Source organism: Mesorhizobium sp. WSM4819, assembly GCF_055811215.1.
In genome coordinates, this window is sequence record NZ_JBVVQO010000001.1 from 234,262 (window position 1) to 319,307 (window position 85,046).

Genomic DNA, 85,046 nt, shown 5'->3' on the forward strand with positions numbered 1-85,046 from the left:
TTGCCGCCTGTCCCGATCCCGATATCCTCGTCAACAACAATGGCGGACCGCCGCTTCGCGATTTCCGCGAGCTCGACCGCGAAAAGATCCTCGAAGGCGTCACCCAGAACATGGTGACCCCGGTCGAGCTGGTTCAGGCTGTGATCGACGGCATGGCCGAGCGCGGCTTCGGCCGCATCGTCAACATCACCTCGCTGTCGGTCTATGTTCCCATTCCGGGCCTCGATCTGTCGTCCGGCGCGCGCGCCGGCCTGACTTCGTTCCTGGCCGGCGTCGCGCGGACGGTGATCGACCGCAACGTAACGATCAACAACATGCTGCCGGGCAAGCTCGACACCGACCGGCTGCGTCCCGCGCACGAAGCCGGCACACCGGAAGATCCGGCTGCCGCCGCCGCACGCAAGGCCCAGGCAGCAGCCAACGTTCCGGCCAAGCGGCTCGGCACGCCGGAGGAATTCGGCCAGATCTGCGCCTTCCTGTGCTCGGTTCATGCCGGCTACCTGACCGGGCAGAACATACCGGTCGATGGCGGCCTCTACGTCAGCGCGTTTTAGTGCCTAACGCTCGGTACCCGCTGGGGACGCCGGGAGACGATCCATCTCGGCCGTTCTTGTCAGGAAGTGACGGCTCTGAAAGCAGGCCTTGCAGGTGGCCGTCGTCATGGATCATATCTGTCGCAGAAGTCGGGTGCAGAACTGAATTTCGCGACAGATCATAATTGGCAGCCGAGGCAGATCGCGCCTTTCGCCACGATACCGATGCGACCTCGTGAAGATCAACATCGGAACCTTGGTCGTCGGTCCGCAGATACGGGCGTGTGATCGTGGTGCACCAGAAAAGTGGTCGGCCGGTTCAGTTTGAGCTGATGGCTGACGCACGGTCGATGGCGACGTCGCGGTTTCACGCAGCGCGAGGGAGGTGAGCAGGCTTCTGCCGTGCCAAACCAAAAGGAGCCGATTTATCGTCCGAAGTCTCAAAGACATCGGCTGCGCTGGCGAGGGGCCGGGTGTGGTGTTGAGCAGCGGGGCCATGATGGCCCCTTCCCGCGCCGGCCGCCGCTACAGTGCATAGGGCCATTCGTCCGGCACGAAGCGATAGGCGTTGCCATCGCGCGCCACATGGCCGATGCCGGGGAACGGCAAATGCATGCCGGCGATCAGCATCCGGTCAGCAGCGACCCGGTCGAGCGTCCGCTTGCGCGTTTCGGCAGCCAGCTTGGAATCGACATCGAAGGCGATGCTCAAGTCCGGGCGCGCGAACTGGTAGGTCGCCATGTGCACGACATCGCCCCAGATGAACAGCGCTTCGCCGTCCGATTCCACGATGAAGCCGGCATGGCCCGGAGTGTGGCCGGGCAGCGGCACGGTGCGGATCGCGCCGACCGCCTCGCCCTCGCCACCCACCTGCCGCACGCGGTTCGCATAGGCGGCGGCGGCCTGGCGGGCGCCGATGAAGAACGGCCTTGCCCCATCCGGCGCCTGGTTCATGTTCGCGTCGTCATGCCAGAAGGCGTAATCGGCGGCGGTGACGACGAGCTCGGCATTGGGAAACAGCGCCTGGCCGGCGGGCGTCAGAACGCCGTTGATATGGTCGGGATGCATGTGGGTAATCAGCAATGTATCGATCTGGTCCGGAGAGACGCCGACCGCCTCGATAGCGGCCGGAAGTCGGCCGAGTGACGGGCCCATGCTGTCCGACGTACCGGCGTCGACGAGCACCAGACGGTCGCCCAGCTTGATGAGATAAGCATTGACCGGTGCGCGGCGCGGTCCGGGCTTCTGGAAGCTGGCCTCAGCCAGCCGCTCCGCATCGGCCTCAGCGAGTCCGATGACCAGCTCGGAACCAAGGTCGATATAGCCATCTAGTAGCGCCGTAACCTGGACCGATCCCACGTTGCGGCGCAGCCCGCCAAGCGTTGCGGCGTCGACCAGCGGCGCGCGGGCCACCGCCGGAACGGAGACGTTGGCTAGGAGAGTGCCGCCGGTTAGGCCGGCACCGGCGAGAAAATGACGGCGGGAAAGCGGCATTGCATCGTCTCCAGTTTGGGATCTAGAGCTCCAGGCGGAGCAAGGCGGGTCTATGCCATAGGCTCAGCTTTTTGAACTTGCCAATTCCTTATATGTCTTATTATTCTTGTTTATTAATCACGACGGAGAGTTGCCATCATGGGCCGCTTGACCGAGCTGACCAGCTTCGTACGCGCCTGCGATACCGCCAGCTTCTCGGCGGCAGCGCGCGAGTTGGGCTTGAGCCAGCCGGCCGTCAGCCAGCAGATCCGTGCACTGGAAACGCGTCTAGGCGTCCGGCTCTTTGACCGTACGACCCGCCATGTTTCGCCGACGGAAGCCGGCCGGCGTTATCTGGAGCGCGCCCGCGACATCATTGAGCGCATCGAGGAGGCGGACCGCAGCGTCGGCTGCCTCGAATCGAAGATGTGCGGACGTCTTGCCGTCGGCGCGCCGGCCAGCTTCGGCGCCGGCGTGCTTGGCAGCTATCTGATCGAGTTCAAGCGCGCCTATCCGGAACTGTTGCTCGACGTGGCGCTGACCGACAGTTTCGTCGATGTGATCGCAGAGGGGCTCGACGTGGCGATCCGTATGGGGACCATCGATGACGACCGGCTGATCGTGCGCAAGCTCGGGGTGATCGGGCGCTGCCTTGCGGCAACGCCAGAGTATCTCGACCGCAGAGGCCGGCCGCGACGCCCGGAAGATCTCGCCGACCATGATTATCTGCTTTACGCCCACATCAGGAAGCGCGATGTCGTGCCGCTCACCGGCCCGGGCGGCGAAAAGGCCGAGGTGCGAATCCGGCCGGCCATGCGCTCCGACAATTCGCTGCTCAATCATCAAGCGTTGCTGTCCGGCGTCGGCATCGGCCTCGGGCACAGGGTGACACTCAATCCGCTCATCGCCGAAGGCTTGCTCGAACATGTGCTGCCGGACTGGCACTATGCGCCGCACCATGTGCATGCGGTCTATCCATCGAACCGCTTCATTCAGTTGAAGGTTAGGCGGTTCGTTGCCGGCTTCGCCGACCACCTCGCCGCGATGGGTGCGTTCATCGATGACAAAAAAGCATGTACATCCAAGGAAACGGCGCCGGCCCAGTGAAGTCTGACGTTTGTACGCGCAGGGAAATGGCGGAGACGGGGAGTCGAGATGTGGCGCGGCGGAGATAGGCGTAGCCCCGCAACCGCGCAGTGGGTAGCTGTCGGGTAGCCGCAAAGCCTGGAGGCGGTCGACCTGACACCGTTGCGGCTGCTGCTCCCGCAGGACACATGAACTGCCCTTCATGGTCATTCCTGCTGCCGATCGAGAAACCGCTTCACGGCGCCGAGGAACACACCGCGCCCTGCGGCCTCGCGGTCGAGATGCACGAAGTGGGTAGCGTCCGGGATATTCAGGCGTTCCGCTTTTGGTGCTTCGTCCACAATTGCCTTCGCATCCTCCGGTCGGCTCCAGAAATCCCGTCCGGAACGGATGACGAGCACCGGCATGGTGAGCGCCGCCGCCGACCATTGCCGGCGATCGAACGCGAGTTCGAAGCTGTCGGCCATGGCGCCGCTCGGTGACCGGAAACTCGGCGGCTGGCGCGTCGACGCCGTCTCGTCGGAGGCGAGTGCCGCGTCACCATAGGCCGCGGCCACCGCGGGATCGCGCCACTGAGCCTTGTCCGCGACCGGGATGCTGTCGTCCCAGGCGGTGAACAGGCTCGGACGTGTATTCAGCCGACAATCGCCGAACGCATGGACATTGAACGTCCCGGGCCGATCCGGATTTTCGAGCAGCGAGCCGGTGCCAAGAGTGGGATGCTGGTCTGAGCCTCCATACAGGGTGTTGTAGAGGATGAGCCGATCAACCGTCTGCGGCAAGCGGCTGGCATAGGCGCCGGCCCAATGCCCGCCGGTGGCCCAGCCGACGAGGCTGATCCTCGAAACGTCGCTCCATTTCGCGATGCCGTCGACCGCTGCGGAAATATCCGCCACGGCGTCTTCGGTGCGCATCAGGGGAGCGGACTTGTCCGGCGGCCTGTCCATGGCCGCAGGACGGCTCGATGCGCCGTAGCCGCGAAGATCCAGGACATAGACAAGGTGCCCGTCCGCCGCGAGGTCGGCGGCAAGCGATCCGCCCGCAACAGGCAGATCGAAGGACGCGACGCCGGGCACGCGTGCGCCATGGATGAAAAGGACGGCGGACTTGGGTTCGGACGCTGCGCCAGGACGGCGCACCTCCCGGACGAAGAGGCGCTCGCCCGTCGGTAGTTCGACGAACCTGTCGGCCCTGACGAGATCCGGCTCGCCTGCCGGGACTGGAGCCGCAGCCATGATGGCTGCGGCGAGCACAAGGGGAAAGGCGGTGAAATGGGACATGACGATATCTCCGATCGCAATCGCGTTTCGCAAAGGTGGCGGTGCCCTGTCTCGAAATCCGAGACTAGACGGCGGCCGTAAGTTCCTTGCATTGGCCCTCATTGCGTCTTACGTTTGGCGCATCGATCAAGTGAGGGTATTATAATGCCGGAGACTGCAACCCTGTCCTCGAAGTTCCAGATATCGATCCCCAAGGCGATCCGGACCGCCCAGCATTGGGAAGCGGGTTTGACCTTGGCCTTCATCCCGAAGGGAACGGGCGTGCTACTCGTCCCTGTGCCGAAGCGGGAAGCGCTGAAGGGGCTGGCGAAGGGCGCTTCGGCGACGGAATATCGCGACCGGTCGGACCGTTTCTGATGGTGCTCGTCGATACCTCGGCTTGGATCGAATGGCTGATAGACTCTCCGACTGGAGAGCAGGTGGCAGAGCATCTGCCCGAGCGAGCCGACTGGCTCGTTCCGACCATTGTGCAGTTGGAACTCGCAAAATGGCTCACTCGCGAAGTAGGCGAAGACAAAGCCGATCAGACCATCGCCTTTACGCAGGTCTGTACGGTGGTCCCGCTTGACACGGAAATCGCCCTAGCGGCCGCCGAAGCCTGCCGGAAGGACAAATTGGCGACCGCAGATGCGATCATTTTCGCGACCGCTCGGGCGCATGACGCGACGCTCCTGACTTGCGACAAGCATTTCGAGAGCCTGCCAGTCGTCACCCTCATCGAAAAGATCTAGCGCTGACATTGTTGGGCCGGGGTGATGTCGGCTCCGGCAGTTCACGACCGAGGGCGTGTGAAAACTCGGCACGTCGGTCAACACGTAGAATTTTCTCCTTTGCCCAAGCGAACAGAAGCGCGCTCGTATTCGACGCGGCTCGCTCGTGAAGGTCGTTCTCCACCCATTGCAGACATTCAAACTGGGATGTCGGCGTAGCTCGTCACAGCACCCCGCCCGTCATCCCAACATTTCAATGGCAGACCACACAGGCCGGACCGGCGATGCGAAGCCAAAGGCCGCACTTTGCGACATATCACCTCTCGAAAAGCCTCGGCTGCATGCTAAGAGACTCAAAACAGCAAACGGACTGAACTGAGGAGCGGCCGGCATGCAAGGCGAAAACAAAAAAGCAGCCCGGTCGGACCTCGATGAGGCCGCCCTCTATTTCCACAAGCACCCACGCCCTGGAAAGCTTGAAATCCAGGCGACAAAGCCGCTCGGCAACCAGCGCGATCTGGCGCTTGCCTATTCGCCTGGCGTCGCGGCGCCCTGTCTGGAGATCCGCGACAATCCGGCAGCCGCCGCCGACTACACGGCGCGGGCCAATCTGGTTGGTGTCGTCTCCAACGGTACGGCGGTGCTCGGCTTGGGCAATATCGGCCCGCTGGCCTCCAAGCCGGTGATGGAAGGCAAGGCGGTGCTGTTCAAGAAATTCGCCGGCATCGACGTCTTCGACATCGAGATCGACGCGCCTGACATCGAGCGGATGGTCGAGACGATCTCGGCGCTGGAGCCGACCTTCGGCGGCATCAACCTCGAGGACATCAAGGCGCCCGAATGCTTTGAGGTCGAGGAACGGCTGAAGGCGCGCATGGCCATACCGGTCTTCCACGACGACCAGCACGGCACCGCGATCATCGTCGCCGCCGCCGTGCTCAACGGGCTGGAATTTGCCGGCAAGACGATCTCCGACATCAAGATTGTCACCTCCGGCGCCGGGGCAGCGGCCCTCGCCTGCCTCAACTTGCTGGTTTTGCTCGGCGCGCGCATCGAAAACATCTGGGTCACCGACCGTTTCGGCGTCGCCTACAAGGGCCGCGTCGACGAAATGGACCGCTGGAAGGACCCCTATGTGAAGGACACCGAGGCGCGCACGCTGGCCGATGTGCTGCCGGGCGCCGACGTGTTCCTGGGTCTTTCGGCCGCCGGCGTGCTGAAACCGGAATTGCTCCAGCACATGGCGCCAAAACCGCTGATCCTGGCCTTGGCCAACCCCAACCCCGAGATCATGCCGGAAGCGGCACGGGCGGCGCGACCCGACGCGATGATCTGCACCGGCCGTTCCGATTTTCCCAACCAGGTCAACAACGTGCTTTGTTTTCCTTACATTTTCCGTGGCGCCCTGGACTGCGGCGCCAGCGCCATCAACGAAGAGATGAAGATGGCTGCGGTGCGGGCGATCGCAGCCCTTGCCCGCGAGGAACCGTCTGATGTCGCTGCCCGCGCCTATTCCGGCGAAACGCCGATCTTCGGGCCCGATTTCCTGATCCCCTCGCCGTTCGATCCCAGGCTGATCCTGCGCATCGCGCCGGCGGTGGCCAAGGCCGCCTGCGACACCGGCGTCGCGACACGGCCGATCACCGACTTTGCGGCTTATATCGACACGCTCAACCGCTTCGTCTTCCGCTCCGGCCTGGTCATGAAGCCGGTGTTCACGATGGCCAAGACGTCGAGCGCCAAGCGCGTCATCTATGCCGACGGCGAGGACGAGCGCGTGCTGCGCGCCGCCCAGGTGGTGCTGGAGGAAGGCATCGCCGAGCCGATCCTGATCGGCCGCCCGCATGTCATCGAAGTCAGGCTGAAACGCTACGGGCTGCGCATCAAGCCGGGGGTCGATTTCGGCCTGATCAATCCCGAGGACGATCCGCGTTATCGCCACTATGTCGACCTTTTGATCGAGCTCGCCGGCCGGCGTGGCGTCACGACGGAGGCCGCGCGCACCATGGTGCGCACCGACAACACGGTGATCGCCGCACTTGCCCTCAAGCGTGGCGACGCCGACGCCATGGTCTGCGGCCTGGAAGGACGGTTCGAGCGGCATTTGCGCAATGTCACCCTGATCATCGGCCCGCGCGCCGGCATCAAGGATCACGACCTGTCGACGCTCTCCATGCTGATCTCGCAACGCGGCATCATTTTCCTCACCGACACCCATGTCACCGTCGATCCGACCGCCGAGGAGATCGCCGAGATGACGGTGCTGGCGGCCGAGGAAATCCAGCGCTTCGGCATCGAGCCCAAGGCCGCCCTGCTGTCGCATTCGGATTTCGGCTCGCGCGATTCGCCAAGCGCGCTCAAGATGCGGCAGGCAGCGGCGATCCTGGCGCGCATCGCGCCGGACCTGCAATGCGACGGCGAGATGCATGCCGACTCGGCTCTGTCGGAGCCGCTGCGCCAGCGGGTCTATCCGCATTCGCGGCTGAAGGGCGAAGCCAATCTGCTGGTCTTCCCCAATCTCGATTCGGCCAACATCACGCTCACTGCGCTGCGCGCGATGATGGACGCGCTGCATGTCGGCCCGATCCTGCTCGGCACCGACAGGCCGGCGCATATATTGACGCCGTCGGTGACGTCGCGCGGCGTCGTCAACATGACGGCGCTCGCGGTGGTCGAAGCGGCCCACAAGGCGCAGGCGGTCGTAACTCTGGGCTAAGGCAATCGCTTCAGGTCTGCGCTGCCCCTCATTGCCCTGCCGGGCATTTCTCCCCGTATAGTGACGGGGAGAAAGACGCCTTCGCAAACGATTTCGCCAATCTCCGGCGTTGCAAAAAGTGTGCCGAGGTTGCGGCCAGCCCCTTCTCCCCGTCACTATACGGGGAGATGATGCCGGCAGGCGGATGAGGGGCGGCGCCGACGTTGCATTGGTCACGCCCAACAAAACCCAATTTGACGGGTAAGCTAAATAAACAGTTAACCGCGGACGCGGTAACCTTCGCAACGGACGAGGCAAGCGGAGTTCCGTATGGGCGGAGGGTGGAAGCTGACGCGCGCCGCAGCACTGCTCGGTGCCCTGGCATTGTCAGGCTTTGCCGCCACCGAACTGCAGGCCGCCTCCGGTGTTTGCCGGCAGCTGGAAGCCGATCTCGCGGCCGCTTCGCGCGGTGGCGGCACCAAGCCAGCCCTGCTCAGGAAATATGACGATGCAATCATGCGGCAGCGCCAGCAGATTTCAAAGGCCGTCAGCCAATCCAGCCGCGCCGGCTGCGGCTTTTCGCTGTCGCGCCGCAACGCCAACGCATGCGCCACACTCGACGCCACCATCGATCGCATGGCAGCCAATCTCGACGGCTTGCAAGCCACGCGCGCTGAACTCGCCGGCGACGGCTCGCACCGCAATCGCGCACGCATATTGGCTTCGCTCGACGCCAATGGCTGCCGCGATGATGCGGCGCCGCCAAAGCCGGCACCGGGCCGCGACGCCAGCCGTGGAACCGGCGAGAAAAACTTGCTCGACCAGCTTTTGGGCAGCGACGCAATTGGACCCGGTGCGTCCGACCGGCCTGAAGAGCCCGATCAAGCCGTGGGTCCGCGCGACATCCGCACCATGCTCGATAATGCCGACGACATGGGCCAGCCGCACGGCGAATTCCGCACGATGTGCGTGCGCACCTGCGACGGCTATTTCTTCCCGATGTCGAACGCCGCCTCGCTGGGCGATTTCGAGCGCGACCAGAAGAACTGCGATTCGAGTTGCCCCGGCACCGAGATGCAGGTGTTTTATGCGCGCGGCTTTGGCGACGACTCGGGCGGCATGACGTCTTCGGTAACCGGCAGGCCCTACAGCGAACTGCCGACCGCCTATCTCTACAAGCAGCCCGCGCGTCCGCCGGCCTGCGGCTGCAACGCCGCGCGAAATTTCGAGATCATTGCCGGCAACCCGCCAGGCCCGGAACAGGCTGCCCCCGCCGAACCCGAGAGTTTGGCCAATGTCGAAGGCCGGCTCGATCGCGAAGCCATCGAGCGCCCCGCCGCAAAACCCTCGCCGACGACCTTGCCGCCGCCGGAACAGCGCAAGGTCAGGGTCGTCGGGCCAACGTTCCTTCCCGACCCAGCAGCGGCAACAGATCTGCAAGCTCCGGCCCCGAGGGCTGGCCCGTAAGCGCCAGCCTGAGCGGCGTGAACAGCGCTTTGCCCTTGCGGCCGGTTGCTTCCCTGATCCTGCCGGTCCACTCCTTCCAGACCGACCCGTTCCAGGGGTCTTCCGGCAAAAGATCGAACGCCTGGCGAAGGAACTCGCGGTCGGGGTCGGAAAAGTCCGGCTGCTCCTGCGGGCCGTCGCGAAGTGTGCGCCACCAGATTGCGGCGTCGGCCAACCTGTCGAGATTGCCGCGCACCGCCAGCCAGAACGGCTCCGCCTGTTCGCCGGAAATGCCGAGCACGATCAGCCGGTCGCGCGCCTCGGAAAACGGCATATGGTGCAGCAGCGTGCGATTGAGCACGAAAAGCTCGTCCGGATCGAATTTGGCCGGGGATTTCGATGTCGCCGCCGGATCGAAGCGCTCGGCAAGCTCAGCCATCGTCTGCACCGCGACGACGTTTTCCGAGGTGCCGACGAGCACCGCCAGCGAGGCGACCGCCATCGGCTCGATGCCGGTCTCGCGCAGGCTTTCGATGGACAGCCCGCCACTCCGCTTCGACAGGCCCTCGCCCGATGCGGTGGTCAACAGATTGTGGTGGCCGAACACCGGCGGCTCGGCACCCAGCGCCTGGAACAAGGCCAACTGCACGCCGGTATTGGTGACGTGGTCGTCGCCGCGGATGACATGGCTGATCCCCATCTCGATGTCGTCGACCACCGAAGGCAGAGTATAGAGATAGGTGCCGTCCTCGCGCATCAGAACCGGGTCGGAAAGCGAGGCTAGGTCGACGGTTTCCTCGCCGCGCACCAGATCGTTCCAGTGGATTTCGGTGCGCTCCGGCTGCAGCGGATCGCTGGTGAAATTAGGCAGCAGAAAGCGCCAGTGCGGCCGGCGGCCATCGGCCTGGTATTCGGCGACCTGCTCAGCCGTCAGCGTCAGCGCCTCGCGGCCGTAGACCGGCGGCAGGCCGCGCGTGCGGCGCACCTTTCGCCTGAGATCGAGCTCTTCCGGTGTTTCGTAGCAAGCATAGAGAAGGCGCGCCGCTTTCAATTTCTCCACCGCCGCATCGTAGATCTCGAAGCGCCGCGACTGGTATTCCGTGGCGTCGGGAAAGATGCCCAGCCAATGCAGGTCGTAGAGGATGGCGTCGGAGAATTCCTGCGTCGAGCGCGCGACGTCGGTGTCGTCGAAGCGCTGGATGAAGCGGCCCTTGTTGTTCATGGCGAACAGCCAGTTGAACAGCGCAGTGCGGGCATTGCCGATATGAATGCGGCCGGTGGGTGATGGGGCGAAACGGACGGTAACTGTCATGAATGGGGCGTACCGGATGGTTTTGCTGTTGACAAGACACGCCCCCGCGCTTGGCCGCAGACATAAGACATGACGAAGGCGATGAGAAGGCGGCAGCGACGCGCGTTTTAGCGCATCGGCCCGAAAATCGGAACCGATTTGCGGAAAGCACGATGCGCAGAGTCAAAGTTGTTAGAGCGTACTTTGTGCGTCCAAGGGGACGCACGTCGCTCTAATCGGCCCGAAAATCGGAACCGATTTGCGGAAAGCACGATCCGCAGATTCAAAGTTGTTGGACGCGCGCGGCGCTGCAAGTCGTCAGATCGCCAGCCCCTTGGTCAATTCGAGCGCCTGGCGCTCGAACAGCCGGCGGTAGATGCCGCCTTGCAGCCGGATCAGTTGATCATGCGAGCCCCCCTCGACAATGCGGCCGCGATCGAACACCAGGAGCCTGTCGAGCGCTCGCACCGTCGAAAGCCGGTGCGCGATGACCAGCGTCGTGCGGCCGACCATCAACCGCTCCATCGCCTGCTGGATCAGCACCTCCGATTCCGAATCGAGGCTCGATGTCGCCTCGTCCAGAATGAGGATCCGCGCATCGGCAAGGAAGGCCCGCGCGATCGCCACCCGCTGGCGCTCGCCGCCCGATAGTTTCACGCCGCGCTCGCCGACCAGCGTGCCATAGCCTTGCGGCAGATCGATGATGAAGTCGTGCGCGCTTGCCAGCCGTGCGGCATGCTCGATCTCGGCCTGCGTCGCGCTCGGCCGGGCATAAGCGATGTTTTCGGCCAGCGATCGGTGGAACAGGATCGGCTCCTGCTGGACGATAGCGATCTGCCCGCGCAGCGACGCCTGCGCCACCCCGGAAATATCCTGGCCGTCGATCAGGATCGTTCCCGCGTTCACGTCGTAAAGCCGCTGGATCAGCTTGACGAAGGTCGTCTTGCCCGAACCCGAATGGCCGACCAGCCCGACGCGCTCGCCCGGCGCGATGTCCACCGAAAAGTCGCGATACAGCGGCAGTCGGGGGCTGCCATAATGGAAGGTGACGTTGTCGAAGCTGATGCGGCCGTTGGTGATGCGGATCGGCCTGGCGCCGGGCACATCCTCGATGCCGAGCGGCTCGAACTGGAAGTCGACAAGTTCCTCCATGTCGTTGATCGAGCGCTGCAAATTGCGGATGTGCGTGCCGATATCGCGCAGATAGCCTTGCAGCACGAAGAACGAGGTCAGCACGAAGGTGACGTCGCCGGCGCTCGCCTGCCCCCACGACCACAAAAGCAGCGAAAATCCGATCACCGCTGTTCGCAGAAGCAGCAGCATCGATCCTTGCGTGGTGCCGTTGATGGTGCCGCGCACCCAGGTGCGGCGCGTGCGGGCGCGCCATCTGGCGACGACCTTGGCGAGGCGTGTTTCCTCGCGTTCCTCGGCGCCAAAGCCCTTGACCACGGCGTTGCAGCTCACCGCATCGGCCAGCGAGCCGCCAAGGCGCGTGTCCCATGCATTGGCAAGCCTTGCCGCGGGCGCGACATAGCCAAGCGACAGCAGCGCCGTCACCGCGATGAACAGCACCGAGCCTGCGGCGACGACAGCACCCATCAGCGGCCAGAACCAGCCGAGCAGCAGCGTCGAGCCGACGAGCATGACGACGGACGGCAGCAGCGCGATCAGGATCGTGTCGTTGAGCAGGTCGAGCGCCCACATGCCGCGGGTTATCTTGCGCACGGTCGATCCGGCGAAGCTGTTGGCGTGCCAGTCGGTGGAGAAACGCTGGACCCGGTGGAAGGCGTTGGCGGCGATATCCGCCATCATCTTCAGGGTCAATTCGACGATGGCCATGAAGGCGAGGTTGCGCAGCACGACACCGGTGAGCGCCAGCGCCACCAGCATCGAAAAGGCCGCCATCGCCGCGTCCCAGGCGACATCGTCGGCCGCAGCACTGCTGGCGACGGCGTCGACCAGCCGGCCGGAATAGAGCGGCGTCAGCACGTCGGCCAAGGTCGACAGCAGGAATGTGCCCATGATGAGCGAAAGCCGCCACGGCTGGCGCCGCCAATGACTGAGCGTGAAGCCAAGCACGCTGCGAAAGGCGCCGGCGCGCAAATCGATCTGAAAACGAGCCATGATGTCATTCGGGCGCAAACGAGCCCGGTCCCGGTAAGGTCGAAATTGAGAAAACCGCGTTGGGCGCGTGAGTGCCCGGGAATGCGGAAGGTTCGGCATATTGGCGGCTCGCCCGAATACGGGCGGCGACCGGCATCGACGAATGCCTGTTGTCAGATTGCCTGGCCATGAAGGTGAAAACCTTCCGGCGCGCCCTCTGAAACCTAGGCTTCGCGGCCTCGCATAACGATGTCAAATCCTGGCATTCGGTCCTCCCATTAGAGCGACGTGCGTCCATTCGGACGCACAAAGTACGCTCCAACTTCTTGAATCTGCGCATCGTGCTTTCTGAAAATCGATTCCGATTTTCAGGCCGATGCGTAGGGATCGCGGAAAGGCGTCGCGTCAACGCCGCGCCAAGTCAGTGGAAGGCCAAAAGCGCATCTGGTCCAACTGGTGAGGCGATTTTGCAACAATCGCGGGTTGTGCACTTCCTCGCGGCAGCCATTTTCACAGCAGCAAAAAACGGCGATCTATCCGCCGTCCCTGAACCGGTTGGTGATGGGATAACGGCGGTCGCGGCCGAAATTCTTTTTGGTGATCTTCACGCCCGGCGCTGCCTGCCGGCGCTTGTATTCGGCGATGTAGAGCAGGTGCTCGATGCGCGTCACCGTTGCCCGGTCGTGGCCGCGGGCCACAATCTCGTCGACACCCATCTCGTTCTCGACCAGACACTCCAATATGTCGTCCAGCACCGGATAGGGCGGCAGCGAGTCCTGATCCGTCTGGTTCTCACGCAGTTCCGCCGACGGCGCCTTGTCGATGATGTTGTTCGGGATCACCTCGCCGGAAGGGCCCAGCGCACCCGGCGGCACATGCGTATTGCGCCAGCGCGCCAGCGCATAGACCTGCATCTTGTAGAGGTCTTTTATCGGGTTGAAGCCGCCATTCATGTCGCCGTAGAGCGTGGCGTAGCCGACCGACATCTCGCTCTTGTTGCCGGTGGTGACCACCATCGAGCCGAACTTGTTGGAGATCGCCATCAAAATGGTGCCGCGCGCGCGGCTCTGCAGGTTTTCCTCGGTGATGCCTTGCTTGGTGCCCTCGAAAAGCTGCGTCAGCGTATGCAGGAATCCGTCGACCGGCTCGAAGATCGGCACGATGTCGTAACGGCAGCCGAGCGCGCGGGCGCAATCCTCGGCGTCTTTGAGCGAGTCCTTAGAAGTGTAGCGGTAGGGCATCATCACGGCGCGCAGCCGTTCCTCGCCGAGCGCATCGACGGCAAGTGCGGCGCAGATCGCCGAATCGATGCCGCCGGAAAGCCCGAGCACGACATTCCTGAAACCGTTCTTGTTGACGTAGTCGCGCAGGCCCAGCATGCAGGCGCGGTAATCGGCCTCCTCCTTTTCCGGGATTTTTGACATCGGTCCTTCGGAGCAGACCCAGCCATCAGGACCATTTCCAAGTTGCGCGCCTGCGGCGGCGCTATTTCTATTTTGCGCGCCTGCGGCGGCGCGGTTGCGCTTCCAGGTGGTGACGTTGACCGTTTCCTCGAACTGGCTCATCTGGAAGGCCAGCGTCTTGTCGGAACCTATGGCAAACGACGCGCCGTCGAAGATCAGCTCGTCCTGGCCGCCAAGCTGGTTGGCATAGATGATCGGCAATCCGCATTCGATGACCTGGCGGATGACAATCTGGTGGCGAACATCGACCTTGCCGCGATAATAGGGCGAGCCGTTCGGCACCAGCAGGATTTCAGCACCGCTTTCGGCCAGCGTCTCGCAGACGCCGACATCGCCCCAAATATCTTCGCAGATCGGAATCCCCAGGCGCACGCCGCGGAAATTGACCGGCCCCTGGATTTCAGGGCCGGCCTGGAAGACGCGCTTCTCGTCGAATTCGCCGTAGTTCGGCAGATCGAGCTTGTAGCGCTCGGCAAGGATCTTGCCGCCATCAGCAAAGATGATCGAATTGTGCGTGCCGCTCTTGCGCTTCAGCGGCGTGCCGATGATGACGCCAGGCCCGCCATCGGCAGTATCGCCAGCGAAATCCTGCGCCGCCCGCTCGCAGGCCTTCAGGAACGCCGGTTTCAGCACCAGGTCTTCGGGCGGATACCCAGCAAGGAAAAGCTCGGTGAACAGCACGATGTCGGCGCCCTGGCGAGCGGCATCCGCCCTCGCCTCGCGCGCCTTGGCGAGATTGCCGGCGACATCGCCAACCGTTGGATTGAGCTGGGCGACGGCGATGCGCAATATGTCGGAAGCGGTCTTGTCGGTCATGCCTGCTGACTTAGCGCGACAGAATTGGCCGGGCAATGGCGTTTGCTTGGACCACTCCGGACCGAATGACCTATGTCATTCGTGTCCAGACCGAATGACCTAGGTCATTCGTATCAGACCGTATGACACAGGTCATTCGTAAGACCGATCGGACCGCCGGATCCCGATCGCGTCCTATTCGCCCATATATTCGCGCAGTGCCTGCGGCGAATGGTTTTCGCCGATCGACATCGCCAGGATGCGCGAAATATGCCGGCGCGGCAGCCCGGTATCCGCCGCCCAGGCATTGATCTGGTTTTGGATCTTGTCGAGATCGCGCTTCGAGGTCGGGTGTTCGTCGATGTCCAGGCCGGCGTCGCGCAGTGCGGCCGCCATGTCGCCTGAGATGATGAAGGCGTCCCACTCCAGCCACCTCAAGAAATACTGGCCGGTATTGCCGCCGAGCCGGCTGCCATGCTTGCCGAGATAGGCCATCAGTCCAACCTGGTCGTCTTCTGGCCAGTCGGCGAGGAACCTGCCAAAGCCGCCGTGCTCCTTCGACACACGCTCGACGAAAGCCGCGTTGTCGCGAACCGCCTTGATCTTCTGCGGATTGCGCACGATGCGCTCGTCGGCCGTCAGTTCGTGCCAGAAATCGTCAGGCTGGAACAACAGCCGCTTCGGCTCGAAGCCGAGGAACGCTTGTTCGAAACCCGGCCATTTCTGCTCGATGACGCGCCAGACGAAACCCGCCGCAAAAACACGCTCGGCGATCGTCGACAGGATGCGATCATCGGAAATGTCAGCCACCGCGGCATTGTCGGGCATCGGCCCCAGCAGCGATGCCAGCACCGCTTCCCCGCCCTTGCGTTTGGCCGCGCGGGCGCGGATTTTCTGAAAATCCATCATTGTTTCCTCACCCTGTCGCGTCAATCTACCACTTCCCGCGCGAACCGGCAGCCTCTAGGTCTATGCGGACGCTGACGACGGAGGCGACAATGAACAAGACGATCGAAGATCTGGCAAACCGCTGGCTGCGGCGAAGGCCGGATGGCCTAAGCCAGGTCGAGAGCCAGGTGCTGCAAAGCACGCTCGAACGCACCACGATCGCGAAGGACACCAACAAGGCCGTCGCTTTTCACCAGACGTTTGGCGACCGCCTCGCCGATACCATCGCCCGGATCGGCGGTTCGTGGTCCTTCATCCTGGTCTTCATCGCCTTCCTGATCCTGTGGACGTCAGGCAATGCCTGGCTTTTGTCGCGCGACGCCTTCGATCCCTATCCCTTCATCTTCCTCAACCTTATACTGTCGATGATCGCTGCGCTGCAGGCGCCGGTGATCATGATGGCGCAGAACCGCCAGGCCGAGCGCGACCGCATCGACGCCGCCCACGACTACGAGGTCAATCTCAAGGCGGAGATCGAGATCATGGCGCTGCATGAGAAGCTGGACGAACTGCGCCACAGCCAGATCGTCGGCATGCGCGACGAGATCGCGCAGCTGGCCGAACAGGTGAAGCGGATCGACGATATCCTGTCGAAGCAGCGGACGCCTTCATGACGGATGCCATCCATAATCTCATCGAGCAATACGGGCTGATTGCCGTCTTTCTGGGCTGTGTCGCCGAGGGCGAAAGTGCCGCCCTCCTCGGCGGGTTTTTCGCGCATCAGCATGTTTTCGTCCTGTGGCAGGCGTTTCTGGCGGCCGCCATCGGCGCCTTTGCCGGCGACAGCTGTTTCTTTATCCTCGGACGAAGCTTCGCCGACCATCCGTTCGTGGTCAAACTGAAGGGCCGGCCGGGTTTCAGCCACGCCTATCGTCTTGTCTCCACCCATCCCGACATTTTCGTGCTGACGAACCGCTTTATCTATGGCCTGCGCCTTGTCGGCGGCATCGCGGCCGGATTGTCCGGCATTGCCGTGACGCGCTTTGTCATTCTCAACGCCATTTCATCGATGGTCTGGGCCGGATTGTTCACCACCATCGGCTATGTGTTCGGGCTTGGCGCGGAGCGCATCGTCGGCCAGGCGTTGGTCCGTCACGAGCGATTGCTGATCGCGCTGGCGATTGGGTTGGGCGTGGTCGTCTTTGCCTGGTTCATCGCTCATACCATTGCCAAGAAGGAGCGTAGCAAGGAGACGTGATGATCAGTCGATGCCGAGCGCCCGGTCGCCGCGATCAAGGATCAGCGGGATGATCAGGTCTTCCTCGTCGGCAAGGTGCCGGGTCAGCATGGCGATCAGCCGGCTGTTCTCGTCGGCATAGGCATCGGCGGCAAAGCGCTGCTTGTCCTCGCTCCCGCTTAGCGTGCGGATGAAAGCGTTTGCCGCCTCGGCATTGCGCTCCAGCCCTTCATGGATCGTATGATGATCGGCATCGAGAATCTCGAAGCCGCGCTTCAGCCGGGTCTCGGCCTTGGCGAAGACCGGAAAATAATGGATATCCTCGACATTATGGTGGCCGTCGAGGTGCCCAAGAAGATGATTGAGCCGCGGCGCGAACCAGCGCGCGAACTCCGGCGCCGTCAGCCGGCCCTCGCGATAGTCGTCAGTGCCGTTGGTCAGCATGCCGCCGAGCTCGCGGAACATGTCGTGCCGCTGCAGCCACATAGTGGCGATGCCATGGATATTGGCGTGGCCCTGCCATACCTCGCGCGGGTATTTTTCAGCCAGCCAGCGCAAATCGTCCGGCAGGCCTGCGCGTTCGAGCAGCAGGGAATCGGCGGTCATGTCGGTCTCCTCAGACCATGATCCCGGAAAGTGGATACCGGTTTTCGGAACAGATCATGGGATCAGGTTGTGGTGACCGGCATGTAGGGGTTTGATGGCTAGATCGGTAGCCCCATGATTCGCTCGATGATGGCGATGCCCCAGACGCCGGCAACGATCACCACCGAAATCAGCACCGCCAGCGAACCGCAGTCCTTGGCGAGCTGGATATCGACGTTGAACTCCCGGCTGAACGCATCGCATGCGGCCTCGATGCCGGTGTTCAGCACTTCGACCATGATCAGCAGCAGCACCGCGCCGATCAGCAGCGCATAGCCGCGCCACGACACCGAAACAAACCAGCCGAGCGGCAGCGCCAGCACGAGCAGCATCAGCTCCTGCTGGAAGGCTTTTTCGCTGGAAGCCAATTTGCGAAATGCCCGCACTGAATTGTAGAAAGCATCGATCAGCCGCTGCATGCCAAACCTTTCCGAACCACCGGCAGGGGGATAGCGCAATGGCCGGATCAAGGGAATAAGGCGATCGCTGCAAAAATCATTTGCCGGCGAGCTTGTCACTCATCGGCGACCTTGATCGACGGCGTCGACTTTTCGAACTGCGGCAACCCATCGTCGATCGTGTAGTAGTCGCCCTTGTCGCCGACGAAGATGTGGCATTGGCCCTGAAGTCCGGTGGGCTTGTCGAACAGTCCGGCGAGAACCGAGACATATTCATCATCCTGCGGCTTCCAGAACAGCAACGAGCCGCATGTCTTGCAGAAACCGCGCCTGGCAAACGACGATGCTTGGTACCAGGTGATGCTTTCCGCGCCCATAATCGTGATGTCTGCGTTGGCAACATTGGTTGCAGCGTAGAAATGCCCGCTCTGCTTCCGGCATTGCGAGCAGTGGCAGTAGATGACGCCGCGCAAGGCCCCTCGCGTCTTGAACCGCACAGCCCCGCACAGGCAAGAGCCGCTATGTGTGTTATCCATCTCGGGCCTCCCGACGCAGGCGTGATCCTCGGCGTCCCTTGCCAGTTTTGCTGCGGCCGTGCTCAAGCGAATGCGACATTCGACGGGCGTGTTCCGCACAGCACGGTTTGGACAAAGCGGCAGGCCGCGCCAACAGCCTCTCGACGGTCCGCCAATTGTTAAAGCAGTATCTTTCCATATGAATTTTTGTGCGCTATATTTTCATCAGAAAGGAGACGCTGCCGACAATGCAACTCAATCTCGCCGCCAACACGGCCGAAAATGCAGTGCTGACCAAGGCGACGCTGCGCGCCGCCGACCTGCTGGACATTACCGCCAGGATGCTGGCCTCCATCATCGGGGTTTCGGAAGCCACGGTTTCGCGCATGCGCAGGCAGGAATTCCTGCTGGAGCGTGGAACCAAGCCGTTCGAGCTTGCCGTGCTGTTCGTCCGCCTGTTCCGCTCGCTCGACGCCATTGTCGGCGGCGACGAGACCGTCGCCCGGGCATGGCTGAAGAATGCCAACACGGCCTTCGATGGCACCCCGCTCGAAAAAATCGTGACGATATCAGGGCTTGTCGATGTCATCGCCTATCTGGACTCCCGACGCGCTCTCGTCTGAAGCCGCCAAACGAGGTGGCAAGCATGGGCTCGATGGCAAATACTGGCGCATGGTCGAGGCGCAGCACCGCGTCTCGACATTGAAAGTCGTTGACACGCTCGACGAGCAGGCCGTCCTCGAAGACCTGATCGAGGAAACCAAGCCGCAAATCCCCTTGGAATGCCGGCATCTGCATTATCTCCTGGCAACGCCCTTCCGCTACGGCTCGATCTATCCGCACGGTTCGCGCTTCCGCCGCGCCGGCAGGACCAAGGGCGTCTACTATGCGGCGGAAACCATTATGACTGCCGTCTCTGAGATGGCTTTTTACCGCCTGCTGTTCTTCGCCGAATCGCCGGCTACGCCGTGGCCACGCGACGCCGCCGAATACACCGCCTTCGCCGCAGCGATACGCAGTACAAAGGTGATCGACCTGACGCGGCCGCCGCTCGACCGCGACGCAGCGGCGTGGACGCACCCGACCGACTATGCGGCCTGCCAAAATATTGCCGATGTCGCGCGCGAAGCCGGGCTGGAGGCGATCCGCTATCGCTCCGTGCGCGACCCGAAAGGCGCTAATGTGGCGCTGCTGGCATGCAGCGGCTTTGCCAAGCCGAAACCGCTGGAACCCCACACCTGGCGCATCAGGCTGGGCGCCTTCGGCGTGCAGGCGATCTGCGAGTTCCCGCAAAACCGGATCGAGTTTTCCAGGACGGCGTTTGCCGCCGATCCCCGGCTCAACGGACTGCGCTGGGAGCGCGGCCGCTAGCCGGATCCTGGCTAAAAACCGGCGGGTGCGTAGCGCAGCAGCGTCACGCCCTGGGTTAGGCTTTCCTTACCAAGCGGCTTCAAGGTCAGCGACAGGCCGGACTGGAAATACGGCTTGCCGCCGCCAAGCACAACCGGGTGGATGTAGAGCCGGTACTCGTCGATCAGACCGGAGCGTGCAAGATGCGCGGCAAGATCGGCGCCGGCAACGGTAATCTGGCCATCCGCTTCCGACTTGAGGGATCTCACCACGTTCTCGACATCACCGTTCAGCAGACGGGCATTGGGTCCGACTTCCCGAAGCGTCGTCGAAAACACGATCTTTGGGGTCTCGCGCCAGGCGCGGGCAAAATCACGCTCGATCTCGGCACCGGTGTCTCGGTCCGGACTGTCCCAGAAGCGCATCACCTCGTACATCCGGCGTCCGCAGAGCGCGATCGAGGTCTGCCCCATCATGTCGTTGAAATGCCGGTGCAACTCCCCTTCGGGTATCGGCAAGGCAATGTCTCCGTCCGGCCCGGCGATGTAGCCGTCCAGGGACATCAGCATGGCATAGACGATCCTGGCCATCGGGTGCCTCCGTTTATGTCCTCGCGCGAAGATATATAACCGATTGCATATCGCAATCAGTCCATCGCAAGATGCGTGGAATTCAATGCGGAATCAAGAAGCACCGGATTTCTCCGGCGCTTCTTTATCGTGAATTCCGATGGCGACTGAAAATCAGCCGTTGACGGCCTGCTTGTGCTGAACCGGGTGGCTCTTCTTGAGCAGGTCCGAGACCAGGAACGCCAGTTCGATCGCCTGGTCGGCGTTGAGGCGCGGGTCGCAATGGGTGTGGTAGCGGTCCTGCAATTCCTCGGCGGTGATGGCGCGGGCGCCACCGGTGCATTCGGTGACGTTCTTGCCGGTCATTTCGATATGGATGCCGCCCGGATGCGTGCCTTCGGCGCGATGCACCTCGAAGAAGCTCTGCACCTCCTTCAGGATGCGGTCGAACGGCCGTGTCTTGTAGCCGGCGGCCTCGATCGTGTTGCCATGCATCGGGTCCGACGACCACACCACGCTGCGGCCTTCCTTCTGCACTGCGCGCACCAGCTTCGGCAGATGCTCGGCGACCTTGTCGGAGCCGAAGCGCGCGATCAGCGTCAGCCGGCCGGGCTCGTTTTCCGGATTGAGCAGGTCGATGAGCTGCAGCAAGCCGTCCGGCGTCAGCGACGGGCCGCATTTCAGGCCAAGCGGGTTCTTGATGCCACGGCAGTATTCGACATGGGCATGGTCGGGCTGGCGGGTGCGATCGCCGATCCAGATCATGTGGCCGGAGGTTGCATACCAGTCGCCCGAGGTCGAATCGACGCGGGTCAGCGCCTCCTCGTAGCCGAGCAGCAGCGCCTCGTGGCTGGTGTAGAAGTCGGTCTCGCGCAGCGCGTAATTGGTCTCCGAGGTGATGCCGACAGCCTTCATGAAGTCCATCGTCTCGGTGATGCGGTTGGCGAGCGACTCGTATTTCTCGCCCTGCGGGCTGTCGGACACGAAGCCGAGCATCCATTGATGCACGTTCTCCAGGCTGGCGTAGCCGCCCTGCGCAAAAGCGCGCAACAGGTTGAGCGTCGCCGCTGACTGGCGGTAGGCCATCTCCTGGCGTGCAGGGTCGGGAATGCGCGACTTGGCGTCGAACTCGATGCCGTTGATGATGTCGCCGCGATAGCTGGGCAGGGTCACGCCGCCCTTGGTCTCGGCGTCCGAAGAGCGCGGCTTGGCGAACTGGCCGGCAACACGGCCGACCTTCACCACCGGCTGCGCGCCGGCGAAGGTCAACACCACGGACATCTGCAGGAAGACGCGGAAGAAGTCGCGGATGTTGTCCGCGCCATGTTCGGCAAAACTCTCGGCGCAATCGCCGCCCTGCAGAAGGAATGCGTCACCGGCAGCGACGGTCGCAAGCTGCTTCTTCAGCTTGCGTGCCTCACCTGCAAAAACCAGCGGTGGAAAGGTGGCGAGCTGGGCTTCCGTGTTCTTCAGCGTGGCAAGATCCGGATAGGCAGGAACCTGCTGGATCGGCTTTGCTCTCCACGAATTCGGCGACCATTTCGTCATCGTTGCACCCAAAATTCTTTCCAGCGGGTGCTGCCGCCCGCCATTTCGCCCCAATATGGGGATCGCGGCTCCATACACGAAGCCGATTTCCTATTCTAGACCGGAATTTCGGTGGTGGCGAATGGCGCAAGCTCGCCGCCTGTCTTTCCTTCTCCCCTTGTGGGAGAAGGTGGGTTGGCGCGCAGCGCCAAGACGGATGAGGGGTGTTGGCCGGAGCGCGGTTTTGCCAAGCTGGAACACCCTCATCCGACCGCTTCGCGGCCACCTTCTCCCACAAGGGGAGAAGGGGGAGCCGGCCGAGCCGCGTTAAGCCGCCTTCTCCACCAGCCTTGCCAGCTGCGTCATGACGACCGCTGAACCGGCCAGCCGCTTTTCAGGTGTCGGCCAGTCGCGGACGAAAACGACGCTGTGGTCCGGCCGGATCTTGGCCAGCGAACCCTGCTCGCCGATGAAGGTGACCAGCCCGACGGGGTTGGAGAACTCGCGCTTGCGGAAATGGATGACGACGCCCTTTGGTCCGGCATCGAGCTTTTCGACATTGGCCTTGCGGCACAGCGCCTTGATGAAGACGATCTTCAAGAGATGCTTCACTTCCTCCGGCAGCGGTCCGAAGCGGTCGATCAGCTCGGCGCCGAAAGCGTCGATCTCCTCGGTGTTTTCGAGATCGCCGAGGCGGCGGTAGAGCGCCAGCCGCAGCTGCAGGTCCGGAACATAGCTTTCGGGGATCATCACCGCCGTGCCGACGGCGATCTGCGGCGACCAGCCGCCATCCTGCACCTCGCCGGAATCCTTGACCTCGGCGACGGCCTCTTCAAGCATCTGCTGGTAGAGCTCGAAGCCGACCTCCTTGATGTGGCCGGACTGCTCTTCGCCGAGAAGATTGCCGGCACCTCGGATGTCGAGATCGTGGCTGGCGAGCTGGAAACCGGCGCCGAGCGTGTCGAGCGACTGCAGCACCTTCAGCCGGCGCTCGGCGGTATCGGTCAGCTTGCGGTTGGCCGGCAGCGTGAACAGCGCATAGGCGCGCACCTTGGAGCGGCCGACGCGGCCGCGCAGCTGGTAGAGCTGCGACAGGCCGAACATGTCGGCGCGATGCACGATCAGCGTGTTGGCGGTCGGGATATCGAGGCCGGATTCGACGATGGTGGTCGACAACAGCACATCGTACTGGCCGTCGTAGAAGGCGTTCATGATGTCGTCGAGCTCGCCGGGCGGCATCTGGCCGTGAGCGACAGCCACCTTTAGTTCGGGCACGGATTCACGAAGGAAATCATGAATTTCCGCCAGATCGCTGATGCGTGGCACGACATAGAAGGAATGACCGCCACGGTAGCGTTCCCGCAGCAGGGTCTCGCGAATGACCAGCGGGTCGAAAGGCGAGATGAAGGTGCGCACCGCCAGGCGGTCGACCGGCGGCGTGGCGATCAGCGACAGTTCGCGCACCCCGGTCAATGCCAGTTGCAGCGTGCGCGGGATCGGCGTTGCCGACAGCGTCAGCACATGCACGTCGCTCTTCAGGTCCTTCAGCCGTTCCTTGTGCTTGACGCCAAAATGCTGTTCCTCGTCGATGATCAACAGGCCGAGATTCTTGAACGAGATCGACGAGCCGAGCAGCGCGTGAGTGCCGATGACGATGTCGACGGTGCCGTCGGCGATGCCTTTCTTGGCCTCTGCCAGTTCCTTGGCGCCGACCAGCCGCGAGGCCTGAGCGACGCGGATCGGCAGGCCGGAGAAGCGCTGCGAGAAGGTCTTGAAATGCTGGCGCGACAGCAGCGTCGTCGGCACCACCACCGCGACCTGAAAGCCTTCCATCGCCGCAATGAAGGCGGCGCGAAGTGCCACCTCGGTCTTGCCGAAGCCGACATCGCCGCAGATCAGCCGATCCATCGGCTTGCCGGCGCCCAAGTCGCCCATGACCGAATCGATCGCCGTCTGCTGGTCGTCGGTCTCCTCATAGGGAAACCGCGCGGCGAATTCGTCATAGAGACCGTCTGCCGGCACCAGCGAAGGGGCAGCGCGCATCTGCCGCTCGGCGGCGATGCGGATCAACTGTCCGGCCATGTCGAGCAGGCGTTTCTTCAGCCGCGCTTTTCTGGACTGCCAGGCGCCGCCGCCAAGCTTGTCCAATGTCGCCTCAGTCGAATCCGAGCCATAGCGCGACAAAAGCTCGATGTTCTCCACCGGCAGGAACAGCCGGTCGTCGCCGGCGTAATGGATTTCGAGGCAATCATGCGGCGCGCCGACCGCCTCGATGGTGCGCAGCCCGATGAAGCGGCCAATACCGTGGTCGCTATGGACGACGATGTCGCCGGAGGACAAAGCCGAGGCCTCGGCGATGAAATCGGAAGGGCGCTTCTTGCGCTTCGAGCGACGGATGAGCCGGTCGCCCAGAATGTCCTGCTCGGCGACGACGACCAGTTTCTCGGTCTCGAAGCCGGATTCGAGCGGCAGCACGGCAAGTCCCGCCTGTCCCGGTTCGAGCTTTTCCGCCTCGGCCAGCGTAGCCACCGGCTCGAGGTTGCCGAGATGATGCTCGGCCAGGATCTGGCCGAGCCGGTCGAGCGAACCTTCGGTCCAGCCGGCGACGACGACGCGGCGGCGGGCGGCGCGCTCGTCGCCAATGTGTTTTACAACGACGTCGAAGACGTTGACGTTGGGGTCGGCGCGTTCCTCGACGAAGCTGCGGCCGTGCCGCGACCCGGCATGGTAGATTTTCCTGGCGCCGGCGTCGGGCGCGTCGAACGGCGTAAAGTCGATCGCCTCGCGCGGGCCAAGCGAGGCGATGAGGTTTTCCGGCGACAGATAAAGCAGGTCGGGCGGCACCGGCTTGTAGGGGACGGCGTCCTTCAGCGCGCCGTCGGCCTGCTTCCTGCGCGCCTCGTAATGGTCGAGGATCAGCGCATGGCGCTCGGCCAGTGCCTCATGCGCCAGATGGTCGAACACCACAGGCGTGTCCGGCAGATAGTCGAACACCGTCTCCAGCCGCTCGTAGAAGAACGGCAGCCAGTGCTCCATGCCGGCAAAACGCCGTCCCTCGCTGACCGCCGCATAGAGCCCATCGTCACGCGAGGGCGCGCCAAAAGCGTCGATGTAGGAGCGGCGGAAGCGGCTGATGGTCTCCGGCGTCAGCGCCACTTCGCTCATCGCCTGCAGCGCCATCGACTTGCGCTGGCCGGTGGTGCGCTGCGTGGCGGCGTCGAAGACGCGGATCGATTCCAGCGTGTCGCCGAAGAAATCGAGCCTGAGCGCTTCCGTCCAGCCCGGCGCAAACAGGTCAAGAATGCCGCCGCGCACGGCGAACTCGCCGACGCCGCGCACGGTCGGCACCCGCTCGAAGCCTGATATCTCCAGCCGCGACGCCAGTGCGTTCATGTCGATCTGGTTGCCGGGTTTGGCGTGAAATGTCTGCGCCTCGACAAGGCTTGCCGGCGGAATTCGCTGCAGCAGCGCGTTGGCAGTGGTCAGGATGACGGCGCGGTGCGGATTTTTTGCCAACGCGATCATCGCGGTGAGCGCGTCCAGTCGCCGCGCGGCTGCATCCGGGCCGGGCGAAACGCGGTCATAGGGCAGACAATCCCAGGCCGGCAGTTCGAGCACCGGCAGGCCAGGCGCGGCGAAGGAAAGCGCCTCGACGATCGAAGGCAGGCGCTGGCCGTCGCGTGCCACGAACAGCACCGGCTTGTCGGGCGCGATCTCGTGCGCGGCCTGCACCAGCGCGAAGGCTTCGTAACCGTCGGCGACTCCGTCGACGATGAACTGGCCGGCGCGGCCTTTCGGCAGGCCAATTGTGGGAATCAGGCTCATGGAATCACGTATTTCAGAATGTCATCGCCTGGCGCGACGCCAGGATTTTTTGCAGGACGGCACAGTTGATGTCAGCCGGAATCGGCCGCTCGCCGGTGATCACGGGCAGGAATTCGGTATCGGCAATTTCGAGGAGCCTCTCATATTGGTCGAGTTCGTCGCCGGTCAAGGCGCCGATCTCGGCGTCGGCGAAACTGCCGAGAATAAGGTCCATTTCGCGCATGCCGCGATGCCAGGATCGAAACAGAAGCTTGCGGCGGCGGGTGTCGAGCCCCTCGCTTGATCGTCTCGTTCCGGTCATCGTCCAGCATCCTTGCCTGAAGCGGCGCATATAGCGTGGATAGAGCGCGGTGTCAGCCTTGCAACGGTCCGGTGGGTGTCTAACATCCCGGTGTGACATACACTCCTGACACCGTCGGCGCTAAGACCCCCCTCTGTCCTGCCGGACATCTCCCCCTCAAGGGGGGAGATTTGCCGTCGCGACTGATTTCGCCAATCTCCACCGCTGCAGGATGGGCGATGAGGCCAAAGCTGCCGATCTCCCCCCGTAAGGGGGAGATGGCCGGCAGGCCAGAGGGGGGTGAGCGCCGACACCCATGAGACCTTCCCTCCTCGATCCGCTGTTTGTCCCGATCACCTCGCTTGCCGGCGTCGGGCCGAAGGTCGGCGCACTGATCGAGAAAATCGTGCCGGCCGATCTTGGTGATCGCCGCCCCGCACGTGCCGGCGATCTTCTGTTCGTGCTGCCGCATTCGGTGATCGACCGCCGCAACCGGCCGGGCATCGCCGGTTCGGCTGAAGGCGCGATCGTCACCCTGGAAGTGCGCATCGATCGCCACCAGCCGCCGCCGCGCGGCAACAGATCGGTGCCGTACCGGGTTTACGCCCATGACGACACCGGCGAGATCGCGCTGACCTTCTTCCATGCGCACGCCGCCTATCTCGAAAAAGCAATGCCCGAGGGCGAGCATGTCGTGGTCTCCGGCCGCATGGAATGGTTCAACGGCCGCCCGACCATGGTTCATCCCGACCACATCGCGCTGGCCAGCGAAGCGGAAAACCTGCCGCTGGTCGAGCCGGTCTATCCGCTCACCGCCGGGCTCTCGGGAAAAGTGCTGCGCCGGGCAATCGGCCAGGCGCTCGCTCGCTTGCCGGTGCTGCCGGAATGGCTAGAGGATGAGTTTCTGCGCCGCCGCAGCTTTCCCGCCTTCGGCGACGCGCTCGCCCGCATCCACAATCCCGCCGACCCGATCGACGTGTCCGTCGACGGCGCGGCCTGGCGGCGTCTCGCCTATGACGAGTTTCTGGCAGGCCAGGTGTCGCTGGCGCTGGTGCGCGCAAAAGTCCGCCGCCTGTCCGGCCGGCCGCTGGTCGGGGACGGCCGCTTCGTCGAAAAGCTGCGCGCCGCCCTTCCCTATTCGCTGACCAATTCGCAGGAAATGGCGCTTGCCGAAATCAATGCCGATCTCGGTGACCCCGAACGCATGCTGCGCCTGCTGCAGGGTGATGTCGGCTCAGGCAAGACGGTTGTCGCGCTGCTCGCCATGGCGCGCGCTGTCGAGGCCGGCGGCCAGGCGGCATTGATGGCGCCGACCGAAATCCTGGCGCGCCAGCATCTTGTGACGATTGCGCCGTTGGCCGAACAAGCCGGCCTGCGCATCGCCATCCTCACCGGCCGCGAAAAGGGCCGCGAGCGCACCGAGACGCTGACCGGCCTGGCCAGTGGCGAGATCGACATCGTCGTCGGCACCCACGCGCTGTTCCAGCAAACAGTGACGTTCCACGACCTGGTCCTTGCCGTCATCGACGAGCAGCACCGGTTTGGCGTCCACCAGCGGCTCGCCATCACCGCCAAGGGCGACGCGCCCGACATGCTGGTGATGACGGCGACGCCGATCCCGCGCACGCTGGTGCTGACTGCTTTCGGCGACATGGATGTGTCGAAGCTGACGGAAAAGCCGGCCGGGCGCCAGCCGATCCGCACCGTCACCCTGCCGCTCGAGCGGCTCGACGAACTGGTCGGCCGCATGCGCGACGCCGTCGCCGACGGCCAGAAGATCTATTGGATCTGTCCGCTGGTCGAGGAATCCGAAGAGATCAAGCTGATGTCGGCGGAGGACCGTTTTGCCTCCTTGAAGCCGCTGTTCGGCGACCGGATCGGCCTGGTGCACGGCCGCATGAAGGGCGCCGAAAAAGACGAGGCGATGCGCGCCTTCAAGGCCGGCGAGACACGCATCCTGATCGCCACCACGGTCATCGAGGTCGGCGTCGATGTGCCGGATGCGACGATCATGGTCATCGAGCATGCCGAGCGCTTCGGCCTCGCTCAGTTGCACCAGTTGCGCGGCCGGGTCGGTCGCGGCGAAAAACCGTCGTCCTGCGTGCTGCTCTACAAGGACCCGCTCGGCGAGACGGCAACGCGCCGGCTGTCAGTGATGCGCGAGACTGAGGACGGGTTTCGCATCGCCGAGGAAGATCTGAAACTGCGTGGCGAAGGCGAGTTGCTCGGCACCCGCCAGTCCGGCACACCTGGCTTCCAGGTGGCGCGCATCGAGGCGCATGCCGACCTGCTCGAAGCCGCTCGCGACGACGCGCGGCTGATCCTGTCGCGCGATCCGGAACTGCAATCCGAACGCGGCGCCGCCCTTCGCATGCTGCTTTATTTGTTCGGCCGCGACGAGGCGGTGCGGCTCTTGCGCGCCGGCTGAGGCCCGGCGTCGACCGGCGGATTGCCGACCTGAACGCCGATCTGCTTGCCGTTCAACGTCACCATGTTCGTCTTGACCGCCGGCGCGACCAGCCCTGCCGAAACGATCAGCTTGGCGCCGTCCTCGATCGTCATGTCGAGCAGCACGATATCGGATTTCGGCACATACATCAGGAAGCCGGTGGTCGGGTTGGGCGTGCACGGCATGAACACCGCGATCAGCGGATCACCCTCCTGGTCGAGCTTCTGGTTGATCTCGGTTTCCTTCTCGCTGGCAACGAAGACCAGCGACCAGACGCCCTTGCGCGGGTATTCGACCAGCCCGACCTGGCGAAACATGTCGCCCTTGTTCGACAGCACGGTCTCGAAGATCTGCTTCAGCGACCCATAGATGCCGCGCACCAGCGGCATGCGGCCGAGCAGCCGCTCACCGAACAAGACGATAGCCCGGCCAACGATATTGGCGGTCAGGAACCCGATCAGGGTGATCAGGATCAAGGCGACGATCAGCCCGAATCCCGGAACCGGCGCCGGCAGATAGCTATCGGGATTGTAACGCGCCGGAATATAGGGTTTCACCCAGGAATCGACCCAGCCGATGAACGACCAGGCGATGTAGGCGGTGATCGCCAGCGGCGCGCAGACGACAAAGCCTGTCAGAAAGTAATTCCGCAGCCGGGTCATGCCTGAGGTCTTGGAAGCATCGGACATGGTTCACCGCAGCGCTGATTGCGGCGCGACATTAATGAACCGCATCCGGCTTTGGAACTGCGAATTTTTTAAATGATCAACTATGCCGCGACTTCCAGCGGCTCGATCTTCTCGAGCTCAGGCGCGAGTTTCCGTGCCTCGGTTTCGAGCTCATAGGCCTGCTGAAAATTCATCCAGAATTCCGGCGTGGTGTTGAAGAACCTGGCGAGGCGAAGCGCGGTATCGGGAGTCAAGCCGATCTCTTCCTTGGCAATGCGTTCGATACGAGTGCGCGGAAGATTAAGCTTCTTCGCCAGCGCGCCAGCGCTCATGCCAAGCGGGAGGAGATATTCCTCGCGCAGGAAATCTCCGGGGTGAATTGGACGTGCGAACTTGAGCATGGTTCAGGGACCTCGAAGGATTAGGGCAAGTGCCCACTCAATGGTAGTCGACGATCTCCACATCCTCGGCGCCAGCATCAGTCCATCTGAAGCAGATGCGCCATTGGTCGTTGATACGGATAGAATGCTGCCCAGCTCTACTCCCTTTCAGGGCTTCAAGGTGGTTTCCGGGTGGCGATCTAAGGTCATTCAATTGGGCGGCATTGGCGATAGCACGAAGACGACGTTCGCCACGGGCAACCAGATCGGGTGGAAAACCCTTCGGCGCCTTCCCCTCGGCAACCGCTTCCACCGCCTTGCCTTCGAACGAAACGATCAATTTCTGCCCCTCGTCACGTATCATACATTGATACACGAGGGCGTGCAAGAAATATGTATCAATAACTGATACTAACCGTCACCGGACCTATCGGCAGCTGGTCGAAACTTGCCAGCCCTTACTCCACCGTCACCGATTTCGCCAGGTTGCGCGGCTGGTCGACGTCGGTGCCCATGAACACCGCGGTGAAATAGGCCAGCATCTGGATTGGCAGCGCGTAGATGATCGGCGAGATGATTTCCGGCACGTCCGGCAGCACGATCGTCTCCATCGTCTTCACCGTGGCGTGCGCGGCACCCTTGCTGTCGGTGATCAGGATGATCTTGCCGCCGCGCGCCGCCACTTCCTGCATGTTCGACACGGTTTTTTCAAAAATCCGGTCATGCGGGGCAATGACGATCACCGGCATGTTCTCGTCGATCAGCGCGATCGGCCCGTGCTTCAGCTCGCCGGCAGCATAGCCCTCGGCATGGATATAGGAGATTTCCTTGAGCTTCAGCGCGCCTTCCATGGCCAGCGGGAAATTGGTATCGCGGCCAAGATAAAGCACGTTCTTGTAGTGCGAGAGGTCGCGCGCGACCTTTTCGATCTGGCCGTCGAGTTTCAGGACCTGGTTGGCATAGCGTGGCGCTTCCGACAGTTGGCGGACCAGCGTCGTTTCCTGTTCTTGCGAAATCGTACCGCGCGCCACGCCGGCCCGCACGGCAAGCGAGGCCAGCACCGACAATTGACAGGTGAAGGCCTTGGTCGAGGCGACACCGATCTCCGGCCCGGCCAGCGTCGGCAGAATAACGTCGGATTCGCGCGCCATCGTCGATTCGCGGACATTGACGACTGCGCCGATTTTCATGCCCGCTTTGCGGCAATAGCGCAGCGAGGCCAGCGTGTCGGCGGTCTCGCCCGATTGCGAGATGAAGAAAGCGGCGTCTGTCTTCGACAGCGGCATTTCACGGTAACGGAATTCCGAAGCGACATCGATGTCGACCGGCAGCCGCGCATAGCGCTCGAACCAATATTTGCTGATCAGGCCGGCCAAAAAGGCGGTACCGCAGGCCGAAATCGCCAGCCGGTCGATTTTGGCGAAATCGAACGGCAGGTCGAGCGGCTTCGAGACGCCGCCAACGAAATCCACATAATGGGCCAGCGTGTGCGAGATCACCTCGGGCTGTTCATGGATTTCCTTCTCCATGAAATGGCGCCGGTTGCCCTTGTCGACCATGAAGCTGGTGCTGAGCGACTGCTGGCGCTTGCGGTCGACCTTGTTGCCGTCCATGTCGAAGATGGCGACGTCGTTGCGGCGCACCACCGCCCAGTCGCCGTCCTCCAGATAGGTGATCGAATTGGTGAAGGGGGCAAGCGCGATGGCGTCGGAGCCCAAAAACATCTCGCCATCGCCATGGCCGACGGCCAGCGGCGGGCCGTTGCGCGCGCCAACGATGAGATCCTCGTCTCCCCTGAACATGATGGCCAGCGCAAAGGCGCCTTCCAGCCGCTTCAGCGCCTGGTGCGCGGCCTCGACCGGCTGCAGGCCCCTGGCCAGTTCGCGCCCCACTAGATGTGCGACGACCTCGGTATCGGTCTGCGATGAAAATGTGTAGCCGTCGCGCATCAGCTCGTCGCGCAATTCGGCGAAATTCTCGATGATGCCGTTGTGGACGATGGCGACGCCATCGGAAAAATGCGGATGCGCATTGGTCTCGTTGGGCACGCCATGCGTCGCCCAGCGCGTATGGCCGATGCCGATCATGCCGTCGAGCGGTTCGTCCTTCAGCCGGCGCTCGAGATTGATCAGCTTGCCCTCGGCGCGGCGACGCGCCAGCTGGCCGTGCTCGACGGTGGCGACGCCGGCCGAATCATAGCCGCGATATTCGAGCCTTTTCAGCGCATCGACGATCAGTGGCGCGACCGGCGAGTGACTGACAATTCCGACGATACCGCACATAGACGTTGCCCCTGATTCCGGCATGAAAAACCCGGCGCCATTTAGGGTTGGCCGGGCTGCCGCGAAAATCACATTGCGCTTCGTTCCGTATCAGCCGGAACGGTTCTGCACAAATGCACCATGACCGAGTGCGCTTGCAATCCGATTACCGCAGCCAGGCTAGCCTTTTTTCCGGGCAGCCGCAGCCGAAGCAAAACGCTCGCGCAATTCCTTGCCCTTGCCGGGCAGCGTCTTCTGGCGGGCGCGGCCGAAGGCGAGCGCATCGTCGGGCACGCTTTCGGTGATCACGCTGCCCGAAGCGACGTAGCCGCCCTTGCCGATTGTGACAGGCGCCACCAGCGACGAATTCGAGCCGACGAAGGCGCCTTCGCCGATGTCGGTGAAGAATTTCGAGTAGCCGTCATAATTGCAGGTGATGGTTCCAGCGCCGATATTGGCGCCGGCGCCGACGCGGGCATCGCCGATATAGGTCAGGTGATTGACCTTGGCGCCCTCCTCGACCGTCGCCTGCTTGACCTCGCAGAAATTGCCGACCTTGGCTTTTTGCTTGAGATCGGAACCCGGCCGCAGCCGTGCAAACGGACCGACAGCGCAATTCGAAGCGATCGTGGCGCCTTCAATATGGCTGAAGGCATGGATCCTGGCACCGGTGGCGATTGTCACGCTCGGCCCGAACCAGACATTGGGCTCGACGATCGTGTCGGCGCCGATCTCGGTATCGTGCGAAAAGAAGACGGTTTCGGGCGCGATCAGCGAAACCCCGGAGAGCATGGCTTCGCGCCGCCGGCGCGCCTGCCAGATGCCTTCGGCCGCAGCGAGTTCGGCACGGTTGTTGATGCCGAGCACATTTTCAAAGCCAGCTTCTGCGGCAATGACATTAAGGCCTTGCCCGCCCGCGATCTCGACGATGTCGGTGAGATAATATTCGCCCTTGGCGTTGTCGTTGCCGACCTGGTCGAGCAGCTGCAGCGCGTGCTTGCCTGCAACCGCCATCAGCCCGCCATTGCAGAAGGTGATTTTCTTCTCCTCGTCGGTGCAGTCCTTTTCCTCGCGGATGGCGATGAGCTTGCCGCCTTTTTCAATCAGCCGGCCATAGCCGGACGGATTTGACGTGCGGAAGCCGACCACAACGACGGCAGCGCCATCAGCCAGCTTCAGGCGCGCAGCCGTCAGCACCTCCGGATCGATCAGCGGCGTATCGCCGAACATGACGAGGATGTCGTCGTAACCCTTTGAGATCGCATCGCGAGCCGCCAGCACGGCATGCGCCGTGCCGAGCCGCTTGTCCTGGACGAAGGTTTCCGCCTTCGGCGCGAACTTTTGCGTGGCCCTGCGCATCTCGTCCGCGCCATGGCCGATCACCAGTGCCAGATCACCGCTGCCTGCGGCTTCCGCAGCCTTGACGACATGGGCGACCATCGGCAGGCCAGCGATCGGGTGCAGCACTTTTGGCACGGCGCTTTTCATGCGCGTGCCTTCGCCGGCGGCGAGGATGACGGACAGGCAGGTTCTCTGGCTCATGGAATGCGACCATATAAAGAGGGTTGGGAATCAAGGCATGTCTAGCCCGGAAACTCACTAGCATTGGCGCCATGCTGCACCAATGCGGTTAAATTCCGGTGAGACGGTTGTGCTGCTGTCAGCCAATGCCGGCGCTGCCGGCAGGCAGATGAGGGGCAGCGCAAACCTGAGCGATCGTCGCGCTGACAATGTCAGTTGCGATAGCTGTGAGCCGCACGACTTGATCCAATTTCACCCCAACTGCCCCAGCACCGGGAAATTCTCCAGCAGCCAGTAGGATGCAGCCTGCACACCGCCGGTCAGAAAAAACACGCCGGCGACGACCAGCAGCGCGCCCATTGCCCTTTCGACGCGGCCGAGATGGACGCGGAATTTTGCGAGAAAGCGCATGAAGGCGCCGGAAAACAGCGCCGCGACCAGGAACGGTATGCCGAGGCCGAGCGAATAGGCGGCAAGCAGAGCCGCGCCCTCGCCCACCGTCTCGCGGCCGCCGGCCAGCGTCAGGATCGGCCCCAGCACCGGTCCGATGCAGGGTGTCCAGCCGAAGGCGAAGGCCAGCCCCATGATGTATGCGGCAACGATACTGGCCGGCTTGCCCTGCGACTGGAAGCGCGCCTCACGCGACAGCAGCGGGATGCGCAATATGCCGAGAAAATTCAGCCCCATCAGGATGATGAGCACGCCAGCCGCCATCGCCAGCGGCTCCTGCCAGACGCGCAGCAACCGGCCGATGGTCGAGGCGCCGGCGCCCAACGCCACGAAGACGGTCGAGAAGCCGAGAACGAAGGCGATCGAGGCAAAAAGCAGCGCGCCGCGTGCGTCGGCCCTGGCGGTGACGCCGGCATTGCCGCGGAAATCATCGACCGACACGCCGGCCATATAGCAGAGATAGGGCGGCACCAGCGGCAGCACGCAAGGCGACAGGAACGAGATCGCCCCCGCCCCGACCGCGCTGACATAGCCGATATCCAACGCCATTCCCGAACTCCTGATGGTTTGCGCTGCCATATAGCCGCGACCGCGCCGATCCGCCAATCACCATCGCGTGGCAAGTCGCACGGCCGTTTGCCACGCCTGTCTCGCCCGTCAACGTCGCATCATGCCTGCCGTCTCTTCAAACCAGGGCTGGCGCGTGATCGATGTTTCTCTTATATCGGCGGAAGTATTTGTCCCGTTCTCCCGGATTCATTGCCGGTTTGTCCAACGATCAGGGCAGCCGCTCTCGCTATCCAGGATTGCGGATATCACATGACGCACCCCTCAACGCAGGACTGCATTTTGGGCGCTTGCCCTTGACCGAATGCAAAAGCACGGCCATGTGAGCGACAATTATACGAGATTTCGTCGCGCGCAGCGGAATTCTTCTGCCGCACCACAGCTGATATGAGACCTCATGGACGTCGTCGTCGTCGAATCGCCGGCCAAAGCGAAGACAATCAACAAGTACCTCGGAAAGAACTACAAGGTCCTGGCCTCGTTCGGCCACGTCCGCGATCTGCCGGCCAAGGATGGCTCGGTGCGTCCGGACGAGGATTTTGCCATGTCCTGGGCTGTCGACACCGCCTCGAGCAAACGTCTTGCCGACATCGCCAAGGCGGTCAAGGACGCCGACGGCCTGATCCTCGCCACCGATCCGGACCGCGAGGGCGAAGCCATTTCCTGGCACGTTCTGGAAGTGCTGAAGCAGAAGCGCGCGCTGAAGGACAAGCCGGTCAGCCGCGTCGTCTTCAACGCCATCACCAAATCGTCGGTGCTGGAAGCGATGGCCAATCCGCGCCAGATCGATGCGCCGCTGGTCGACGCCTATCTCGCCCGCCGCGCGCTCGACTATCTCGTCGGCTTCACGCTGTCGCCCGTGCTGTGGCGCAAGCTGCCGGGCGCCCGCTCCGCCGGCCGCGTCCAGTCGGTGGCACTGCGCCTCGTCTGCGACCGCGAATTGGAAATCGAGCGCTTCATCCGCGAGGAATACTGGCAGATCGCCGCCATTCTCGGCACGCCGCGCAAGGATAATTTCGAGGCGCGGCTGACTGCCTTCGATCGCAAGAAACTGCAAAAGCTCGACATTTCGAACAAGGCACAGGCCGACGACATCAAGGCGATGCTGGATGGCGCGACCTTCAAGGCGCTGTCGGTCGAAGCCAAGCCGACCAGGCGCAATCCAGGCCCGCCCTTCACCACCTCGACGCTGCAGCAGGCCGCCTCCTCGCGCCTCGGTTTTTCGGCAAGCCGCACCATGCAGGTGGCGCAGCGGCTCTATGAAGGCATGGACATCGGCGGCGAGACCACCGGCCTGATCACCTATATGCGAACCGACGGCGTGCAGATGGCGCCCGAGGCGATATCGGCCGCGCGCGATGCGATCGCAAAAGAGTTCGGCCCAAAATACCTGCCCGAAAAGCCGCGCAACTACACGACCAAGGCCAAGAACGCCCAGGAAGCGCACGAAGCGATCCGCCCGACCGATTTCATGCGCACGCCGGCTTCGGTCAGGCAATATCTCGATGCCGACCAGGCGCGGCTTTACGAGATTGTCTGGAAACGCGCCATCGCCAGTCAGATGCAGCCAGCCGAGATCGAGCGCACCACGGTCGAGATCGAGGCGGTCAACGGCGCCCGCAGCGCGGAGCTTCGCGCCGTCGGTTCGGTCGTTCGATTCGATGGCTTCATTGCCGCCTATACCGACCAGAAGGACGAGGATGCGGAAGACGAGGAAGATCGCCGTCTGCCCGAGATCCGTGCCGGCGAACAACTCGACCCCGAGGCGATCAACGCCACCCAGCACACCACCGAACCGCCGCCGCGCTATTCGGAAGCCTCGCTGATCAAGAAGCTGGAAGAGCTCGGCATCGGCCGGCCGTCGACCTACACGGCGATCCTGAAGACGCTGGAGGACCGCGACTACGTCAGCATGGACAAGCGCAAGCTGTTGCCGCAGGCCAAGGGCCGGCTGTTGTCGGCCTTCCTCGAAAGCTTCTTCGAGCGCTATGTCGAATATGATTTTACCGCTTCGCTCGAGGAAAAACTCGACGAGATTTCCGACGGCAAGCTCGCCTGGAAGGATGTGCTGCGCGATTTCTGGAAGGATTTTTCAGGCGCCGTCGCCGACATCAAGGAATTGCGCGTCACCGACGTGCTCGACGCCCTCAACGAGGAACTGGCGCCTCTGGTGTTTCCCGCACGGGAAGACGGTTCAAATCCGCGGATATGCCCGAAATGCGGCACCGGCAACCTGTCGCTGAAGCTCGGCAAATTCGGCGCCTTTGTCGGCTGCTCGAACTATCCCGAATGCTCCTTCACCCGCCAGCTCGGCGACGCCGCCAACCCCAATGCCGAAAACGGCAATGGCGAGGACGGCACCAAGGTGCTGGGCAAGGACCCCTACACGGCAGAGGAAATCTCGCTGCGCAGTGGTCGTTTCGGCCCCTATGTCCAGCGCGGCGACGGCAAGGAAGCCAAGCGCTCCAGCCTGCCCAAGGGCTGGAACGTCGATTCGATTGACCACGAAAAAGCCCTCGCCCTGCTGTCGCTGCCGCGCGACGTCGGCAAGCATCCGGAATCCGGCAAGATGATCTCGGCCGGGCTGGGGCGATATGGTCCGTTCGTGCTGCACGACGGCACCTACGCCAATCTCGACAATATCGAGGACGTGTTCTCGATCGGTCTCAACCGCGCCGTGTCGGTGATCGCCGAGAAGCAGTTGAAAGGCCCCGGCGGTCGCAATGGCGGCACGCCCGCCGCCTTGAAGGAACTTGGCGAGCATCCGGCGGGCGGCGGCAAGATCATCGTGCGTGACGGCAAATACGGGCCCTATGTCAATTTCGGCAAGGTCAATGCGACGCTGCCGAAGGGCAAGGACCCGCAGTCGGTGACGATCGAGGATGCGGTGGCGCTGATTGCCGAGAAGGAAGCCAAGGGCGGCAATGGCGGCAGAAAGCCCTTCCGCAAAGCGGCCGCACCTGCCAAAAAGCCTGCGGCCAAGAAACCGGCGGCCAAGAAAGTGGCCAACAGAAAGGGATAGTGCATCGTGGCGCGCAGGGAATCCGGAAGAAGTCATGGCGATCTGCGCACCGCCGACACCCGGGCCAAGGTCAAGGATGATTACCGGCCGTCCCGCGACGAAATCCTGCGCTACATCGCCGAAAATCCGGATCGCTCAGGCAAACGCGACATCGCCAAGGCGTTTGCGCTGCGCGGCGAAGACCGTATCTGGTTGAAGGATGTTTTGCGCGACTTGCAGGATGAGGGCCTGCTGACCAAGGAGCGCAAGCGGCTCGCCCGCGTCGGCGCCCTCGCCCATGTTGCCGTGCTCGACATCTTTGGCCGCGACGCCGACGGCTTGCTTTTGGCGCACCCGACCGAAGCCGTGGGCAACGGCGAGCCTCCCGTCATAGCGATCCGCGTGTCGCGTGGCGGCGGCGGTCCGACACCGGGCATTGGCGACCGCGTGCTGGCCAAGACCTTTCCAACCGATGACCCGACCGGCCCTGCCTATACCGGGCGGGTGATGAAGATCTTCGAGAAGCGCACCGATGCCGTTCTCGGCGTTTTTCGCGTGCTGCAGGACGGTACCTTCCGCATCGAGCCTGTCGAAAGACGCCAGCCGGAACTGGTCGTCGACAAGGAATTCCAGAACGGCGCCAAGAACGGCGATCTGGTCGAGGTCGAGCCGGCGCGGGCCTCCCGCTACGGGCTGCCCAGGGCCAAGGTGCTGGCGGTGCTGGGTTCGCTAACCAGCGAAAAGGCGGTCTCGATGATCGCCATCCACGCGCACGACATTCCGCATATTTTCCCGGCAGACGTCATCGCCGAGGCGGAGGCGGTCAAACCGGCGACGCTGGCCGGCCGCGAAGACTGGCGCGAGCTGCCGCTGGTCACCATCGATCCGGCCGACGCCAAGGACCATGACGACGCCGTGTTCGCGACAGCAGATCCGGACGAGAAGAACCCCGGCGGCGTGGTCGTTACCGTGGCGATTGCCGATGTCGCCGCTTATGTGCGCTATGGCACCGCGCTCGACCGCGAGGCGCTGAAGCGCGGCAACTCGGTCTATTTCCCGGATCGCGTCGTGCCGATGCTGCCGGAGCGCATCTCCAACGACCTTTGTTCGCTGCGCGAAGGCCAGGACCGCCCGGCGCTGGCGGTCCGCATGACCTTCTCGGCCGATGGCCGCAAGCTCAGGCATTCGTTCCACCGCATCATGATGAAATCGGCGGCAAAACTCGCCTATCGCCAGGCGCAGGCCGCGATCGACGGCGCGCCGGACGACAAGACCGGCCCGATCCTCGACACGGTGATGAAGCCGCTGTGGGACGCCTATGCCGTGGTGAAGCGCGGTCGTGAGACGCGCCAGCCGCTCGAGCTCGAACTGCCGGAGCGGAAAATCCTGCTCAAGGAGGACGGCACCGTCGACCGCGTTGTCGTGCCGGAGCGGCTCGACGCGCATAAGCTGATCGAAGAATTCATGATCCAGGCCAATGTCGCGGCGGCCGAGACGCTGGAGGCGAAACGACAGGCGCTGGTCTACCGCATCCATGACGCACCTTCGCTCGCCAAGCAGGAATCGCTGCGTGAATTCCTGCAAACGCTTGGCCTGTCGCTGGCGCGCGGCGCCCAGATGCGGCCCAACCAGTTCAACGGCATTCTGGATCGCGTCCGCGGTGCCGACCATGAGGGGCTGGTCAACGAGGTGGTGCTGCGCACGCAGATGCAGGCCGAATATTCGCCAAGCAATATCGGCCATTTCGGCCTCAACCTGAAACGCTATGCGCACTTCACCTCGCCGATCCGCAGATATGCCGACCTGATCGTGCATCGCGGGCTGATTGCCGCGCTCGGCTTCGGTGCAGGCGGACTGACGCAGGATGAAGCGGAGCGGCTGGAAGAAGTTTCCGCGCTGATCTCAGCCACCGAGCGCCGCGCCATGGCGGCCGAGCGCGACACGATCGACCGGCTGATCGCCGCCTATCTGGCAGAGCGTGTCGACGATCGCTTCGATGCACGCATTTCGGGCGTCACCAAATCGGGACTATTTGTCCAATTGCCGCAGTATGGCGCAGATGGTTTCATTCCGGTGTCAAGTCTGGGCGGCGATTACTATATATACGACGAAACTGCCCGATCGCTTTTCGGAGAACGCACCGGCAAGGGCTATCAGCTTGCCGACCGCGTCGAGGTTCGCCTGATCGAGGTGGCGCCTATGGCCGGCGCGATGCGTTTCGAGATGCTGACCGACCCAAAGCCGCTGCCCGGCTCCAAACGGTCGTTTCACAAGGCCAAGGGCCGCGCCCGTGCGTCGCAATCGCGTCCAGGCTCGCGCGGCAGGAGACGGTAATGCCAAGCGATCTGAAAATGAACGAACAGGTTTTCGGCGGCCAACAGCACTCGGGCCGGATCGCCCGCCCGCTATGGACGGCGATGAAGCGTGGCGCGTTTGGCCGCTGCCCGCATTGCGGCGAGGGAAAGCTGTTTCGTGCCTTCGTCAAGACCGTCGATACATGCGACCATTGCGGTGAGGCGCTTCATCACCACCGCGCCGACGACCTGCCGGCCTATCTGGTGGTGGCCATCGTCGGCCACGTCGTGCTCGGCGCCTTCATGGGTGTCGAAGCGGCCTCCACTCTGTCCACATGGCAGCACGTTGCCATCTGGGTGCCGCTGACCATCCTCATGGCGATCGTCTTGCTGCAGCCGGTCAAGGGCGCCGTCATCGGCCTGCAATGGGCGTTCTATATGCACGGCTTCGGCGGGGAAGAAGATCTGATCGATTCGCATCCCGAGGCTTGAAACCGAGGCTGGCGCAAATCGGCATGGCTGGACGCCACTTTCGCATCGAAGAAGATTCCGCTAGGTCGTGCGCATGGACGTTATGATCAAGGCGGAAGTCGACAAGGTTGAGCCGATCGCGCTCGACGCCAGGCCTATACGCCCGCGCGACGCCGCGACGCTGATCCTGCTCGACCGCAAGGGCGCCGAGTTCCTGGTGCTGATGGGCAGGCGCCACGCCCGTCACGCCTTCATGCCGGGGAAATTCGTCTTTCCCGGTGGCGGCACTGATCCGGCCGACAGCCGAATTCCCGTTGCCACAGCGCTGCACCCTGAGGAGCAGGCGAGGCTTACCGCCGGCGTCGGCCGCACCAGCCCGGCCCGCGCCCGCGCCATCGCTTTGTCGGCGATTCGCGAGACCTATGAAGAAGCCGGCCTGCTGATCGGCCAGAAGGGCGCCTTCGCCACGACCAGGCGCGATTGGCAGGGTTTTGCCGAGCACGGCGTAAGGCCGTCGCTGGAAGCGCTGCGCTTCATCGCGCGCGCCATCACCCCGCCGAACCGGGTGCGGCGCTTCGACACGCGCTTCTTCAGCGCCTGGCGCGAAGACGTCGCCGTGGAGCTGCCGGACGGCGGTCCGACCAACGAGCTGGAGGAACTGGTCTGGCTGCCGCTCGCCAAGGCCAGAGAAGCTGATGTGCCCGACATCACCAGGGCCATCCTGGGGGAGCTGGAAAAGCGGCTCGTCGACGATCCGCTGCTGCGCCCCGGTGGTTCCGTGCCGTTCTACCGGCTTGTCGGCAATCGCTTCGTTCGCGAAATTCTGTAGAACATAGAGCATTCACATCCCATGACAGTCGATACCCAGCAAGAGGTCGAAGAACGCGTCCATTGGCTGCCAATGATCGCCGCGATCTCGTCGATCAGCGTCGTCGGCATCGCCATCGGCCTCGGCATGCCGCTGCTCAGCGTCATTCTCGAAACGCGCGGCCATTCGGCGTCGATGATCGGCTTCAACACCGCTGTCGCCGGCCTCGCCTCGATCGCCGGCGCACCGCTCGCCACCCCGCTGGCGATGCGGTTCGGCGTCGCCAGGACGATGCTCGCCATGATCGCCACCGGAGTGCTGGCCTTTGTCGGCTTCCATTTCGCACCGGACTTCTGGATGTGGTTTCCGCTGCGCGTCCTGCTGCACATCGCGCTGACGGTGCTTTTCATCCTGTCGGAATTCTGGATCAGCACATCGGCGCCGCCGCACCGGCGCGGTCTCGTCCTCGGCATCTACGCCACCGTGCTGTCGCTCGGCTTTGCCGCCGGGCCGTGGCTGTTCGCCCAACTCGGCAGCGCTGGCTTCCTGCCCTTCGGCGTCATCATGGCGCTGGTGACGCTGGCCGCCATTCCAGTTCTGGCGGCCCGCAACGAGAGCCCGACGATCGTCTCCAACGGCGAAACCAGCAACTTCCTGCGCTACATCTGGTTGGTGCCAACGGCGACCGCTGCGGTGCTGGTGTTCGGCGCGGTCGAGACCGGTGGCTTTGCGCTGTTTCCCGTCTATGGCAATCGTATCGGCTACTCCGAGGCCGATGCCGCCCTGCTGCTCACCATGATCGGCCTCGGCAACGTGCTGTTGCAGATCCCGCTCGGCATGATCAGCGACCGTGTCAGCGACCGCCGTTATCTGCTTCTGGCCTGTGCAACCATCGGGCTTGCCGGCACCATCTTCATGCCGCACTTCGCGCAGAACTGGCATCTGATGGCGGCGCTTCTGTTCGTCTGGGGCGGCGTCGTCGCGGCCATGTACACGATCGGTCTGGCCCATCTCGGCTCGCAGCTTTCCGGCCACGACCTGGCCTCGGCCAACGCTGCCTTCGTGCTCTGCTACGGTGTCGGCATGGTGCTCGGCCCGCAGGCGATCGGCATCGGCATGGACCTTTTCGGCCCCTCCGGTTTCGGCTGGGCGCTCGGCTTGTTCTTCGCCTTCTATATCGCGCTGGTCGGTGCCAGGCTCATCCGAAAACTCCTGTAAAAAGACCCGATCGATGCCTCAGGTGGCGCAAGGCTGCTGACATAACCGTGTCAGCAGCACCTGGGTAGATTGTCAGCAACACGCCACGAATTTGAGGATGCCGCCATGATCGACTCCGGGTTTGAAACGAAATCGCTGCGGATGGAATTGCTGCTGCTTGTGACCTTCCAGGCGCCGGCTTCCGATGTCGACCGTATCATGGAAGCGGTGGTCGCGATCGCCCCGCTCAGCATGGGCAAATACGACAGCAATGCCTACCAGTCGGCGCACGGCATCGAGCGCTACCGGGCGCTCGATGGTGCTGCCGCCGGCGCCGAGACCGAATTGCGCCGACGGCATGGCACGGTGGAAGTGTCGTTCGAACTGCCCGACGACCAGGCGTTGGCCGCCCGCATCGTCGAGGCGATCTTCCAGGTCCACAGCTATCAGGAGCCGGTGATCCGCATCCAGCCGATCCTCGCCAGCCGCTCCAAGGGATTGGACGATCGCTCCAACCCGAACCGCTGGTGGAACACCACGGGAGACTGGAAGAAGGCCGCCCCAGTTAAAGAAGATGCGTAGAATCGGAACGCGGCCGGATGAGGGGGGCTCCGCTGTGGCACCGACAGCAATCCGTCCAACACCCCTCTTCCGTCTCGCCGCTTCGCGCCGATCCACCTTCTCCCACAAGGGGAGAAGGAAGAGGCCGGCTCACAGGGTGTCTCACAGGGTTGACTTTCCGGGCGCGTTGTTTATGTGTCGCGCCAAGTTTCCCGCGTCCGGGTGGTTTTCCCGTGCTCCAGCGGCCAAGACTCCACGAACATAATGGACTGATACAATGGCCAAAGCCGCAAACATCAAGATCAAGCTTCTGTCGACCGCCGACACCGGTTTCTTTTACGTGACCAGCAAGAACAGCCGCACCAAGACCGACAAGCTGTCGTTCCGCAAATACGATCCGGTCGCCAAGAAGCACGTCGAGTTCAAGGAAACCAAGATCAAGTAATCTGCTTTCCTGCTTGAGACAAAAACGCCGCCCCGTGGGCGGTTTTTTTGTTTTCAAAGCTCGAAAAGCCCAGCATTTCCAACGCTTGGCGCAGTGACTTGATGTCATTTTGAGGTCTGGGGGCCGGCCGGCGTTTGGCAGCGGTACGAGGAGGCCACTATGTGCCAGCGCCGGCCGGCCGACCCCACGGACCCAGGAGATGCGGCGGACCTGAATCATGGGGTATTCTTCGGATCGATCCGGCGATCTAGCCTCGCGCCGGTCCCGTCATCGGCCTGCACATTTGCGCAACAGCCTGCGAAAATCAACAATTTCTTAACCAAGCCCGGCGAATCGCTTGCGTTAAGGTAAATTCGTAACCCTGTCACATTGACAGGATAATCGGACTTTTACGCCGCCTTGGCGACGACCCGGTTGCGGCCGGCGCTCTTGGCTTCGTAGAGCGCGAGGTCGGCCCGCTTCATCAGCCCGGCAACCGAGTCGACACCCTTCAGCACCGACGACACGCCGACGCTGACGGTAACCTCGATCGTCTTGCCGTCCTGACCGACGGCAAACGGCATCTGGGCGATTTCGGCGCGAATACGCTCCGCCACCTTTTCGGCGACCGCGCCGTCCGTGTCCGGCATCACCACGACGAACTCCTCGCCACCGAAGCGGCAGGCGAGATCGATGCCGCGCACATTCTTGCGCAGCCGCCGCGCGAATTCGCGCAGCACCTCGTCGCCGCCGTCATGGCCATGCGTGTCGTTGACGGTCTTGAAGCGGTCGAGATCGGTGATCATCACCGACAGCGGCCGCCGCCGCGCCACGGCGCGGTCGAACAGTGTCTGCAGATGGCTGTCGAGGTAACGGCGATTGTGCAATCCCGTCAGCGGGTCGGTCACCGCCATCTCGATGGTCTGGGTGACGCTGGCGCGCAACTGGTCGTTGTAGCGCTTGCGGCGCACCTGCGTGCGCAGCCGCGCGGTCAATTCATGCTGGTCGATCGGACGCATCAGATAATCGTTGATGCCAAGCTCGAGGCCGCGGACGATGCGTCCCTCCTCACCCTGCTCCGCCAGAAGGATGATCGGCACGAAACGGGTGCGATCGAGCGAACGCAGTTGCGAGCAGAGCCTGAGCGGATCGAAATCGGCAAAACCCGTCGAGATCATCACGCATTCATAGGGCGTCTCGGCGGCCTGGAAGAAGCCGGCATGCGGATCGGTGGCGATGTCCAGGTCGGCACTGCTGCGCAGCATCTTCTGGACGCGCTCAATGGAGGATTTGCGCTCGTCGATCAGTAGAACCTTCGGCGTGGTGTCCGCGGACGCGAAGTTGCGGCTCAACAGTTCCTCGATGCCGATATTGCGCGTGGTCGAGGCGCGCAGGCGCAGCTCATCGGTCAAAGTCTTCAGCCGGACCAGGCTTTTGACGCGGGTCATCAACTGCAGATCGTTGACCGGCTTGGTCAGAAAATCGTCCGCACCGGCCTCGAGGCCGCGCACCCGGTCCGAAACCTGGTCGAGCGCGGTGATCATGACAACAGGGATGTGCGACGTCGCCGGATCGCTCTTCAGCCGGCGACAGACTTCGAACCCGTCCATGTCAGGCATCATCACGTCGAGCAATACGACATCGACCTTGCCGTTTTCACAGGTCTCGATCGCGTCCGGCCCGTTGGTGGCGGTCAGCACCTCGAAATATTCGGCAAGCAGCCGGACCTCGAGCAGCCTGACATTGGCAGGGATGTCGTCGACGACGAGGATCCGTGCAGTCATCTCATAAAGCTCCGGCTCGGCTGGAAGGGCGCATCAGGCGTCGCCCAGGTAGGATTTGATGGTTTCGATGAAACGCGGCACCGAGATCGGCTTGGAAATATAGGCTTCGCAGCCACCCTGGCGGATACGCTCCTCATCGCCTTTCATCGCGAATGCGGTGACGGCAATGACCGGGATGACATGGAGGTCGTCGTCCTCCTTCAGCCATTTGGTCACTTCCAGCCCCGACACTTCGGGCAGCTGGATGTCCATCAAAATGAGGTCCGGCTTGTGCAGTCGCGCCAGATCCAGCGCTTCCAGACCGTTGCGCGTGCGTACCGTCTCGTAACCGCTCGCTTCAATGAGGTCGCGAAAGAGCTTCATGTTAAGCTCGTTGTCCTCGACGATCATGACCTTCTTAGGCATCAAATTCCCGTCCCGGCCTGCCTTCCGCTCGAAGGATGCCGCCATGCGCCCTCGCCGGTACGCACCAAACCCTGCTCAACTCTACCGCGAGATAATTGACGAAACGGAAACCGGCTGCCGGAAAAGCTTCGGATTTCACCGCGAACTCCGCATTGCAGAGACAGATGGCTTGCCGCAGGCGACGCTTGCGATTACTGCCAAAAACAGACTCATTCAACCCACAAGAAGGTAGTGATGGCAAACCCAGGGTCAATGCGCGAGGAAGCGGAAACCATTGCCGTGAAGGCATTGGGCTTCGTCGCCGCCGATCCGGAACTTCTGCCCCGCTTCCTGGCGATCACCGGCATCGAGGCGCATTCGATCCGCCAGGCCGCCGGCGAGCCGGGATTCCTGGCCGGCGTGCTGCAGTTCATCCTCGCCCACGAGCCGACGCTCATGCGGTTCGCGGCGGAAACCGGCACGCCGCCGGCTTCCGTCGGCAAGGCGCTGCGGGCGCTGCCGCTGGGCGACGACGACCATGAGCATTCGATATAAGCGACGATCGGATCGCCAAAACGCCTATGGCGTCGCTTCTTCTTCGCCGTCGTCGCCTTCATCATTCGCAACCGGATCGGCCGGCTTCACCATGACACCATTGACGGTGACCGAACCGTCCGGCTTGCCGTTGACGACCCATTCGATGCGGCCGTCCGGCAGCGTCTTGCCGAATCCCTTGATCGCAAGAGCCACCGGCACATATTGCGCGGCTTCCGGCTCCGACTTCGCTGCCGCCTGCAGGCTTTCCACGATCCTGTCATAGCCTGCGATATCGATGGTCACATTGGCCTCCGGCTTCATGCCGGCGAACGTCATCTCGCCTTCCATCGCGATTTCCATATCGCCGTTTTTCACCGTGCTGTGGCCGATGACAAATTTCGGCATCTTGGCCATGAAATCAGCGGTCAAGGTGTCGCCGAAGTCGGCCGGCAGCGGTGGATTCTTGTTCAGATCAAAGGCTTCGATCGCCTTCTTCGCCATGCTATCGAGATCGATATTGGCGCCGCCGAAACTCAGATTGACATCGGTCGGCAGCAGCGCCGTGCTCCAGGCGGGCGCGAGATTGTCAGGGATCTTCAGTCCCGCGGCCCTGATCGAGTAGTTGATTGCTCCGTTCTGGGCGATGCCGTCGGTCCCGAAGCCTGTGTCCAGCTCAGTCGCCCCGAAAAGCCCGACTGGGCTTTCGACGGTGAGATCCTTGAACCCGTAGGTTCCGTCGATCCGCTCCCACAGCGGCAGCGCGGCGAGCAGCAGCGATTTGAGCTGCGCCTGGTTGGCCTTCAGTCTGGCCTCGTCTTCATTGGCGACGGCAAATGCCAGCAGATCGAGAAGCGGCCTGGTCCGCACGCCTTTGCCGGTCGCGTTCACCGACAGCTTTGGCGATTTGATCGTGAGCGGGAATTTCAGCCCGCTCTTGGGATCGTCAAAGTCGAGCGCTTCGGCGAAATCGGCGAGCGACTGCGTTGCGGTAAAATCCACGCCGCCATTCGCAGCTTTGCTTGCGTTCATGGTGGCCGTACCGGCGCCGGTGCTCACCTTGGCGCGCTGCACGGCGTCCCGGGAATTCATCGTCATCCCGGCTATCGACTGTGTGGCGCTGGTGAAAGCCGCGAGTTCGGGATCGTAGACGCCGGAAAACTTGCCGTCTGTAATCGAGAACTCCATGCTCTGCGGGCCCTCTGGCCCCTTGAACTCGAAGGACCCGCTTTGCGACACGTCCGCCGAGACGCTCCATGTCCCGTTGCTGCCTGGCTTGACGAGCAATGCGTAGGGGCTGAAGTCGAACTTGAAGGAATTCTGCGCCGCCAGCAGGTCGACGACAGGTTTGAAGTCGACGGCGAGTTTATAGGCGTCGCCTTCCACCGAAACCTTCAGGAAGCCGCTGTCGATCGCCTTGCTGCCGAAATAGCGGGACAGATTTTCGGAGAGCTGCTTGGCACCCTCGCCGTCGACGGTCTGGCCGAAGGCAGGCGCGCTGAGCGCGAGGACAAAGACGGCCGGCAGAACACGATTCACGCAGAATCTCCGTTGCTGTTTCTGTGGTAAAAACTCCAGCCGCAACCGTAAGCGGAAACCGGCGGGGTGCAATCCCCTCGTTAGGGCTGGAAGCCGATCTATAACCAGCCTTCGCGCTCCGCGCTTTCCTCCGGGATCGACAGTGGAGCTTCAGGTCGCCTTCTTCGACGTGACGAGGCAAGCGGCGCTGGCATTGAGCAGGCCCCAGCCGAAGACGTCGTCCTTGCCCGGCGCGCCGAGATCTTCCGCCGACTTGCCGAGCGCGTCTTGAATGTCGGCTGCGGTGGCGTTGCTGTTTGCAGATTTCATCAAGGCAGCGGCTGCGGTGACGAAGGGCGCCGCGAAGGAGGTGCCGGTCTTCGGCCGTGCGCCGCTGACCGACGCGGCCGTCCACACTTGGACGCCGGGAGCGGCCAGGTCGATATGCTCGCCGCGGCCGGCGCGCCTGTAGGGGCGTTTCATGCGGTCGACCGCCGTCACCGCGATCACTTCAGCGTAGGCCGCCGGATAGGCAGGCCCGGCTTTTGGGCCGCCATTGCCGGCGGCGGCGACGATCACCATGCCGCGTTCGGAGAGTCTTCGGACAACCTGCTCGAGAAGCACATTCGCAGGTCCCGACAGGCTCATATTCGTCACCTGCACGCCGCGCGCCGAAAGAAGATCGAGCGCGCGAAGCAGATCGTAGGCGTCCGAGCGGTCATCCTGGCGATCGCCCCGATGAAACGCATCGACCGCGATGAGCCTGGCGTGCGGCAGCAGGCCGGGCGTACGGCTGTCGGCGCCGCCGACAAGCAGGGCCGCGACGGCGGTGCCGTGCTGGCGGCCGGACTCGGGAACGCCGTCGTCCGACAGGCGAAGAACTTCGACCCGGCCTTTCGAGAAGGCGTCATGCGCAGGATTGATCGCGGTGTCGATAAGGCCGATCGTGACATTGCCACCGCAGCCGGCTGGCAGTCCGCTACCGGCCGGCCAGCCGATCAGGCCCGCGGCGGCACAGTGCGGCCCGGCACACTCAGCTTCCTGTCCGGGCCGGTAGTAATGCACGAAATCTGCCGTCGACTGCGGAGCGGCATCGATGACAAGATCGCGCGCAGCCTCCAGCGGCATGTTGGGTGGAATGCGCAGCCGAATCAGCTCCGATCCAAGAAGCTGAATGTCGGCACGGTCCAGTACGGTGAAGCCGGTTGCCTGAAGCCGACCGATCTCAGCCGAACTCAGCCCGCTCGCCACGATCTGGTCCGGTACCCGAGACGGCAAAGGGGCGGATGGCCGTTGCGCGCGCCTGCCGCTGCGCCTTGGCGGGCGCGGAAGAAACCGATCCGTCAGCGCGCGAAACAGGTTCGGGCCGGTCGATCGGCTGGACGTCGTTCGCGACCCACCGGGCGAAGCGCCGGACCGACCGCCGTCATCACCACCGCCATCGTCGCCACCATCGTCACCGCCACCGTCGTCATCGGCCAACGCCGATCTTGGTCCGAACTCGCCGAGCGCCAGCTGGCCGCCCGGCGCCTGAGGATCGACGAGCAATGCGACGGCGACCCAGAAAAGCAGCAGGGCTTTTGGTCTCAACCAGGAGGTGGCGCGCATGGTCTCCCTCACATTTCCGGCCATCGCCGATTTTCAACATCGCGAGGCTAGCGGAGCTGTCTGGCAATAAGCTAGCCTTGCGAGGAACGGGCGCGGGGCCGCTTTATTCCAGAACCTGGAGCAACATGCCGGAAAAAGCCGACCGCGTCCAAGATCAGCTTGTCGCTTTTCTGCCGAATCTGCGCCGGTTCGCGATTGCGCTGTGCCGGTCGCGCGACATCGCGGACGATCTTGTCCAGCGTGCCTGCGAACGGGCGCTCGCCAACGAGCAGCGTTTCGAGCCAGGGACGCGCTTCGACGCGTGGATGTTCAAGATCCTGCGAAATCTGTGGATCGACGACATCCGCAAGCGCAAGGTCGCCGGCCCGCAGGACGATATCGACGAGCGCCATGACATCGCCGGCGTTTCCGGTGAGCGCGAGATGGAGGCGCGGCTGGCGCTGAACAGCGTGGCGCAAGCCATAGGCGAGCTCGCCGCCGACCAGCGCGACGTGCTGCTTCTGGTCTGCGTCGAAGAGCTTTCCTACAAGGAGGCCGCGGAAGTCCTTGCCGTGCCGATCGGGACGGTGATGAGCAGGCTGGCTCGAGCGAGGAGGAATCTGGCGGAGGCGACTGGAATATCTTCGGCGCCCACCCGTTCTCCGGTCACAAAAGGGGCTGCAAAATGACCGAAGAGACTTTTTCGGACGAAATCCTGATGCGGTTCGCCGACGGTGAGCTTGATCCGGACATGGTCGCCAGGATCGAGCAGGCGATGGAAACGGACGACCGTCTGGTGGCCAGGATTGCTGTGTTCATCGAAACCAGAGCGCAGGCGCAGGCCGCGCTGAAGCCGCTGCTCGACGAGCCGGTTCCCGAAAAACTTGTCGCGGCCGTCGAGCAGATGATCGAGGCCAGGCGTGCCGGCGAGCAAGCCGCGACGGCATCGATATTGCCCTTCGGCAGCAGTCGCTTGGCAGGGCCTGCTTCGAGGTCTCGATGGATGCTGCCAATTGCCGCCTCTCTCGCGGCGGCAATTGGCGGCGGGCTCGCCGGCTATTGGGCAGCAGGCAGCAACGAACGCACGCAGGGCGGCTTGTGGGTTGCCGGCGTCATCAGGCCGGGCCTGGCCCAGGCCCTTGAAACGGTCGAGTCCGGCAAGGAGATCAAGCTCGCCGGGATCAGCGACCGGTTCCGGGCCATCGCTACGTTCCGTAACGATTCGCAGGATTTGTGCCGCGAGTTCGAGGTCGACTCGCAGGACCGCTCCACGGTGATGTCGGTCGCCTGCCGTTCCGGCGACGAATGGCGCGTCAGCTTCGCGGTCGTGGCGCCGGGCGACGCCGGAGGCTATGCCCCGGCCTCGTCGACCGAAGCCCTCGACGCCTATCTTTCGGCGATCGAAGCAGCCGCTCCGATGTCAGCCGAGGAGGAAGTCAAAGCGCTGGACGAGATCCGTCAGAAGGACCGGAAGTGAAACTGCGACGGCCCGGCCCGCTCTGACCCGGCTTGCTCTGGCCCGGCTTGCTCTGAAATGGAATCCAACTTTCTTTGAATGGAATAAAGCCGGCGATCGCCCGTTACTCCGCCGGGCCGCAACTGCCGGTCCGGTCTGAAACAAGGAGTAACTACCATGACAAGACACTGGAAGCTCAAGTCGACGCTGGTCGCAGGAATGGCAGCGCTCGCGAGCACCACGGCGCAGGCGAAGGAGTCTCCCGCGGGAGCGCCGGAAACCGAGCGTCCGCCGGCGGCAATGTCCAGCCAAAGCGACGGTTCCTTCATCGTCGCTGGCAACAGCTCTTCAAATTCGAGCTCCAATTCGTCGTCCAACGGTTCGTCGAATTCCAGCTCTAATTCGTCGAGCAATTCGAATTCGAACTCGTCTTCGAACTCCAGCTCCAATTCCTCGAGCAACTCGAATTCGAACTCATCGTCGAACAGTTCCTCCAATTCGAACTCGAACGGTTCGGATCGCGGGTGGTCGCGCAACTGGCGGCGTTGACATAGGCCGGACGATAGAGCGGCGGCGCGCTTCGACTTGTGTCCGCCGCTCTAAAACAATCCACAGACAAACGGGGGCCAGCCGGCCCCCGTTTCGCATTCGCTGGCGATTGGCATAGGCCACCACGACTTCGTCAGGGCAAAGCAAGGAGCGAAGCGACGCGGCGCAGACCCTGGGATCCATTCCGTGACATCCGCCGAAGAATGCAGAATAAAAGCGCTCTGTAGCGATCCTTCGCGCCCCCCTGTCCTGCCGGACATCTCCCCCACTTGGGGGGAGATCGGCAGCTTCGCGGACAGCATTCTTTTTGCAACGCTGGTGGTTGGCGAAATCAGTGATGAAGGCCAATCTCCCTCCTTGTGGGGGAGATGTCCGGCAGGACAGAGGGGGGCGCTGTCCCTCGGCGATCAAAGGTTCTGCACCGCAGCAGCGCTCCAAGGTAACGGTATGCATCCCAGGGGTCTGCGTCGCTTCGCCCTAGCGGCCCCGTTTTCGTATTCTTCTCCAGAAAAAGTCTAGCGGGCCGCGCGGGCCCATTTGCGATACCAGCCTTCGCTGGCAATCGTGTTGCGGTAGACCGTTTCGCGCTCGGTCGCCTCGGCTCCGGTCTCCGCCTGGATCTCGGCCTTGAGCGCCGCATCTTCGCGGCGAAACGGTATGACCTGGACCAGCGGCGTTCCCTTTTCGAGGACGTAGAGGCCATCCGGCGCCGTCGCAAAGAACGGAAAATGGATGTGGGCTGCATAGGTGTCGGTATCGACGATGCCGGCGACGCATTCGAAAGGCTGAGCCGGCCGATTGAGCGGCGGCAGGAACAGACAACTCCAGCCCGGCGGGGTACGGATCGACCAGTAATTGTGAAACTTGCATGGCGGTGCCGGTTCCTTCGGATTGCCGGCGACCTGATGCGCGCCATGATTGCTCACCATCACCCTGTCGAACTCCCAGCCGGCATCGACGGCGCTGCCGCCATCCTTGATCTCAAGGCGGACGGTCGCCGCGAGCGGCAGGATCCAGCCGGTTGTCATCGCGTCGAGAAACGGCATGCAGCGCTTGACGGTCAGGCCATTGTTGGTGGCCGAGGCTTGCTGCGCATCGACCGGCGGCAGTTTGCGGAACCAGTCCGGCAGGACCGTCTTGGCCGCCACTGGCGGCGCGATGACGCCATGATCTTCCGGCCGACAGGCAAACCGGATCGAGCGAGAGGTCTTCTGAGAAGTCTGGGAAAAATGAAACATCGATGGCCTCCATGGAAAAATCCGAGGAGGAACGGGCCGCAGCCGGATTTATTCCCGGATGGGCGTCTGATATGCAGGCCGACGACGATAGTTCGGTCGCCGCGGCGCGCACAGCAGCGTTGACTAAAGCACCAATCGCATCAGCGGCCGGCCCGCCTTGCGCTCGACCAGCCTCTCGAAACCGGCTTTCTCGAAGACCCGCGACGAGCCGACGAACAGCCCGATCGAACGCGAATCTCTCGACAGGTCGATCGGACATGCCTCGACCAGCCGCGCGCCATTCTGGCGAGCAAATTCGATCCCGCCTTCGACCAGCCGGTGCGTCACGCCCCTGCCGCGCGCCTTGACGCGGATGAAGAAGCAGGAAATCGCCCAGACGCCCGGATCGGTGGCGTCGGCGGGATCGACCGGCGCCGACCCCCTGCCCTTGTTGTTCCATTCGGGCACGTCGGCGCGCGGGCCGATCTGCATCCAGCCGACCGCCTTGCCATCCTCGAACGCCAGCACGCCCGGTGGCGGTCCGGCCTCGATCCGCGCCTTGATGTGGTCCTTGTTGCGTTCCCGGTTGCTGGCGCGGCGCGCGGCCGGCGACAGCCGGAAATGCGTGCACCAACAGCCGTAGCAGGCACCCTGCTTACCGAAAAGACCTTCAAAATCCGCCCAAAGCTCGGGCACCAGCGGCGCTATGGTCGTATTCACGAACTCTCTCCCGGCCCACCGCCTTGTCGTGGCGTCCGTCCTGACGTACCATTGCTTTTGTTCTCTTTATGTTCGCAGCGATGGCGGTTCCTGTCAACAATCCCGATCACGGTTTTTGCCGCGACTGCCTGACCTTTCAGCGCGGTGAGGCACGGCGCTGTGAGCGCTGCGGCAGTCCACGGCTGGCCCGGCATCCGGAGCTCTATCGGCTGCATCTCGCCCATATCGATTGCGACGCGTTTTATGCGGCGGTCGAAAAGCGCGACAACCCGGCGCTGAAGGACCGGCCGTTGATCATCGGCGGCGGCAAGCGCGGCGTCGTCTCCACCGCTTGCTACATCGCCCGCGTCCACGGGGTCCGCTCGGCGATGCCGATGTTCAAGGCGCTCGAAGCCTGTCCGGAAGCGGTCGTCATCCCGCCGGACATGGAAAAATATGGTCGCGTCGGCCGCGAGGTGCGCGCCATGATGCAGGCGCTGACGCCGCTGATCGAGCCGATCTCCATCGACGAAGCGTTTCTGGACCTTGCCGGCACCGAGCGCCTGCATGGCTTGCCGCCGGCGGTGGTGCTGGCACGCTTCGCGCTCAAGGTGGAGAAGGAGATCGGCATCACCGTTTCATCCGGCCTTTCCTACTGCAAGTTCCTGGCAAAGGTGGCGTCGGACTTTCGCAAGCCGCGCGGCTTTTCGGTGATCGGCGAAGCCGAGGCGACCGGCTTTCTGGCCGAGCAGCCGGTGACGCTGATCTGGGGTGTGGGAAAAGCCTTCGCCGCCACGCTTGAGCGCGACGGCATCCGCACCATCGGCCAGTTGCAGCGCATGGAGCGCGGCGACCTGATGCGCCGCTACGGCGTGATGGGCGACCGGCTGTACCATCTTTCACGCGGCGAGGACGACCGCCGCGTTCACCCCGACCAGGATGCGAAAAGCGTCTCGGCAGAGACCACTTTCGACACCGACATCGCCTCCCCCGAGCAACTGGTTTCGGTGCTGAGAGCGCTGTCGGAAAAAGTCTCGGGGCGGCTGAAGAAGTCCGGCATTGCCGGGCGCACCGTCGTGCTGAAGCTGAAGACGCAGGATTTTAAGACCCGCACGCGCAACCGGCAGCTCGGCGACCCGACACGGCTGGCCGACCGCATATTCTCGACCGGGCTCGAGTTGCTGCGCAAGGAGGCGGACGGCACCAGATACCGGCTGCTCGGCATCGGCGTCAGCGACCTCTCGAATGACGAAAAGGCCGATCCGCCCGACCTCGTCGATACCCAGTCACGCAAGCGTGCCATGGCCGAAGGCGCCATCGACAGGTTGCGCGACAAGTTCGGCCGCAGGGCGGTGGAGACCGGCTACACCTTCGGCAAGGGCCGCAACGCCCACCCGCCAGAGCCGATGGAGGATTAGTTTAAGCATGATCCCGAACCGAATGTCCGCGCAAGCGAAAAGCGGATCCAGTTCTCGGAAAGACCACGCTCAAACAAGACAAGGTAAAGCGGGCCGCTTCAGGTGCGTCGCAGATCGATCCGGCTGGTCATCACGCGCTCGCCGGTTTTCGGGTCGACGTCGATAACGGTCAGCCGCATGCCGTCCTCGCCGTTCTTCTCGACGGTCATTTGCGCGGTACGATCGCCGTTGACCTCCTTGGCCCAGCGAATGCCGAGATTGATCGCATTGCCCGAGCGCCTGCCGCTGAGCTGCGCCGGCCCGGTGCGGGATCCGACATAGGTGCCGGTGTACTTCGTCCCGCTGGACTTCAGGTCGGCACTGATGGCGCGCGTCACCACGACGAGACCGCGGCAGGTGCCGTCCAGTGACAAGGAACTCGATGTCGCGTCGGAATTGAAGCGGCAGGAGACGTTCACCGTCGGCGCCTCGGTGGTTACCTTGACAGTGCCCTTGCCGGCAAAATTCCCCTCGAACGAGCGAAGAAAATCGGCCTCGTCGGCATGAGCCGCGCCGGCGGCAGCCGCCAGGCAGCCGGCAAGTGCAAATCGTGCACATGATTTCATTGAATCTCTCCCCTTGATCTGGCTGTTGGACCAACGCTCGCCGTGACCGCAGGTTCCGCCTTCAGCATGACCGTTTTGCAACGCGCCGCTCTGGCCCAGCCGAATGCGTCGACTAGCGGTTGCGGTGAAAGTCCCGACTTGCGACATAGCGCGCATGGCACCCTCGCCCTCGATCCCCAAGGCTGCGTTCTGGATGGCGCTGTCGATCGCATCGTTTCTGACGATGTCGGTCGCTGGCCGCGCCACGACGGCCGAGCTCAATGTCTTCCAGGTGCTGGAACTGCGCTCGGTGATCGGCCTTTTCATCCTCCTGCCGCTGGTGATGATGTCAGGCGGTTTTGCGGCGATGCGCAGCATACGCCCCACCGCCCATATCGCCCGCAACGTCGTCCATTTTGTCGGCCAGGCGGCATGGCTCTACGCCTTGACATTGATCCCGCTGGCCGTGCTGATCTCCATCGAATTCACGACGCCGATCTGGACGGCCATTCTGGCGGTCGGCTTTCTTGGTGAAAGACTAAGCCGGTCAAGACTTGCGGCGATCGTGCTCGGGCTGATCGGTGTGCTGATCATCGTCCGTCCGGGCGTCGGCTCCGTCGATCCGGGACATGTTGTCGTGCTGGGTGCCGCGGTCTGCTTCGGCATATCCGTGGTCCTGGTCAAATCGCTGACGCGGACGGACAGCGTCGTGTCCATCATCTTCTGGATGCTGGTCATCCAGTCGGTGCTCGGGCTGATCCCGGCGCTCTACGAATGGCGCAACCCGCCGCTCGAACTGTGGCCGTGGATCCTGCTGATCGCCTTCACCGGCATGTCGTCGCATTTCTGCATGGCGCGCGCACTCGCCTATGCCGACGCCACCGTCATCTCGCCGATGGACTTTTTGCGCGTGCCGCTGTCGGCGCTGATCGGCTGGCTGCTGTATCAGGAGCAGATCGACGCCTTCACCGCCGGGGGCGCCTTGCTGATCCTGCTGGGCAATCTGCTTAATCTGCAGAAAAAGGCGACCAAACCAGCGGAAGTGGCAGCGTCTTAGCATTTTGCAGCCAAACGTCTTCGTTTGGCGTCCGACAAAATGCGTCAAAGCAAAGAGCTACCGCGCGGTTTTGGTTTCACAAAACCGCCTCGCATTTCAGTCGCCTTCGTCGGGTATGTTGAGGAGATGCCCGCAGGCCTTGCAGTGGACGGCGTCGGCTTCATGCCGCTGAAGGCCGCATTGCGGGCACGGGAAGAAGACCTTGTTGGGACGGAAGAGCGCCTGTGCCAGCCTAACGAACAGCGATATGCCGATGATCATGGTGACGATCGCGGTGAGCTTGCCGGCTATTCCCGGCAGGACGATGTCGCCGAAGCCGGTCGTGGTCACCGTGGCGACGGTGAAATACAGCGCATCGACATAGCCTTCGAGACCGGCCCCGGTGCGGAAGAAGAAGGTGTAGACGAAACCGGTGACGACAAACAGGAATGTCAGGAGATTGATGACTGCATGGCTTGCCTCGCGCCATTTTTTGAGGCCGCGCATCTCGAAAAACCGCCACAGCGCGCCGCTGCGCGACAGCGACCACAGCCGCAATATGCGCAGGAATCCCAAATTGGCCAGCGCCGAAGGCATCAGCAGCGTCAGCAGGATGAAGCCGTCGACCCACGACGTCGGCTGCTTCATCAGGCGCAGCATGTCGTTTGACGCAAGCAGCCGGGCAATCATGTCGGCGGCGACAAGCGCTGCCACTGAATAATCGAGCCAGAGGAACGAGGACGATTCCTGGATCACCGGTGTGGCGATGAAGAAGGCGATGATGGCAAGGTCGATGATAACAGCCGCCAGCTGAAACCGGAAAGCCGCAGGCGTGCGCCCGTGATAGAGTTTGCGCAATGTGTCGCGCAGCCGCGTCAAGGCTGAAAAATCCTGCACTCCGTCCCTTTTCGGCGCCTTCATGACAACTGCGATAACGCTCGCTGCGACAGCCGTCCAGTGGGCAGAGCAGGGGGAAGCCACTGTGGCTTGAGAACATCCGCAGCGTTCCAGACCCGGAAAGCAATCAGACCGGTTCCGCCTCGATGATGCTGATGCGAGGTCCGGCTTCAACGATATTGGCGACCCGAAAATCCGACGCCGCAAGCAGCAACCTGAATTCTTCCGCCGTGCGCTCCTGCCCGCCCGGCATGACCAGCATGTTCAGATCGCCGAATTTTGCGACGGCGCCTTCATTGGGCGGTGCCAGAATGCTCTCGAGCACCAGCAGTTTGCCTTCCGGGCGAATCGCCCGGCGGCAGGTTTTCAGGATCCGGATGTTTGTGTCGTCGTCCCAGTCATGCAAGATCCATTTAAGCACAATCGCATCGGCTCCTTCGGGCACCGAGACGAAGAAATCGCCGGCGACGATGTCGCAGCGATCAGCCACAGCCGCAGCGTCAAAGACCGGGCCGGCCTTCGCCACGACCTGCGGCTGATCGAATAGAATGCCGCGTTGGCCGGGATTGCGGCGGAGGATTTCGGCAAGCAGCGCGCCCTGCCCGCCGCCTACATCCATAACGACAGAGAACCGCCGGAAGTCATAGGCCGCGAGCACCGCAGCGGCGACGCCACGCGACATCGCCGTCATCGCCCGGTCGAAAACGACGGACTCTTCCGGATGCTCTGCCCGGTATTCCCAAACGCCCTTGCCATAAGCGTGGCGAAAGGCGTTTTCGCCGGTGCTGACACTGTGCAGCAGATCGCTCCATGCCTGACGGAAATACGGCCGTCCGGCCAGAATTGCCCACGACGCGACCGAATGCTGAACGTCGGATCGCAACGCGCCGCCAACCGGGGTCAGCGAGAAGGATCGGTCTTCCGCTTCATGGAACACGCCGGCCGACGCAAGGGCGCGCAGCAGCCGGTAGAGCGCCTGCGGATGGGTATTGGTCAGCACGGCCAGTTCGCCGCTGGTGCGTTTTCCGTCCTTGAGATGGTCTGCAATGCCCAGCGTGGCGGCGACGCATATCGCCTGAGATACCTGGAAGCCATTGACCATTTTCTGGAGTTCGGCAGCGGCATCCCGCTCATCCATGACGCACTCCCCCCGGCCGCCAAAAGACCCAGGCCGCCGAGCCCACAATACCAGCGGCATCGTCACCGGGCAATGCGACCGGGCTGGCGGAATACGGTCGTTAGCTCACACCAACTCCACCTCCACCACGCCCGGCACCGCCCGCATGGCCGAGGCGATCTGTGGCGAGACGCGGTAACGGTTGGGCAGTTCGATCTCGACCTCGCCCTGCGCCTCGTCCTTGATGACGATAATGCTCACCAGGCTGTCGCCGCGCTGGGTAAGCTGCGATTGAATCGCCGACGCCGGCCGGTCATCCCTGACAAAGATGCGCAAGGCTTTTTGGATGCGGCTTGCCTCGTCCTCCAGCGACTGCACCGTCTGGATGCGCAGATTAACGCCTTCGGGCCTGTCCTCGGCCGAAACTGTGACCACCACCGAACGGCCGGGCTCGAGCAGGTCGCGATATTGCGCCAGACCTTCGGAAAACAGCACTGCTTCATACTGGCCCGATGTGTCGGAGAACTGCACGACGCCCATCTTGTTGCCGGTGCGCGTCTTGCGCTCCTGCTTGGTGGTGACGGTGCCGGCAAGCCGCCCGGCGGCAGCGCCGCGTTTGACGGCGCCCGAGAACTCGGCCCAGGTCTGCACCCGCATCTTCTGCAGCGCCGCCTTGTATTCGTCCAGCGGGTGCGCCGAGAGATAGAAGCCGACCACCTGGAATTCACGGTGCAGGCGGTCGGCGGCAAGCCACGGGTCGGTCGCCGGCAGGTTGAGCGCCTGCGACTGCGCCCCGAGCGAGGCGCCGAAAATGTCGTGCTGGCCCGACATTGCATTCTGCTGCGCAAGCGACGCCAGCCCCATCATCCGCTCGACGCCCGCCATCATCGCGGCGCGGTCGTGACCGAAGCAGTCGAGCGCGCCGGCCATGATCAGGCTTTCGAAGACGCGCTTGCCGACGATCTTCGGGTCGACCCTTTCGCAAAAATCGGCGAGGTTCTTGAACGGTTTTTCGCCGCGCATGGCGACGATATGCTCGACCGCCGCGTCGCCGACGCCCTTGAGCGCGGCCAGCGAATAGAAGATCCGGTTCTCGGCGACTTCGAAGGCGCGGAAGCTTGATATCACCGACGGCGCCACGACATCGATACCGAGGCGCAGCGCATCCTGGCGGAAATCAGCGAGTTTATCGGTGTTGCCCATGTCGAGCGTCATCGACGCGGCCAGGAATTCGACCGGGTAGTGCGCCTTCAGATAGGCCGTCTGATAGGAAACGACCGCATAGGCGGCGGCATGCGACTTGTTGAAACCATAGTCGGCGAACTTTGCCAGCAGGTCGAAGATGAAGTCGGCTTGCGGCTTGCCGACGCCGCGCTCGATCGCGCCCGAGACGAAGCGCTCGCGCTGCTTGTCCATCTCGGCGCGGATCTTCTTGCCCATGGCGCGACGCAACAGGTCGGCTTCGCCCAGCGAATAGCCGGCAAGCTCCTGCGCGATCTGCATCACCTGTTCCTGGTAGACGATGACGCCTTGCGTCTCCTTCACCAGATGGTCGATCTTCGGATGGATCGACGCCATCTCCTCCTCGCCGTGCTTTCTGGCGTTGTAGGTCGGGATGTTCTCCATCGGGCCCGGCCGGTAAAGCGCGACCAGCGCAATGATGTCCTCGATGCAGTCGGGCCGCATGCCGATCAGCGCCTTGCGCATGCCGGCACTTTCCACCTGGAACACGCCGACCACTTCGCCGCGTGACAGCATGGCATAGGTGTCGGGGTCGTCGAGCGGAATGTGGGCAAGATCGATCTCGATGCCGCGGCGGCGGATCAGCTTGACCGCGGTCTCCAGCACCGTCAGCGTCTTCAGGCCGAGGAAGTCGAACTTCACCAGGCCGGCCTGCTCGACATACTTCATGTTGAACTGGGTGACCGGCATGTCCGAGCGCGGATCGCGGTACATCGGCACCAGCTCCCACAGCGGCCGGTCGCCGATGACGATGCCGGCGGCATGCGTCGAGGCGTGGCGGTAGAGCCCTTCCAGCTTCTGCGCCATGTCGAGCAGCGTCTGCACGATCGGCTCGCGCTCGGCCTCCTCGGCAAAGCGCGGCTCGTTGGCGATGGCGTCGGCGAGCTTGACCGGATTGGCCGGGTTCGACGGCACCATTTTGCTGAGCTTGTCGACTTGGCCATAGGGCATCTGCAGCACGCGGCCGACATCGCGCAGCACCGCGCGGGCCTGCAGCGTGCCGAAGGTGATGATCTGGCCGACCTGGTCGCGTCCGTATTTATGCTGGACGTAGCGGATGACCTCCTCGCGCCGGTCCTGGCAGAAATCGATGTCGAAGTCGGGCATCGACACGCGGTCGGGATTGAGGAAGCGCTCGAACAGCAGCGAGAAGCGCAGCGGATCGATGTCGGTGATGGTCGTCGAATAGGCGACCAGCGAGCCGGCGCCCGAGCCGCGCCCCGGCCCGACCGGAATGCCCTGCGCCTTCGCCCATTTGATGAAGTCGGCGACGATCAGGAAGTAGCCGGGGAATTTCATCTTCTCGATAATGCCGAGCTCGAATTCCAGCCGTTCGCGATATTGCTCGACCGTATAGCCAGGGGCCAGGCCGTGCGCGGCGAGCCGCGCCTCCAGCCCTTCATGCGCCTGCCTGGAAAGCTCCTGCGCCTCCGCCTTCACCGCCGCGTCGGCGTCGGCGACATCGCCGCCGGCAAAGCGCGGCAGGATCGGGTTGCGGGTCTTGGGATAGTAGGAGCAGCGCAGCGCGATCTCGACGGTGTTGTCGATCGCCTCCGGCAGATCGGCGAACAGCCTCGCCATCTCGGCCTGGCTTCTCAGAAAATTGTCGGGCGACAGCCGCCGGCGATTGTCGACGGCGACGACCGACCCTTCGGCGATGGCGATCAGCGCATCATGCGCCTCATAGTCGTCGCGCGAGGAGAAAAACGCCTCGTTGGTGGCAACCAGCGGCAAGTCATTGATATAGGCGAGGTCGACTGACGATTTCTCGATGGCCCGGTCATAGCCGGAAACCCGTTCCAGCTCGACATAGAGCCGGTCGCCGAACAGCGCCTTGAGCGCCAGAAGCCGCGTCTCGGCGAGGTCGCGGCGGTCCTCTTTCAGCGCGTTGCCGATCGGGCCGCGCGGCCCGCCGCTGAGACAGATCAGGCCGTCGCAATGGCCTTGCAGCATCTCGGTCGTCAGATGCACGGCCTCGCCGGGCGGCGTTTCCAGATAGACCCGGCTGACCAGCCTGACCAGATTGCTGTAGCCGGCCTCGGTCGCCGCGATCAAAACCACGGGACGCATTTCCGGACCTTGCCGCCTGCGGTCGCGCTGGCTGTCGCTGGCTTCACCGGAAAAAGCCAGAGCGGTCTGGCAGCCGATGATCGGCTGGATGCCCTCCTTCACCGCCTTTTGCGCAAATTCGAGCGCGCCGAACAGATTGTTGGTGTCGGTGACGGCAATCGCCGGTGCGTCATCTTTGACCGCATGGCCGACAACCGTGCCGAGCTGCAAAGCGCCTTCGAGCAGCGAATAGGCCGAATGCACGCGCAGATGAATGAACGGCCGCGCCGGCGCTTCCGGCCGCGACGCCTTCATAAAGGCCTCGCGCCGCAACGGATCGCGGGGAAGTGTCTCATTCGCCATTTTTTTATCGCCGTTTGAGAGGACTCAGTCGATGAGGATGTATTGTCCGGCACCGGACGATGCGAGTCCAGCGACAGGCCAATTGTCGATGCTGGCGCTGCCCCTCATCCGCCTGCCGGCACCTTCTCCCCGTATAGTGACGGGGCGAAGGGGCTGGCCGCAACCTTGGCTCCCATCTACAACGCTGGAGATTGGCGAAATCCTGTGCGAAGGCCCCTTTCTCCCCGTCACTATACGGGGAGAAATGCCCGGCAGGGCAATGAGGGGCAGCGCCAACCAATGCAATTGCCTTATAACTGTCGGTGGTGCCAAGTGACGGCATCCTCACGCAAATTCCATGATCACCGCGTCGACGGCGAGACTGTCGCCCGGTTTTGCCTTGAGTTTCGACACGGTGAGATCGCGCTCGGCGCGCAGCACGTTTTCCATCTTCATCGCCTCGACGACCGCCAGCGTCTCGCCGGCCTTGACCTCCTGCCCTTCGGCAACGGCGATCGACACGACAAGGCCGGGCATCGGGCAGAGCAGCATCTTCGACGTATCCGGCGCCACTTTTTCCGGCATCAGCCTTTCGAGCTCGGCGGTGCGCGGCAGCATGGCGCGTGCGCTCACCGACATGCCTTTCCAGGCGACGCGAAGTCCGTTCAGCACCGGCCTGACCTGCGCAGCGATCCTTCGGTCGCCGACCATGCCGCGCCAGACGAGATCGCCCGGCCGCCAGTCGGACGCCACCGTCAGCGCCGTGCCGCCGTCGATCGACAGACCGAGCTCCATCGGAATGGAGATCATGCCTTCGATAACCGAAGCCGAAAGGTAATCCTTGCCGATCTTGACCACCCAGTCGCGTTTCAGCACACCCGAATGCGGCGCCAGCCGCCCGCCGAGCCGGTCGAGCCGGTCGCGGCGCAGCAGTTCGACCGCGGCGGCGATCGCTGCGAGCACGGCCGTTTCTTCGCTGTCAGGCACGATCGGCGCAAAGCCGTCGGGATATTCCTCTGATATGAAGGCGGTCGATATCCGCCCTTCCCGCCAGCGCGGATGCTGCATAAGTGCTGCCAGGAACGGCATGTTGTGCTCGATGCCGTCGACGACAAAACTGTCGAGCGCTTCCGACATGGCGTCGATTGCCGCGAGCCGAGTCGGCGCCCAGGTGCACAGCTTGGCGACCATCGGGTCATAGAACATCGAGATTTCCGAACCCTCGGCAACCCCGGTATCGTTGCGGACGACGACGTCGCCGAACTGTCCCTCTTGCGGTGGCCGGTATCTCGTCAGCCGGCCGATCGACGGCAGGAAATTGCGATACGGGTCCTCGGCGTAGAGCCGGCTTTCCACCGCCCAGCCGTTCAGCTTGACGTCGCTTTGCTTGATGGCGAGCTTTTCGCCGGCTGCTATGCGGATCATCTGCTCGACAAGGTCAATGCCGGTGACGAGCTCGGTCACCGGGTGCTCGACCTGCAATCGTGTATTCATTTCAAGGAAATAGAAGTTCTTTTCACTATCTACGATGAACTCGACCGTGCCGGCGCTCTGGTAGTCGACCGCGCTGGCCAGCGCCACCGCCTGCTCGCCCATGGCTTTCCGGGTCCTGGCGTTGAGGAAAGGTGAAGGCGCCTCTTCGACGACCTTCTGGTTGCGGCGCTGGATCGAGCATTCGCGCTCGCCGAGATAAAGCGCATTGCCATGCGCGTCGGCCAGCACCTGGATCTCGATGTGGCGCGGATCGACCACGAACTTTTCGATGAAGACGCGGTCGTCACCGAACGAGCTTTTGGCCTCCGACCGCGCCCGGTCGAACCCGTCGCGCACCTCGGCCTTGCTCCAGGCGATGCGCATGCCCTTGCCGCCGCCGCCGGCCGAGGCCTTGATCATCACGGGATAGCCGATCTCGCCGGCTATTTTCTCGGCATGACCGGCATTCTCGATGACGCCGAGCCAGCCGGGCACCGTGCTGACCCTGGCTGCATTGGCGAATTTCTTCGATTCGATCTTGTCGCCCATCGCCCTGATCGCTCCGGGTTTCGGGCCGATGAAGACGATGCCTTCCTGCTCCAGCGCTTCACAGAAGGAGGCGCGTTCGGACAAAAACCCGTAGCCGGGATGCACGGCTTCAGCACCCGTCGCCTTGCAGGCGGCGATGATCTTCTCCGGCACAAGATAGCTTTGTGAGGCCGGCGAAGGCCCGATATGGACAGACTCGTCGGCCATCTCGACATGCACGGCGTCACGATCGGCGTCCGAATAGACCGCGACGGTGGCGATGCCCATCTTGCGCGCCGTCTTGATGACGCGGCAGGCGATCTCGCCACGATTGGCGATCAGGATTTTTGTGAACATGCGGGTTTTGTTCCCTCGGCTGCCTTTCTTTTATGGGCTTGGCCCGGCCGGTCAAGGCACGTAGGCGCATATCCGGGCGCAAGTCGCCTGGTGACGACCAAAACCCGGCACCGAACTGTCAATTCGTCCCATAGTCCAGAACCTGCAGATACGCTAAAGCTCGCCTCGATTGCCGATTTGGCTTGAGAGGAGAGCCCCGATGAAAACCCGTGCCGCTGTCGCTGTCGCCGCCGGAAAGCCGCTGGAAATCCTGGAGGTCGACCTCGACGGCCCGCGAGCCGGCGAGGTGCTGGTCGAGATCAAGGCGACCGGCATCTGCCACACCGACGAGTTCACGCTGTCGGGCGCCGATCCCGAAGGCATTTTTCCGGCGATCCTCGGCCATGAGGGCGCCGGGATCGTCGTCGATGTCGGCAAGGGCGTCACCTCGGTCAAGAAGGGTGACCACGTCATCCCGCTCTACACGCCGGAATGCCGGCAATGCCCGTCCTGCCTGTCCAGAAAGACCAATCTGTGCACCGCGATCCGTGCCACGCAGGGGCAAGGCCTGATGCCGGACGGCTCGTCGCGCTTCTCGATCGGCAAGGACAAGATCTTCCACTATATGGGCTGCTCGACCTTCTCCAACTTCACCGTGCTGCCCGAGATTGCGGTGGCCAAGGTCAATCCCGACGCGCCCTTCGACAAGATCTGCTACATCGGCTGCGGCGTCACCACCGGCATCGGCGCGGTGATCAACACAGCCAAGGTCGAGATCGGCGCCACGGCCGCCGTCTTCGGCCTCGGCGGCATCGGCCTCAACGTCATCCAGGGGCTGCGCCTGGCCGGCGCCGACATGATCATCGGCGTCGACCTGAACAACGACAAGAAGGAATGGGGCGAGAAATTCGGCATGACGCATTTCGTCAATCCGAAGGAGATCGACGGCGATATCGTGCCCTATCTCGTCAACATGACAAAACGTGGCGCCGACCAGATCGGCGGCGCCGACTATACGTTCGACTGCACCGGCAGCACCAAGGTGATGCGCCAGGCGCTGGAAGCTTCGCACCGCGGCTGGGGCAAGTCGGTGGTCATCGGCGTTGCCGGCGCCGGCCAAGAGATCTCGACGCGGCCGTTCCAGTTGGTCACCGGCCGCACCTGGATGGGCACCGCCTTCGGCGGAGCGCGCGGCCGCACCGACGTGCCGAAGATCGTCGACTGGTACATGGACGGCAAGATCGAGATCGACCCGATGATCACCCACACGCTGAAGCTGGAGGACATCAACAAGGGTTTTGACCTGATGCATGAGGGCAAGAGCATCAGAAGCGTGGTGGTCTATTGAGAATTTGCGACGTGGCCGGGAGGAAGCAAGGCAATCGCTTCAGGTCTGCGCCGCCCCTCATTGCCCTGCCGGGCATTTCTCCCCGTATAGTGACGGGGAGAAAGACGCCTTCGCAAAAGGATTTCGCCAATCTGCAGCGTGGCAGAAAGCGTGCCGAGGTTGCGGCCAGCCGCTTCGCCCCGTCACTATACGGGGAGAAGGTGCCGGCAGGCGGATGAGGGGCAGCGCCGACCTTTGACCGCTCGAACATCAATCCAGGCACAATCGCCCGGCTTCATACGCTTGGAACGAACCATGCCCGCACCCGCCATTTACGTCGATGCCGATGCCTGTCCGGTGAAGGCAGAGATCGAGAAGGTCGCCGAGCGCCATGGCGTCGTCGTCACCTTTGTCTCTAATGGCGGGCTGCGCCCGTCGCGCGACCCGATGATCCGCAACGTCGTCGTGTCCAAGGGCGCCGACGCGGCGGACGACTGGATCGTCGACAATGCCAAGCCCAACGACATCGTCGTGACATCAGACATCCCGCTTGCCGCCCGCACGGTGGCGCTCGGCGCCCATGTGCTTGGGCCGACCGGACGCCCGTTCACGCCGGAAACGATCGGCATGGCGGTGGCGATGCGCGACCTCAAGCAGCATCTGCGCGAGACCGGCGAAAGCAAGGGCTACAATGCCAGTTTCGCGCCGCAGGACCGCTCGCGGTTTCTCGGCGAGCTCGACCGCATCCTGCGGCGTGCGCTGAAATCCGCCGCACCGGGCTAGCGCTTTCGCCTCGGACCGGAAGGCCATTGCAGCAAACCGGAATATCATGCGCACAATCAAAAGTGCTATAATGTCCGAGTCTTAGAGAACGAGCGGCGGTGTAGAAGACGGACTGCATCAGAGGCCGGGCCATGACGACCGAGCTGCCCCTGAGGAAGCCACTGCACCGCCACATGCAGTTCGCGGTGTCGGCCTGCATCGGTGTGGTGGCACTGGCGATCGCGCTGCTGTTGCGTGCTCCGCTCGCCTTTTCGATCGGCGCCAATGCGTTTTTCGCCGCCTACACCGTCATTGTCGTCGCCCAGATGCCGCTGCTCACCGGCCGTTATCTGAGTAAGAATGCCCGCGCCACCGACCAGCCGGTGCTGGTCATCTTTGCTGTGACGCTGATTGTCGTCGCCGTCGCCGTTATCTCACTGTTCCAAATGATCAATCGCGAGGGCAGCGCGCACCCTGTCGAACTCACCTTTGCGCTGCTGTCGATCCCGCTCGGCTGGTTCACCATCCACGCCATGACAGCGCTGCACTATGCGCATGTTTACTGGGTCAACGATGAAGAGACCGACACCGGCAGCAAATCGAAGCAGAAAAAGCCCGTCGGTGGCCTCGTGTTTCCCGGCAAGGAACAGCCGGACGGCTGGGATTTCCTCTATTTCTCGACCACTGTCGGCATGACCTCACAGACCTCCGATACCGCGGTCTCGACCACGCAAATGCGTCGCATCGTGCTTTTGCATTCGATCGTGTCGTTCTTTTTCAATACAGTGATCGTCGCCGCCGCGGTCAACCTCGCCGTCAGTTTCGGGAGCCGATAGCACCGGGCAGGCCGTAATAATTCCGTGATCGGATGAAACATCGCTTTGGCTGGCAACGTATTGGGAGGAGAACGATCGGAAAGGCCGACTGAGCGGCCAGAAGGACGCGAAAAAATGCAATCGGTGGCCAGGAGCCAATCCACTGTCGGGCCAGATGCCGCCGCGCCGAAGGATGCGACGCTGATCTACCGGCAGTCGCGCTGGACGCGGCTGACGCACTGGCTTTGGGCCATTTCGCTGTTCTTCATGCTGCTTTCCGGCCTGCAGATCTTCAATGCCCGCCCCCAGCTCTATATCGGCAAGGAATCGGGATTCGCATATAACAACACCATCTTCGCCATCGGCGCCGAGAACACCGCAAACGGCCCGCGCGGCTACACCGAAATCTTCGGCAAGCGCTTCGACACAACCGGTGTGCTCGGCTGGTCGGGGCCGGCGGGTCGGGAGACGTCCCGCGCCTTCCCGTCCTGGGCGACAATCCCCTCCTATTACGACCTCGGCACCGCCCGCGTCGTCCATTTCTTCTTCGCCTGGATACTGTCCACGACCCTGGTCGTGTGGCTGGTCTCCAGCCTGGTCAACGGTCATCTGCGCCGCGATCTTGTCCCGCGCATCGACGATCTCAGGCGTTTGCCGCGAGACATCATCGATCATGCCAAATTCAAGTTTCATCACACGCGCGAATACAACACGCTGCAGAAGATGGCCTATGGCGGCGTGATGTTCGTGCTGCTGCCGCTGATGATCATCACCGGCCTTGCCATGTCGCCGAGCATGAACGCGGCGCTGCCGTTCCTCAACGATCTGCTTGGCGGCAGGCAGACGGCGCGGACAATCCATTTCGTCGTGATGCTGCTGCTCGTCGCCTTCTTCATCATCCATATGCTGATGATCTTCGCTGCCGGCCCGATCAACGAGCTGCGTTCCATCATCACCGGCTGGTACCGAACCGATCCGCCGGCGCATGGCAGCAAGACGCCGCAGAGGGGTGCGTGAGATGGCGAAGTTTGTGATCAGCCGCAGAAAATTCCTGACCTCGGCCAGCCTCGGCGTCACCGGCATCATGCTGTCGGGTTGCGATGCATTCGACAGCCAGCTTCGTGTCGGCGACGGCCTGCGCAGTTTCCTCGAAGGCGCCAACGGCCTGACCTGGCGCGCGCAACGCCTGCTCGCCGGCGATTCGCTGGCGCCGGAATTCACCGAAGCCGACATTCGCCAGCCGCAGCGGCCGAACGGCGTCACCGCGCCGGACGACGATGTCTACAAAAGCCTGCTCGCCAACAATTTCGCCGACTGGCGGCTCGATGTCTCAGGCCTCGTCGAAAAGCCGCTGTCGCTGACCCGCGAGCAATTAATGAACATGCCAAGCCGCACCCAGATCACCCGCCACGACTGCGTCGAAGGCTGGAGTTGCATCGCCAAATGGACCGGCACGCCGCTGTCGCTGGTGCTTGATCAGGCGGTGGTCAAGCCACAGGCGCGCTACGTCGTGTTCCATTGCCTCGACACGATCGACCGCAGCCTGTCCGGCGACATCAAATATTACGGCTCGATCGACCTGATCGATGCCCGTCACCCGCAGACGATCCTTGCCTATGGCCTGAACGGCAAGCCGCTGCCGGTCGAGAACGGCGCGCCGCTGCGCGTCCGCGTCGAGCGCCAGATCGGCTACAAGATGCCAAAGTATCTCCGCCGGATCGAACTGGTCGACAGTTTCGCCGCTATCGGCGGCGGCAGGGGCGGCTACTGGGAGGACAATGGCTACGACTGGTACGGCGGCATTTGACGCCATAGCTCCGCCATTTCCGATCAGTGTTTGGTGCTTTGCTCAGGCGACCTTGTCGATCAGCGGCTTGAGCACCGGATGGATTTCCGGCGAGGCGTGCTTGATCAGTGTCAGCAGCGCGCGCTCGTTCTCATGCAGCGGCCGGTCGCTGCCGATGCGCTCGGCCAGCCATTTCGCCTCGCACGCGTCGATCGTCTCGGCGCGGCGTGCCAGTGCTTCGGCTGCCTTGTTCTTCGATTCCCATTCGGATTCGATATCGCCCGGCGCGCAGTAGGCTTTCATGATGCCGGCGAGGCCACCCGAAACCATGCGGCCGAAGAACCGCCGATCTCTTGATCGGCCTGCTCCAGGAAAGCATCTTGCCGCAGCGCCACGTCGCGCACCGGAGCTTCGTAGCCGGCCGAGCACATGACGTAATTGGCGAGCGCCTTGACGAACAGATCATTCCACGATGGATCGTTGTTGGCTGCCGCGGTCCGCTCGTTGATCTTGAACAGCACCTCTGCCTCGGCGCGGGTGATGGCAATGTTGCCGTCGCCGCCATAGGCATAGAGGATGCGGCGCAGAAGCTCGACTTCAGCCTTGGCGATCAGCCCGGGAACCAGCTTACCGCCGTGCATCAGCGGCCCTTTGCCGTCGATGATGGCATGGGCGACCTGCTCCAGCGCATAGGCGCAAAGCCCGTTCGGCGAGGATTTCGCCTTTTCCAGCACATGCACGAGCAGTTCGAGTTCGGTCAGGCTGTCGACCATGCCGTCACGCGAAATCGCTTGGACCAGCCAGTCGGCATTGTCCTGCGAGATATAGCCCGCCGGCTTTTCCTGATGAACGATGAGGTCGGTGATGGCTTCGATGAAAAAATCCGGCCATTCCGCGCATTTGTCCCCTTTTATCGCGTCGAGCGCAAACAGCGCCTCGGCCTCGCTCCGCGTCACCACCCCGTCGCCGAATACCTCGCGGCGCAGCATGACCACGTCTTCCGCTGTGACCCGATTTTTCGAGGCCAGCTCGGCCACCGGAACGCTCTTCAATTCGCCCATTTCGTTTCCCATCCATACGTCACTTGGACCCAACATATCGGCAGTTCCTTGAGAAACCGGCAAACCGCGTGGTTAGCGAAGACTTGTCGGTAAGCTGTCGCTAGCAGGTGACAAGGTGTCGCCGACAGGCTATGGATGACGAGTCGAGGGCTCAAATCGAGTCCTACCTGTTTGCGGGAGAGAGCAGCGAGAGCTGCCGCCGAAGGGGAAATCGCCCGAAATCTCTCAGGCAAAAAGAACCGTAGACGGGAAAGACACTCTGGAAAGTCGGGGCTTTTTTCGCCCCGCGCCGAAGGTGTAAGCGCTGCCGACAGAGTTACGGGGCGCGAGTCTCTCAGGCTTCAGACAGAGGGGCACGGACTGGTCGCCATTCGCGGCCGATTGCGTGCGACTCTGGAGACGACATGACGGGCGACGACACCAAACACCTTCCCCTCGAAGACCTGCACGTGGCCGCCAGTGCGCGCTTTGGCGCGTTCGCCGGCTGGTCGATGCCGCTCACCTATCCGGCCGGCGTGATGAAGGAGCACCTTCATACCCGCGAACATGCCGGCCTGTTCGACATCTCACACATGAAGCTGTTCGAGATCAGTGGCTTGGGCGCTGAAGCACTGCTCAATCGTGCCTGCCCGTTCGACGCCGGCGCGCTTGAGATTTCCCAGTCCAAATACACGTTCTTTCTCAATGAAGCCGCCGGCATCATCGACGATCTGATCGTCACCAGGCTCGGCCGGCAACGCTTCATGGTCGTCGCCAATGCCGGCAATGCTGAAGCCGACGAAAAACACCTTCGTGAGCTTGCCGACTTTGATGCCAAGGCGGACTTTGACGCCAAGATTGAAGCACTCGACCGCGTCTTCCTGGCAATCCAGGGTCCCGAAGCCTGGGCCGCCCTGTCGCGCGCCGGCATCGAAACCGGATCGCTGCTGTTCATGCACGGCTTCGAGCCGCGCGAAAACTGGTTCATGAGCCGCTCGGGCTATACCGGCGAGGACGGCTTCGAGGTCGGCCTGCCGGAAGCGGATGCGCGAAATCTCGTCGCCAAACTGCTCGAGGACGAGCGCGTGATGTGGGTTGGGCTGGCCGCCCGCGACAGCCTGCGGCTCGAAGCAGGGCTGTGCCTGCACGGACTGGACATCACGCCTGAGATGGACCCGGCCAGCGCCGGGCTGATGTGGGCGATCCCGAAGGAGGTTCGCGCCTCTGGCGCTTTCATCGGCGCCGACGCATTGCGTTCAATCCTGGAGCGCGGCCCGACGCAGAAACGCGTCGGCCTGAAGCCGGAAGGCCGCCAGCCGGTGCGTCCCGGTGCTGCCCTTTTCGATGCCGACGGCAATCCCGCCGGGCACGTCACCTCCGGCGGCTTCGGCCCCTCGGCCGCCCATCCGGTCGCCATGGGCTACGTCCAGGCGTCGCTGGCCAAACCCGGCGCAAAACTCTTCGCCGACGTTCGCGGGACCAAAATCCCGGTCGATATCAATCCCCTGCCCTTCACGCCGCATCGCTACCGCAAAGGATGAACTTCATGGCAAAGACCTATTTCACTGAAGATCACGAATGGCTCCGCGTCGAAGGCGGTATCGCCACCATAGGCATCACCGACTACGCGCAGGAACAGCTCGGCGATCTCGTCTTCGTCGAATTGCCGGAGCCTGGGAAAAAGCTGGCCAAGGGCGATACCGCCGTCGTGGTCGAATCGGTCAAGGCGGCATCGGACGTCTATGCGCCGGTCGACGGCGAGATCACCGAGGCCAACACCGCGCTTTCGTCTGATCCGTCCCTGGTCAATTCGGCGGCGGCCAGCGACGGCTGGCTGTGGAAGATGAAGCTGGCCGATGAAAGCCAACTCGAAGGTCTCCTGGATGAGGCCGCCTACAAAGCCCATATTGGTTGAGAGAGCAGGACCAGGAAAGATGACCGCAGCACCCTACTCCTTCTCGGCCCGCCATATCGGCCCCGGCCTCAATGATGTCAGAGCCATGCTGGCGACGATCGGCGTTCCGTCGGTCGAGACGCTGATCAGCCAGGCTGTGCCGAAATCGATCCGGCTCGACCGGCCGCTGGCCTTGCCGGCCCCGGCGAGCGAAGCCGAGGCGCTGGCCGAGCTGTCAGCGACAATGGCGAAAAATACAGTTTTGAAGAGCTTCATCGGCGCCGGCTATCACGGCGTCCACGTGCCGCCGGTCATCCAGCGCAACCTGTTCGAGAACCCGGCCTGGTATACGGCTTACACGCCCTACCAGGCCGAGATCAGCCAGGGCCGGCTCGAAATGCTGTTCAATTTCCAGACCTTGGTCACCGAACTGACCGGGCTGCCGGTCGCGTCGGCCTCGTTGCTCGACGAGGCGACGGCGGTGGCCGAAGCAGTCGGCATCGCGTTACGCCACCACCGCGACAAGCGGACCAAGGTGGCGCTGGCCGGCACGCCGCATCCGCAGACGCTTGACGTCGTGCGCACCCGCGCCGAGCCGCTCGGCATCGAGGTCGACGGTGACACGATCGACGACAACACAGCCGCTCTGCTGGTCTCCTGGCCCGATACGTTTGGCGTCTATGGCGACCACAGGGCGGCAATCGAGAAAGCTCGCGCCACCGGCGCGCTGGTCGTCTTCATTGCCGATCCGCTCGCCCTGACGCTGACCGACGCGCCGGCTGCGCTTGGCGCCGACATCGCCGTCGGCCCGATGCAGCGCTTCGGCGTGCCGATGGGCTTTGGCGGGCCGCATGCCGCTTATTGCGCCGTTTCCGACAGGCTGACTCGGCTGATGCCCGGCCGCCTGGTCGGTCAGTCCACCGACAGCAAGGGCCGGCCCGGCTATCGCCTCGCCTTGCAGACGCGTGAGCAGCATATCCGCCGCGACAAGGCGACCTCCAACATCTGCACCGCGCAGGCGCTGCTCGCCAACATGGCGACCGCCTATGCGATCTGGCACGGCCCTGCCGGGCTGCAGGCGATTGCCGGCCGAATCCATGCATTGGCCAACCGGCTGGCTGCCGGTCTCGAGGCAGCAGGAATTTCGGTGCTTGGCGCAGGCCGCTTCGACACCGTGGCGGTGGAAGTGAAAGGCAGAGCCGGGGCGATTGGCGCCGCAGCCGAAAAGACCGGCCGATTGCTGCGCGTCATCGACGCCGACCGCATCGGCATCAGCTTCGACGAAACCTCGACCGAGGCCGATCTGGAGGCGATCGCGGCGCTGTTCGGCGCCAAGCCGGGCGCAGCCGTCGGCAGCACCATGCCCGGAAAACCGCGCGGCAAGGCGTTTCTCACGCAGCCTGTCTTCCGCGAAAACCACTCGGAAACCGACATGATGCGCTTCCTGCGCCGGCTGGCCGACAAGGACCTGGCGCTCGACCGCGCCATGATCCCGCTCGGCTCCTGCACGATGAAACTCAATGCCGCCGCCGAGATGATGCCGGTAAGCTGGCCTGATATCGCCAATTTGCATCCTTTCGCCCCGGCAAGCCATTCGGCCGGCTACCGCGCCATGATCGACGAACTGGAAGCCTGGCTGGCGGAGATCACCGGGTTCGACGCGGTGACCCTGCAGCCCAACGCCGGCAGCCAGGGCGAGTACGCCGGGCTGCTCGCCATTCGCGGCTATCACCGCTCACGCGGCGAAGCTCACCGCACGGTCTGCCTGATCCCGTCATCGGCGCATGGCACCAATCCGGCGAGTGCGGCGATGGCCGGCATGAACGTCGTCGTCGTGCGCTGCACCGAAGACGGCAACATCGACGTCGATGACCTGAAAGCCAAGGCGGACGAGCATGCGCAAGACCTTGCGGCGCTGATGTTCACCTATCCCTCGACGCACGGCGTTTTCGAGGAAGGCGCGCGCGACCTCTGCGCCCTTGTCCATGAGCATGGCGGCCAGGTCTATTTCGACGGCGCCAACCTCAACGCGCTGGTCGGTCTCGCCCGCCCCGGCGACATCGGCGCCGACGTCTGCCACATGAACCTGCACAAGACGTTCTGCATCCCGCATGGCGGCGGCGGTCCCGGCGTCGGCCCGATCGGCGTCAAGGCGCATCTGCAACCCTATCTGCCCGGCCACGTCGTCGAAGGCTCCGGCCATGCCGTGTCGGCTGCACCGTTCGGCAGCGCTTCGATCCTGCCGATCACCTGGATGTATATCCGGATGATGGGCGCTTCGGGCCTGAAGCAGGCGACCGAGACGGCGATCATTTCCGCCAATTATGTGGCGACGCGGCTCGGAGCGCATTTCCCGGTGCTCTACAAGGGCAGGCACGAGCGCGTCGCGCATGAATGCATCCTCGATACCCGCGTGCTCAAGGACAGTGCCGGCATCAGCGTCGACGACGTCGCCAAGCGGCTGATCGACTATGGTTTCCATGCGCCGACCATGTCGTTTCCGGTCGCCGGCACGCTGATGGTCGAGCCGACCGAGTCCGAGCCCAAGCGCGAGCTCGATCGCTTCTGCGAGGCGATGATCGCGATATCAGGCGAGGCAGCCAAGGTGGCGAAAGGCGAATGGCCCCTGGCCGACAATCCGCTGGTTAATGCGCCGCATACCGCCGCCGAGGCGCTGGCCGGCCAGTGGACCCATCCCTATTCGCGCCTGGAGGCGGCCTACCCCGCCGGCGATGCCGACACGTCAGCCAAATACTGGCCGCCGGTGTCGCGCATCGACAATGTCGCCGGCGACCGCAACCTCGTCTGCTCCTGCCCGCCGCTGTCGGAATATCTGGGGGCGGCGGAGTAGACCATGATCCCGAAAAGTGGAATCCGGTTTTCGGACAAGATCATGGTCTAACAAGAAGATAGAAGCCTCAATCAGGCAGAACGCAAGGCCGGCGCGTCGGCCTTGCTCGCCTTGTTCTGGGCGACGACGCGATTTCGCCCGGCGCGCTTTGCCGCATAGAGTGCGGCGTCGGCTTCGGCCAGCACATTGTCGAGACTGGTGCCATCCGTCCCGCCAAAGCCGATGCCGCCACTGACTGTGCTGCGCAACGGACCAAGCTGGGTGGCGACGACTTCCGTGCCGAAGGCGACGCTGATCTTGCTCGCAATGTCGTAAGCCTTCTCTTGATTCATCCGCGACATGACGAGGACGAATTCCTCGCCGCCCAGCCGGAAGGCGTCGACGCCGGTCCTGGAGCATTTTCTGACGACAGCGGCGAAGCGGCGCAGAACCTGATCGCCGACCGGATGACCGAATACATCGTTCGTCTTCTTGAAATGGTCGAGGTCGAACATGGCGACGGACATGAACGGGCCGAAAATCCGCTCGCCGTAGAATGCCGTCAACGCCCGCCGGTTCATCAGCCCGGTCAATGGGTCGGTCATGGTCTCGGCCTTCAGTTCGATCTGCGCCTGCAAATGGTGCAGGGAGAGCGTCAATGCGCCGAGCCCCGTCATGCAGGCGACCGCCACGGCGGAATTCAACCGTTCGGCCCAGTTGTCGGGCGCAACGCCGAGCACCCATTGGCCCTTGACCAGCAGGACCGCGCCGCAAAGTCCGAAGGACAGCGCACAGACGCCGCTCAGGAACGAAACGACCAGCAATATCCGGCGATCATGACCACCTTTGATCCAGAACATCACCCCGATAAGCGAGAGCAGCGCCGTTACCGTCGCGTAGGTGACGATGAAGCCGACGCCGTCAAAGCCCAGCGACGTCGCGCCTGCGCAAACCGCCATCGAAGCCAGGGTCGGCAAGATGGCGCGCCTGTAGTCGTGGACGCCGAGATACTGCATGGCCGACAGGCAGAGGGTCAGAAGGCCCAGGCTGAGAAGCGCAAATACAATCTGGCAAAGCCAGGGGCTGGGATGCTTGGCATAGTGCCAGAACAAGACCACATGTGCGACGAGCACGAGAATGCCGCACGCCACCGTCAGCACAAAGCGTGCCTGTGGCGCGGTGCACCAGATCGCAAACAGGGTGATGCTGAGGCACGTGCCCGACAGCGCTGCCGCAAGCAGGAGCGAACTGTAATCCAACATGCGTAAGCGACAGCCTCTTCTCGGGTTCTGCCGCATTCTAGGTCAGCAGCAATCCGCGAATACCCTTTTTCGGCCAACCTTCCGGCGTAACCTCCGGACAAGGTTTACAAAGCGTCGATGCCCTCGGCCCATTTCCGCCGCTTGGTTGTCCAATGGTTTTGCAGTAAGAGGCTCTATCCTCGAACGTAACGGGAACCTCCGTCGCCTGCCCGCAAAAAGCGTGGCAGTATCGGGTGGTGATTCGCAGCATCGCAATCCAGGACCAGCATGAACGACAGCAACGATCTTTTCGGCAATTTGGACAAGCAGCCGCAACCGGTTCGCGCCACCGCGCGCCCGGCCGACCCGCTGGTGCAGGCGGCGAAGCGCCCGGCATCCCGCGACGGCAGCGAGAGCTACAGTGCCGCCGACATCGAGGTTCTGGAAGGGCTGGAGCCGGTGCGGCGGCGGCCCGGCATGTATATCGGCGGCACCGACGACAAGGCGATGCACCATTTGTTCGCCGAGGTCATCGACAATTCGATGGACGAGGCGGTCGCCGGCCACGCGACTTTCATCGATGTCGAGCTTTCGGCCGACGGATATCTGGCGGTGACCGACAATGGCCGCGGCATTCCGGTCGATCCGCATCCGAAATTCAAGAAGCCTGCGCTCGAAGTCATCATGACGACGCTGCATTCCGGCGGCAAGTTCGACAGCAAGGTCTACGAGACCTCGGGCGGCCTGCACGGCGTCGGCGTCTCCGTCGTCAACGCGCTGTCGGACCATCTCGAGGTCGAGGTCGCGCGCGGCCGCCAGCTCTATCGCCAGCGTTTTTCGCGGGGCGTTCCGGTGACCGGCCTAGAGCAGCTCGGCGAGGTGCATAACCGCCGCGGCACCAGGATACGCTTCCATCCCGACGAGCAGATCTTCGGCAAGGGTGCTGCTTTCGAGCCGGCGCGGCTCTATCGGATGACGCGCTCGAAGGCCTATCTATTCGGCGGCGTCGAGATCCGCTGGACCTGCGACCCCTCGCTGATCAAGGAGAAGGACACGACGCCCGCCAAGGCCGAGTTCCATTTTCCCGGCGGCCTCAAGGACTATCTGAAAGCCTCGCTCGGCGACGAATTCCAGGTCACCCGCGAAATCTTTGCCGGCAAAAGCGACAGGCAAGGCGGCCACGGCTCGCTCGAATGGGCGGTGACCTGGTTCGGCGGCGACGGGTTCCTCAACTCCTACTGCAACACCATCCCGACCGGCGAAGGCGGCACCCATGAGGCTGGCTTCCGCAACGTCTTGACGCGCGGCCTGCGCGCCTATGCCGAGCTGGTCGGCAACAAGCGCGCTTCGATCGTCACCTCGGAAGACGTCATGATCTCGGCGGCGGGCATGCTGTCGGTGTTCATCCGCGAGCCGGAATTCGTCGGCCAGACCAAGGACCGGCTGGCGACGATCGAGGCGATCAGGATCGTCGAGGCCGCGATCCGCGACCCCTTCGACCACTGGCTGGCCGACAACCCGCAGGAAGCTTCGAAGCTGCTCGAATGGGTGATCGCGCGTGCTGACGAGCGGGTGCGCCGCCGCCAGGAAAAGGAAGTCTCGCGCAAGAGCGCGGTGCGCAAGCTGCGCCTGCCCGGCAAGCTCGCCGACTGCACGCAGAATGCCGCGGCCGGCGCCGAGCTCTTCATCGTCGAGGGCGATTCGGCCGGCGGCTCGGCGAAACAGGCGCGCGACCGCGCCAGCCAGGCAGTGCTGCCGCTACGCGGCAAGATTCTCAACGTCGCCAGCGCCGGCAACGACAAGCTGGCTGCCAACCAGCAGATTTCCGACCTGATCCAGGCGCTTGGCTGTGGCACGCGGTCAAAATACCGCGATCAGGATCTGCGCTACGACCGGGTCATCATCATGACCGACGCCGACGTCGACGGCGCCCATATCGCTTCGCTGCTGATCACCTTCTTCTACCAGGAGATGCCGAGCCTGGTCCGCGACGGCCATCTCTACCTGGCGGTGCCGCCGCTCTACTCGATCCGCCAAGGCGGCAAGGTCGCCTATGCCCGCGACGATGCGCACAAGGACGAACTGCTGCGCACCGAGTTCACCGGGCGCGGCAAGGTCGAAATCGGCCGCTTCAAGGGGTTGGGCGAAATGATGGCCGCCCAGCTCAAGGAAACCACCATGGACCCGAGAAAGCGCACGCTGCTCAGGGTCGACGTGATCGATGCCGAGGCGGCGACCAAGGATGCGGTCGACGCGCTGATGGGCACCAAGCCGGAAGCCCGCTTCCGCTTCATCCAGGAACGCGCGGAGTTTGCCGAGACGGAAGTGCTGGATATCTGAATTTCTTCGGCTCGGCGAACCGCAACGGCGACCGTTGTTGCAGCACACGAAAGCCCCTCGCCTTCAATTCGGCGTCTCGCTCCCGATCATCGTTCGCTCCCCCTTCTCCCCTTGTGGGAGAAGGGGGCCGAGCGAAGCTCGGTCGGATGAGGGGTGTTCCAGCTTGGCAAAAACCGCACTCCGGCCAACACCCCTCTTCCGTCTCGGCGCTGCGCGCCGATCCACCTTCTCCCACAAGGGGAGAAGGCAAGACCGCGCTACCGCCACGGTTGCAAACTCTGGTCTCCGACATAAGAGATGGTGCTGTCGCAGACGGCGTTCAAATCCCACAGCACATCGAAGCGCACTGGCGATGGTCCGGTGGTCAGACATCCCAGTTGGCGCCCGTCCCGCGCAACGTCGTACGCGATCGTATTCCGCGAACCCCAGCTTGCCGCCAATTCACTCGACGTGGTCGAGAGGATTGTGGCAGGAATTCCGACTTCATGCTGAATCGTCCAACCGACGAGCGGATCGAGCAGTTCCGGCGTGGCGTCGTCGGGCAAAGCAACGAGAATATCCCAGTCGCTGTCAGGTCGATTGTCGCCCCGCGCTCGGCTGCCGAACAGCCATATAGAATCGGGGCTCAACCGAAGCCTGATCTCTTCGATCAACGGCTTGATCTCTGCCGGAACCTTAAGGCGTTTCGAAGCAAAATCGTGCATGGCCCTAAAATAGTAGCAGTTTTTTGCGCCTACAACGCAACGCAATCGCGGTTACCAAACCCAAGCTAGTGGGTGAAGACCTGACGCTTGTACCCATGTAGAAGGACGCGAGACGACCTTGCCGGTCAGCGCATAAGCTCGGTCGATAAGAAGTCTGAGGGACTGGAGCCGAGATGCACGCCCGCTGGATCGAGACCTTTGGCCTACCGGCCTTCCTTCGAAAGGCAGCCAGACTACTCTTGTGCGGTATCATTGGTTGTCTTGGAGTTTTTCATTCGCATGCCGACCAGTTGGTGAAGTTCAAAAGCGCCACATCCCAGCCGACACCGTTTCAGACGCGCATGGCGCGGCAGCGAGGCGAAGAACCAAAGATTTTTCCCGGCGTGCCGATACAAGGATTCCTGGGACGCCCGGCGGGGGATGGACCGTTCCCGGCTGTCGTCCTGCTTCACGGCTGTGCCGGCCTTGGGCTCCGAGAAAGAGAGGCCTGGTCAAGGAGATTGTCGTCCTGGGGGTATATCGTATTAGCCGTCGACAGTTTCACGACGCGCGGCATCCGGCATACCTGCGACCGGCTGTTTTACGATCGGGTCAACGACGCCTACGGCGCCTTGGAATTCCTCACCACGCTCGGCTTCGTCGACTCTCGACGCGTCGCGGTAATGGGGTTGTCCGCTGGCGGAATCGCTGTGCTGCAAGCCGTCCAGCTTGGCGCTGCGGAAGCGCTTATGAAGCAGAAATTCCAAGCTGCGATTGCCTACTACCCCTCATGCTCGGTAACGAGTGGTGAGATGGCCGTTCCGACCTTGATCCTAGTCGGCGAACGCGACGATTGGACCCCGGCGGCGGCCTGCCGGAAAATGATGGAGCAACGCAGCGGCAAAGGGAGCCCCGTCAAACTCATCGTCTACCCGGACGCCCCGCACGCATTCGACGCCGAGAACCTGAAAACGGGCATCTCGTCCTTCGGCCACTTCCTGCAATACAATGAACTCGCCGCCAATCGCTCGTTTCAGGATTCACACGTTTTCCTCAGTAAAACGCTTGGACACTGATCCAGACAGACACTTGTGCCGCAAGGCCGCTTTCCATCACCCCGTTGCGGACCTTAGACGTTGTCGCGATGGGCCACTTCTGCGACGGTACAAAATCGATACGAAACCGTCGATTTTAATCAGGATGTTGCTAAGGGAAGAACATTGGTGCCTGCTATTAGAATCGCTGTCGCTGGCGCGCAGGGCCACATGGGCAGAGCATTACTCGCTGCTGTGGCCGCAGCACCTGCCTTTTCGCTCGTAGGAGGCTTCGGACGCCCCGAAAAAGTCGTCGACGGATTGATTGATGTTGACGCAGCGCTCCGCGCTGCGGATGTCGTCGTGGATTTCACGACCGGCCAAGCATCGGCGGCGCTTGCAGAAAAGTGCGCCGCGATGGGTCGACCAGCAATGGTGATCGGCGCAACAGGGTTTGAGGACACTCACCTCGCTCGGATCGCCGAGGCGGCACGTACAATAGCGATCGTGCGTTCAGGCAACTTCTCCCTTGGCGTGAACATGCTGGTGGGCCTGGTTGAGCGCGCCGCGCGCTCTTTCCCCGCTGAGGTTTGGGATATCGAGGTCCATGAAGCTCACCATCGCCGGAAGATCGATGCACCATCTGGAACGGCGCTGATGCTAGGCGAAGCAGCGGCCAGTGGTCGGGGCGTTCCGCTTGCTCCCGTCGAACGGCGCGGGCGCGATGGTATTATTGGCGAGCGAGCGCTTGGTGAAATCGGGTTTTCCGTATTGCGAGGCGGCGGCATCATTGGAGAGCACAGTGTGGTATTTGCCGCCGACGAAGAGATTCTGACACTGTCGCATACCGCTTTGGATCGCGGCATGTTCGCGCGCGGTGCGTTGACTGCCGCACGCTGGGTTTCAGACCATGAACCCGGCGAATACGACATGCAGGACGTTCTCGGGATGTCGCCAATCTCCCGCTGAGTTTGCAACTGCCGCAAGGACTGCTCTTCACCCATTGCTGCAATTCGATTTGGGTATTAACCGTCAGATTTTCACCACTAGGCAGCAGCGATCGCCAGCGCGTGACCGCGCGCGTTTTCGCGCAGCGCATCGAGGTGGATCGATTTGACCAATCCGGCGAGATCGCCTTCGGCGGACTGCCCGCCCAATTCCTTCAGCATCAGCCAGCTGACTTCCTGGACGCCGGCGAGGCGCTTGCCATTGGCGACCTCGCGCCAGACCTTCAGCGCGCGCAGGATGATGGCGTGCGTGGCCGCGGCCAGGCCAGCGCTGCGGAGCAGCGCCTGCAGCGCCACGTCGTGCCCGCCGGCCAGCAGCGCCCTCACCCGTTGTTCGGATTGCTGGCTGAGCGCGACCAGCGCCGAGCCGAAGAAATCGACCTTGCCGTGCGCGATGGTGCGAATGATGAAGCTTGCGGTCAGGTCGCCGCGCAGGCGCAGATGCTCGATGAGCGCCGCATGTTCTTCCTGGCGCGTGCCTTCGATCAGCGTCAGGGAAGCCTTGACGCAGGCGTCGCGCATGACGCGCTCGGTTCTGGCACGGCCCATCAGCGCCAGGACCAGCGGCGAACTCTTGAGCGTTTCACCAAGTTTTATCAGCAGCATATGCCGGCAGTCAGCGGGCAGACGCGCATCCGATATCAGCGCTTCGCGCAGCGAAGGCAGATGGCCATGGCGTTCGGCGATACGGCGGAAGCTGAGCGAAGCGATGTCGGCGCCGCTGTTGGCGAGAAGCGTGGCGCAGGCTTCCGGCTCGCCGATTTCGGCGATCGCGGCGGCGACCGCCATGGAGACGCGCGGACGATCGGCGATCAGTTTCTGGATCGCCTTCTGGCCGCCGGCAACCCGGTCGATCAGATCGGCATCGGTAAGCAGCGGCGAACGTGCCAGCACCAGGCTGGCGACTTCCGGCTGATCGGACGCCAGCGCGCTGATGATCTGCAGCGGCGCGTGATGGCTCATCGACAGCGCCTCAGCCATCGCCAGCCGCACTTTCGACGAGGTATCGTCGAGCAGCAGCGTCAGCGCCGCCTCCGCCGCGCAGCGATCCTCGAAAGGCAGTTCGGCATTGATGTAGGCGCGAGCCAATGCGCTTGCTGCCGCGGCGCGCTCAGAGACCCTTGCCGTATGAATCCATTTCAGGAAATGCGAAACAACCATGCCGTCCGCTATGCCCCTAGCCCGAGTCCGTTCCCGCCCCAGTGAAGACCGTAGGCAGAAATGGTTTACGAACGGTTCACCATCTTTGTTAACTCCCCCTCTTTGTTAACTGGCTTGCGGGCGCGGTAGGCAGCGCCTATCAACCCTTCGAGCGACTTGCGCGCTTTCGGACGCACAAAGCACGCTAACACTTTGAAGCATCGTGCTTTCCAAAAAATCGATTCCGATTTTCGGGGCGATGCGGCAGCGGAGGAGATCGACCATGGCCGGGCTTTATCTGGAAGAGTTCGTCGTCGGCCACGTCTTCCGGCACACGCTGCGGAAAACCGTCACCGAAAGCGACAACATGCTGTTCTCGGTAATGACGCTGAACCCGCAGCCGCTGCACATCGATTTCGATTTCGCCGCCAAAAGCGAATGGGGCAAGCCGCTGGTCAATTCGCTGTTCACGCTGGGCCTGATGATCGGTATTTCGGTGAACGACATCACCGTCGGCACCACCGTCGCCAATCTCGGCATGAAGGAGACGGTGTTTCCGCATCCGGTCTTCCACGGCGACACCATCCGCGTCGAGACGACGGTGGTGTCGGTGCGCGACTCCAGGTCGAAGCCGGACCGCGGCATCGTCGAATTCGAGCACCGCGCCTACAACCAGGACGACGTGCTCGTCGCCAAATGCACGAGGCAGGCGATGATGATGAAGAAGGCCTGACCGATGCGCTCGCTGCTGTTCGTTCCCGGCGATTCGGAAAAGAAGCTGGAAAAGGCGATTGGCGCCGGCGCCGACGTGGTCATCGTCGATCTCGAGGATTCGGTCGCGCCACAAAACAAAACCTTGGCCCGCGATATCGCCGCACGCTTCATCACCGGACACAGGCATCAGACCAGATCCGCAATCTATGTCCGCATCAACGATCTCTCGACCGGCCTGGCGGATGACGATCTGGCGGCACTCGTGCCAGTGAAACCTGACGGCATCATGCTACCGAAGTCGAACAGCGGACAGGATGTCCAGCAGCTCTCGGCCAAGCTCAGGGTGCACGAGGCCGAAAGCGGGCTGCCGGACGGTGCGATAAAAATCCTGCCGATCATCACCGAAACAGCTGCCGGCGTGCTGGCGGCCGCGAGCTACGCCAAGGCAAGTGCGCGGCTTGTCGGCGTGACCTGGGGTGCGGAAGATCTCTCGGCAGCAATCGGTGCGCGCACGGCCCGCGACGAGAATGGCCGCTACACCGATGTGTTCCGCTTCGCCCGCACCATGACCATCCTCGCCGCCGGTGCCGCGGAAGTCGCGGCGATCGACACGGTTTTCCCAGATTTTCGCGACATGACCGGCTTCGCGGCGGAATGCGCCGAGGCCGAGCGCGACGGCTTCACCGGCAAGATGGCGATCCATCCGGCGCAGGTGCCTGTCATCAACGCCGCCTTCACGCCGTCGACCGAGGCGGTGAAACACTCCCTGGCGATCGTCCAGGCATTCGAGGCGGCTGGAAATCCCGGCGTCGTCGGCATCGGCGGCAAGATGTACGACCGGCCGCATCTCAAGCTGGCAGAGCGGCTTCTGGCACGCGCCAGGGCGGCAGGGATATAACTCCCTGGCAGCAGAGGTCATTCGGGCAATTTTCTCGGCAGCCAGAACCACGCGATGATGCCAGTTGCAAGGGTCAGCAGACCGCCGGCGCCGACCGCGACATGTAAACCGGTGAGGAAGGCTTCGTTGGCCCGCACGATAATCTCAGAGTCCGACTGATCAAGTGTTTCGTTGAGCGTGCCGGCCACGCCGGGACCCAGCAGCCGGAAGCTCAGCGCGGCCAACGATCCGAGCAGGGAAATTCCCAGCGCGTTGCCCAGTTCGTTGCTGGTCTCGGCGATCGAACTCGCCGCACCGGCTCGTTCGGCAGGGACGGCCGACACCGCTATCTCGGCCACCAGGCTGAAGGACAACCCGTATCCGACGCCAGTGATCATGGTCGAGGCGATGAAGGCCGCGATTCCGACCTCGGTGGTCGTGAACAGCAGCAGGAGGACGCCGACGCCGATGAGCAGATGTGTGGCAACAAGGGCAGTTTTGCGGCCAATCCGCTCGACGATGCGCGCGGTGCCCACGCAAGTCGCCGTCAGCACGATCGCGCCTGGCAACGTCAGCAGCGCTGCGTTGAAAACATCAAAGCCCAACACCGATTGCAGATAGATGCCCGACAGATATCCGGTGGCCGACCAGACAACCAGCGTAAGAAGGCCGGTCAGGATGGCGATGGAGAAAATGGGGTCTCGGAACAGGTCCAGGTCGAGCAGCGGGTAGTCAATCCTGCTCTGTCTGCGCACGAACAGCCCAAGGGCAAGGATGCCGACGATGCCGATGGTCAACAGTGTCGGCGTGAAGCCATGCGCCGCCGCGCTCTTGAGCGAATATGTGAACAACAGGATACCTGCGAAGGACAATATGAGGCTCACCAGATCGATTCGTCCGTAGGCAGTCGAACGCACCTCCTGCAGCAGTACCGGTGCAGAGATCAGGAAGCCGATCACGACGGGGACATTGATCAAAAACACGGCGCCCCATTCGAATTGCCGCAACAGCAGGCCGCCCATGACAGGCCCGATGGCGAATCCAGCCGCAAAAGTCGCCGCGAAAATCCCGATCGCCTGAGCGCGCGTTCGCGGATCGGGGAACAGCGAGCTCACGATCGCCAGCCCGGAGGGCAACAGTGTCGCGCCGCCCAATCCCATTAGGGCGCGTGAGGCGATCAGGCTTTCAGACGTTTGCGAATAGGCTGCGCCGAGCGATCCAGCACCGAAGACCACTGCGCCGATCATGATCAGCTTCAGCCGCCCAAAACGGTCGCCGATATTGCCGAAGACGATCAGCAGCGATCCAACCACGAAACCGTAGATGTCGAGAATCCAGAGTGCTTGGTCGGCGGTCGGCGTGATGGCCGAGGTCACACGCGGCATCGCGAGATAGAGTATCGAGCCGTCCATGGCTACGAGCAGGACCAGGGGCAAGACAGCCATGAGGCCCAACCATGCCCTGCGGTCCGTCGGGCGTACAAGTGAAGTATCGGTCATAAGGCACACAAATCCTCTGCGTGGGGGGCCCCCAAGCGGGGGGCCGGGGGCCCCCGCGCGCCAGGGGGGGGGGGGGGGGGGGGGGAAAAAAAAAAAAAAAAAAAAAAAATTTATTTTAATTTTTTTTTTTTTATGTGAAAAAAAAA

Annotated in this window: 71 protein-coding genes, 1 pseudogene and 1 riboswitch (1 of these 73 running past the window's edge); of the genes and pseudogenes, 36 read left to right on the forward strand and 36 right to left on the reverse strand. The window is 63.0% G+C overall.

Annotation, left to right across the window (positions count from 1 at the left end; genetic code table 11):
* Window positions 1–554, forward strand: partial view of an SDR family oxidoreductase gene (locus AC0L18_RS01090; protein ID WP_473490270.1) — the 3' portion only. Its footprint begins 226 nt before the window's first position; the window shows 554 of its 780 coding nt (coding positions 227–780); its start codon lies off the left edge, out of view; it ends in the stop codon at window positions 552–554.
* Between the two features lie 504 nt (window positions 555–1,058).
* Here the strand turns inward: AC0L18_RS01090 and AC0L18_RS01095 are convergent.
* A complete protein-coding gene (locus AC0L18_RS01095) occupies window positions 1,059–2,027 on the reverse strand; it encodes an MBL fold metallo-hydrolase (RefSeq protein WP_473490271.1) in 969 nt (322 codons plus the stop codon).
* 138 nt (window positions 2,028–2,165) lie between these two features.
* Here AC0L18_RS01095 and AC0L18_RS01100 point away from each other — a divergent pair, with 138 nt between their 5' ends.
* The gene (locus AC0L18_RS01100) at window positions 2,166–3,113 is read left to right on the forward strand and encodes a LysR family transcriptional regulator (RefSeq protein WP_473490272.1); all 948 of its coding nucleotides are present in this window, start codon (window positions 2,166–2,168) and stop codon (window positions 3,111–3,113) included.
* A 185-nt stretch (window positions 3,114–3,298) separates the two neighbouring features.
* Here the strand turns inward: AC0L18_RS01100 and AC0L18_RS01105 are convergent, their stop codons facing one another.
* Complete coding sequence (locus AC0L18_RS01105) at window positions 3,299–4,372, reverse strand: alpha/beta fold hydrolase (RefSeq protein ID WP_473490273.1); 1,074 nt, start codon at window positions 4,370–4,372, stop codon at window positions 3,299–3,301.
* Between the two features lie 144 nt (window positions 4,373–4,516).
* On the opposite strand from AC0L18_RS01105, the gene AC0L18_RS01110 reads away from it, so the two are divergent.
* From AC0L18_RS01110 to AC0L18_RS01125, 4 genes are all read left to right on the forward strand, one after another.
* Window positions 4,517–4,729, forward strand: a complete 213-nt coding sequence (locus AC0L18_RS01110; RefSeq protein ID WP_023801115.1) for an AbrB/MazE/SpoVT family DNA-binding domain-containing protein — start codon at window positions 4,517–4,519, stop codon at window positions 4,727–4,729.
* Complete coding sequence (locus tag AC0L18_RS01115; RefSeq protein ID WP_473490274.1) at window positions 4,729–5,103, forward strand: PIN domain-containing protein; 375 nt, start codon at window positions 4,729–4,731, stop codon at window positions 5,101–5,103. The genes AC0L18_RS01110 and AC0L18_RS01115 overlap by 1 nt, the downstream gene beginning before the upstream one ends.
* Window positions 5,104–5,473: 370 nt before the next feature.
* Window positions 5,474–7,798, forward strand: a complete 2,325-nt coding sequence (locus AC0L18_RS01120; RefSeq protein WP_027155125.1) for an NADP-dependent malic enzyme — start codon at window positions 5,474–5,476, stop codon at window positions 7,796–7,798.
* Window positions 7,799–8,107: 309 nt separating this feature from the next.
* Window positions 8,108–9,244: a DUF2865 domain-containing protein gene (locus tag AC0L18_RS01125; RefSeq protein WP_473490275.1), complete on the forward strand. Its 1,137-nt coding sequence runs from the start codon at window positions 8,108–8,110 to the stop codon at window positions 9,242–9,244.
* Here AC0L18_RS01125 and gltX read toward each other — a convergent pair.
* The 4 genes from gltX to AC0L18_RS01145 form a co-directional block, all read right to left on the reverse strand.
* Window positions 9,162–10,535 carry a glutamate--tRNA ligase gene (gltX, locus tag AC0L18_RS01130; protein WP_473490276.1) on the reverse strand — a complete coding sequence of 458 codons (1,374 nt, stop codon included), beginning with the start codon at window positions 10,533–10,535 and terminating at the stop codon, window positions 9,162–9,164. The two genes, AC0L18_RS01125 and gltX, sit on opposite strands and share 83 nt — an antisense overlap.
* A gap of 297 nt (window positions 10,536–10,832) precedes the next feature.
* Window positions 10,833–12,638 (reverse strand): ABC transporter ATP-binding protein, encoded by a 1,806-nt coding sequence (locus AC0L18_RS01135; protein ID WP_473490277.1) that lies wholly within the window; start codon window positions 12,636–12,638, stop codon window positions 10,833–10,835.
* A gap of 512 nt (window positions 12,639–13,150) precedes the next feature.
* Complete coding sequence (locus AC0L18_RS01140) at window positions 13,151–14,896, reverse strand: NAD+ synthase (RefSeq protein ID WP_473490278.1); 1,746 nt, start codon at window positions 14,894–14,896, stop codon at window positions 13,151–13,153.
* A 174-nt stretch (window positions 14,897–15,070) separates the two neighbouring features.
* The gene (locus tag AC0L18_RS01145; RefSeq protein WP_473490279.1) at window positions 15,071–15,784 is read right to left on the reverse strand and encodes a DNA-3-methyladenine glycosylase I; all 714 of its coding nucleotides are present in this window, start codon (window positions 15,782–15,784) and stop codon (window positions 15,071–15,073) included.
* 89 nt (window positions 15,785–15,873) lie between these two features.
* Here AC0L18_RS01145 and AC0L18_RS01150 point away from each other — a divergent pair, with 89 nt between their 5' ends.
* Complete coding sequence (locus AC0L18_RS01150; RefSeq protein WP_473490280.1) at window positions 15,874–16,437, forward strand: DUF1003 domain-containing protein; 564 nt, start codon at window positions 15,874–15,876, stop codon at window positions 16,435–16,437.
* Complete coding sequence (locus AC0L18_RS01155; RefSeq protein ID WP_473490281.1) at window positions 16,434–17,021, forward strand: DedA family protein; 588 nt, start codon at window positions 16,434–16,436, stop codon at window positions 17,019–17,021. Before AC0L18_RS01150 ends, AC0L18_RS01155 begins: the two co-directional genes overlap by 4 nt.
* Window positions 17,022–17,024: 3 nt before the next feature.
* Here AC0L18_RS01155 and AC0L18_RS01160 read toward each other — a convergent pair whose 3' ends face one another.
* The 3 genes from AC0L18_RS01160 to AC0L18_RS01170 all read right to left on the reverse strand — a co-directional run bounded on the left by AC0L18_RS01160 (window position 17,025) and on the right by AC0L18_RS01170 (window position 18,579).
* Entirely contained in the window at window positions 17,025–17,606 is a 582-nt protein-coding gene (locus AC0L18_RS01160) for a hemerythrin domain-containing protein (protein WP_473490282.1), read from the reverse strand.
* A gap of 98 nt (window positions 17,607–17,704) precedes the next feature.
* Window positions 17,705–18,064 (reverse strand): diacylglycerol kinase, encoded by a 360-nt coding sequence (locus tag AC0L18_RS01165; RefSeq protein WP_091593617.1) that lies wholly within the window; start codon window positions 18,062–18,064, stop codon window positions 17,705–17,707.
* Window positions 18,065–18,159: 95 nt separating this feature from the next.
* Window positions 18,160–18,579, reverse strand: a complete 420-nt coding sequence (locus tag AC0L18_RS01170) for a GFA family protein (RefSeq protein ID WP_473490283.1) — start codon at window positions 18,577–18,579, stop codon at window positions 18,160–18,162.
* A gap of 227 nt (window positions 18,580–18,806) precedes the next feature.
* Between AC0L18_RS01170 and AC0L18_RS01175 the strand changes: the two genes are divergently transcribed.
* Together AC0L18_RS01175 and AC0L18_RS01180 are read left to right on the forward strand one after the other, a co-directional pair.
* Window positions 18,807–19,181, forward strand: a complete 375-nt coding sequence (locus AC0L18_RS01175; protein WP_473490284.1) for an antitoxin Xre/MbcA/ParS toxin-binding domain-containing protein — start codon at window positions 18,807–18,809, stop codon at window positions 19,179–19,181.
* Window positions 19,141–19,929 (forward strand): RES family NAD+ phosphorylase, encoded by a 789-nt coding sequence (locus AC0L18_RS01180; protein ID WP_473490285.1) that lies wholly within the window; start codon window positions 19,141–19,143, stop codon window positions 19,927–19,929. Before AC0L18_RS01175 ends, AC0L18_RS01180 begins: the two co-directional genes overlap by 41 nt.
* An 11-nt stretch (window positions 19,930–19,940) precedes the next feature.
* Here the strand turns inward: AC0L18_RS01180 and AC0L18_RS01185 are convergent, their stop codons facing one another.
* The 4 genes from AC0L18_RS01185 to AC0L18_RS01200 all read right to left on the reverse strand — a co-directional run bounded on the left by AC0L18_RS01185 (window position 19,941) and on the right by AC0L18_RS01200 (window position 26,130).
* On the reverse strand, window positions 19,941–20,498 hold the full coding sequence (locus AC0L18_RS01185; RefSeq protein ID WP_473490286.1) for a dihydrofolate reductase family protein: 558 nt from the start codon (window positions 20,496–20,498) through the stop codon (window positions 19,941–19,943).
* A 153-nt stretch (window positions 20,499–20,651) separates the two neighbouring features.
* Window positions 20,652–22,025, reverse strand: coding sequence for a class II 3-deoxy-7-phosphoheptulonate synthase (locus tag AC0L18_RS01190; protein ID WP_473490287.1), 1,374 nt, complete (start codon window positions 22,023–22,025; stop codon window positions 20,652–20,654).
* Between the two features lie 306 nt (window positions 22,026–22,331).
* Window positions 22,332–25,829 carry a transcription-repair coupling factor gene (gene mfd, locus AC0L18_RS01195; protein ID WP_473490288.1) on the reverse strand — a complete coding sequence of 1,166 codons (3,498 nt, stop codon included), beginning with the start codon at window positions 25,827–25,829 and terminating at the stop codon, window positions 22,332–22,334.
* Window positions 25,830–25,842: 13 nt separating this feature from the next.
* Window positions 25,843–26,130, reverse strand: coding sequence for an FAD assembly factor SdhE (locus AC0L18_RS01200; RefSeq protein ID WP_473490289.1), 288 nt, complete (start codon window positions 26,128–26,130; stop codon window positions 25,843–25,845).
* Window positions 26,131–26,425: 295 nt separating this feature from the next.
* Here AC0L18_RS01200 and recG point away from each other — a divergent pair, with 295 nt between their 5' ends.
* Window positions 26,426–28,537, forward strand: a complete 2,112-nt coding sequence (gene recG / locus AC0L18_RS01205) for an ATP-dependent DNA helicase RecG (protein ID WP_473490290.1) — start codon at window positions 26,426–26,428, stop codon at window positions 28,535–28,537.
* On the opposite strand, the gene AC0L18_RS01210 is transcribed toward recG, so the two are convergent.
* The 6 genes from AC0L18_RS01210 to AC0L18_RS01235 form a co-directional block, all read right to left on the reverse strand.
* Window positions 28,489–29,247, reverse strand: a complete 759-nt coding sequence (locus AC0L18_RS01210; protein ID WP_473490291.1) for a DUF502 domain-containing protein — start codon at window positions 29,245–29,247, stop codon at window positions 28,489–28,491. The two genes, recG and AC0L18_RS01210, sit on opposite strands and share 49 nt — an antisense overlap.
* Before the next feature lie 80 nt (window positions 29,248–29,327).
* Window positions 29,328–29,627, reverse strand: coding sequence for a HigA family addiction module antitoxin (locus AC0L18_RS01215; protein ID WP_473490292.1), 300 nt, complete (start codon window positions 29,625–29,627; stop codon window positions 29,328–29,330).
* 37 nt (window positions 29,628–29,664) lie between these two features.
* A complete protein-coding gene (locus AC0L18_RS01220) occupies window positions 29,665–29,946 on the reverse strand; it encodes a type II toxin-antitoxin system RelE/ParE family toxin (protein WP_473490293.1) in 282 nt (93 codons plus the stop codon).
* A gap of 118 nt (window positions 29,947–30,064) precedes the next feature.
* Window positions 30,065–31,888 carry a glutamine--fructose-6-phosphate transaminase (isomerizing) gene (glmS, locus tag AC0L18_RS01225; RefSeq protein ID WP_473490294.1) on the reverse strand — a complete coding sequence of 608 codons (1,824 nt, stop codon included), beginning with the start codon at window positions 31,886–31,888 and terminating at the stop codon, window positions 30,065–30,067.
* Window positions 31,889–32,047: 159 nt separating this feature from the next.
* Window positions 32,048–33,409 (reverse strand): bifunctional UDP-N-acetylglucosamine diphosphorylase/glucosamine-1-phosphate N-acetyltransferase GlmU, encoded by a 1,362-nt coding sequence (gene glmU, locus AC0L18_RS01230; protein WP_473490295.1) that lies wholly within the window; start codon window positions 33,407–33,409, stop codon window positions 32,048–32,050.
* Window positions 33,410–33,640: 231 nt separating this feature from the next.
* Complete coding sequence (locus AC0L18_RS01235) at window positions 33,641–34,387, reverse strand: cytochrome c biogenesis CcdA family protein (protein ID WP_473490296.1); 747 nt, start codon at window positions 34,385–34,387, stop codon at window positions 33,641–33,643.
* 415 nt (window positions 34,388–34,802) lie between these two features.
* On the opposite strand from AC0L18_RS01235, the gene topA reads away from it, so the two are divergent.
* The 7 genes from topA to rpmG all read left to right on the forward strand — a co-directional run bounded on the left by topA (window position 34,803) and on the right by rpmG (window position 43,182).
* Window positions 34,803–37,427 (forward strand): type I DNA topoisomerase, encoded by a 2,625-nt coding sequence (gene topA, locus AC0L18_RS01240; RefSeq protein WP_473490297.1) that lies wholly within the window; start codon window positions 34,803–34,805, stop codon window positions 37,425–37,427.
* Window positions 37,428–37,433: 6 nt separating this feature from the next.
* Window positions 37,434–39,740 carry a ribonuclease R gene (gene rnr / locus AC0L18_RS01245; protein WP_473490298.1) on the forward strand — a complete coding sequence of 769 codons (2,307 nt, stop codon included), beginning with the start codon at window positions 37,434–37,436 and terminating at the stop codon, window positions 39,738–39,740.
* Entirely contained in the window at window positions 39,740–40,192 is a 453-nt protein-coding gene (locus AC0L18_RS01250) for a DUF983 domain-containing protein (protein ID WP_473490299.1), read from the forward strand. Before rnr ends, AC0L18_RS01250 begins: the two co-directional genes overlap by 1 nt.
* 73 nt (window positions 40,193–40,265) lie before the next feature.
* The gene (locus tag AC0L18_RS01255; RefSeq protein WP_473490300.1) at window positions 40,266–41,000 is read left to right on the forward strand and encodes an NUDIX hydrolase; all 735 of its coding nucleotides are present in this window, start codon (window positions 40,266–40,268) and stop codon (window positions 40,998–41,000) included.
* A 21-nt stretch (window positions 41,001–41,021) separates the two neighbouring features.
* Entirely contained in the window at window positions 41,022–42,197 is a 1,176-nt protein-coding gene (locus AC0L18_RS01260) for an MFS transporter (RefSeq protein ID WP_473490301.1), read from the forward strand.
* 105 nt (window positions 42,198–42,302) lie between these two features.
* Window positions 42,303–42,758 carry a YqfO family protein gene (locus tag AC0L18_RS01265; protein ID WP_473490302.1) on the forward strand — a complete coding sequence of 152 codons (456 nt, stop codon included), beginning with the start codon at window positions 42,303–42,305 and terminating at the stop codon, window positions 42,756–42,758.
* A 256-nt stretch (window positions 42,759–43,014) separates the two neighbouring features.
* Window positions 43,015–43,182, forward strand: a complete 168-nt coding sequence (gene rpmG / locus AC0L18_RS01270) for a 50S ribosomal protein L33 (RefSeq protein WP_006201775.1) — start codon at window positions 43,015–43,017, stop codon at window positions 43,180–43,182.
* Window positions 43,183–43,571: 389 nt separating this feature from the next.
* Here rpmG and AC0L18_RS01275 read toward each other — a convergent pair whose 3' ends face one another.
* Window positions 43,572–44,945: a PleD family two-component system response regulator gene (locus AC0L18_RS01275; protein WP_023801084.1), complete on the reverse strand. Its 1,374-nt coding sequence runs from the start codon at window positions 44,943–44,945 to the stop codon at window positions 43,572–43,574.
* A gap of 33 nt (window positions 44,946–44,978) precedes the next feature.
* The gene (locus AC0L18_RS01280; RefSeq protein ID WP_287247952.1) at window positions 44,979–45,335 is read right to left on the reverse strand and encodes a response regulator; all 357 of its coding nucleotides are present in this window, start codon (window positions 45,333–45,335) and stop codon (window positions 44,979–44,981) included.
* Window positions 45,336–45,584: 249 nt separating this feature from the next.
* Here AC0L18_RS01280 and AC0L18_RS01285 point away from each other — a divergent pair, with 249 nt between their 5' ends.
* Window positions 45,585–45,884: a DUF3572 domain-containing protein gene (locus tag AC0L18_RS01285; RefSeq protein ID WP_027156292.1), complete on the forward strand. Its 300-nt coding sequence runs from the start codon at window positions 45,585–45,587 to the stop codon at window positions 45,882–45,884.
* A 24-nt stretch (window positions 45,885–45,908) separates the two neighbouring features.
* On the opposite strand, the gene AC0L18_RS01290 is transcribed toward AC0L18_RS01285, so the two are convergent.
* Together AC0L18_RS01290 and AC0L18_RS01295 are read right to left on the reverse strand one after the other, a co-directional pair.
* Window positions 45,909–47,402 carry a hypothetical protein gene (locus AC0L18_RS01290; RefSeq protein WP_473490303.1) on the reverse strand — a complete coding sequence of 498 codons (1,494 nt, stop codon included), beginning with the start codon at window positions 47,400–47,402 and terminating at the stop codon, window positions 45,909–45,911.
* Window positions 47,403–47,552: 150 nt separating this feature from the next.
* Window positions 47,553–49,013 carry a S8 family serine peptidase gene (locus tag AC0L18_RS01295; RefSeq protein WP_473490304.1) on the reverse strand — a complete coding sequence of 487 codons (1,461 nt, stop codon included), beginning with the start codon at window positions 49,011–49,013 and terminating at the stop codon, window positions 47,553–47,555.
* Between the two features lie 101 nt (window positions 49,014–49,114).
* Between AC0L18_RS01295 and AC0L18_RS01300 the strand changes: the two genes are divergently transcribed.
* Both AC0L18_RS01300 and AC0L18_RS01305 read left to right on the forward strand, forming a co-directional pair.
* Window positions 49,115–49,657: an RNA polymerase sigma factor gene (locus tag AC0L18_RS01300; protein ID WP_128186096.1), complete on the forward strand. Its 543-nt coding sequence runs from the start codon at window positions 49,115–49,117 to the stop codon at window positions 49,655–49,657.
* Window positions 49,654–50,445, forward strand: coding sequence for an anti-sigma factor family protein (locus AC0L18_RS01305; protein WP_473490305.1), 792 nt, complete (start codon window positions 49,654–49,656; stop codon window positions 50,443–50,445). The genes AC0L18_RS01300 and AC0L18_RS01305 overlap by 4 nt, the downstream gene beginning before the upstream one ends.
* Here the strand turns inward: AC0L18_RS01305 and AC0L18_RS01310 are convergent.
* From AC0L18_RS01310 to AC0L18_RS01320, 3 genes are all read right to left on the reverse strand, one after another.
* Window positions 50,427–50,921: a hypothetical protein gene (locus tag AC0L18_RS01310; RefSeq protein ID WP_156942628.1), complete on the reverse strand. Its 495-nt coding sequence runs from the start codon at window positions 50,919–50,921 to the stop codon at window positions 50,427–50,429. The two genes, AC0L18_RS01305 and AC0L18_RS01310, sit on opposite strands and share 19 nt — an antisense overlap.
* A 567-nt stretch (window positions 50,922–51,488) precedes the next feature.
* The gene (locus AC0L18_RS01315; RefSeq protein ID WP_473490306.1) at window positions 51,489–52,211 is read right to left on the reverse strand and encodes a DUF6065 family protein; all 723 of its coding nucleotides are present in this window, start codon (window positions 52,209–52,211) and stop codon (window positions 51,489–51,491) included.
* Window positions 52,212–52,334: 123 nt separating this feature from the next.
* Window positions 52,335–52,910 (reverse strand): GNAT family N-acetyltransferase, encoded by a 576-nt coding sequence (locus AC0L18_RS01320; RefSeq protein WP_473490307.1) that lies wholly within the window; start codon window positions 52,908–52,910, stop codon window positions 52,335–52,337.
* A gap of 68 nt (window positions 52,911–52,978) precedes the next feature.
* On the opposite strand from AC0L18_RS01320, the gene AC0L18_RS01325 reads away from it, so the two are divergent.
* Window positions 52,979–54,307 (forward strand): DNA polymerase IV, encoded by a 1,329-nt coding sequence (locus AC0L18_RS01325; RefSeq protein ID WP_473490308.1) that lies wholly within the window; start codon window positions 52,979–52,981, stop codon window positions 54,305–54,307.
* Window positions 54,308–54,405: 98 nt separating this feature from the next.
* Here the strand turns inward: AC0L18_RS01325 and AC0L18_RS01330 are convergent, their stop codons facing one another.
* A complete protein-coding gene (locus AC0L18_RS01330; protein ID WP_473490309.1) occupies window positions 54,406–54,912 on the reverse strand; it encodes a hypothetical protein in 507 nt (168 codons plus the stop codon).
* Window positions 54,913–55,066: 154 nt separating this feature from the next.
* Here AC0L18_RS01330 and AC0L18_RS01335 point away from each other — a divergent pair, with 154 nt between their 5' ends.
* Window positions 55,067–55,948, forward strand: a complete 882-nt coding sequence (locus tag AC0L18_RS01335; protein WP_473490310.1) for a DMT family transporter — start codon at window positions 55,067–55,069, stop codon at window positions 55,946–55,948.
* A gap of 96 nt (window positions 55,949–56,044) precedes the next feature.
* Here the strand turns inward: AC0L18_RS01335 and AC0L18_RS01340 are convergent, their stop codons facing one another.
* From AC0L18_RS01340 to AC0L18_RS01355, 4 genes are all read right to left on the reverse strand, one after another.
* Window positions 56,045–56,848 (reverse strand): potassium channel family protein, encoded by an 804-nt coding sequence (locus AC0L18_RS01340; protein WP_473490311.1) that lies wholly within the window; start codon window positions 56,846–56,848, stop codon window positions 56,045–56,047.
* Window positions 56,849–56,951: 103 nt separating this feature from the next.
* On the reverse strand, window positions 56,952–57,962 hold the full coding sequence (locus AC0L18_RS01345; protein ID WP_128244810.1) for a methyltransferase: 1,011 nt from the start codon (window positions 57,960–57,962) through the stop codon (window positions 56,952–56,954).
* Window positions 57,963–58,067: 105 nt separating this feature from the next.
* On the reverse strand, window positions 58,068–61,547 hold the full coding sequence (dnaE, locus tag AC0L18_RS01350; protein ID WP_473490436.1) for a DNA polymerase III subunit alpha: 3,480 nt from the start codon (window positions 61,545–61,547) through the stop codon (window positions 58,068–58,070).
* A 372-nt stretch (window positions 61,548–61,919) separates the two neighbouring features.
* On the reverse strand, window positions 61,920–63,932 hold the full coding sequence (locus AC0L18_RS01355) for an acetyl-CoA carboxylase biotin carboxylase subunit (protein WP_473490312.1): 2,013 nt from the start codon (window positions 63,930–63,932) through the stop codon (window positions 61,920–61,922).
* 199 nt (window positions 63,933–64,131) lie between these two features.
* Between AC0L18_RS01355 and AC0L18_RS01360 the strand changes: the two genes are divergently transcribed.
* The 5 genes from AC0L18_RS01360 (at window position 64,132) to AC0L18_RS01380 (ending at window position 68,622) form a co-directional block, all read left to right on the forward strand.
* A complete protein-coding gene (locus AC0L18_RS01360; protein ID WP_091597176.1) occupies window positions 64,132–65,259 on the forward strand; it encodes an S-(hydroxymethyl)glutathione dehydrogenase/class III alcohol dehydrogenase in 1,128 nt (375 codons plus the stop codon).
* Window positions 65,260–65,553: 294 nt separating this feature from the next.
* Window positions 65,554–66,021, forward strand: a complete 468-nt coding sequence (locus tag AC0L18_RS01365; RefSeq protein WP_473490313.1) for a YaiI/YqxD family protein — start codon at window positions 65,554–65,556, stop codon at window positions 66,019–66,021.
* 131 nt (window positions 66,022–66,152) lie between these two features.
* Entirely contained in the window at window positions 66,153–66,836 is a 684-nt protein-coding gene (locus AC0L18_RS01370) for a DUF1345 domain-containing protein (RefSeq protein ID WP_473490314.1), read from the forward strand.
* Window positions 66,837–66,950: 114 nt separating this feature from the next.
* Complete coding sequence (locus AC0L18_RS01375; RefSeq protein ID WP_473490315.1) at window positions 66,951–67,832, forward strand: cytochrome b/b6 domain-containing protein; 882 nt, start codon at window positions 66,951–66,953, stop codon at window positions 67,830–67,832.
* A 1-nt stretch (window position 67,833) separates the two neighbouring features.
* Window positions 67,834–68,622: a molybdopterin-binding protein gene (locus tag AC0L18_RS01380; RefSeq protein ID WP_091597163.1), complete on the forward strand. Its 789-nt coding sequence runs from the start codon at window positions 67,834–67,836 to the stop codon at window positions 68,620–68,622.
* Window positions 68,623–68,664: 42 nt separating this feature from the next.
* Here AC0L18_RS01380 and AC0L18_RS01385 read toward each other — a convergent pair.
* Window positions 68,665–69,662: pseudogene (locus AC0L18_RS01385) on the reverse strand (hypothetical protein).
* A 164-nt stretch (window positions 69,663–69,826) separates the two neighbouring features.
* A riboswitch (glycine riboswitch) is annotated at window positions 69,827–69,914 on the forward strand.
* Between the two features lie 152 nt (window positions 69,915–70,066).
* Here AC0L18_RS01385 and gcvT point away from each other — a divergent pair.
* Genes gcvT through gcvP form a run of 3 tightly spaced genes read left to right on the forward strand, consistent with a single transcriptional unit; the run spans window position 70,067 to window position 74,386 of the window.
* On the forward strand, window positions 70,067–71,182 hold the full coding sequence (gene gcvT / locus AC0L18_RS01390) for a glycine cleavage system aminomethyltransferase GcvT (RefSeq protein ID WP_473490316.1): 1,116 nt from the start codon (window positions 70,067–70,069) through the stop codon (window positions 71,180–71,182).
* Window positions 71,183–71,187: 5 nt separating this feature from the next.
* Window positions 71,188–71,556, forward strand: coding sequence for a glycine cleavage system protein GcvH (gene gcvH / locus AC0L18_RS01395; RefSeq protein WP_027156276.1), 369 nt, complete (start codon window positions 71,188–71,190; stop codon window positions 71,554–71,556).
* 19 nt (window positions 71,557–71,575) lie between these two features.
* Window positions 71,576–74,386, forward strand: a complete 2,811-nt coding sequence (gcvP, locus tag AC0L18_RS01400) for an aminomethyl-transferring glycine dehydrogenase (RefSeq protein WP_473490317.1) — start codon at window positions 71,576–71,578, stop codon at window positions 74,384–74,386.
* Between the two features lie 71 nt (window positions 74,387–74,457).
* Here gcvP and AC0L18_RS01405 read toward each other — a convergent pair whose 3' ends face one another.
* Window positions 74,458–75,627: a GGDEF domain-containing protein gene (locus tag AC0L18_RS01405; protein ID WP_473490318.1), complete on the reverse strand. Its 1,170-nt coding sequence runs from the start codon at window positions 75,625–75,627 to the stop codon at window positions 74,458–74,460.
* 267 nt (window positions 75,628–75,894) lie between these two features.
* Here AC0L18_RS01405 and parE point away from each other — a divergent pair, with 267 nt between their 5' ends.
* On the forward strand, window positions 75,895–77,946 hold the full coding sequence (parE, locus tag AC0L18_RS01410; RefSeq protein ID WP_091597149.1) for a DNA topoisomerase IV subunit B: 2,052 nt from the start codon (window positions 75,895–75,897) through the stop codon (window positions 77,944–77,946).
* A 257-nt stretch (window positions 77,947–78,203) separates the two neighbouring features.
* Here parE and AC0L18_RS01415 read toward each other — a convergent pair whose 3' ends face one another.
* Window positions 78,204–78,599: a nucleotidyltransferase family protein gene (locus tag AC0L18_RS01415; RefSeq protein ID WP_473490319.1), complete on the reverse strand. Its 396-nt coding sequence runs from the start codon at window positions 78,597–78,599 to the stop codon at window positions 78,204–78,206.
* A 224-nt stretch (window positions 78,600–78,823) separates the two neighbouring features.
* On the opposite strand from AC0L18_RS01415, the gene AC0L18_RS01420 reads away from it, so the two are divergent.
* Together AC0L18_RS01420 and dapB are read left to right on the forward strand one after the other, a co-directional pair.
* Entirely contained in the window at window positions 78,824–79,705 is an 882-nt protein-coding gene (locus AC0L18_RS01420) for a dienelactone hydrolase family protein (RefSeq protein WP_473490320.1), read from the forward strand.
* 144 nt (window positions 79,706–79,849) lie between these two features.
* Window positions 79,850–80,632 (forward strand): 4-hydroxy-tetrahydrodipicolinate reductase, encoded by a 783-nt coding sequence (dapB, locus tag AC0L18_RS01425; RefSeq protein ID WP_473490437.1) that lies wholly within the window; start codon window positions 79,850–79,852, stop codon window positions 80,630–80,632.
* A gap of 77 nt (window positions 80,633–80,709) precedes the next feature.
* Here the strand turns inward: dapB and AC0L18_RS01430 are convergent, their stop codons facing one another.
* The gene (locus tag AC0L18_RS01430) at window positions 80,710–81,831 is read right to left on the reverse strand and encodes a DUF2336 domain-containing protein (RefSeq protein ID WP_473490322.1); all 1,122 of its coding nucleotides are present in this window, start codon (window positions 81,829–81,831) and stop codon (window positions 80,710–80,712) included.
* Between the two features lie 238 nt (window positions 81,832–82,069).
* On the opposite strand from AC0L18_RS01430, the gene AC0L18_RS01435 reads away from it, so the two are divergent.
* Complete coding sequence (locus AC0L18_RS01435; protein WP_461435588.1) at window positions 82,070–82,543, forward strand: MaoC family dehydratase; 474 nt, start codon at window positions 82,070–82,072, stop codon at window positions 82,541–82,543.
* 3 nt (window positions 82,544–82,546) lie between these two features.
* Window positions 82,547–83,422 carry an HpcH/HpaI aldolase/citrate lyase family protein gene (locus tag AC0L18_RS01440; RefSeq protein WP_473490323.1) on the forward strand — a complete coding sequence of 292 codons (876 nt, stop codon included), beginning with the start codon at window positions 82,547–82,549 and terminating at the stop codon, window positions 83,420–83,422.
* A gap of 17 nt (window positions 83,423–83,439) precedes the next feature.
* Here AC0L18_RS01440 and AC0L18_RS01445 read toward each other — a convergent pair whose 3' ends face one another.
* Complete coding sequence (locus AC0L18_RS01445) at window positions 83,440–84,900, reverse strand: MFS transporter (protein WP_473490438.1); 1,461 nt, start codon at window positions 84,898–84,900, stop codon at window positions 83,440–83,442.
* Window positions 84,901–85,046: the final 146 nt, after the last annotated feature.

Bases quoted from the DNA above. Each gene is read 5' to 3' on its own strand.
- AC0L18_RS01155 (WP_473490281.1), top strand. From the start codon at position 16,434: ATGACGGATGCCATCCATAATCTCATCGAGCAATACGGGCTGATTGCC.
- gltX (WP_473490276.1), bottom strand. From the start codon at position 10,535: ATGACAGTTACCGTCCGTTTCGCCCCATCACCCACCGGCCGCATTCAT.
- AC0L18_RS01110 (WP_023801115.1), top strand. From the start codon at position 4,517: ATGCCGGAGACTGCAACCCTGTCCTCGAAGTTCCAGATATCGATCCCC.
- AC0L18_RS01420 (WP_473490320.1), top strand. From the start codon at position 78,824: ATGCACGCCCGCTGGATCGAGACCTTTGGCCTACCGGCCTTCCTTCGA.
- AC0L18_RS01100 (WP_473490272.1), top strand. From the start codon at position 2,166: ATGGGCCGCTTGACCGAGCTGACCAGCTTCGTACGCGCCTGCGATACC.
- AC0L18_RS01335 (WP_473490310.1), top strand. From the start codon at position 55,067: ATGGCACCCTCGCCCTCGATCCCCAAGGCTGCGTTCTGGATGGCGCTG.
- AC0L18_RS01305 (WP_473490305.1), top strand. From the start codon at position 49,654: ATGACCGAAGAGACTTTTTCGGACGAAATCCTGATGCGGTTCGCCGAC.
- recG (WP_473490290.1), top strand. From the start codon at position 26,426: ATGAGACCTTCCCTCCTCGATCCGCTGTTTGTCCCGATCACCTCGCTT.
- AC0L18_RS01165 (WP_091593617.1), bottom strand. From the start codon at position 18,064: ATGCAGCGGCTGATCGATGCTTTCTACAATTCAGTGCGGGCATTTCGC.
- AC0L18_RS01175 (WP_473490284.1), top strand. From the start codon at position 18,807: ATGCAACTCAATCTCGCCGCCAACACGGCCGAAAATGCAGTGCTGACC.
- parE (WP_091597149.1), top strand. From the start codon at position 75,895: ATGAACGACAGCAACGATCTTTTCGGCAATTTGGACAAGCAGCCGCAA.
- AC0L18_RS01265 (WP_473490302.1), top strand. From the start codon at position 42,303: ATGATCGACTCCGGGTTTGAAACGAAATCGCTGCGGATGGAATTGCTG.
- AC0L18_RS01215 (WP_473490292.1), bottom strand. From the start codon at position 29,627: ATGCTCAAGTTCGCACGTCCAATTCACCCCGGAGATTTCCTGCGCGAG.
- AC0L18_RS01430 (WP_473490322.1), bottom strand. From the start codon at position 81,831: ATGGTTGTTTCGCATTTCCTGAAATGGATTCATACGGCAAGGGTCTCT.
- AC0L18_RS01095 (WP_473490271.1), bottom strand. From the start codon at position 2,027: ATGCCGCTTTCCCGCCGTCATTTTCTCGCCGGTGCCGGCCTAACCGGC.
- gcvH (WP_027156276.1), top strand. From the start codon at position 71,188: ATGGCAAAGACCTATTTCACTGAAGATCACGAATGGCTCCGCGTCGAA.
- AC0L18_RS01445 (WP_473490438.1), bottom strand. From the start codon at position 84,900: ATGACCGATACTTCACTTGTACGCCCGACGGACCGCAGGGCATGGTTG.
- AC0L18_RS01370 (WP_473490314.1), top strand. From the start codon at position 66,153: ATGACGACCGAGCTGCCCCTGAGGAAGCCACTGCACCGCCACATGCAG.
- rpmG (WP_006201775.1), top strand. From the start codon at position 43,015: ATGGCCAAAGCCGCAAACATCAAGATCAAGCTTCTGTCGACCGCCGAC.
- AC0L18_RS01300 (WP_128186096.1), top strand. From the start codon at position 49,115: ATGCCGGAAAAAGCCGACCGCGTCCAAGATCAGCTTGTCGCTTTTCTG.
- AC0L18_RS01125 (WP_473490275.1), top strand. From the start codon at position 8,108: ATGGGCGGAGGGTGGAAGCTGACGCGCGCCGCAGCACTGCTCGGTGCC.
- AC0L18_RS01295 (WP_473490304.1), bottom strand. From the start codon at position 49,013: ATGGCCGGAAATGTGAGGGAGACCATGCGCGCCACCTCCTGGTTGAGA.
- AC0L18_RS01135 (WP_473490277.1), bottom strand. From the start codon at position 12,638: ATGGCTCGTTTTCAGATCGATTTGCGCGCCGGCGCCTTTCGCAGCGTG.
- AC0L18_RS01260 (WP_473490301.1), top strand. From the start codon at position 41,022: ATGACAGTCGATACCCAGCAAGAGGTCGAAGAACGCGTCCATTGGCTG.
- AC0L18_RS01275 (WP_023801084.1), bottom strand. From the start codon at position 44,945: ATGACTGCACGGATCCTCGTCGTCGACGACATCCCTGCCAATGTCAGG.
- AC0L18_RS01200 (WP_473490289.1), bottom strand. From the start codon at position 26,130: ATGACCGGAACGAGACGATCAAGCGAGGGGCTCGACACCCGCCGCCGC.
- AC0L18_RS01140 (WP_473490278.1), bottom strand. From the start codon at position 14,896: ATGACCGACAAGACCGCTTCCGACATATTGCGCATCGCCGTCGCCCAG.
- AC0L18_RS01190 (WP_473490287.1), bottom strand. From the start codon at position 22,025: ATGACGAAATGGTCGCCGAATTCGTGGAGAGCAAAGCCGATCCAGCAG.
- AC0L18_RS01150 (WP_473490280.1), top strand. From the start codon at position 15,874: ATGAACAAGACGATCGAAGATCTGGCAAACCGCTGGCTGCGGCGAAGG.
- AC0L18_RS01325 (WP_473490308.1), top strand. From the start codon at position 52,979: ATGTTCGCAGCGATGGCGGTTCCTGTCAACAATCCCGATCACGGTTTT.
- AC0L18_RS01180 (WP_473490285.1), top strand. From the start codon at position 19,141: ATGTCATCGCCTATCTGGACTCCCGACGCGCTCTCGTCTGAAGCCGCC.
- AC0L18_RS01145 (WP_473490279.1), bottom strand. From the start codon at position 15,784: ATGATGGATTTTCAGAAAATCCGCGCCCGCGCGGCCAAACGCAAGGGC.
- AC0L18_RS01405 (WP_473490318.1), bottom strand. From the start codon at position 75,627: ATGTTGGATTACAGTTCGCTCCTGCTTGCGGCAGCGCTGTCGGGCACG.
- AC0L18_RS01315 (WP_473490306.1), bottom strand. From the start codon at position 52,211: ATGTTTCATTTTTCCCAGACTTCTCAGAAGACCTCTCGCTCGATCCGG.
- AC0L18_RS01170 (WP_473490283.1), bottom strand. From the start codon at position 18,579: ATGGATAACACACATAGCGGCTCTTGCCTGTGCGGGGCTGTGCGGTTC.
- AC0L18_RS01185 (WP_473490286.1), bottom strand. From the start codon at position 20,498: ATGGCCAGGATCGTCTATGCCATGCTGATGTCCCTGGACGGCTACATC.
- AC0L18_RS01340 (WP_473490311.1), bottom strand. From the start codon at position 56,848: ATGAAGGCGCCGAAAAGGGACGGAGTGCAGGATTTTTCAGCCTTGACG.
- AC0L18_RS01235 (WP_473490296.1), bottom strand. From the start codon at position 34,387: ATGGCGTTGGATATCGGCTATGTCAGCGCGGTCGGGGCGGGGGCGATC.
- dnaE (WP_473490436.1), bottom strand. From the start codon at position 61,547: ATGAAGGCGTCGCGGCCGGAAGCGCCGGCGCGGCCGTTCATTCATCTG.
- AC0L18_RS01120 (WP_027155125.1), top strand. From the start codon at position 5,474: ATGCAAGGCGAAAACAAAAAAGCAGCCCGGTCGGACCTCGATGAGGCC.
- AC0L18_RS01435 (WP_461435588.1), top strand. From the start codon at position 82,070: ATGCGGCAGCGGAGGAGATCGACCATGGCCGGGCTTTATCTGGAAGAG.
- AC0L18_RS01250 (WP_473490299.1), top strand. From the start codon at position 39,740: ATGCCAAGCGATCTGAAAATGAACGAACAGGTTTTCGGCGGCCAACAG.
- gcvT (WP_473490316.1), top strand. From the start codon at position 70,067: ATGACGGGCGACGACACCAAACACCTTCCCCTCGAAGACCTGCACGTG.
- glmU (WP_473490295.1), bottom strand. From the start codon at position 33,409: ATGAGCCAGAGAACCTGCCTGTCCGTCATCCTCGCCGCCGGCGAAGGC.
- AC0L18_RS01360 (WP_091597176.1), top strand. From the start codon at position 64,132: ATGAAAACCCGTGCCGCTGTCGCTGTCGCCGCCGGAAAGCCGCTGGAA.
- AC0L18_RS01345 (WP_128244810.1), bottom strand. From the start codon at position 57,962: ATGGATGAGCGGGATGCCGCTGCCGAACTCCAGAAAATGGTCAATGGC.
- topA (WP_473490297.1), top strand. From the start codon at position 34,803: ATGGACGTCGTCGTCGTCGAATCGCCGGCCAAAGCGAAGACAATCAAC.
- AC0L18_RS01160 (WP_473490282.1), bottom strand. From the start codon at position 17,606: ATGACCGCCGATTCCCTGCTGCTCGAACGCGCAGGCCTGCCGGACGAT.
- AC0L18_RS01280 (WP_287247952.1), bottom strand. From the start codon at position 45,335: ATGATCGTCGAGGACAACGAGCTTAACATGAAGCTCTTTCGCGACCTC.
- AC0L18_RS01105 (WP_473490273.1), bottom strand. From the start codon at position 4,372: ATGTCCCATTTCACCGCCTTTCCCCTTGTGCTCGCCGCAGCCATCATG.
- glmS (WP_473490294.1), bottom strand. From the start codon at position 31,888: ATGTGCGGTATCGTCGGAATTGTCAGTCACTCGCCGGTCGCGCCACTG.
- gcvP (WP_473490317.1), top strand. From the start codon at position 71,576: ATGACCGCAGCACCCTACTCCTTCTCGGCCCGCCATATCGGCCCCGGC.
- AC0L18_RS01365 (WP_473490313.1), top strand. From the start codon at position 65,554: ATGCCCGCACCCGCCATTTACGTCGATGCCGATGCCTGTCCGGTGAAG.
- AC0L18_RS01115 (WP_473490274.1), top strand. From the start codon at position 4,729: ATGGTGCTCGTCGATACCTCGGCTTGGATCGAATGGCTGATAGACTCT.
- AC0L18_RS01440 (WP_473490323.1), top strand. From the start codon at position 82,547: ATGCGCTCGCTGCTGTTCGTTCCCGGCGATTCGGAAAAGAAGCTGGAA.
- AC0L18_RS01285 (WP_027156292.1), top strand. From the start codon at position 45,585: ATGGCAAACCCAGGGTCAATGCGCGAGGAAGCGGAAACCATTGCCGTG.
- AC0L18_RS01330 (WP_473490309.1), bottom strand. From the start codon at position 54,912: ATGAAATCATGTGCACGATTTGCACTTGCCGGCTGCCTGGCGGCTGCC.
- AC0L18_RS01210 (WP_473490291.1), bottom strand. From the start codon at position 29,247: ATGTCCGATGCTTCCAAGACCTCAGGCATGACCCGGCTGCGGAATTAC.
- AC0L18_RS01375 (WP_473490315.1), top strand. From the start codon at position 66,951: ATGCAATCGGTGGCCAGGAGCCAATCCACTGTCGGGCCAGATGCCGCC.
- AC0L18_RS01380 (WP_091597163.1), top strand. From the start codon at position 67,834: ATGGCGAAGTTTGTGATCAGCCGCAGAAAATTCCTGACCTCGGCCAGC.
- AC0L18_RS01255 (WP_473490300.1), top strand. From the start codon at position 40,266: ATGGACGTTATGATCAAGGCGGAAGTCGACAAGGTTGAGCCGATCGCG.
- AC0L18_RS01355 (WP_473490312.1), bottom strand. From the start codon at position 63,932: ATGTTCACAAAAATCCTGATCGCCAATCGTGGCGAGATCGCCTGCCGC.
- mfd (WP_473490288.1), bottom strand. From the start codon at position 25,829: ATGAGCCTGATTCCCACAATTGGCCTGCCGAAAGGCCGCGCCGGCCAG.